The following is a 114,529-nucleotide window of genomic DNA, read 5'->3' on the forward strand; positions in this document are numbered from 1 at the left end:
TCGGCAAGATGCAACCGCCGAATAAGCGCCCAATCCTCCACTGTGATCACCCACCCAATCGTTTGGAACAGGTGGCTACGTTTTCAACCGTCACAATGGCTCAGTTTTCGACCGTCACCGACACTACGGATCTACTTCGCTGAACGATCCAGCCCTTGGCAACGCGGAGCTAACGAGAACTTCAACGGCCTAGTGGAGTGGTCCCCGGAAGTTGGACACCCAATTTAGGATCCTTCTTCCAGGAGTAGTCAGATGTACTTGAGAAGCACGTTGTGTCACTCCGATGCAGTGTCGGCTATCGAGTTGTTCGAGCAAGGGCTGACTGCGAAGTCCGTCGCGCTGACTCTTGATTTAGCACCTAACCCTGTCCAAATGTTGTATCAACGATGGCAGGTAAGGGGATCGGGTGCGCTGATGACAAGAGACCGTAGGCAGTACGACATCGAAACCAAGCTCTTGATCGTTCGACGTCATCTTCAGGGCGTGTCCGGACGCGTCCTGGCGAAGGAGTACGACCTTCCCTCTCCCGGCACCGTCACGAACTGGACGAGAATTTACCGGCGCGAGGGTGAAGACGGCTTACGCCCGAAGAGACGGGGCCGGCCACCGGTCAGTCGCGAGAATCCAGTTCCCGAGAGCGAGGTCGAGCAACTCCGAAGGGAGAACGAGCGGTTGCGTGCGGAGGTGGCGTACCTGGGAAAATTGCGGGCCTTGAGGGCACAGGAACGACGCTGAAAGTTCAAGCGATCAATGACCTCAAGGCCCACCACCGGTTGCAGCTGCTGTTGCATCTGGCAAAGATTCCCCGGTCCACTTTCTACGACCACCGCAACCGGCTCACCCGGCCGGATCGGCAGGCGGAACTCAAAGAAGCCATTCGTGAGGTCTTCACGCAGGCGCGAAGCGCTTACGGGCATCGACGTGTCCTAGCCATGCTCCTACGACAGGGATGGACAGTGTCGAAGAAGACCGTGCTGAAGCTCATGCGCGGGCTCGGATTGCAAAGCCCGGTCCGTCGCCGGCGCAGATACAACTCCTTCCGCGGCGAGGTCGGTAAGACGGCTGAGAACGTGTTGAACCGCAAGTTCGAGGCCGCCGTCAAACACACCAAGTGGGCCACCGACGTCGCACTCCTCTCTGCGCGATCGTATCTGGGCGGAACTCGCGGCATTCGGCCCGTTTGCAGTCCACACGGACACAAAAGGACTCGATCCCGGCGGCATATCCACGCCCGTGCCTCGAGCAACGGGCGGTGAAACGGTCATCGCACGCTTTGCCATCGCTTCAGGACCGGGCACCGGCGCCGACGCACCCGAATGCTTGGCTACGTTCAAGCCTGATCGCCCCGACCCCCACCACGCCGCATTTCTCCTCACAGTCCTTACGAACGAGTTGACCGAGTTTGCCAGGACACGGCAGCTCTCAGGGCTTGCACAGACCATCAGATGGATCGGTTTGGTGAAAGGCACCCCTCACAGCCTGAACGTCGACGGAGTCCCGGTCCTTGGTGGGCGTTACTAGCGGACGGTGCAAGCGGGATTGCCTGTGAGCATCACGACCGAATAATGATGTGGCTCGGGACGGAGCACGCAGTAATACCCCGCTCGATCTCCACAAAAATCATGACCAGCACAGGGTGGCAGGAAGACAACTACTGACTGCCAACCTGTCTCACAGCCCTAGCGTTTCGAGGCAGCCGGGCAGCAGGCGAGAGCTGGCCTGACTGCCTCTTACACCCGCTCGGAGGGCATCTGAAGGTGACATGGAGGGTCCCCGAAGCACCGTCATTCATCACCGCAAATCAACCCAAGTCGCAGACACCTTGTGCTTCAAGAACCACTTTCCAGGCACCGTGATCGAAAGGTTTGCGGCCCAACCCGACATCGGACTCAGTCCTCATGTCAATGACGCTCGACCAGTGAGCCATTGTGAGGGCTTGGAAACTGAGCCACCCGTTCCGAACGATTGGGTGGGTGATCACAGCGGAAGATTGGGCGCTTGTCGGGCCATTGCATCTGACCGCGGGTGAGTCGATGAGATCGATAGCTTTGAGGTTGGAGATCTCCAGGAACACGGTCGCGAAAGCAGTGAGCGCTGACAGTCCCCCGCCTTACGTGCGGGCGCCGCAGGACTACGGAATCAAGGCTGTGGAACCCGCCATCGCTGACACCTCACGGCCCTCCAATAAAGCAGACGTAAGTGTGGACACTGTCCACCCCCCTCTTTGGCAGGACAAACCTCGGGGCCGCGACTCTCGCGGGCACGCCTAAGACCGCCTCCCAAGGGCGCCCATAAGCGAGAACGCGAAAACATGCGGAGTCCGGAGCAGTCCGGTCCGGCTACTCCCCAGTAATGGGCAAGAAGCGTTGACATTGTCAACACCCCTTATTTCACCAGTATCGAACCCGCTCGAGGCCTGCACCGACCTCATGACTTCGGAAGAAGGTCCATCCGTAACGGCGCATACCAATTGTGCGCGTACCTGTTGCCCCGCTGAAGGCAAAGTGGGCCATCGGTGAAGCTGAGGAATGGCTGCCCACAGCGGGTCGAAGCTTAGTGCCCAAGCGCCAAAGGGAAATTCCTCCAAACGTTGAAGCAGCAGACCTGAGCGGCTGACTACAACCGGACATAGAGCTTGGGCGAAACAGCCTGAAGGGCCCGCAGGCAGGTTAGCCCAGCGGCGGCCGCTTGGCTGCCGCCGTGAAATCCTCGCAGCTTACAGACTCCAGCTCGTTCCTGTCGTTGTTCAGCACCAGCAACCTGCTGCCAGCCATGTCCCTTACTTCCTGCGGAACGTTCGCGGGAGGGATGGTTCCTACGCTGTAGATGCTCTTCGGGTCCTCCAGGTTTCCTGACACTGTTTGCTGGTTCTGGACAACGATCCGATACTGCGAGACCGTCCCCATATGGTCGTACTTGTAGTTAATGCCAAGAGCGGGACACTTGCTGTCATACACCTCCACCCGTGTAAACGCGTCCGCCAGAGCGGTATCAGGAATCCCATAGATGGTAAGGTCGGCTCTCCACAGCGCGTCGTCACCTACGCCTGCAAGTCCGGGTTGTCTGCAGCCCTCCACCACATATGTCGAGGGGTTCCGGTTCTCTCCCTTCCGGACCGGTATCCCCTTCGCATCAGGATACTGTCTATGGCACTCGGCGACCGGGTCCTTGGGAACCTGCGCGGCCGTAACGCCCCAAACTGAGAGGGCCCCTCCCACCAGGATCGGGACAACTACCTCCGGCCGCTTCCAGAAGTTTGACCAGGTAACTTTGTGGCTGCTGTCATTCTCGGCCGGCACGTTTTGCTGGACGTCCATAGCCGGGAGTATCCGCTGAGCCTTCCGGGCGGTCAACGACACGCACCCTATGCCGGAGAGATTGGGTACCCCTAATTTTTTCCACGGCGAATCGGGCAGAATGGGCGCATGTGCGCCACATGCGTGATGTCCAAGGTCGCCGAAGACCTTCTGAGCGATTTGAGGCCAAGGAGTTGCACCCCGCCCCGCCTAACTGGAACGAGGCGCCGACTCAGGCGGTGCCGTGGGAGCGGCTGGATGACACCATCGAGCGGCACCTGCTGGTCGCCCCGCAGAGAAAAGCGGGCTTTGGACGGAATTGTTGAAGCCATAAAAGACCCCGCACTTTGAACGGCGCTCCGATTTGTCGCCACGCCTTTGGTTGACGCCTCTACTATCTAAAGGTGTTTACGGAACGCTCGAAAGCCCCCCGCCCCGGGATGCGCAGCGGGACTTCCAGGCCCTGGAGGGCGTCCAGAGTTCAGTCCACATTGAGTTCTTCACGGTTAAAGGTTGCTCATCGACGCTTCGCGCGATACCAGCACGTCGAAAATGTCAAGCTTTGTCAACACTAAAAACTGAAAAAGCCTCTGACCTGCGGAAACACTGTGCCCGAGGTGGGACTCGAACCGTCTTCCAGCCGTTGCAAACACTGAGAACCCGCGAAAACATACGGAATCCGAAGCAGTTCTCCGGCGGTACGAGGCACTCCGCTACGAAAAGTGCGGACATTGTCCACACCCCTCCGCTGGGGCCCAATTTCTCGAACTCGGCTGGGCGTCTTCTGGGCGAACTCATGCCCGCCGATCACCACCGCCCCGTAGCTTCGAAAACGGTAGCCGACCAACGATTCAACTCGGACGGCAGTGTAGTCATTCTGGACGGCGCGATGATAGCTGGGCGGGTCCTCAGTGCAACCAGGGCGCTTTCGCGCCGGCCCCGGGAACGGGAAACTTCCCCGCGACGTGACTGCTCCTTCAGCCGGACAAAGTTTCCGAACTCTGACGCGGGTCCCCCAAGTTGCACTCCCGCCCCTCCACCAGCTACTGCTCCCCTACCAGAACGACGAACTACCTCAACGACCAGAGCGATATCAGGATTGCAAGGCCGGAACGCCAAACACGGCCGTTCACGGTGTCACGCCATGAGACCAGGTCTCAGTGGCTAATTGACGGAACCACAATTATCGGCTCTTGAAAATATGCGGGAACGGGCGTAGGCACGGCTGGTTCAGCTCCGGACAATCGGCGGTAGGTCGGCCGTGACCTTGCGGGCTCGTAGGGTGCCGCGCGTGGCGGCGAGCCAGCATCCGGCCATCATCAGCGGGAAACCGATCAGCAGGCCGACCGTCAGCGGCTCGCCAAGAATGAGAGTGCCCAGCACGATGGCAACGACGGGGTTGACATACGTGAACAGCGGCGCCCGCACCGGGCCCACCCGCGCGATCAGCGCAAAGAAGGTGATAAACGCCAGCGCCGTGCACAGGACGGCCAGTGCGATGAGCGCTAGCGTGCCCTCGAGGGTCGGCACCTGGTGCTGCGTCAGGAACGCGATCGGCGTGTAGAAGATCCCTACCGCGAGGAGCGCGAGGGTGATGGAGCCGAGCGGGGGCACGTCGCGCAGCTTGGTCGCGATCACGAACGGCGCGATCGCGTACATCAGCGCGACCAGCAGGACTTCGCCGACGGCGATGAGACCATTCCCCCCTTCGACTGCGAGGCCCGGCCCGGCGACCATCACGAACACGCCGACGAAGCCGACGAAGAGTCCGATGCTGCGCCCCGGGCTGAGGGCCGACCGGTCACCGCCGCCGAACGCGATGATCGCCGCAAACAGCGGGACCGTCGCGACGAGCAGGCCCGTGAGCCCCGACGGCAGTGTTTGCTCGGCATGACCGAGGAGCAGGAAGGGCCCGGCCATCTCGATGGCGCCGAACAGCAGCACCCAGCCGATCTTCGCGAACGCGGGTCGCAGTGCCTTCTGCCGGATGGCGAACGGCAAGAGGAGCACGGCGCCGAGCAGAGTGCGGCCTGCCACCACCGCAGCTGGAGAGTACGACTCGACGGCGACGCTGATGAAGAGATAGGGGGTGCCCCACAGCACTGCCATCGCGGCGAATAGCAGCCACGCGCGCGTGTCGTAGCGCTGCGAGGAGTTCATATGGCGACCCCCTCGGCTTCGCCACACACATACTCGCGCAGGATGGCAGCCCAACGCTGTCGATGCAGCAGGAATGGCGCCATGACGAGAGCCGCTATGACTACACGTGCGGCAGCGATCCAGAGAGGTTCGACGTCCCTCGGTGCAATCTCGATGAAGAGATAAGGCACTCCCCAGAGGAGTGAAACCAGGGCAAACAGACACCACGCGCTTGCTTTCACGCTACACGTGGCCGGTCGCCAAGAGAGATTGTTCCAACATGGCATCCAGTGTAGGAAGAATGCAAAGGTCGTGGGAAGGCAACTCGTAAAGTTCGAGAGTAAAACAGTATCCATTTGGAAAGCTGACAGCCTAAAATTTAATCCATGGTGGCTCTGGATGGTGTTGATTGGGAATTGTTGCGGCTGCTGCAGGAAGATGCCCGTCTCGGATACCGAGAGCTCGGGCGGCACGTAGGTTTGACTGCCCCTGCAGTTGCTAGCCGAGTGCGACGTCTTGAGCGGCACGGGGTGATAACTGGCTACAGTGCCCGTGTCGATCCCCTTGCTGCTGGATACGCGGTTGAAGCTTTCATTCACATTGAAAGTACCGGCAAGCTGCAATCCTACGGAATTGCAACCCAAGCTATAGCCGACCCGTATGTACTTGAGGATCATCGGGTGGCGGGCCAGGACGATCACATCTTGCGTGTGGTCGCGGAGACCATCCGCGACTTGGAACCTTTCATCGACTCGCTCCACGATAAGGGCAGCTCTGCGACATCTTTTATCTTCTCGTCGCCCAAGCGCTGGGCTCCGGTTGTTCAGCCGGGGGCCAGGAAGCCAGGGAGCCAGGACAACAGGCCCAGCGACGGACCTCCAGGAGTCGGAACGCCGAAGTAGGTTGCCGCCGCCCACAACCCCGGGACAATTCTCCGCAGGTTATCCACCGCTACTGCTGCTAGGGAGCTACCCAAACGGCTCCCGATTTCCAGCCGTGGATAACCCGAATTGACCCCAGCCATGGACCGCTCTATGTGACAGTAGGTCCGGGTAGCAGGGGCACGTATCCAGGCTTGGGCAGGATGACGGAAGGCTGGATATCAGCTCTTTGAAAAGCCCCGGAGAGGAACTGAAAGGCCCTCTGTTACCTCCGGATGAGAGCTCCGTCAGCCAGCAGCGGAGCAGAAGACAATGCCTATCAGATTGAGGGTATTGGCCGCCGCAGGAGCATGGGAGCACTCCAGACCAGCATAATCGAGGGCCTCTGCCACGAGTAGAGCGCTCATCAAGTAGTCAGTCGCACAGTTCTTCCCCAACGAGCCTTGACACTCAACCGCAGCCGTTGCAGTGGATCTGGCAGCAACACCGCGTGGCTAGTAGGAGCGGGGCAGGCCCAGGACCTTGGTGGCCACGAAGCTCTTGATCAGGTTGTTGTTGACCGGGGCCACCTGGAACATGCGGGTCTCGCGGAACTTGCGTTCGACGTCGTACTCGTCCACAAAGCCGTAGCCGCCGTGGGTGTCAAGGCAGGCGTTGGCGGCGGCCCAGCTGGCTTCGGAGGCGAGGTGTTTGGCCATGTTGGCCTCTGCGCCGCAGGGTTCGCCAGCGTCAAAGAGCCGGGCGGCCTCGTAGCGCATCATGTCGGCGGCGCGGACCTTCATGTAGGCATCGGTGATGGGGAACTGCACGCCCTGGTTGCTGCCGATCTTACGACCGAACACCTCGCGGCTGTTGGCGTACTCTACTCCCCGCGTCGTGAACCAGTAGCCGTCGCCGATCGCTTCGGAGGCCAGCAGGATGCGCTCGGCGTTCCAGCCGTCGATGACATAGCGGAAGCCCTTGCCCACCTCACCGATGACGGCAGATGCCGGGACGCGCATGCCGTGGTAGTGGATCTGGTTGGTGGCGTAGTTGAACATGGTGCGGACTTTGACCACCTCGAGCGATTCCGGCTGTTCGGCCCGGACCTGGCGCAGGTCCACCAGGAACAGGGTCAGGCCGTGGGTCTTGTCGGTGCCCTTGCCTTCGGGCTTTTCGGAGGTGCGGGCCAGGACAAAGAGGAGGTCGGATTCCTCGATGCGGCTGGTCCAGCTCTTGTGGCCGGTGATGATGAAGTCATCGCCGTCGCGTACTGCGGCTGTTTCGATGCTGGTGGTATCCGAGCCAGCCTTGTCCTCGGTGATGGAGAAGGCCTGCAGCCGCAGCGAGCCGGTAGCGATCTGGGGCAGATACTCGCTCTTCTGAGCCGCGTTGCCGTGCCTGAGCAGGGCACCCATGGTGTACATCTGCGCGTGGCATGCCGCTGAATGGCCGCCGGACTTGTTGATTTCCTCCATGATGACGGACGCCTCGGTCAGGCCAAGGCCCAGGCCGCCGTACTCGGTAGGGATCAGAGCCGAGAGCAGGCCGGCCTCGGTGAGCGTGTCCACAAACTCCTGCGGGTAACGGCGGTTGCGGTCCGTTTCGCGCCAGTACTCGTCCGGGAAGCCTGCGCACAGGAGGCGGGTCTGCTCGCGCAGCTGGTCCAGTCCGGCGGTGAGGGTATGCATCGGTTCTCCTTTGAATGGCTGACGGCGACCTTCTGTCACTGCTGGGACATGACGATACGCCAATATATTGGGAATTGGCAAGACTTGCCTTGCGTGCCCGTGGGGGATATAAAACCTTGACATTGCAGGCAACAAGCCGCGAAACTGGTCACGGATCACAATATATTGGCTCAAGGAGATCAACGATGACCAACGAAGCAACACAGGCTGCAACTACCGAAGGCCGCGTAGTAGAGGGCTGGACGGGGCGCCTGTTTGAAGACTTCTCCCCCGGGGACATCTACTACCATCCGTTCGGTAAGACCGTGACGGAGGCGGACAACCAGTCCTTCACGCTCATGACGCAGAACGTGGCCAAGACCCACGTGGACCGCAATTTCGCCAAGGCCACCGAATTCGGGCTGCCGCTGGTCAACTCCACCTTCACGCTCGCGCTGGTCACCGGCCAGTCCACCATCGACCTCTCCATGAACGTCTTCGCGAACATGGGCTGGGACGAGGTCCGCATGCCGAACCCCGTCTATGAAGGCGACACCATCTACTCCCGGTCCAAGGTCCTCTCCACCCGGGAATCCAAGTCCCGGCCCAACCTCGGCCTGGTTACCGTGGCCACCGAGGGTTTCAACCAGGACAGCAAGATCGTGATTAGCTACCGTCGGACGTTCATGGTGTATCGGCACGGTTACCTTCCGGGCGTCGAATCCGCCCGCCCGGATGAGTCCACGTTGCCCTCGATCGGGGACTTCCAGTGACGGCGCCGGCAGGAAGCCTCACCATTTCCGGCGCCGAAACCGTCGCCTCGGCAGTCACCGCATTGTTCGTTCCCGGTGACCGCCCCGAACGGTTCGCCAAGGCAGCCGCCGCGGGCGCCGGCGTCGTAATCATCGATCTGGAGGACGCGGTCGCGCCCGGCGCCAAGTCCGCTGCGTTGACTGCGGCGGTGGAGGCGGTGGCACCGTCGGACGGGGGTGCAGGAGTGCGTGCGCTAGTGCGGGTGAACCCGCAGGGTTCCGACCATTACGACGCCGACATCACCTTGCTGCTTTCGGCTTCCCGCATGCCGGGCTCGGGTCTGCTCGGCATCGTGGTGCCAAAGGCGGAAGACCCCGCCGCCCTGCGCCAGCTGCGCTCGGACATGCCAAACCACCTTGCCCTGGTCCCGCTGGTCGAATCCGCCCTCGGCGTGGTGAACGCCGTTGAACTGGCACGCGTGCCGGGCGTGACGCGGCTGGCATTCGGCGCCATCGACTTCGCCCTGGACATCGACGCCGACGGCGGAGACCGCTTTCTTGACCATGCCCGCGCCCAGCTGGTCCTCGCCTCGCGGGCCGCCGGCATCGCGGCGCCACTGGATTCACCTTCCACAGACATCAAGGACACCATCCGTGTGACGGCGTCAGCCCGGCTGGCCCGGAACTTCGGTTTCGGCGGCAAGCTCTGCATCCACCCAACCCAGCTGGCTCCCGTTCATGGGGCATTCGCACCCACGGAAGCAGACGTGGAGTGGGCACTGTCCGTCATTGGCGCCGAAGGCGGCGCGGCCCAAGTGGATGGCCAGATGATTGACCGTCCGGTCACCGAGCGGGCCAAACGCATCCTGCAGCGTGCAGGGAAGGAGCAGTAAATGGGCACCCTCCCCTTGGCAGGCATCACCGTCATCTCCCTGGAACAGGCCGTCGCCGCCCCGTTCGCCACCCGCCAACTCGCCGACCTCGGTGCCCGGGTGATCAAGGTGGAACGGGACACCGGTGACTTCGCCCGCGGCTACGACACCAAGGTCCACGGCATGGCCAGCTACTTTGTCTGGCTGAACCGGTCCAAAGAAAGCATCGTCCTAGACCTGAAGTCCGACGAAGGCATGGCGGTGCTCCGCAAGCTCGTGTCCACCGCTGACGTGCTGGTCCAAAACCTCGCCCCAGGTGCCATCGAACGCCTGGGACTGGGCCCGGACGAGGCTCTGGCCCTGAACCCGCGCCTGATCCACACTTCCATCTCCGGTTACGGCCGCGGCGGTTCCTATGAACAGAAAAAGGCCTACGACCTGCTGGTCCAGTGCGAGACCGGCCTGCTCAGCGTCACCGGCACCCCGGACTCCCCCGCCAAGGTGGGCGTGTCCATCGCCGACGTCTCGGCGGGCATGTACGCCTACTCCGGCATCCTGACCTCACTGCTGCAGCGGGCCACCACAGGCCGCGGCGACGTCCTGGAGATCTCCATGCTCGAAGCGCTGGGCGAATGGATGGCCCAGCCCTACTTCTACGCGGAATACGGCGGGGCCCCACCCGTCCGCAGCGGTGCGCAGCATGCCAGCATTGCCCCCTACGGACCGTTCGGCGCTGCCGACGGCACCGTGTTCTTCGGCATCCAGAACGAGCGCGAATGGGCCAAGTTTTGCACTGATGTACTGCAGCAGCCGCAACTTGCGCAGGACGCACGCTTCGCCGGCAACGCGCTGCGTGTGGACAACCGTCCGGCGCTGCACGAAGCCATAAACGCAGTCCTCGGGACGCTGCCGGTGGCCGAGGTCCTGTCCCGGCTGGACGCCGCGGGCGTTGCCAACGCCCAATTGCGGGACATGCACGAGTTCTCCGCGCACCCGCAGCTGGCAGAACGCAACCGCTGGCGCGATGTTGGCTCCCCAGTGGGCCCGCTGCGCAGCCTGCTCCCGCCGGTTACGTCCCGGGAAACCGACGTCAGGATGGATCCGGTGCCGGAGATCGGCGAACACACGGACAAGATCCTGGCCGAACTGGGGCTCTGAGCACAGGGCTGGCTACGCCCCGGAACCACCATCTGAGTTTCCCGGGTTACGCATTAGCCACGGCAGACCGGTAACCCCGGGCCTGCCGTGGCTGATGCCGTATGTTAGGTGGGGAAATTGATCAGAAAGAGTCCGCAGACCATGACCAGCCGCAGCCCCCGCAGCAGCGCACGCCCGCAACTGAGCGAGAAGGCAACGGCCCATATCCGGGGCCTCATCATGTCCGGTGAACTGCGGCCCGGAACGTTGGTCCGCCCCGAGACGATCGGTGAGCAACTGGGCATTTCCACCACGCCGGCACGCGAGGCGCTCCAGGCCCTCAGGGTTGAAGGCTTCCTGGAACTTGTGCCGCGGCACGGGTTCGTCGTGGCGTCACTGACCGGGCAGGACATCCGCGACCTCTTCCAGGTCCAGGCCCTTATCGGCGGGGAACTGGCCGCCCGGGCCGCCGCCAACGCCACCGAACAGGATGTCGCCGAACTCGAAGCACTGCACCACGAACTCAGCGCGGCCGCCGCCCGGAACAACCACGAACTCCTGGAAGAGAAGAACCACGCCTTCCACCGCGAGATCAACCTGATGGCCGATTCCCGAAAAACCGTCTGGGTCCTGGGGTTGGTTACCCGCTACGTTCCCCGGCAGTTCTACTCAACCATCCCCGGCTGGCCCCAAGCCACGATGGACGACCACGCCGAACTGCTCCAAAGCATCAAAGCAAAAGACCCGGAGGCGGCACGGGCCGCGATGCACCAGCACATCGTCCACTCGGGTGAGCTGCTGGCCGCCCACTTCGACGACCGCATCGCCGCAGCCCAGCGTGAGGTCCAGCCTCTTTCCTAGGCACGGTTCAGCTGGCGGGTGACGTTCTCTTCTCCCAGACGTCCGCCCCCGGACTACTGGACCCGGCGGGCGGACGGCCACTTTCCGGCACTAATCAGGCTAAGAACCGTTTCTTCCAGGACGTCAGCGACCACCCGGACGGCACTCGTGGACCTCGATCCCGTGGGCCTGGCGAGGACGATCCTCCGGGGGATCCCCGGGTTGACGATGGGGGCTGCGTTGAGGGTGCCGCCCGCCGCTTCGGCCGCCACCATGATGCCCGGCAGGACCGTCCATCCGAGCCCGCCCTGCACCAGCTGTCTCTGAACCACTGCATCATTGGTTTCCACTGCTATGTCCAGCGCCAGCCCGATTCGCGCCGCGGAGCTTTCCACGAGCGAGCGGATGCCATGCGGCGGGCTCGGCATCACAAGGGACCGCTGCAACAGGTCGCGAAGGTCCTCACCCTCAGCCGCGAGAAGGCCTTCCATTGGGGGTGCCACTGCCCATAGGTCCTCATCCAAGAGCGTTCTAACGTCAAGTGCGGCCGCCGGCGGCTGGTTGTAGGTGAGGGCAACGTCCACGTCCCCGGCCTCAAGCCAGCGGCTGAGGTGGCCGCCATACCCGGTCACTATCCGCAGCCGGACCCCTGGATGCCGCTCCGTAACGGCGGAAACCACGGGAACAGCGAGTAATGCAGCGGTGCTGGCCAGAAGGCCCACGGTCACGATTCCGTAGAGGCCCGCACCGGAGGAGCGCGCCTCCTCCCGGGCGCGGTCCAGCTCGCTAAGTGCCCGCCGTGCACGTTCGATGACCTGGACGCCGATGTCCGTTGCCCTCATCCCTGCGCGGCTCCGATCGAAGAGTACTGCCCCGAGTTCGGCCTCCAAGTTGTGAATTTGGCGGGTGACCGCGGGCTGCACCACATGCAGCAGCTCAGCGGCCCGTGTCACGCTTCCCGTGTCTGCCACCGCCAGCAGTGCCTGAAGCTGCCTCATTTCCATGGTTCCTCCGTCCGGAGCCTGGGCAGTGCTTACCTGCCGTTCCTAGGGCACGGACCTGCTCGACTCACGATCACCCTACGACATCCTTCCATCACAAAGAGGTATTTGTGACTCTGATCCATAACGCGGACGATGGAATGAATCCCGTTGGTGCCCCCCCCGACAACATCCTGATGGCACCTGACACACCTGCACTGCGCAAAGGATAGAGATGCTGCCCAACATAACCACCCCTGATCGAAAGCCGGCCGAATCCGGGCCAGAACCCAGCAGCACGCCAGACGCCGACGTCCGGCGCCCGCTGCGTGGCCGGTCCGCCGCGATGGCCCGGAACATGGAGGCGAGCCTGGCGATCCCCACGGCCTCAACCATCCGCACGTTCGAGGTGTCGGCCCTGATGCAGTGGCGGGAAAAGCTGCGTGGCGAGGGCTTCAACGTCCCCATCGCCGCCGTACTTGCCACGGCGATGGCGCGGGCCGCCCAAGGCACAGTTCCCGCCGTACGGCGCCGCATCGAAGCGGCGGAGAAGGACCTGGTCCTGGTCGAAGAAGCAACCGTGAACCTCGGCGTGGCCGTGGATGTTGAGACAGCCGCCGGCCACTCAATCATGGTCCCAGTGATCCGTGACGCCGCCAGCCTTTCCTTCCCTTCCTTTGTCAGCCGCCTCGGCGAACTGTCCCAGGCGTGCCGGGCCGGGACGGTCGCCGTTACCGACCTTCGCGGCGCCACCCTGATCCTGACAAGCACCGGCCGCTTCGGGTCCACCACCGGCGTCCCGCTGCTCCCGCCGGGCCCGGGAATCATCGTCGCGGCGGGAGCCATCGGCATCCCCGCCGGACTTGAGACACTCGCCCGCACCCAGCACGTGGATCCCGTGCTCACTCTGTCCTCAACCTACGACCACCGGGCCATCCAGGGCGCGGATTCTGGACTCTTCCTGGGGACCGTAGAGAAGCTCCTGCGCTCCCCGGAATTCCTCGCTGATCTCGAAGGCGAACTGCGCGGCACACCAGCCGGCGATGTCCTGCTGGATCTTCCCGCCCAACCGGGGTCCGAGCACGACGACATCAGGCTGGCCGAGTACGAAAGCTCCGCCAGCACCGCCGTCGCCCGGCTTGAACCGGTGCGTGCCCGCGACGAAGGATCCTGGCTTCCCGACGGTGTCGAAGTGGAATTCAGCCACCTCTCGGACCCGGAATCCCGTCAGTGGCTCGCCGAGCTCCTGCGGAACGGGACACCGTCGCCCGCTTCCTCCCGCCGCCTTCAGGCACTGCGGCTGGCCACCGAACTCGACGTCTTCGAGGCCTATCTGCAGACCCAGTTCCTGGGGCAGAAGACCCTGTCCGTCCAGGGTCTGGAAGCGACAGTCCTCGCCCTTGCCGAAATGGCCGGCCATGCTGCGGAAGCAGGTTATTCGGACGCCGTCCTGGGCATGGCACACCGCGGCCGGCTGAGCATCATGGCCCATGTCCTGAAGTGGCCGGCGGAACGTATCCTGGCGGAGTTTCTGCCCACTGCGCGTGCCTCGGAAAATGCGCCGGTAGGCGATGTACGGCAGCACCTTGGCGGTAAGGGCAGGTTTGACGACGTCGACGGCGCCTCCATCAATGTCACGCTCGAGCAGAACCCCAGCCACCTGGAATTTGTCTCCCCCGTCGCCCTCGGCGCGGTCCGCGCCAAGCAGGACCAGCTCGTGGCGGATGGGGAAAGCCGGGAGCAGGCCCGTCGCCGCGTTCTTCCCGTCCTCCTCCACGGCGACGCCGCCTTCACCGGCCAAGGCGTGGTGTACGAGACCCTGAACCTGCAGAACCTGGCGCCTTACGATGTGGGCGGAAGCATCCATATTGTCCAGGACAACCGCCTCGGCTTCACGGCCACCCCCTTCCAGCTCCGCTCCACATTGTGGCCTTCCGACGTCGTCAAGGGGTTCGATGTGCCGGTCATCCACACCGACGCCGACGACATCGACGCCAACCTGGTCGCCGCCAAGATCGCCTTCGACTACCGCGAACGCTTCGGCAAGGACATCATCGTCCACGTGCTCGGCTATCGCCGGCACGGCCACAACGAGACGGACGAGCCGCGCTACACGCAGCCTGTCTATTACGCCGACATCGACGAACACCCTCCCGTGCACGAAATCTACGCTTCCCGTCTTGAGGCCTCCGGACTGGTCCCGTCTGACTACGTGGAAACCACCAAGACCGCGTCGCGCGCTGCGCTGGTGGAGTCCTTGGAGAAAGCCCGGACGTTCGATCTGAATACCGTCGTCAACCAGGAGTTGCCTTCCCGGCCGGCCGTGCTGGCTGCCCTGGAAACCGCACCGGCCGACTGGGCCGTCCAGGTCCTCGACCTGGCGGAGCAGGACCGGGATGACTTCGCGATCCACCCGAAGCTCATGCGCCAGTTCTCCAAGCGGCTGAACACCCGGGCCCAGGACGCCATGGTTGACTGGGGCCAGGCGGAACTGCTTGCACTGAAACTGATCAACGAGGCGGGCGTGCCCATCAGGTTGACGGGCGAGGACGTTGAGCGCGGGACCTTCAGCCACCGGCACATCGTTGTCCACGATGCCACCACCGGCGACAAGGCCGAGCGCCTGGCCTTCGACAAAGCCCCGTTCCTCGTGGCAAACACGCCCCTGACCGAGGTCGCAACCGTTGGATTCGAGTACGGCTACGGCCGGACAAACACGAATTCACTGCAGATCTGGGAGGCGCAGTTCGGCGACTTCGTCAACGTGGCCCAGGTCATGTTCGATCAGTTCATCATGGCCGGACGCGACAAATGGGGCCGCGACAGCAGGCTGGTTATCCTCCTCCCCCACGGCTGGGAAAGCGCCGGACCCGAGCACTCCTCGGCACGGCTGGAGAGGTTCCTCCAGCTTGCCGCACGGAACAACTCCCGCATCATGATCCCCACAACAGCGGCCCAGTACTTCGCGGCCCTGGTAGGAGCAGCGGCGGCCGATGACCCGCGGCCGCACGTGATCTTCACCCCCAAGTCCCTCCTCCGGGCAGAGTCGGCCAAGTCACCTGTGGCCGACTTCGCACCGGTCCGGTTCAACCCCGTCCTCTCCAGCGGGGCCTCCAGCGAGCACACCCGCAGGCTGCTGCTCTGCTCCGGGAAGGTCGGCGTCGAAGTCAAGGACCGCCTCGGCGACGGTGTGCGGCTCCTGCGGCTCGAAAGCCTCTACCCATTTCCGCAGGAGGAAATCCTGCAAGAAGTCGCCGCCGCGGCCAGCCTCGAGGAAATCGTCTGGCTGCAGGAAGAACCGGAGAACATGGGCGCCTGGACCTACGTCCTTCCCAAACTCCTGAAGCTGGGCCTGGGCAAGTTCAACCTCGGCTACGTGGGCAGGCCCGAAGCGGCTTCCCCCGCCGACGGCTACTCCGCTGCACACAAAGCCGGGCAGGAGCGGCTTCTCGCCACGGCGGCCCGGGCCGGCGAAGTCGACTACCGCATCAGCTGACGCGGGGCCTAGAGTATCGGACAGGCGCGAAGGCGGTGCAGGCTTGCCTGCACCGCCTTCGCGCAGTGAGAGGAGTCAAGGGAATGCGGATAGGAGTCGTCGAGGATGATGACGGCGTGGCCGGGGCACTGCTTGATGCCCTGGCGTCCCACCGCATCGCCGCGGACCGGATGTCCCGGGGCGGGGACGTTCTCACGCGCCACCTGGAATTCGACCTGATCCTCCTGGACCTCGGCCTGCCGGACATGGACGGCATCGAGGTCCTCCGAAGCCTCCGCCAGGTCTCGGCCGTCCCGGTCATCATCCTCACCGCCCGCGACGACGAACGGTCGGTGGTCAGGGGCCTGCGGAACGGAGCCGACGACTACCTGGTCAAGCCGGCGCGGATGACCGAGCTGCTGGCCCGGATCGAGGCAATCCGCCGGCGAGCCAGCAGGGCGCGGGAGTCGACAGCGACCGTCCGCCTGTTCGGTGACCTGGCGGTTGACCTTGCGGGCCGCGAACTTACCGTGGCGGGCAAACCCGTCCCGTTGACCACCAAGGAATTCGACCTCCTCGCCGCACTGGTGGACAACCCCGGCACCGCGGTCAGCAGGCAGCAGTTGATGGACCAGGTCTGGGGCGATGCCTTTGTAGCAGTTTCAAAGTCCCTGGATGTCCACATGACGGCGCTAAGGGCGAAGCTCGGCCGCCCCGCCCGGATCGAGACCATCCGGGGCTTCGGCTACCGCTGGATTGGATAACTTTTGCGCAGCCGTCTCCTCCTGGTCCTGGCGATCCTAGGCGCCGTCGTCGTCGCGGGCTTTGCCTTCCCGCTCGCCTTGTCCACGGCAGACGCGCGGACCCGCGAACTCGTCCTCAGCAGGGACGCTGACCTGCAACGCTTCGCGGACCTCGCAGACGGCTATGCCAGAAACGGAAATCCCGGGCTCCTCTTTGAAGAAGCCGACGCCTACCACAGCCTGTACGGGGAATCCCTGGCTGTGGTCTCCACCAGGGGTGCGGCGCCGCGCGCGTTGGGAACAACCATCGACGACCCCGCGGTCTCGGCCGCCATCGGCCGTGCCCTGCGGAACGAACGATCATCCGCGGTGGAGCTGCTGACCCCGTGGAGCCCGGGCACCATAGTCTTTGCCAAACCCATCGGCACAGGTGCGCAGGTTAATGGAGCTGTGGTGATCGCTGCATCCACCGCATCCGCCCGTGAAGACATCCTGCTGGCCTGGGTCATCATCACAACAGGCTCACTCGCCGCCATCGTCGGATTCGGCGTCCTCGCGCTGTCGGTGAGCAGATGGGTACTGCGCCCACTCGAAGAAGTCAGCACACGGATGCAACGGCTGACGCGAAGCCTCCCCTTTGTTGCACTTGGGAGCGGAACCACGGATGCCCCCTCAGCGGCACGCAGGACCGGGCCGCCTGAGTTGCGGGCTCTCTCATCCGCCTTCGAGACCATGGACAGCGCGGTCCATACGTCCGCGGACGCCCAGCGCAGGCTCGTGGCAGACACCGCCCACCAACTCCGCAATCCGCTGGCCGCCCTGCAGCTGAGGCTGGACACCCTCGGTCCCCGCGTGATGGAGGACGGCAAAAAGAGCCACGAACGCGCCGTGGGCGAGGCCATCCGGCTCGAGGAAATCCTCGATGACCTGCTGGCTCTGTCGGTAGCCGAAGTTCCGCGGATCAAAGGCGGCGCCGGCGACAACACGTGCGTGCCGTACCTCGTCGCCGTCGAACGGGCGGACTACTGGCACGACACGGCCGCGGAATCCGGCACCGGCTTCCATGTGGACGACGACCCCGACGGGCTGGAAGCCCAGATCGATGCCGGCGACATGGAACAGATCCTCGACGTGCTGTTCGACAACGCCTGCAAGTACGCCGGCCCAGGCACCACGGTGCGGATCTCGGTGGGCATGGGTCCAGGCCGCAGCCCTGAATCCAGCCCACGGACCGTAGTCACGGTGTCCGACGACGGCGCCGGGGTAGCTTCCGACGAAATGCAACTGATCACCCGGAGGTTCTACCGCGGCACTTCACTGGGTGGCACGCCCACAGGCGATGACCGGCCCACGGGCACCGGCCTGGGCCTGTCCATCGTGGAAGCACTGGTGGAGAGCAACGGCGGCGAGCTGGTCATCCGGGAAACGCCCGGTGGCGGCCTGACATTCGTTATGCTTTTCCCAGCCCCCGGGCCCAAGGAGGCGGGGACATGACACCTCGACCAGACGGAACTGCCCCGCTGTCCCGACGGCGACTACTCGCCGGTGCCGCGGCGGTCACCGCAGGCATCACGCTCGGCGGCTGCAGGCCGGATTTTCGGGCATACAGCCTTGGCACCGCCGAAAACCGCGGCTTTTTCTTCGACTTCGGGCAATCACTGACCGCCGCCGTAGCCCGGGCCAATACGGGATTCACCCTGAACCCGCTCATAACCGGGGGCTCCGTCGAGAATGTCCCGGACATCATGGCAGGGCGGCTGGACCTGGCCCTTGCTTTAGCAGACGTCGCCGCCACAGAACGGGACAACCTGCGGGCGGTCGGCCGCGTCTACCTGAACTATCTCCAGTTCGCGGTCCCGGCCGATTCCCCGGTCCGGACACTTGCTGACCTGCGCGGCCGCACCATCAGCCTAGGCGCAAGCTCCGCGACCACCAGGGCAGGCGGGCTGCTGCTGAAGGCCGCCGGTCTCACCGAAGCCGATGTACAAGTCCGGGCCGTTCCCGTGACGGCAGTCCTGGACGCCCTCGCAGGCGGGGAAGTGGAGGCAGCCCTGTTTGCCGGCGGCGTCCCCCACCCCGCCGTGGACCCCAGCGGTGGGCGGGGACCCGCCCAAGGCATACGCCTGATTGATCTGTCCGGCTATTTGCAGGTCCTGCAAGCCGAATACGGTCCCGTCTACCAGGAGGTAAGGCTGCCCGTTGGACTCTACGGTTCCGAGCAGGAGATCGGTTCCATCGGCATCGCCAGCCTCCTCCTGGCCCGGGCCGATCTCCTGGACGATGTTGTAGGCCGAATAGTCGATGTCCTGATCGAAAGATCCTCCGAGCTGGTGCCGCCGGGCGCGGTGGGCGTCCAATATCTCGACACCAGGTCCCTGATCTACACATCCGGCGTACGCCTCCACCCCGGGGCCGCCGCGGCCTACCGACGCCATCACCGATGACACCGGCGTGGATGACGTAATTTGGATATATCGCACCAGAGAAAGACAGAACCATGACCGCGCGGAAGTGAGTTCGTCCTCAGCTGAGTGATGAGGCATCCTCCTACATCCGCGCCGTCATCATATCCGGCAGCTTGGAAGGGTTCCTGGAACTTGTTCCCACCAAGGGATTCCAGGTGGCGCCCCTGACAGCGGGAAGGACATCCGCGATATTCTCCGGGTCCAGGCACTCGTTGGTCGTGACTTGGCCGCATGGGCAACACTGAACGCGTCCGAGGGCGACATCGCCGAACTTGAGGCCCTCCACCACGAACTAATTGCCGCCGCGTCCCGGCACGGCGAGCTGCTCCTCAAGCAGAAGAAGTCCCATCCGATCCAAGGACGCCGCCATGGCCAGACAGGAAATGGAAGGGCACATCATGCACTCCGGACAGCTGCTCGCCGCCTACTTCGACAAGCGCATGGCTTCTTTCGAAACGTCGGACGAGGCCCCCGACCGGGCCCATGGGCTCACCCGGGTGTAGGCGGGATCACAACAACCCTAAGGGAGTCCTAAGAATTCGCTGTTTCCATTTCTTGAACCGGTGATGGGAGACACATTTGAACTAGTTCCAGGGGCACAAGACCCGAACACGATGCCAATGGCAGCAGACGCCGATGGCATCGTCCAAGAACAAGGGAGTTCAAATGAACATGCAACAAGCCTCGGCGCCGGCGGCGAAGCCGCGCGTCGTCAGCAATGTGGTCAAGGGATGCCTTGGCAACCTGATCGAATGGTACGACTGGTTTGTCTACGCATCCTTCAGCATCTACTTCGCGGCCTCTTTCTTTCCCAGCGGAAACCAAACGGCACAACTGCTCTCAACGGCTACCGTCTTTGCCGTCGGCTTCCTCATGAGGCCGCTGGGCGGATGGATCTTGGGAATTTATGCAGACAGGTTCGGCCGCCGAAACGCGCTGGCCGCCTCGGTCCTGCTAATGAGCGCCGGGTCCCTTACCATTGCCCTCACGCCTTCCTTCGCTTCCATCGGCATGTTTGCCCCGATTCTGCTCGTCATCGCGCGGCTCGCACAGGGCCTCAGCGTCGGCGGCGAATACGGATCCAGCGCAACATACCTGTCAGAGATTGCCACTCCGGGGCGGCGCGGCTTCTACTCAAGCTTCCAATACGTGGGCATCATCCTAGGCCAGCTCTCCGCCCTGCTGGTCATGATCCTGCTTCAAAGCGTACTGAACGGCGAACAGATGGCAGCGTGGGGATGGCGCATCCCATTCATTGTCGGAGCAGTAGCCGGTCTCGTCGTCATGATCCTCCGCCGAAGCATGGACGAATCCGAGCACTACAAGATCGAAAAGGCCAGGCAGAACGCACTGTCCTCCAGCAGCACCAAGCCGGCTGGTTCGCTGCGCACCCTGATGCAGTACCCTCGACAACTCCTGGCCGTCTTTGCGCTGGCCCTCGGAGGCACAGTGGCGTTCTACGTCTTCACCACCTATATGCAGAAATACATGGTCAACACCTCGGGGATCAGCAAGGAAGACGCCTCCGTGATCAGCTTTTGCGCCCTCTTCGTCTTCATGTTCCTCCAGCCAGCAGCCGGTGCGCTCTCGGACCGAATCGGACGACGTAAAGTCATGCTCTTCTTTTCCATTGGCGGCACCATCATGACCGTCCCACTGATGACGATTCTTTCGCACACGACCAACGTGTTCGGCGCATTCGCCCTCATGATGACCGGTCTAGTCTTCGTTTCCGGTTACACCGCGTTGGCTGCCGTCGTCAAGGCCGAGATGTTCCCCACTCGCGTCCGCGCCCTGGGCGTCGGTATTCCCCATGCGCTAGTCGCCGCAACCTTCGGCGGCACCGCAGAACCCATCGCCCTGGCCCTAAAGCAGGCCGGAAACGAGTCAGCCTTTTTCTGGTACGTCACAGTCTGCATCGCCCTCACCCTTGTCGCTGCCGTCATGGTCAAAGATCCCGCCAAGAACTCAACCCTTGAAGCAGACCTGCATGCTGGGGAGGCCGACAAAGCCACAGCCCCCGCCTCAACCCGAAACTCCGTGTCGTAGCCGCCACCCATTCAAGAAGCAGCGACAGCGTACGACGGCGGGAATATTCCCGCCGTCGTACGCTGCCCTGATGGAAGGCCAACTCCGCACCTCCTACCCCGCCCCCACCCTCTGACGCTGAAACGCAACACCAGGGCGAGAGCGGCACTCAGTATGACCGTCAGGAACGACACGGCCGGAACGGGTCGCCGGGATCCTGCCCAAAACCGCGAAAGCCAGGGAACATGACCCTCAACCGAGCCACACCCCACAAGCACGTCAAGTGGAGCCTCCTGATCAACGCCTTGGTGGAAATCCGACTCCACGGTCAGGTGGTCAGAACCGGGTTTGTCGAAAATGCCATGCCCGACTCCTCTGCCCTCTGGATCGCCGCCGACCATAACGGACCACGGCAGATGTTCGAAGCCTGCCAAGGCCATCAAGTCTGGGTTACGCCCCAAAAACTATGCGGCGAACTTAGCTACCGGATGACAACCAAAGAGATTCTGGGAGCAGGCACTCCGAAGCGTGTGTAAAAAACCTTTGACGCCCGCCGCCCGTCACCCGTCCGGCTGGGCAACGGTTGACGTAAAACATCCCCCAACCGTCCTCCGGCAATGCCTCCGTCCCACTTCCATGAAGGGGCGGACGTGCGTCAACTGGAAGTACACCCAAGCCTGACGCAGCCTGCGTTGATGGCCAGGGTCGCTGTGCGAAAGGGCAGTTGCACGTACTTTTTCAAGTCCGTGCAACTGCCCTCTGGTTGTTCTATGTGGCTAGGGTGAGAGTTCTTCGAGGACCCGGCCTTTGGTTTCAATTGCGAAGAAGATGGTGATGAGCCCGCCGATGAGGGCGACGGCTGCGAAGACGGTGAAGACTACGCTGATGCCGTAGCTGTCGACGATCCAGCCGACCAGAATGGGTCCGATCGCGGAGCCCGCGCGGAGCCAGGCGCTGCCGAAGCCGGTGCCGATGGCGCGAAGCCGGGTGGGGTAAAGCTCTGCGGAGTAGAGGTACAGGGAGAACGAGATGGTTTGCAGGATTGCGTAGGCGATGCTGGCGAACACGACCACCTGCGTTGCTGAGACGGCGCCCAGGGCGGTGAGGATGATAAGCGGGATGGTGGCGGCGAGGAAGGCATATGTGTACCAGCGTTTGCGGCCGACGCGGTCGATAAGCAGTGCGCAGAGGATGGACGCAACGACGCCGACTGCGGAGGTAACCCATCCGTAGGCGAGGCTGGTTTGCAGGGGCAGGTTGAACGTCTGCTTGTAGAGCGTCGGGAGCCAGGTGATCAGCCCGTTGTTGACCATGTAGACGCAGATCCAGAGCATCCAGATCATGAACGTGCGCTTCTTGTAGATCCCGGAGAACAGTTCGCGCCAATTGGTGCGGGCGGTGGCTTTCGGGTCCACGGGGCGCACGACGGGCTCGGGAAGGGCGTGGCCTGCTTTAAGGGCTTCATTTTCCAGCATGCTGACGACGGCGTCGGCTTTTTGGACTCGGCCCGTGGACGCGAGCCAGCGCGGCGACTCGGGCATGATCCACCGCATCGGGATGGTGAGCAGGGCGGGGACGATGCCAACAATGAACATGGCCTTCCAGCCGACCACGGGGACGAGGAAGTAGCCGGCGATGCCGGCGAACATGAGCCCGACAGGGAAGATGACTTCGTAGAGCAGGAAGAACCTGCCGCGCTTTTTCGCGCCGACGAATTCGTTGATGTAGGCGCTGGCGACCGGTACTTCGCCGCCGGTGCCGATGCCCTGAATGAAGCGGAAGATAATCATGGACGTGGCGCCCCAGGCGAACAGGCAAGCGATGTCCATGGAGACGAAGAGAAGGATCGTAAAGAGCAGAACCGGCAGGCGGCCGATTCGTTCGGCCAGGTGCCCGAAGAACAGGGAACCAAAGATCTGGCCGACGTAGCCGGCGGAGAGGATCATGCCGATCTCCCCGGCGTTCAGGTGCCATTCCGACGACAGTTGGGGCATCGCGAAGGCGATGGCCAGGACGGTGTAAGCGTCAAAGAACGTGGCCGATCCGATGACCACGCGGATCAGGGTCAGGCGTCGGGTGAGCGGGAGCCGTTCAAGTCGGGCTACGAGCTCGGCATTCATCCTGGCGGCATTCGGGCCGCCAGCCATGGTTGCGGTGTTGTTCGGCTCGCGCATAGCGAGTCCTCCTTCTCCAGCGGCGATGCTGGGGTCCTCATTGACCAAGTGTGGAGATGGCTAAAAGCCTAGGGGAGGATGGCGGGAATTGCTCCCGCCATCCTCCGGGTCCCGTGGGATCAGGCGCTGACGGTGACCTTGCCGAGGTTTGCTGCGGCGAAGGCTTCCGCAATCTCTGTATCGGCTCCCTCAGGCAGGGGCAGGAGCGGGGTGCGCACTGTGGCGTGGTCAAGAATGCCGCGGTTCACCAGACCCCACTTCAAGGCGACAGTGCCCTCCATGTGGGACCCGCGGTGGTAGACGCTCTTGGTCACCGGGAGCAGCCGCTCGTGAATGGCGTGGGCGCGCGGGTAGTCCTGCGCCTTGCCGGCTTCGATCAGTTCGACGAGCAGTTCGGGCGCGATGTTGCCGTAACCGACGAGCAGACCGTCGACATCGAACATCGTCGGCAGCAGGTACTCGTCATGGCAGGACAGCACCTGCAGTTCGGGGTACGCGGCGCGCAGCGCGGGGATCTCGGTGTACCACCGGCGCATGTTCCGGACACCGTTCTTCGTGGCAAAGACGCCCTCCTGGCCCGCGATCTCCAGTTGAGTGTCGAGGTCGTAGGTCGCCTTGGTGTTGTCAGGGTACTGGAACAGGATCAGCGGCAGTCCGGACTCTTCGTAGATCTCCCGGTAGCGCGACTGCGGCGCGCCCTTCTGGTAGCCGAAGCGCAGCCACCCGTGCGAGGGGTAAACGAGACCGGCTGACGCGCCGGCTTCGACGGCCTTTTTAGCCTCGAGGGCTGCGGTCTTGTTGCCTTCCTTCGTGATGCCGGCCACGACCGGCACGCGGCCGTCGGTCGATGCCACGAACGCGCGGATGACGTCCAGCTGCTCCTCTTCGGTAAGGAACGTGCCTTCGCCGGCGTGCCCCAGAACGACAAGGCTCTTCACGCCCTCAATCGATCCGAGCCAGGAACCCAGACGCTGGATCGCAGCGAAGTCGACAGCGCCATCTTCGGTGAACGGGGTGACAGGTGCGGGGCTGAGTCCGCGGAGATCGAGTGTCATTACAGCTACCTCTTGTCTTCTTTAATGATCGGTAATCCCGCTAATATGGGAACGTTTGCGGGAACGTTTTCAAGTTTGCACGTGTCGCAGCTCACTGTCAAGAGAACGTTTGCAAGTCGGGAGGAATTAGAGTGTCTGTTACACCCTTGCTGAAGAGGAGAATCTCCATGGAACCGGTCGCCGTCGGCAGTGTCGTCACGTTGAAGGATGTCGCCGCTGCCAGTGGCGTGAGCATCTCGACGGCCAGCCGTGCCTTGGATGAACGTACGACGACCCGATCCGCGGCCGCGGCACACGTCCGTAAGATCGCCGAGGAGCTCGGGTACCGGCGGAACTCCTTTGCCTCAAGCCTGCGCCGCGGCGAGACCCGGACGCTGGGCGTCCTTGTCCCCCGCCTGAGCGACACGGTCATGGCCTTGATGTTTGAAGAGCTCGAGAAGGCGGCGTCTGCCCGCGGCTACTTCGCCATGGTCGCTACCAGCGGGGATGACCCCGACGACGAACGAAGCGCAGCCGAAACACTCCTGGACAGAAACGTCGACGGGCTGATTCTCGCCACAGCCCGTCTCGATGACGAACTCCCCCGCCTCCTGCGGGAACGCCGCGTCGCGCACGCGCTGGTGCTCCGCACCGACGGCGTCAGCCCATCCGCGCTGGGCGATGACGAAGTCGGCGGCTACCTCGCCGTGCGCCACCTCATCGACCTCGGCCACCGCGACATCGCCGTCGTCACCGGACCCGCCTTCACATCAACAGGGACCGCCAGGCTGGCAGGGGCCCGCAAAGCCCTAGATGAAGCAGGCATACCGCCACGGGATGAATGGTTGATCGCTGCCGGCTACGGCATCGAAAACGGCTACACCGCCGGTGAAACTCTCCTCGCCGGAACCCCGCAGTCCCGTCCGACAGCGATCTTCGCAGCCAACGACAACATCGCGATGGGCGTGATGGCGGCCGCCCACCGCAAAGGCATCCGCATTCCCAATGATCTGGCACTGGTCGGGTACAACGACACCCCGCTTTCAGCAAGACTGCCCACACCACTAAGCTCTGTTCACGTTCCGCTGGAACAGATCGCTGCCACCGCCATCGATCTCATCGTCAATCCAGGTACAGAGCCCCTCATCCGGCGGTCCATGCCGACCCTCATCCCGCGCCAATCCAGCGGAACACCCAAGCGGCAAAGCCCTGCGTAGAGGCATACACGGCCCTGCCCGGCCCTCGACAACGCCAAGGAGGGATTCCGCACCTGCCAAAAATGGTCGACACCCCACGTGGACATTGTCCGGTTGAGTCAAATCCCAACCTGACAACACTGCAGTCAGGTCTTGACTTGCTTGTAGGACAAGCCTAGAACTCAACCTCACAGGCACTCGGTTGGAGGTTACGGTGGGCGGACAGCGGATCGGATACGTACGGGTAAGCACGCTGGAGCAGAATGAAAAGCGCCAGCTCGACGGCCAGGTTCTTGACCAGGTCTTCACGGACAAGGCCTCCGGCAGGGACACCGCCAGACCACAGCTCGCCGAGCTGCTGCGCTTCGCCCGTGACGGTGACACCGTAGTGGTGCACAGCATGGACCGGCTGGCCCGAAACCTTGATGACCTCCGTGCTCTCGTCCAAGGCCTCACCCGCAAAGGGGTACGCGTGGAGTTCGTGAAGGAAAGCCTGGTGTTCACCGGCGAGGACTCCCCCATGGCCAACTTGATGCTGTCCGTTATGGGTGCTTTCGCCGAGTTCGAGCGTTCCGTGATCAGGGAACGGCAGCGCGAGGGAATTGCCCTGGCGAAGCAGCGCGGGGCCTACAAGGGGCGGAAGAAGACCTTGACCGCCGAACGGGCCGCCGAGCTCGTGCATCGTGCTGAGAACGGTGTTCCAAAAGTCGTCCTCGCCCACGACTACGGCATCAGCCGCGAAACGGTTTACCAGTACCTGCGCCAGGCCAGAGCGATCTAGAACGCCTGGCAGACAGTCTCGCACAAGCTCTTATCGCAACGCCAAGACCGCAAGTTCCCTGCCTCGCCAGGCTGACAGAATCGCTGTTATCGGCGTTTGTGGTGTGCTCGCCAAGAGGTCAATAGTGGTTTGCTACGCGTCCAGGATCTACCGGCTGAAGTTTGCGGCGTATCTTGGTTTGTTCGCGAAGGATCTCGCCAAGGTGACGCAGATAGGCAAGTCAGGTGACGTTTCTTGCTTTGCTTAGGTAGGTAAACGTTGAGGCAACCAAGAGTTTGCCTTGCGCATCTGCAACGTCTACCGATGCCACGATCGTTGACCGGCCAACGCGTAGTAGTCGGGCGGTGGCAACCACGGGCCCTACAAGCGAATTGCTGAGGAAGTTCAGGTTCGACTGCACAGCTAATGGGAATGATCCAAGGCGAGTCATTTGCATTGCTAAGAATGTCCCTGTCAGGTCAGCGGCACCGAAAAGAGCGGTAGCGGAAAACATGCCGTCTGCCTGGCGGAGATGAGGTGCAAGTTCCATGCTCATGGACATGGTGTTCTCCCCGCAGCTGTGGGGGATAAGGCCGAGGGTATCGCTGATCTCTTCGAAGCCGATGCTGGCCCGAAAGGCGTCCCAGCTTTCTTGGAACTGTTGGATTGAGGTGGGCATTGGCATTTTGGCCTCCCCTTTTACGGACGGCTCTCGATGGGGAGCCAACGCCGGACGTTCCGGCCATCAGCAATACTGCCTGCCACCGGCGCCCTCAGTTGCTTAGCGATTTGTCGAGCTTTTCTTTCAGCTATGCCCATTGGTAGCGAATCCAGGCCTCGTACCCGGCCGCCCGCTCAAACATTGAGCGCGGAGTGGTTGCTTCGGCAGCGATCCATAGGATGGATCCGTCGGGCATCACTGCATCGACTACGCCGTTGCGGACCTCTTGTCCACGGCGGACTATACAGATTTCCTGCCCCAGCAAGGGAACCCAATCTTCCTGTAGCTGTAGAGACAAGCCGCTCGCCCCTTCCTAACGTAATGCCACGGCCGCAACGAATCCTGGCGACGTATAGATGCACGCCGCCAGGATCCATGGTTTCTAGATCGGCTGCTTGGCCAGAATAGTGCTCTCAACGTCCCGCACCGTGGTGATTCCCGCAAGCATTGAAAGGGAATCGATGGATGCTTGATGAGCTTCCTGCGTGGCCGCCGAGCATGCATCCTCCACCAGGAACACCTTGTATCCCAGGTCCACTGCGGTACGGGCTGTTCCTTCGACGCTGACGTTCGTTGCAACACCAGCGAAAAGCAACGTGTCGATGTTGCGCTCAGTGAGCATGGAATGCAGTTCAGGTGTCATTCCGCCTACCGTGGTGTGGGTGATTACCGTGTCACCTGCCTTTGGGGCAAGAGGCGAGATGATCTCGGCCAGGGCGCTGCCGTCCTTCAATGACCCGCCCTGTTGAACGCCCTGCAGCAGCGGGGAATTGGGTACGAGGTTGCTGTAGTCGGGGCTGAAGGCAACCCTCGTGTACACCACACGAATTCCGACGTGGCGGGCGGCTCCGAGCAGGCCTGAGACCTTCTCGATGACTCCGCGGCGCTTGACTTCCTTGAAGAAGAAGGGCGCGAAGGCTCCCTCTTGAGAGACGACGTCACCTTGGCAGTGAATTGCAATGACGGCGGTGCGTTCTCGGTTGAGTTCCACGACTCGTTCTCCTATTTCCCTGGCACCACTACGACGTTTGTGAAACCGCCGCGGCGTTTCTCCACGGCGTCAAGTGCCTCATTGACTTCAGATAATGGGAAAATCTCCTGCTCGAACACCGAGAGGTCCAGGGTGCCGGCGGCTGCCATCTCCGCCATGTCCTGGCCATCCCCTACGGTGAACCAGAGCGAGCCGATGATGCTGATCTGGAAGCACATGAGCCGGAACATTTCCACGGGCAGCTCTTCGGACATGCCGCCGATGCTTGCCATACGTCCGCCCCGGCGCAGCGACTCAATTCCTGCCAGAGTGGTCTCCTTGGGGGCTCCAGGACCAATCGCGTCAATGAATATGTCTGCACCGAGCCCATCCGTGTGCTTTCGAACCCAGTCCCCTATCGGCTCATCGCCATAGGACAGCACGTGGACCCGGCGCGGATCCAATTGACGGACCTGCTCCAGAAGCTCGCGGTCCCGGGCGACGGCGAAAACCTTGGTTGCCCCCATGCCAAGAGCATTAAGCACGGCGCCGAGGCCCAGGGTTCCGGTGCCTCCATGGATCAGTACGGAGGTGCCAGCGGCCGCACCTGCCTTCTTCAGTGCGGAGTAGGACGTGCCCAAATAGCCGAACCGGCAGGCCTGCTCAAAAGAGATGCTCTCGGGAAGGATAACCAACCCATCAGCCGGCGCCTTCATGAACTCGCAGAAGCCTCCGTGCGGGTAGTCCTCGAACACCTGCTGTGAACCCGCACCGAAGCCAAAGTAGCCTTGGAAAGTGTAGGCGGGATCGTTGATCCTCTCGCCCCGGCGGGAGGCGTACGAATCGCCGGTGTCACGGCCGGGGTTGACGTAGACCCTGTCGCCCGGCTTCACGTTCCGAACATGTGATCCCACCTCTGAGACGATTCCCGCTGCGTCCAGCCCGTAGATGGCCGGCAGCTTAGGCAATGGCAGGAACGGAAACCACTCCGGGTAGGTCGTGATGACGTTGCGCAGGTTCGGGACCACATTGCAGGCCTTGACCTCGACGATCACATCGTGTGGTCCTGGCGTTGGCTTCTCAATCTGGTCGACCTGAAACGGCTTGCCGACTTCGTGAAGTCGGGCGGCCTGCATCAAACTCATTTCTGCTCCCTTGCAGCAAATTGGAGAGCGCCACTGACGGCGCCGGTGTGACCCACGCTACAACAGTAGCGGGCTAGCATGCAAGCATTCCTATGACTTGAATCACGTCAACGCTTCGCGTACCGTATGTAGCGGGCTAGCATGCTAGCAGCTCGCTACCTCTCACTTTCCCGATCCTCCACCAGGAGCACATCATGTCGACGAAGACATCCAGCCGCTCAGCCGGCTCCCCGGCTAAGGTTGCAACCGCAAGCCTTATCGGCACAACGATTGAGTACTACGACTTTTTCATCTACGGCACAGCAGCCGCCCTCGTATTCCCCAAACTCTTCTTTCCGGAAGCTTCTCCCCTGATGGGTTCTTTGCTGGCCTTCGCTACCTTCGGTGTTGGATTTCTGGCCCGCCCCCTTGGCGGCGTCGTTTTCGGCCACTTCGGTGACCGCGTAGGCCGCAAGAAGATGCTGGTGATCTCCCTGGTGGGCATGGGTGCGGCCACATTCCTTATGGGAATTCTTCCCGGCTATGCACAGATAGGGATCGCTGCTCCCATCCTGCTGACTGTGCTCCGCCTTTTCCAGGGCTTCATGGTCGGCGGTGAGTGGGGTGGTGCGACACTGATGGCTGTCGAGCATGCACCTTTAGGCCGCAGGGGATTCTTCGGCGCCTTCCCGCAGATGGGCGCCCCCGCCGGAACCAGTCTCGCCACGGTGGCCTTCCTCATCACGGCGCAGCTCCCCGATACACAGTTCCTTGCCTGGGGCTGGAGGATTCCCTTCCTCATTAGCTCCCTGCTCGTTGTGGTGGGACTTGTCATCCGGCTGACCATCGCCGAGAGCCCTGCGTTTGCGGCCGCCCGCGAGAAGAAGGAACTCGTCAAGCTACCCATCAAAGAAGCCTTCCGCCGCCACCCGAAGGAGATATTCCTCGTTGCCGGCACCTACCTGAGTCAAGGCGTCTTCGCCTACATCACCATGTCCTACCTGGTGAACTACGCGACTACTGTCGTGAAGATTGATCGGTCCTCGGTGCTGTTGAGCGTTTTCGCCGCCGGCATCGTCGCCGTCATCCTCTACCCGATCTTCGGCTCCCTCTCGGATCGCATCGGACGCAAGTCCGTCTACTTCATTGGTGCAGCAGCCATGGGTGTGACCATCTGGCCGGCATTCCTCCTGATCAACACGGGCAGCGCCTTCAACTTCCTGATCGCCGTGGTTCTGGTCTTCGGCATAGCGATGGCTCCCGCCGCCGGCGTCACCGGTTCACTTTTTGCGCTGGTTTTTTCCAGGGAAGTCCGGTATACCGGCGCATCCGTGGGATACACCATCTCGCAAATCTTTGGCTCTGCCTTCGCTCCCTTGATCGCCACCGCGCTGCTGGCCGCCACCGGTACCAGCAACTCCATCGTGCTTTATATGGTTGCTGCCTCTGTTATCTCCGTCATCTCTGTGGCACTTCTTCCAGGCGGTTGGGGCAAGCGCGAAGCGCAGCGCCAGATCCAGCACGCCACCGACGAGGAGGATGCCCTGCGGGGTGCCGCTGCAGGCGCCTAAACCGCACCGAAAGCCGGAAGGCCGGTAACCGCATTGAAAGGCTGGCATACTAGCATTATGGCGACAGAGAATCAGCAAAGCGCGACAGGAAGAACATCGGGGGCCGGCGGTCGCTTGTCCGGACAGATGTATCAAATGGTCAAGAAGCGCCTTCTGGATGGAGACATCCCCGCCGGATCGCGTCTCTCAGTGGAGGCACTTCGCTCCGAATTCGGCGTCAGCAAGCAACCTGTCATGGAGGCACTGCGGCTCCTGGCCGGCGATGGACTCATCGAAATACTGCCCCAAATTGGTTCAGTCGTCATGTCATACCCCCAGCATGAGGTCCGCGACTTCTTCAAGATGTTCTCAGGCTTCGAAGGTGCCATCGCCGCGGTAGCAGCAACCCGGACCACTCCGGCAGGAATCAGGGAACTCGACGAAATTTCCCAACGAATCAAGGACCTTGGTTCGCATCCCGATGAACAAGTCCGCTCACGCGGATACCGGGAGCTCAATCGGGAGTTCCATGAACAGATTCACAAGATGGCAGGGTCCAGAATCATCAGCACCACCAGCAGACGCATGTGGGACTTAAGCGATTTCCTGATCAATACCCACGGACTTCCACGGCCCCTGGCCAACCACATCCCGGAACGCCAGGAGGATCATGACAAGATCCGCGACGCGCTTGCGGCCGGTGACGCTGACACCGCCAAAGCCGAGATGGAGCTGCATATCCTGGATACCACGTCACTCTTCGAACAACAGCCGGTATCAGCGGCCTAAGGAAAACGGAAAGGCACCCATCCCGAAGCAGGGAGGGTGCCTTTTCGTTTCTGACTAGGCTGTCCCCTACGAGCCCGTAGCACCGCCCACCTGCTCCCCCGCGTCAGAGTCACCGATTGCCGGCCGTTGATCTTGGGCAGCGGAAAAGGCGATAATACCTAGATGCGTACCGCTGAATGGAACAACTCGTCTTCAGTACTGGAGCGCGCCGGCCTTATCCTCGGTGCTTTTCGGATGGAGGACCAACAGCTGGGTATCTCTGAGCTCGCCCGAAGAACGGGACTGCCCAAATCGACTGTTTCCCGCCTTTGCGGCGAACTTCTGCGATTGCAGTTTTTGGAGCGCCATGGACCGGGCTTCCGTCTCGGCCTTGCCTTGTTCGAACTGGGCCAGATGGTGGTCACACCCAAGGAACTTCGCAGGCGCGCCATGGGAGTCATGGTTGACCTCCGAAACGCCACGGGCCAAACCGTTCATCTTGCGGTCCTGGACCCTCCTGACGTGGTGTACATCGAGATACTGCGCGGCCGTGGCACCCCTGCGCTACCCTCCCGCGTTGGTGGAAGGGTACCTGCCCACGCGACAGCAGTGGGAAAAGCCATGCTTGCTTTTTCCCCAACGCCCGTCCTCGATCGCGTTCTCGCATCCGGGCTGCAGCAACTGTCCCGCAGCACGATCAGTGACGAACAGGTGCTGCGGGCCCAGCTCATAGAAATCAGCGCCAAGGGCTTGGCCTTTGAGGAAAACGAATCCGCACCCGGTAGCGCATGCGTAGCCAGCCCTGTCCTGGACTCCGGAGGAGCTCTCGTGGCTGCCTTGTCCGCTTCGGGCTTAGCAGGCTTACTGGACACTGAACGCGTCGCTCCTGCGGTCCGTACTGCCGCCTTGGCCCTGGGTCGCCAGCTCCCCCGTAACAGCGCTCTAACCAGCGACTGAAACATCGTTCTGCAAATCGGGTTGCCTATGAACCGCTGAGTGGCACAGAAGTTTGCAGTCCGCTTCGTCTTCTCTGAGGATGGGACCCACGTCACAACGCAGTGGCGGTTCCCTAGTGAAGAGAAGCAGAATGACAAACACAATGCGGGCGGCACGGCTGCATGAAGTAGGCGGAAAGTTCCAGATCGACGAAGTGCCCGTACCCACCCCTGGTGACTATGACGTGGTCATCAAAGTCGAATCCGCCAACCTGGTTCAGAACCTCAGGAACGTGATCTCCACCTACCCATCGCAGAAGCCGTTTTTGCCCCTGCCGGAACTCCCCGCCATCTTCGGCATGGACACCGCCGGCACGATTAGCGAGGTGGGGCCGCGGGTAAGGAATCTGAAGCCGGGCGATCGGGTCTACTTGAATCCTGGCCGTGACTCAGGCGACTCCTGGGCGTCACGCACCGGAGATCCTCTTAGCGACACTGCCTACACATTCCAGGGCTACTTCGGCTTCGGACCGGGCTCAACCGAGATTCACAAGGACTACCCCCACGGGGGAATGTGCCAGTATGTGAAGGCACCGGCATCTGGAATCATTCGCATACCTGCAAACGTCCCCATGGACCATGCATCACGGTTCGGGTATCTGGGCACCGCCTACTCCGGCCTCCGGAAGGGCGATGTGCGCGCTGGTAGCAACCTCCTTATCCACGGGGTGACGGGCACGCTCGGCCTGAGCGCCGTGCTGCTGGCACTGGCCATGGGTGCTACCAAGATTTTCGGGGTGGCCCGGAACCGGGAGCTGCTCGAGCGGATCCGCCACATCGCCCCTGACCGCATCCACACCATGGCCTACGACGACGGTAACGTCGGAGACTGGGTCCGCGAGAACACAGACGGCCTTGGCGCTGACGTTTACCTTGACGCACTTGGTGACAAGGCCACCGCGGACGTGAGCATGGCCGGTATCTGGGCCCTGCGCCGAGGAGGGCGCATGGTCAGCATTGGCGCCATGCCCGAGAATCTCCCAGTACCGATGTACCGGCTCATGACCATGCAAATCGATCTGCTCACCTCACTATGGTTCAGCGTGGCCGAAGGCGAGGAAATGGCCAGAATGGCTGCCGCCGGCACTCTGGACCTAAGCCACTTCGAGGCATGGCACTACAGCCTCGAAGAGGCAAACCAGGCCATCGATGCGGCAACTGACCGCGCTGGCGGCTTCACATCCATCATCCTCAAGCCAAACGAATAGACCGGGAGCACGCCAATGAACACCCTCAACCCTGCTGCAACGGCACTCTTGGTCGTCCACCTGCAACATGACACCGTCTCCCCCGGCACAGCCTTCGGAGCGCTCTTCAGCCAGGAAGTGCAGTCACGGAACATCCTCGCTAACTGCCACAGCGCCATGAGCGCTGTCCGAGAAGCAGGTGGGCTTGTGGTTCCACTACGGATCGCCTTCGCCCCCGACTACTCAAACCTTGACCCGTCCGTCCCTCTACTGCAATTGGCTCAAGAGGCCGACTGCCTAAAAGAAGGCACCGAAGGCTCTGCCATCGTTCCGGAAATAACGATCCTCGACCAGGACGTCGTGGTCACCCACCAATTGCCCGGCCCTTTCAGCCGCTCGCTACTGAACGAGCTGCTCAAGTCCCGGGGCATCGAAAATGTCGTCGTATGCGGGGTCGCTACCAACGCCTCAGTCGAAAGCGCAGTACGCCAAGCTTCCGACCTTGGTTACAAGACGTACATCCTCTCGGACGCCGCCTCCGCAGTAGACGAAACAGCCCATCAGGCGTCCGTCGCTTCCATGGCGCTGTTTGCCCGCGTCATCACGCTCCCGAAGCTGAAAGCCTCATTGCCGGCCGCACCCGGCAAGCACTCCCAATAAGTCTCCCGCTCAGCAAGTCCGGGAAGGCCGGCGACGGCCCGACGTCCTGTCACGGCAAAACCGTGGAGCCGCCGGGCTATCGCAAACACCTGCTTGCATGCTAGCATTTCTACAGAGGTGCCATACATCACACAAAGACGTGAAGGAACAGCAATGTCTTCAAATTTCACCGACATCGTCGGTGCTGCGGATCTCCGGGACAGGGAGGCGGATCCCGCCTCGGCCTACGACACGGATGTTGTCATCGTTGGAACCGGACCTACCGGAGGGACTGCCGCCCTCGCTTTGGCTTCCTATGGAATCAGGACCATGATGGTCTCCCAGTGGTCCTGGCTGGCCAACACGCCGCGCGCGCACATCACCAACCAACGGGCTGTTGAGGTTCTTCGCGACCTTGGCGTGGAAGAGGAAGCCCGGCGCTACGCCGTGCCATGGAAAGAAATGGGCGACACCCTGTTCACGACTTCACTGGCCGGCCCGGAGATCGCCCGACTGCAGACGTGGGGTACCGGCGACGCCAGGTCCGGCGAGTACGTCCAGGCCAGTCCGTGCACGATGCTGGACATTCCGCAGACCTATATGGAACCGCTGCTGGTCAAGAACGCGGCAGAACGGGGGGCGAAGGTTTCCTTCTCCACCAAGTACCTGGGCCACGCTCAGGATGAGCACGGTGTAACAGTTCGCCTGCTGAACCGGAACTCCGGCCAGGAGTACTCGGTGCGTGCCCGGTACCTGATCGGGGCTGACGGGGCCAAGAGCCAGATCGCGGAAGAGATCGGGCTGGAAATTGTTGGCCACACGGCAAGGGCGGGCACAGCCTACGTACGCTTCCACGCCGACCTGAGCCGATACGTCCAGCACCGTCCCAGCATCCTGCATTGGATCATGAACCCTGCGGCCGCCTTCGGTGAAATCGGCATGGGGCTGCTGCGTTGCGTCCGGCCGTGGAATGAATGGATCGCCGGCTGGGGCTTTGACAAGGAAGCCGGAGAGCCGGATCTGAGCATTGAGGCCGTCACCGCGCAAATCCGAACCCTGGTTGGCGACCCTTCTCTGGAACTGGAAGTTGAGGGGGTTTCGACCTGGTACGTCAACCAGCAGCATGCGCTGTCGATGTCGAAGGGCAGGGTCTTCTGCGGCGGGGATGCTACTCACCGGCACCCGCCAAGCAGCGGGCTGGGCTCCAACACCTGCATGCAGGACGCCTTCAATCTGGCCTGGAAACTGGCCTTCGCGATCAAGGGCTACGCAGGGCCGGCACTGCTGGAAACCTATTCGACAGAGCGGGTTCCCGTTGGCGCACAAATCGTCGCCCGCGCAAACCAGTCCCGCTTGGATTACGCCCCCCTGCGTGACTGCTTCAACACCGACGCCGGAAACGGAACGCGCACCGTCGAAGCGGGCCTTGCCCGGCTGCGCGCCACCACAGCCGAAGGCGCCGAACTGCGGCAACGCCTCGGCCAAGCTCTCGAGCTGAAGAACTACGAGTTCAACGCTCATGGAGTGGAACTGAACCAGCGTTATGCCAGTGCAGCTGTCGTCCCCGACGGAACGCCGGAGGAAAAGTTCGAACGCGATCCCCAGCTGCACGTTCAGCCCACGACGCGTCCCGGTGCCAAACTCCCCCACGCCTGGCTGGTGGATGCATCAGGCCGCCGCGTATCGACATTGGACGTCACCGGTCATGGCAAGTTCTCCCTGGTCACCGGGCTCTCCGGGCAGGCCTGGAAACAAGCTGCAGAACGGCTGGACCTGCCATACCTGCGCACCGTCGTGGTCGGCGAGCCCGGCTACGAGGACCCTTACGCCTACTGGGCAAAGGCGCGGGAAACCGAAGAAGCCGGTGCACTGCTTGTGCGCCCCGACGGCTATGTCGCCTGGCGCCAGCTCTCATCGGTGTGGGAGGCAGATGAGGCTGAGGCACAGCTACGAGAGGCCCTCGAAACCATCCTCGCCACTCCCCTTCGTCACCCCGTACCGGCCCGCTAACCCCATTACCAAACTTTTCGGAAGGACTCACCATGCCCACGGCACAAATCCCCGCATACACCACAGACAAATTTTTCGGGCTGGAAGACAAATGGCTCGAAACCGCGCCCGGCGAGCTGACCCACTACCACGAACTGGGCGAGGGGACCCCGATTCTGTTCCTTCACGGATCCGGCACCGGCGTCACCGCAGCGGCAAACTGGTGGCTCAACCTTCCCGAGCTTTCTGAGCTCGGCCGGTGCATCGCTATCGACTCCATCGGCTACGGGCAAAGCGTCGTTGCCCCGGGGACGCAGTACGGAATCCGCGAATGGGTACGCCACGCCGTCCGTGTCCTCGATGCCTTGGGCATCGAAAAGACATGGATTGTTGGAAACTCCCTTGGTGGATGGCTCGCGTTCCAGTTCGCCATCGACTACCCCGAACGGCTGCTCGGCATCGTCTCCATGGGAACCGGCGGGGCAAAGCTCACCGGCGCCCTGGCCGGGCACTCCAAACCGGACCTCTCCGAGGCTGGTATCCGGAAGACGCTGGAAATGTTCGTCGTGGATAAGTCCCTCGTCACTGACGAGCTCGTGGCCCTGCGCTACCAGGCAGCCCTGAACGATACGGCTGCGGACCGACTAGGGGAAGTCGTCGCGGCCCGCGACCGCGACCGCACCGAGCTGCCACTGGACTTTGACGTTCTCTCGAAACTCGACGTTCCGGTCCTGCTCATCCATGGAGTTCAGGATGTCGTCATTCCGGTCTCCCGCACATGGGAACTGCTCAACATCATTCCGAACGCCGACGCCCACATCTTCAGCCAATGCGGCCACTGGTCCCAGGTAGAGCGGGCCGAAGAATTCAACTCCGTCCTAAAGCAGTATTTCAACGCCCGCGGTGTCGGACGCTGACAGAAGCCGGAAAGAGAGGACACACAATGAACCAGGCACTCGTGTGCATGTCACACAGCCCTCTGCTTGAGCACGGCAACCCTGAACCAGAAGTAAAGGCACAGGTCGAGGCAGCCTTCGACCAGGCCCGCCAGTTCGTCACCGATTTCGACCCCGACCTGGTCATCAACTTCGGACCTGACCACTACAACGGCTTTTTTTACGATCTCATGCCGCCGTTCTGTATCGGCTACGAAGCCTACGGAAGCGGAGACTATGACTCGTTCGCCGGCAAGCTGGACGTCCCCACCGAGATCGCCGAGAAACTGGCCCAGCACGTGATTGACCGGGACCTCGACACGGCAATCTCCCGCCGCATGGAAGTGGACCACGGAGCAGTCCAGCCCATGGAGATCCTCTACCGGGGCAACGTCACCGCCAAGCCCGTCATCCCGATTTTCATCAACTCCGTCGCACCACCCTTCTCCAAGGTTCAGCGTGTGCGCAAGTTCGGCGAGGCAATCGGTGACTACTTCAAAAACTCCGACAAGAAGGTACTGTTCATCGGCTCCGGCGGACTCTCGCACGACCCGCCAGTCCCGCAAATCGCCACGGCGACCCCCGAACAGCGCGCCATGCTGACCAACGGACGCAACCCCACCCCCGAGGCGCGTGCAGCCCGACAAGCCAGGACTATCGCCACGGCGGAGGCCTTTGCCCGTGGCGAGGCCGACATCATGGACCTCAACCCGGAGTGGGACCGTGCCTTCCTGGACGTATGCCGCTCCGGCCAGGTGGAAGGCTTCGACGCCTATGATCCTGAAGAAATGAACAGGGTCGCCGGGCATTCTTCCCACGAAGTACGGACCTGGGTGGCAGCCTACTCAGCGCTAAGGGCGTGCGGTGAGTATGAGGTGAGCTACGAGTTCTACAAGCCCATCAAGGAGTACATCGCCGGCTTCGGCATCACCACGGCGGTGCTCAAAAATGCCTGAACAATACCTTCACCCCTGCGAGGCAACAAAATGACGCTCACCCAATCCCCCGTGGTCACAGCTGATGAGCAGCTGACGGAGGCCCTCCTTTCCGGTACGCCTTGTCCCCCTGTTCGGGATGTCCTCGGTGATGACCTGGCATCGGCCTATACAGTTCAGGAGCTGGGCATCCAGCGCCGCACCGAACGTGGCGCCATGCGCGTGGGCAGGAAGGTCGGGCTCACCTCGCCGGCCGTTCAGGCGCAGCTCGGGGTGGATCAACCGGATTTCGGTGTCCTGCTGGACGAAATGCAGGTGCCCGCTGACGGAATCGTCACCGGGCACCGGCTAATCGCCCCGCGGATCGAGGCTGAGATCGCGTTCATCCTCGCTGAAGATATCGACGATCCGGACCCCGAAAAGGTGCGGCGCGCAGTGGACTACGCGGCACCGGCCCTGGAAATCGTTGACAGCCGGATCAGTAACTGGGATATCGGCATCGTCGACACCGTCGCTGACAACGCCTCCAGCGGCCTGTTCGTCATCGGCGAGCAGCGGGCAAAGCTCAATGAATTCGTCCCCGCCGACGTAACCATGGCCATGACCCGCAACGGGGAGGAAGCATCGCGAGGGAACGGGGCAGCCTGCCTCGGAGACCCTCTGAACGCGCTGGTCTGGGTGGCCCAAACGGCTGCTGACTTGGGCAGGCCGCTCCGCGCCGGGGAGATCATTCTCTCCGGCGCCCTGGGGCCCATGATCCCCTTCCTCCCCAACGAACCAATCGAAGCGACCATCACCGGTCTCGGGACCGTCCGGGCCGTACTCAACCAGGAGAAGCCATGACCGCAAAAGTCGCGATCATCGGATCCGGAAATATCGGAACCGACCTCATGTTCAAAATCAAGAGGCTCTCGCAGCACCTTGAAATGGGGGTCTTCGTCGGCATTGACCCCGCCTCCGACGGCCTTGCCCGCGCCCGCCGGATCGGTGTGGCCACCACGGCCGACGGCGTCGAAGGCCTGATCGCTATGCCCGAATTCCAGGACATCGAGGTCATCTTTGACGCCACCTCAGCCGGCGCCCACCGCTACAACGCCGAGAAACTCGAACCCTACGGCAAAAGGCTGATCGACCTCACTCCGGCAGCCATCGGACCCTTCGTCGTTCCACCCGTAAACCTGGACGAACACCTGGACGCCCCCGACGTCAACATGGTTACCTGCGGCGGCCAGGCCACCATCCCGGTGGTCGCGGCAGTCGGCAAGGCAGCCCCTGTCCACTACGCCGAGATCGTCGCCTCCATCTCGTCGAAATCAGCCGGCCCCGGAACCCGGGCCAACATCGACGAGTTCACCGAAACGACATCCGAAGCGATCGTGAACGTCGGCGGCGCCGCCGCGGGCAAAGCAATCATCGTCCTAAACCCCGCCGACCCGCCCGTCATCATGCGCGACACTGTCCTCTGCCTCGTGGACCGGCTGGATGAGGCCGGACGGGCCGCGGTCGAGGAATCCGTCGCCCAGATGGTCGGATCAGTGGCCGAATACGTGCCGGGATACCGGCTCAAGCAAAGCGTCCAGTTCCAGGACGAAGGGACCGACGTCGAGGCCCTCATCCCCGAGGAGCGCCGCACAGGAAGCTACACACGCGTCAGCGTGTTCCTGGAAGTAGAAGGGGCGGCCCATTACCTGCCGTCCTACGCCGGCAACCTGGACATCATGACCTCGGCCGCGCTGCGCGTCGCCGAACGCCTGGTCACCGCACGAGAGGGAGCAACCCGATGAGCAGCCACAACGACACGAATCCCGCCAAGGTCTTCCTTCAGGACGTGACCCTCAGGGACGGCATGCACGCCGTCCGGCACCGGATCTCCATCGAAAACACCCGCAAAATTGCCGCTGCCCTGGACGCCGCGGGCGTTGACGCGATCGAGGTCTCCCACGGCGACGGCCTCGCGGGCAGCAGCCTCACGTACGGCCCCGGGAGCCACACCGACTGGGAATGGATCGAGGCAGCAGCAGACGTCGTAAAGAACGCACGCCTGACGACCCTGATCCTGCCGGGAATCGGCACGGTCAAGGAACTCAAGCACGCCTACGACCTGGGCGTCCGATCAGTTCGCGTCGCCACTCACTGCACCGAAGCAGACGTCTCCGCCCAGCACATCAGCACGGCGCGGGAAATCGGCATGGATGTCTCCGGGTTCCTGATGATGTCCCACATGATCCCCGCTGAGGAACTCATCAAGCAGGCCCTATTGATGGAGTCCTACGGCGCTAACTGCGTTTACGTCACCGACTCCGGTGGAGGCCTCACCATGGATGGGGTCCGATCACGGGTCAAGGCATACCGGCAAGCCCTCAGGCCCGAAACCGAGATCGGCATCCACGCCCACCAGAACCTGTCCCTGGCCGTGGCGAACTCAGTGGTCGCCGTCGAGGAGGGCGCCTACCGGGTGGACGCCTCCTTGGCAGGGCACGGCGCCGGAGCCGGCAACACCCCGATCGAACCCTTCGCCGCGGTTGCCACTCTGCAAGGCTGGCATCATGGGGCCGACCTGTTTGCCCTTCAGGACGCAGCCGACGAACTGGTCCGCCCGCTGCACGACCGACCCGTGCAGGTCGACCGGCAAACACTCACGCTGGGCTACGCCGGTGTCTACTCCAGCTTCCTTCGCCACGCGGAGCGGGCAGCCGACACTTACGGCCTGGACGCCAGAGACATCCTCGTCGAAGTAGGCCGCCGAAAGCTGATCGGGGGCCAGGAAGACATGATCGCCGACGTCGCCCTCGACCTGATCAAGACCGCAGCACACGCCTAACCACGCACATGAGCCCGCAGGCACTCCGGTGCCTGCGGGCTCGCCGCACCCCCCATACCCCCCCCTTCCTCGACAGGAAAGCAATGACGCTCCCCTCTCCCCCGCGCCCCGCCCAGCTTCCCTCTGCCGCCCGCACAGCGACCAACAGGAAGGCAGCACGATGACTGAAGCACTGCTGCAAAACGCTCTGAACATTCAGGTTGCCCCGGAAACTGGCCAGAAGTCGGCCGGACACGTCATTGTCGATACCCTGGTCGCCCACGGCATCAGACGGACCCACGTCGTGCCCGGTGAGAGCTTCTTGGACGTCTTGGACGGCCTCCACGACTCGCCAATTGAGACGATTGTCTGCCGTCACGAGGGCGGGGCAACGTACATGGCCGAAGCTGACGGCAAAATGAACCAGCTGCCGGGTATAGCGATGGTAACCCGGGGCCCCGGTGCGGCTAATGCGCACGTTGGTCTGCACACGGCGTGGCAGGACTCGACCCCGATGGTGCTGTTCGTCGGGCTGATTCCCTTCGCGCATCGGGATCGCGAGGCGTTCCAGGAGTTCGATATCAAGGCCTGGTTCGATACCGGAGCCAAGCGCGTCATGGTCCTCGATCACGCCCAAAGGGCATCGGAGATCGTCGCGGAAGCGCTTTTCGCGGCCATGAGCGGCAGGCCCGGCCCAGTCGTGGTGGGCTTGCCGGAGGATGTGATCCGGCAGCAGATCAGCGCCGAGCTGCATCCCCCGATTCCGGTGGCCACTGGCGGTATGACAACAGTCGATTCTGAGGCCCTTGCGAAGGCCTTGGCCGCGTCCAGCAAGCCCCTTTTTGTCACCGGCGGCAATGACTGGACACAGGAAGGCGCAGACCAGCTCACCCGCTGGCTGGAAAAGCACCACATCCCCGCAGCAGCCGAATGGCGTACCCAAGGCACCGTCCCCTTCGACTCCCCCTCCTACGTTGGACCCATCGGCTACGGACGGCCCCGCCCGACATATGACCTGCTGGAGGAAACCGACCTGCTTGTCTTTGTGGGAACAGTGCCGGGCGATGTCATCACCGACGGGTTCCTGTGCCGGCAGGACTGGAACAAGAAGAACTTCCTGGTCACCATCGACCCGTCACTCCGGGGCCGTTCCGGCCCTGTCTCCTACCAGATCGTGGCCAAGCCCGATGTTTTCGTGCGCGACCTGGCCAAGATCGAACTCCCGGTCAAAAGCGAGTGGCAGACCTGGACAGCGAGGATGCGCGGGGAGCAGGAAGCTTTCGCCGCCCTCCCGCCAGCAACTCCCAGCGAAGGCCAGGCCCGCATGGACACCCTGATGGCCAATCTTGTCCCCACGCTGCCGGTGGACGCCATGGTTACCCTAGGTGCCGGCGAGCACACCAACTGGGCCCACCGCTACTTCCCCACCCAGCGGTATGCATCGATGATCAGCGCGCGCAATGGCTCCATGGGGTACTCCGTTCCTTCCGCAATCGCCGCGTCACTGGAGTACCCGGGCAGGCGTGTGGTCACCATCGCCGGCGACGGCGAATTCCTGATGAACGGTCAGGAACTGGCCACTGCAGCCCAGTACGGCGCAACCCCCTTGGTGATCGTGATGGACAACCAGGAATACGGAACCATCCGCACACACCAGGAACGCCACTACCCATACCGGGTCTCGGGAACGCAGCTCAAAAATCCCGACTTCGCTCTCATGGCACGGGCCTTCGGCGGCTTCGGCATCAAAGTCGAACGCGACGCCGATGTTCCCGATGCCATCACCACCGCCCTCAAGGCGATAGACGAGGACAAGGTGTTCGCACTCATCCACCTCCTGGTTGAGCAACGAGTCAAGGCCTACTACTAAAGACGCCCTCCGGTGTTTCCGCCTCTCGAAAACCCTACCTTTAAAGGATTTCCTTATGACTGTTTCTGAGCTGTCCCCTGCTGACCCGCGTGAGCGGGAGACTTCCCTGCTGGCAGCCGTGCCCACCGGGTTGCTGATCGATGGTGAATGGCGGGAGGCATCCGACGACGGCACTTTCGATGTGCAGGATCCCGCCACCGGCCAGGTGCTCGCCACCCTCGCCTCCGCTACCAGCGAGGACGCCATCGCTGCCCTGGACGCTGCTGACAGGGCACAGGCCGAGTGGGCGCGCACCGCGCCCCGCGTGCGGGCCGAGATCCTGCGCCGCGCCTTCGACCTGGTCACCGAACGTGCCGAGGACTTCGCGCTGCTGATGACCCTGGAAATGGGCAAGCCCCTTGCCGAGGCACGCGGCGAAGTCACTTATGGTGCGGAGTTCCTGCGCTGGTTCTCCGAGGAAACCGTCCGAGACTACGGCCGCTACCTCACCACCCCGGAAGGCAAGAACAAGATCCTGGTCCAGCACAAACCCGTCGGACCCTGCCTGCTCATCACCCCTTGGAACTTCCCGCTCGCCATGGCCACCCGCAAAGTCGCCCCCGCCGTCGCCGCCGGTTGCACCATGGTCCTCAAACCGGCCAAACTCACCCCGCTCACAGCGCAGTACTTCGCGCAGACCATGCTCGATGCCGGCCTGCCCGCCGGGGTCCTGAACGTCGTCGCCTCCGCCTCAGCGTCGGGCATATCGGGTCCCCTGCTGAAGGATTCCCGCCTGCGCAAGGTCTCCTTCACCGGCTCCACACCTGTCGGTAAGCAGCTGATGGCAGACGCTGCGCAGAATGTGCTGCGCACCTCCATGGAACTCGGCGGGAACGCGCCGTTCATTGTGTTCGAGGACGCCGACCTCGACGCTGCCGTCGAGGGTGCCATGGCGGCGAAGATGAGGAACATGGGTGAAGCCTGCACCGCCGCCAACCGGTTCCTCGTCCACGCATCCGTAGCCCAGGAATTCACCCGCAAGTTCGCCGCCGCCATGGGGGCCCTGGCCACGGGCCGCGGCACCGACCCGGAAACGAAAGTCGGGCCCCTGATCGACGCCGGCGCCCGGGATGACGTACACGCCCTGGTCACGGCCGCCGTCGATGCCGGAGCCGTCGCCGTGACCGGCGGTGCACCGCTCGACGGGCCAGGCTACTTCTACCAGCCCACCGTCCTTGCCGACGTCCCGAACGATGCCGCGATCCTGGGCCAGGAAATCTTCGGCCCCGTCGCACCCGTCACCACCTTCACCACCGAAGAAGACGCCATCCGGCTCGCCAACAACACCGAGTACGGGCTCGCGTCCTACCTCTACAGCCGCGACTTCAACCGGCTCCTCCGAGTGGCGGAACAGATCGAGTTCGGCATGGTCGGCTTCAACGCCGGCGTCATCTCCAACGCCGCAGCACCCTTCGGCGGCGTCAAGCAATCAGGTCTCGGCCGTGAAGGCGGCTCCGAAGGCATCGCCGAATACACCACTACCCAATACATCGGTATCAGCGACCCCTACACCGCGTGAACAGGCATGGGAGCTGCAACCGCTTGGCCCCCGAATGCGGCTACCTCGGCTGGGCGACTGAGAACCATCCAGCCAGGGGGCACTCCCAAGGACCAGGCGCTTTCCCACCGCACCTACTTTCAAGGACACAGCAAGCAATGAAACTCCTCACGCTCCGCCTTGGCAATGGCGTCACCACAGCGGTCCGGCAGGACGGCGACACCCTCACCGAGATTCCCGGCTTTTCCGATGTCGGCGCCCTGCTGAAAGACCCCAACTGGGAGAGCACTGCGAAGACAGCTGAGGGCACAACGCACCCCTATGACGGCGCCGATCTCGCCGCCGTCGTGCCGTCCCCGGGCAAGATCATCTGCGTGGGCCAAAACTATCGGAACCACATCGAAGAGATGGGGCATGATGTTCCGGCGTACCCCACACTGTTCGCCAAATACGCCGAGTCCCTGATCGGTCCGAACGACGACCTGATCCTGCCGGAGGAATCGGACACCGTGGACTGGGAGGCCGAGCTCGCCGTCGTGATCGGTAGGGCCGGGCGGCGGATTCCCGAAGCCCAGGCGGGGGATCACATCGCCGGGTATTCAGTGCTGAACGACGTCAGCATGCGTGACTACCAGTTCCGCACCGTGCAGTGGCTGCAGGGCAAGACTTGGGAAAAGTCCACGCCATTCGGGCCGGCTATGCTCACTCAGGACGAGTTCCTGCCGGGCCCCCTGATGACCTCAGCCGTGGACGGCGAAGTCCAACAGAGCACCCCTACCTCGGACCTGGTGTTCACCCCGGAGTTCCTGGTCTCCTACATCTCCAGGATCATTACGCTGAATCCGGGCGACGTGATTTCCACGGGCACCCCTGGCGGCGTGGGCCACGCCCAGGACCCCAAGCGCTACCTGCAGGAGGGCCAGGTCCTGGTCACCACCGTCGAAGGCCTGGGCCAGCTGCGAAACCGGGTGGTCAAGGAAGCTTGATCGGCGAGTTAGCAGGGTCCGGGGGCTGGCCTTTGCAACGCACCCTGAGCCATCTTTCGTCCGCCGCGTAACGCCCACGGTTCTTTCACGGGCCCGGAAACCGCCCGTGAAAATGAGACGTGAGATGGTGTATGGGTGAACAGCCCAGTGCGCCGTACCCGGAACGGGGCAGCCCGCCATGACGCGATCGTCAGGGCTGCCGGTCAACTTTTTGCACAAAAGGGTTACTGGAGCATTTCCTTGCGCCAGGTCGCACGGGAAGCCGGGATCTCGATGCAGGGGTTGTTGCGTTATTTCCCTTCAAAGGAAGATCTGCTCACAGCCGTGCTGGACGGGCTCCGGGAACGACGAGCCGAGGGCGGCCCGGTCATGGCGGACACCATGGTGAGCCTCGACGTATTCGCCGAGCTCGCGGAGCGCAACCAGCAATTGGAAGGCTACTCGGAGGTCTACAGTGTCCTTCTGGGTGAGGCGAGCAACCCCGATCATCCGGCGCATCTTCGCTTCGTTGAACGGGCCAGACGCGTGCAGGACGTGATCACAAACCATTTCCTCAGTGCTGTCGAGCGCGGGGAGTTGCCCCAGGACATAGACGTGGTTGGAGAAGCCAGGCGTTTTCAGGCTGCGTGGGATGGCCTGCAACTGCATTCCCTATATTCGCCTGACGTCAACGTCCCGGCGATGCTTCGCCGACGTCTGGAACAGATGGCAGGAAGGATTCCACGCGGATTCGGCAGCTCACTTCCAAATATCGCACCTGCTGCCCCGCCCCGGGTCCGCGAGCTGGACAAGGACGGGTATTCGGCCGGCAGACAAACCCGCGATTGCCTCTTGCGCGCAGCCGTTGACCTCTTTTCGGGCGAGGGCTATCACAACACCAGCCTGGCCGACATCAGCCGCCGCGCCGGGATCGCAAAATCCACCGTCTTCCATCACTTTGCCACCAAGGAGCATCTGCTCATCGCGGTCATAAACCGCTGGCGCCGCTCTTTGGACGACGCCCGGGACAGCGAGCTTGAGACTGACAGCTTTTGGGACCATCTCGTCAAAACCGCAACCTACGAATTGAGTTCCGCCAGCATGCTCAGGCTGTCCGTCGTTCTGGCAAGCGAAGCGCGCCCGGCAGATCATCCCGCTCACGACTACGTCGACGAGCGGCTGCAACGGTCCAGGTCTGACTTTGCACTGGCTGCTGGGGGTCTGGGATTGTCCGATCCGGCCACCGAGGGGGTTTGGTTGGCCGCGCTGCTGGATGGGTTGCGGATTGGCTGGCTGTACGACCCCATGTCCGTCGACGTGGCCTCCGACATGGAGGCGCACCTCGGCAGCCTGGCGAAGACCGCCCTTCGCGATTCAGGTTCCTGAAGTAGCCCTGAGACCAGGCGAGGGCCCGAACCTGCTTCCGCAGCTCCGGGCCCTCGCCCCTTGGCCTGGGTTTACTTCACCGCCGTGGTGGTTTGCAGGAGGAGGTCATCGGAGGCTGCCCCGACGGCCACGCTGCGGGTGCCGGTCCCCCGTACCCACTCCCCCTTCGATGCATCCCAAGACGAAAGGTCCTTGGGGTCGACGTGCAGCGAGAGCTTCTGACTGGTACCTGCGGGGAGATAAACCTTGCCGAACTGGACCATCTTCATCGCTGTCTGGGCGACACTGCTGCGGAGATCAGGGGACTTCCCCAGATAGACCTGGGCGGAGTCAGCGCCATCCTTGGTTCCCTGGTTTGTCACCGTGAAGGAGACGTCCAGGCCGCCGTCCGCGGCCGGGGTTACTCCCAGACCCGAATAGGAGAAATCGGTATAACTCAGGCCGTGGCCGAATGCGAACAGTGGTTTAACCGCGGCGGCGTTGGCTGCCGGGTCAGTGAACCACCGATAGCCCATATTGAGGCCTTCAGACCACTTGATGGTTTTCTGGGCTTCGCCCGCGTCCTGAGTTCCAGCGGACCGTTCCGGGTGTCCTGCAAACAGGGTCTGCTTGCTGTCGACAGGGAAGGACATTGTGAGCTTGCCGGAGGGGTTTACCTTGCCGTACAGGACGTTGGCTGTTGCTGTTCCGCCTTCCTGGCCGGGGTACCACATTTCCAGAGCAGCATCAACGTCGTTGATCCACGGCATCTGCACGGCGGAGCCAGTGTTGAGCACGACGACGACCTTGTGGCCGGCGACGTGCGCGGCTGCAGCGACGGTGGAGACCAGACGGTTCTGTGAGGCTGCAAGCTGTGCCACGTCAGTGAGGGGGGAGCTTCCGCCATCGCCGGTTGTTGTGTTCGCATCATCGACGAAGACCACTGTCGTGTCGTTGGACTTAGCCACCTCAGCCGCGGCGGCAAGCGCCGTATCCGTGTTGGACCATGCGAACCGGATGGCAGGGTCGGACGCCAGGCCATCATGGGGGGTATAGCTGATTTCCACCTTGTGCCTGCCGGGAGTCAGGTTCGTCGTGCCGGCCTGGTTGGCAACGCCGAGGTACTGGCCATTGGCTGCGACAGTCTTGATGGTTTTGTCCGTTGAGACTGCAGGGTAGTCGTTGGGCGTCATCTTGCTGTCAGGATCGGACAGTTTAAGTGCGGCGCCGTCGACGGTGAGGGTGACTGCCTTAGGAGGTGCAGTCGTGGCGGGAGGTAAGCCGAACCCCTGGGGAACTGCTGTTGGTTCCACGTTCCGAATTCCATGGTTGAAGGCGTTTCGGTCCCCTGTGTCGTAGCCGTAGGGCCGCTGGACGAGGAGCCGGTAACTGCCGCCCTCCGGGACGTTCACGTAACCGGTCCACGTGTAGGTATCGCCCTTGACCAGGCCCTTGACGTTTCCGTCAAGGGCGGGGTCCGTGGCGGTAGTGACGGTACCGTCAGCACTCGTACGGGTACGGGTCAGGCCCGGCTTGTCACCCGTGGGGTCCTGGCTCAGTGCAGACGCCGGCACCGGCTCGCCCCAAATGTCGTCACCGGGTGTGTGGGTGACGTTGCTGCCGGCCAGGGAAGTCATCGCGTCGAAGGGGCTGATGGCGACCCGGTCACTGAACCCGGTTGACCGCTCACCTCCGGGGCTTGCAGGCAGCAGATTTGCCGCTACTCCCGTGACTGCGACTTTGCTGCCGGTTCCGAGAGGGAGGGTTGCGTTGTTGTTTTTGAGCAGGACGGCTGCGTCTTCAGACAGCTTCAGCGCTTGCTTGATGCCTTCGGCTTTATCAACGTTCGCGTTCAGGTCGGATTTTTCAGAGTTTCCGTGCTGCTTCACGTTCGAGCGCTGTGCCGCTGGAATCTTTGTGTTGTCAAGAAGCCCGAACCGTTCATACTGGTAAACGATCCGTGCGACGGCTTCTTTCGCGGCGTCGGCATAGGCCTTGTCGTACGACGGGGAGGCCGGGTCGATGAGCGGGATAAGGTTCTTCCCGCTCAGGAAGCTGGTGAGAAATTCCTGGTCAGTCCCGGCCACGAGGTCCGAGGTGCTCTTGGCGGCGTTGTAATCGGTGGTGACCCAGCCCTTGAAGTTCCACTCCCCCTTGATGATGCCCTGGAGCATTCCTTCGTTGGAGCAGGCATAGTGCGGGCTGCCCTGATAGTCGAGGATCTGGAACGTGGCGTAGGAGCACATCAGGGATGACACCTTGCCGTCCTTAACCGCAGCCTCGGCAGGGGCGAGGTACATCTCCCTGGCCGCCTGTTCTCCTACCAGCGACGGTGTTGATTGTTCCTGTCCGTTGTACATGCCGACGTGCTTGACCTGGGCCATTAGCCCGGTCCCTTGGATAGCATTGATCTCGTCCGCGGTGAACCTTTTGGCAAGGTATGCGTCTTCGCTGTACGCGGTCATGTTTCGGCGCCACGAAGGAGTTCTGGCGATGTCAGTCTGCGGTGCATAAATCAGGTCCTGGCCCAGAGCCAGACCCTCCCGCGCTGAGGTTTTGCCGAAAGCAGCGATTGCCTCCGGGTCGAAGGAGGCGGCAAGTCCCAGGCGGGTAGGGAATGCAGTTGCTTCAGCAAATACTTCGATTCCCTGGGCATCTACGTGGCGCGCCTCGGGGACGCCCAGGCGGGGAATGCCCTTGACATATCCTGCTTGACCGTGAGGATCGGGATCGGTGGTGGCGTCGATGCCGAACTTGTTTGCGAAGCTCCCCTCGATCAGATCGATTTCCTCGCTGGGGGTTGCATTACCGGCGATCCACTTGACGGTTTTGGTCCACGGAGCGTCGGCGGCCATGGGCGGGGATGTCGGTTCAGGTGTCGTGGGCGCGGCCACTGCAGCGGCCGGGGCGAGGGTGGTGGCGACGATGATACTCCCAACGACAGATGTGACCACTCGTCTGTACCTGCGCCGCTCAGCCGGAGCTGAGAATAGGAATTTCTGCACTGAGTCCTCCTTGACTGTGGGGTTACGAGATTTGCCAGCTGCGGCTCAAGGCCACCGTGAGGGGAAGTCGGTATGGGCTGGCATGTCCATTACCGCACATACCAGGACGAGTTTGCTAACAATCGGTCGGTTTTTAGGGCAGCGGTGTCGTCATGGAGCGTAACGCCCTTGTCGCCGCTAGCCGGGCATGCCTTCAGTTCCTGCTCGGGAGGCCCGGCCCGGCGGTTAGCGCTGGTCGGATTGCCAGCGGGAAAAGTAATTCTGGACGAGCAGGAGGCTGCGATCCACAACTGCAGCAACCACGATCGCGGCGACTGTTGCAGCCCAAACGACGTTGACGTCGAAGCTGTTCTGCCCAACCACCATGAGGTACCCGAGACCGGAGCCGGCGCCGGTGAATTCGGCTACGATGGCGGCCTGAATGGCGAAACCGAAGGTGATGCGGGCGGAGGTTCCCACCCACAGTACGGCCGCAGGGAGTCTGGTGTCCCTGATTACCTGCCACCGGTTGGCCCCCAGAATACGGGCGTTGTGCCGGATGTCCGGGTCGACGTCTGCTACTCCGGCAGCGGTGCTGACAATGATGATGAAAATGACGACGAAGGCGACGTGAATCATCCGCGAAGCGATGGTGTAGCCCAGTGCGACCGCGAAAAAGGGGTAGAAGACGAGCCTGGGAAATCCCTGCCAAAAAGTGATAAAGGGTGAGATGATCCTGCCCACGCTGGGAAAGGTTCCCGCGACGGTGCCGACGGCTACTCCCGCAACCAGCGCCGCACCGTAGCCCACCAGGGTGACTATCACTGTTGCTGCTGTTTGAGCGACGAGGCTTCCGTCCTGCAGCCATTGCCATATGTTGGCGCCAATCTTCATCGGCGTTCCCACTACGAAGGCATTGAGGGCTCCATTGGTTGCGAGAACCTGCCAGCCTGCCAGCAAGCCGACAACGAAGAGGAGTTGGGCCAGGACCATGAGTGCCTTCGAACTCCTGCGCGCACCTAAAATAGCCGCCACTGGGTAAATCTCCTTTCGATGATTGCCAAGGCGCGGTCTGCTAACAGCGACAACATGGCTATAACAATTGCGGCGCCAAGCAGGAGGTCCGGCTGACCAAGGATGTTGCCGCGCGCGAGATAGGAGCCAAGGCCTCTTGAGCCGGCCAGGTACTCGGCCAGAGCGGCTCCGAGGATGGCCCATATGAGGGCGAGGCGGAGGCTGCTCATCAGCCATCCCATGACGGCGGGGACATACACGGAGGTTGCGCGCCACATCCTGCCGGCACCAAGGACGCGGGCATTCTGGTCATAGATCGTGTCGATTGAGGACAAACCGTTGAAGACGTTGAGGTAGACGATAAGAAAGATGATGGACGTCACGAACATTGCCGCTGACGTTGTTCCAATGCCGAACCACAAGATGAACAAAGGTGCCAGCGCTACACGGGGCACTGCGTTCGCGATGATGAGGAACGGAGCCAGAAACCGGCGCATCAGGGGGAATGGCCAGGTAATCGCCACCAAAAGGCACGCGGCTGCAGCGCCTGCCACAAAGCCCGTCAGGGCACTGGTGACTGTTGTTCCTGCATTGGACCAAAATGCAGGGTCTGCAGCCCATTTGCCGAGTCTTTCGACGACCAGTTGGGGCGATCCGATCAGGGACGCCATGCCGGGGACGGTGACGGCGGTCAAATGCCAAACCAGGATAAGCGCACCCCAAATGAGAACCTGGGCGGTTACGACTTGCACCGCCGGGTTAGCGCGCCTTTTGATCCTCGCTGCCGCAGTCCTCTGGCCATCGAGGGGGGCGGCAGTCATGCGCCGCTCCTCAGTCCGGACCCCATGACCTGTTCCCGCAGGTCGCTCCAGAGTTCCTCGTGCATGTGCGTGAACTCGGGATCGAAGCGCAGCTCCAGGAGGTTCCGGGGGCGGGATATGGCCACCTTCCGGTCGGTGAGTACGGAGCCCGGTCCCCGCGTCATGGTAACCACGCGATCGGACAGACCCACCGCTTCCTCCAGGTCATGGGTTACGAACACAACGGTCTGCCGGTCTTCCTCCCACAGTTTCAGGAGGTCGTTCTCCATCAGGTTGCGAGTTTGGGCGTCTAGGGCACTGAAAGGCTCGTCCATGAGCAGGATTTTGGGCTTCAGTGCCAGACTGGCTGCGATCGAGACCCTCTTCCGCATGCCTCCGGAAAGTTGGTGCGGATAGGAGTCTCCACGCCCGTGGAGACCAACCCGCTCCAGCCACTCGCGGGCTTGCACGTTGGCTTCCTTTTTTGCCATCCCGCGGTAGCGCAGCCCGAGGGCGACATTCTGGAGCGACGTCTTCCACGGCAGGAGCGCGTCGCGTTGGAAGACAAAGCCAACATCCGGGTGGGGTCCTTTTCGCGCATCGACCGCACGCCCCAGGACGTTGATGCGGCCCTCGGAGGGTTCCCTTAGCCCTGCGACCAGGTACAGGATGGTGGACTTTCCACATCCCGAAGGGCCGACGATTGAGACAAACTCACCCTCGCCTATTGAGAGGTTGACGCCCCGGATGGCGGTGTGGGTGCCCATCTTGGACGCGTACGTCTGTGTAAGACCTGCAATGTCGATTGCTGGGGACTTGGTTGCGGCGGTTTGCGCCGGAGCGTGCATTGCCTGATTCCATGCCATGGGACTGCTTTCGTTTCGCTGCGGGTTAGGAGAGGTCCGACGGCGTCTTAAGGGATAACTTGTCATAGGCCGTGCGAACGTAGGAGTTGTCAAAGAGCCCGGGAGCCGGATTGAAATCTTCCTTGACGACATTTACGAGTTTGGCACCCGCCAACGTCTGGTCGACTTCCTTCTGTGAGAATCCGCCGGTTGCCCTGCTGAAGCCCGACTTCGAGTACTGCCACTGAAGGTCCCAGGACTTACCGACGGCGTTCTTGAAGTCGCCGCTCATTGGAGCCAGGGAATCGGCCGGCGACTTTGCCGCTGCGAGCACGTTGAGTTCCTTGACCAGGGCGGTGACGATGTCCTGGGTCAGCTCTGGATGCGCCTTAGTGAAAGTGGGAGATGAGGCAAAGACTGCGTTCAGCTGTTTCGCGATGGGAAGTGTTTCATCTTCCTGGGGATTGGCCACGAGATAAGCGGCGCCCGACTCGACGGCGGTCGCGGCATTGTTTGGAGAGGTAGACAGGACGTCAGCCCTGCCTGATTCAAGCACTGCCTGGGTTTCCGATCCGCTGCCCAAGGGCAGGCGCTCCTGGTTCGTCCAGCTTAGGCCGGCACTTTCTGCCGTAAGTTTGGCACTTATCTCAGAGATCGAACCGACGCGGGTGAAGGCCCAGCGTTTCTTGTCGAAAACCTTGATGTCGCCAGGGCCGCCAAGCTTGGACGAAGAATTGCCGATGATCTGCTGGGAAGGACCATCGAACATGTTCATCAGCGGGACCATCTGTCCGCCCTGCGAAGCAACGCCCAGGACAGAGGTGCCAGGAACGATAGCGGCATCAACTGACCCGCTGGCAAGAGCAGCGACGAGATTTGAACCTGAAGGAATCGTTTCGATTTTCAATTCAACGTTCCGATCCTTGAGGACCTTGGTGAGTTCACCGTCGGGGCCGATAGCCGCGTAGAAGGCCCCGAAGGTCACGTCCGGTGAGAACAATCCCACTTTCAACTGCTGCGGATCTGCGCTTTTTTCGCTCGCGGATCCACCAGCACACCCAGTAAGGACAAGGGCTGACGCGGCGATTGCTCCGAGGAAAGCGGGCAACGTTGACCGTTTTTTCACAACTACTCCTAGATCAATGTGATGTGCACGACACCATGAGTGTCCAGTAACTATCGCAAACCTCATAACGATCGTCAACAACTCTGACGAGAATTACGCTTCCACCCGACACGTTCCGGACATACCGAATGTAGCAATATTCATCAGACTGGTTGACGTTCGTAACAAGGAGTGCGAGCCTTTTAGCTGTTCTAAGTGAGGAGTGTGAAGTATGTATGCGCTAAGACCGGTCCGATTGCTCCCCGACGACCTTGCTGTGTTCGCTGGGGTGACTTACGTGAGCAGCATCTAAATGGCTGCTCGGGGCTCCCAGGACCTGCTGCTGACCCTCATTGGAACCTATTTCCTTGGTCAAAAGCGGCCCATACCGTCCGGCTTCCTGGTGAAGCTGCTGCAGGAGTTCGATGTAACAGCGGTGGGTGCCAGAAACGGACTGAGCCGTCTGGCCGGACGGGGCTTTTTGGAAGTGCATAGGCCAGGAAGGAACACCTACTATCACCTGAGCCCTGAGGCTCACGTCCACCATGCGGAGCGCCTCAGTGAGATCGTCAATTTCGGGGACAACCCTGAACCGTGGGACGGTACCTGGACAGTTGTCTTGTTCTCTGTGCCGGAGAATCTTCGGGCACATCGCCACGTTGTACGTTCCCGCTTATCGGCCATGAGGTTCGCCGTACTTTATGACGGCGTGTGGGTGCGACCAGGCACGCTGCGTGAACAGGCACGCAAAGCTCTCGGAGATTTCGACGTCCCGAAGCTCACACTGCTCTCCGGGGCAGTAGTGGACGCGGCGTTCGGTGGCATTGATCCCGTGAGCGTCTTCTCCTTGGAGGCCCTTCGAGACAAGTATGACCAATTCATCGAGGCCTCGCGGACCCTGAGGGCGGACATCCGTGCTGGCAGGGTCGGTTCCGCCGAGGCGCTCCGGCAGCGGGCGCGCGTGATGCATCAGTGGCGTTTCTTCCCCGACCACGATCCATTGCTCCCAGCCGGGCTGCTCCCCCACGACTGGCCGGTACAGAGAGCGCGCGAGGCTTTCCTAGAAATATATGACGGCCTTTCCGAACTCGCTGATCACCGGTTTCGCACCCTCCTTACGGAGTTCTCCGCGGATCTGGCCGGAGAGGTTCGCTCCATGACGAGCGTTGAACTGCTCGATTTGCACCTGCCGGCTCGGGGCCTGGGCCCTTTGACCGGCAGGACCTGATGTACGTCTTTGATCAAGAAAGGGACACATGACAACCACTACCCACACCGAAAATGAACCGCTGACTGTTTTGGCGGTGGGGGACATAGGCCCGGACCGGGAGGACGCGTCAGAACTCTTTGAACTGAACCGGGAGGTTCTACAGTCAGCAGACGTGACCTTCGGCCAACTCGAGTTCGTCCTCTCGGACCAAGGTTCGAGGCTGCCGCAGGTGCGGCATACGGTAAAGGCAAAACCCAGTGACGCGAAAGCATTGGTGGAGGCAGGCCTCGATGTCATTTCCTTCGCAGGAAACCACTGCATGGACTTCGGGGCTGAGGCCATGCTCGACACTGCACGCCACCTTGCCGCAGCCGGAGCCAAAGTAGTGGGCGTCGGCGCGGACATCAGAGCAGCACGGCGTCCCGCAGTAGTGCAACACGGAACAACCGAAATTTCTTTTCTTTCCTACAGCTCGGTGTTGCCCCACAGCTTCTGGGCAACTGATAATCGGCCCGGATGCGCCCCAATGCGGGCTTTTACCGTCTATGAACAGGTGGAGCACGATCAGCCAGGTACGCCAGCGCGTATTCACACGTTTCCGCATCGGGAAGACCTGGCCAACCTGGTGCAGGACATCAAGCGCGAAAAGCTGCTGGGACGCTTTGTCGTCGTGTCGGTTCATTGGGGAATTCATTTCATCCCGGCACAGATCGCCGACTACCAGCGGGACGTAGCGCACGCGGCCATCGAGGCCGGTGCCGATGCGATCATCGGGCACCACGCCCACATCCTCAAAGGGATTGAGATATTCCGCGGTGTGCCCATCTTCTACAGTCTCGCCAATTTTGCGATGGACACCCGGGTGACGCCGGAACAAGTTGCCACACCGGCCTTCCAGGAGATTCTGGCACTTAACCCTGGCTGGATTCCCAACTTCCATTCCACCTTCAACTTCCCCCCTGACTCCCGGAAGACGATCGTTGCCAAACTCGTGGTCGAGGACGGAAAGCTTGCGGGGTTTGGTTTCTTACCTGGATGGATCAATGACAACTCGCAGACGGAGCTTCTGAGCGGCAAGGACGAGCGGTTCGAGCAGGTTGTGGACTACATGCGCACCATCAGCAAAGAGGCTGGACTCGAAACGGACTACAGACGCGAAGGTGATGAGGTACGCCCGGTGGACCTGTCACAGGTCAACCTCTGATGGAGGGCACACACAGAGGCTTGACTGAAGAACTTGCAGCCTTTGCTGCCGGCCTTCGCTGGGAAGACGTTCCCGGCGAGGTATGCGAGCAGGCAGCCCGTCAGGTGTTGGACGGTTACGGGGCAATGCATGCAGGCAGCGACCGGTCCTGGACCAAAGCCGCACGGGACTACGCCCTCAAAGAAGGAGTTCCCGGCCGGAGCTCTGTCATCGGCATAAGGCACAGGCTCCGGGCTGCCCAGGCTGCGTTTGTCAACGCAACAGCCATGCATGGACTTGAGCTCGATGACTACCATGTATCCGCGGCCGTCCACGCTGGGTGTGCCGTCGTTCCCACCGTCCTTGCCCTGGGAGATGAACTGAACGTCGGAAGTCGTGCAGCGCTGACTGCCATCTCTGCTGGAACAGAGACGATAATCCGGCTGGGCCTCGCGATGTCTCCGGAAATGACACAGGACCGGGGCTTTCACGTCACAAGTGTGTTCGGGGTCATCGGAGCGGCGGCTGCGGCCATTAGCCTCCTTGGCTTGGAGGAACGTGCAGCCCAGCACGCACTTGGCATTGCCGCCGCCCAAGCAGGAGGCACCACTGAGTTCACGCGCACAGGTGGTGAAATCAAACGCATACATGCAGGACTCGCCGCCTCAAATGGAATCAGGGCGGCCAACCTGGCACAGCTTGGTCTCACGGCCCCCCTTGAATCGCTTGAAGGACGAAGGGGATTCGCTCAAGCCTTCGGCGGCAGGAGGGTGTCCTTGGACAGGGTGAGCCGCAGGCTTGGGGACGACTGGCATCTTGACGGACTCGGAGTGAAATCATGGAGCACCTGCACGGGTAACCACGCACCTATTGCGGCACTCGAAAAACTCCGCCGACAGGGACTTGAACCCGACGACGTAGCCAGCATCACCGTCTATACGGACAAAACCACAGCTGACCACTGCGGCCAGCTGGGAGCCCACGTCACAGACATGACCGGAGCGCAATTCAGTCTCCACATCAGCCTTGCCATGCGACTTGTCCTGGGGGGCAACGATCCCAGCCATTATGCAGCACTCGAAGCGGCAAATTTTGCCATTCCCGAGGTGGTTCGACTCGCCTCGCTCATAAAGATAGCTGTCGGGGAAGAAGAAGAGAGATCCTTCACCATTGCTCCGTCAGCCAGGGTCGTTGTCCAAAGGAAACAGGGCCAGTACATGGAGGCACACGCCATTGCGCCCGGAGGGCCGTCACAGCCCTTCACGTGGCATGACCTGCAGCAGAAGGTCCATGCATGCGCGGATGCAACTGTCGGACCCGAAGAAGTGGACAGCGTTGGCCGCCAAATCCGGTCCTGGCTCCACGACGATATTCCCGTCACAGGCCTGCTGGACCAGGGCACTTCCCGCACCACGGGCAACGCCTCAACCCACGCCTAAAAGATGTGTCCGTGCCCCGCCCAAAGACAGCGGGGCACGGACAGGTCCGAGCGCAGGAACGGTCAGGCGGCGACGACCTTCAACGGCGTCGATGAAGGGCCGAACTCCAGCCAATCCGTCATCTTAATCTCCCCATCCAACTCGAAAGAGGCAGTCTTCGATAACAGTGCCTCAGTCGCAACGCACAGTTCGAGTCTCGCCAGCGATGAAGCGGGGCAGCGGTGGGGACCCCTGCCGAAGGCAATGTGCTTGTTGGGCTTGCGGTCCATGCTGAACTCGTGGGGGTTCTCAAAGACATCTTCATCCCGGTTCGCCGAGGGAAAGATCATGGCGATGGGCTCTCCGGAGGGAATGTCCCTGCCGCGGATATTTTCGTCGTGGATAGCTGTGCGCGCGAATACACGATAGGGGGAATAGAGACGAAGAAATTCTTCCACCGCGTCAGGAATACGATGCGGATTCTCCCGGAGGTTTTGCTGCAGCTTCGAATCCTGGGCCAGATGCGCCGCGATACTTCCCAGAACTGCTCCTGGGGCGGCTTGCGATGCGGACAGGAACTGCCGGATGCTTGCCACTACCATCTCCTCAGATATGGCCTCCCCGTTTTCGCCGGCAAGCAGCAACGCCGAAATGAGGTCTTCATTGGGATCAAGAAGGTTCTTTTTCCGGTCATTCACTAAGTCATTGGCCACACGGTAAAGCTCATCGCTCCACTTGATCACCCGTTCCTTGTCCATTGCCATCTGCGCCCGGTAATACTGCACCTGCACTTCCCTTGCGCGCAGCATCATGTCCAAAGGGAGTTTCAAGATCAAGCCGAACGCCCTCGCCGCGAAGTACTCGGCGAAGTCGAGGGTGAAGTCGAATCTTCCCTCGGTTACCAAGGGATCCATCAACTCGTCTGCGAAGCGGCGGAGTTCGGGCTCAAGAACAGCCATTCGACTCTTGTTGAACACCGGTGTGACGGGCCGCCTGTACGCATCGTGCTCCGGCGGGTCGAAGTGCAGCGGTGGCCTCCGTCCCTGATTCCGCGTTGCCGGAGGGACTACGTTTTTCTCAGCGGTGCTGAAGTTCTCGTGCTCTGTCTGGATCCTAACGATGTCCTCGTACTTGAAAAGTGCCCAGAAGCCGCCGAAAGCCTCGCTATGAGCCACAGGGCAGTTCCTCCGCATCTCTTCGTAGTAGACGTGCGAATTATCAAACGTCTCGTCATAGAGAGGATCGAATTCGTTGGGATGTTTGGGGTGAGCCACCTTTGCCTCCTTAACAGCGGCCGTTCCGGCCGACCAACACTGGTGTTGTAGTTCGTCTAAGGTTCGCAGTTGTTGTGACTAGCGTCAAGACAAGTGGCAAGGATAGAGTTGCGGGGAGGTGTTCCAGATGGAAGAACTGACATATGACTAACGCAAAGCCGGTGCATGGCTCGCAGCAGTTCCTGCTGACGCTCCTTGGCACTTACTTTCTGGGTGTTGAGGACAAAGTCCCTTCGACCTTTTTCGTAGATGTTCTGGGTGACTTCGGCCTAAGCGAAACAGCCTCACGGAATGCATTAAGCCGTGTCGCCCGGCAGGGGTTCCTGGAACCTACTAAGCGGGGTAGGTCCACTTACTATGCCCTGACTGAGACGGCCCACAGCCGTCAACGGCGCCGCCTGAAGCAAATAGTGGACTTTGGCCGGGTTCTTCGCGAATGGGACGGCACTTGGACCGTTGCAACGTTCTCAGTGAGCGAGGACCAACGCCACCTTAGACATCAGGCTCGGCAAGTTCTTCGACAGTCCGGGTTCGGGCTGTTGTATGACGGGGTTTGGGTCAGTCCATGGCCGCTAGCGGAAGATTCCCGTCAAGCAATGCTGAATATAGGCATTGACCGCATCACCGTCTTCACTGGCGCAGCCTCTGCTGCCTTCGGTGGGGAGGGTGACCCTGTTTCGGCCTTTGAGCTGGAAGCTGTAAGGCCGCTACTGGAGTCTTTCATCGCACGGACGGCACCGATTGTTGATGCATTGCGTGGTAACAAAATCTCTCCCACCGATGCGCTTCGACTGCGGATCGAGACGCTTCGGGATTGGCGAAACCTGGGTGAAAACCATCCGGACTTGCCAGTGGATCTTTTGCCGGCGGACTGGCCGCTTGCTATGGCGCGAACGCTGTTCGAACAAGCCTACGACGGCTTAGCGGCGGCCGCAGAGGCGCGCATGCGTCACCATGTGGGACAAAGTGCGGCTGAACTTATACCATCGGTCAGATCGCTCAGCACGGAGGAAGTCGCAGGCTTGGAGCAGTCGCTCGGAGACCCCGCAAAATGACGGTGGGGACCGGCGGCCTACCCTAGTCTTGAAATCGCCGAACATCCCGCGGCGCCTGGCAGCTTTCCCGCAACCCGGCAGGAACGCCATAATGCCTAGGGCCCGGTGCTAGCAAAATGCTGGCGAGGTAGCTTCCCAGGCGCCTCCAGCCCCTTGGACTCCAACTCCACCAGCAAGAGTCTTAGAGCGTGGTTAAGGTGACTAGTTTCTTCCGGCGGCAATATTGCGAGCAATTCTCGCTCGATGCCGGTGATCGCTTCGAGCAGCGGGGGTATCTCCTGCCGGGCCCGCGGAGTGAGATCCAATAGCGCGCTGCGTCGGTCGCTTTCGTGCGGTCTCCGTGTTAACAACCCAGCCGCGAGAAGCTTCTGCACCCTCTTGGTCGTTCCGGCCGGAGAAGCCGAGAGTGCGGCTGCGATTTCAGTGGGAGCCAATGGGCGGCCGTGCCTCATCAGAACGGCCAGGACGTCAAATTCGCCCCGCGTGAGGCCTGCCTTCTCAAGAACCGCCTCGCTTTGCAGCTGAACAATGCGCGATATCCGGTGGACACGCCCCAAGACGGCGGCCACCTCCACCTCAATCGAAGGCAGCCTTAGCCGCCATTGCTCCACAACCTCATCCACCGAGTCCCTCATGTAGCAACCGTACTGTAGAGTAAATGTACTTCGCCAGCGAAATACTTTTAATTGGAGGATCGTGACATCACCATCAGTCACTGCAATTCCGCGAGTGAAACAGCTCCTGGCCATCGGTCCCCACGCAGGCGCCCATCGGGTCGCCGTCCGAGCCGGGGCATCAGCCCTGCTGCCGCTCCTTGTGCTGTGGTCATTGGACAAGATCGAACTGGCTCCCTTTGCGATACTCGCAGCGACGGGAGCAGTTTTTGGGCGCAACGCTTCTTTGCCCCGGCGTCTCGCGATGCAACTGCAGACCTCAGCTGTTCTGGTCCTGTTGATCCTTGCCGGGGCGGCCGTATCCGCAGCAGAGCTTCCTGGCTGGACCGCCGTTCTGGCAACAGCCCTTGTCGCCTGCCTGTGCTCTGCGGCAGCCGACCTGCTCCAGTGGACACCCTCCGGCTGCCTCTTCTTTGTCTTCGCCTTTGCAGTAAGCGCCTACACCCCTGCGGGAAACACAGGGCTACCACTGATTGCCGCGGCAGCCGCCGGTTCAGCTGTTCTTACAATTCTCGTGACCATTGTCGGAGGAGCCCTTGAGGCCGTCACCCGCCCACGTCGAGGCGGCGTCCCGGGCCGGCAGGCACCAGCCGCTCCCCGGCGCCTGCCGCTGCCCCTGATCGCCACACACTCGCTTGCCTGCCTGATCGCTGCAGCTACGGCAGGCATGTTGAGTCTTGCAGGCGGTCTTGCGCACCCCTACTGGGCTATGGTTACTGCCATCGTGCCAGTAATCGGGGCGACAACGGCCGGGCAGCTGACTAGGGCAACCCACCGAATGATAGGCACCTTCCTTGGCATCGGCGTCAGCGGACTTTTACTCTTTTGGGCGCCCGGAGGCCCTGTCCTCATCGTCGTACTGGCTTTGCTGACTGCCCTGACAGAGCTCATGGTGGCCCGCAATTACGGACTGGCGATGCTCTTCCTCACACCCCTGACCATCGGCATGATGTTTCTCAACCATCCACAGCCACTCGGCCCACTACTAGCCGACCGCGCCCTGGAAACCTGCATCGGTTTGTCAGTTGTGATGGTCTTGATCGTCCTGACACATGACCTACGGCACCCGGAGGAACAAGCGGCTTAGCTATTTTGGCGCGGAAACGAGGTCTTACGGGGAACTAGAGATGGAATGACTCATCAGATTGAGTCACACCCCAGCCTGACGGGAACAGGCTCCTATACCTTGACTCTTCTTCTTGGGCAGGCCTGATACTCAACCTGACGGGAAGAGGGTTGGAGGCGCCAAGGGCCGACAGAGGATCGGGCACGTGCGCGTGAGCAAGCTGGACCAGAACGAGAAACGCCGGCTCGACAACCAGGTTCTGGATCGTGTCTTCACGGACATGGCCTCCGGCAGAGACACGGCCAGGCCCCAGTTCACATAGCTGTGGCGATTCGCCCGCGACGGGGACATCGTGGTCGTGCACATCTGGACCGGCTCGCCCGCAACCTCGACGACCCACGTGCCCTTGTCCAGGGCTTAAACCCGCAAGGGCCTTCGGGTGGAGTTCGTCAAAGTGAGCCTGGTCTTCACCGGCGAGGACTCCCCCATGGCCGACCTCATGCTCTCGGTCATGGCCGCCTTCGCTGAATTCGAACGCTCCCTCACATCTGTTCAGTGGAGGCGTCGGTGAATTGAGGCTTAGCGATCGATGGAAACCATGTTGGCGTCGTCGTGCCGTGCCCCTGCTGCGGGTTGGAGCGAGTTAAGGCGTTCTAGCTGGCCGGTGGTGAGTTCGACGGAATCGGCGGCGGTGTTCTCTTCCACCCGTGAGACGCGGCGGGTGCCGGGAATCGGGGCGATGTCCCCGCCGCGGGTTAACAGCCAGGCCAACGCGGTCTGGGCTGGGGTGGCGCCGATTTCGGCGCCGATGCTCCGGACTTCGTCGACGATCGCGAGGTTCCGGACGAAGTTTTCACCCATGAAGCGGGGGTTGGTTTTGCGCCAGTCATCATCGGCGAAGTCTTCCACTGTTCGGATTTGCCCGGTGAGCAGGCCGTGTCCGAGCGGTGAGTAGGGGACGAAGCCGATGCCGAGTTCACGCAGCAGCGGCAGGATCTCCTCTTCGACGTCGCGGGTCCAGAGCGAGTACTCGGTCTGGAGGGCTGAGACGTGCTGCACGGCGTGGGCGCGGCGGATGGTGTCCGGGGAGGCTTCGGACAGGCCGAAGTGCAGCACTTTGCCCTCGGTGATGAGCTCCGCGACGGCGTCGGCGGTTTCCTCGATGGGGGTGTTCGGGTCAACCCGGTGCTGGTAGTAGAGGTCGATGTGATCGGTGCCGAGGCGCTGCAGGGAGCCCTCGACGGCGGACCGCACGTTCGCCGCGCTGCTGTCGATCATGCCGGGGCCGCTGCCGGAATGGGAGACCAGGCCGAACTTCGTGGCGATCTTGACCTGGTCACGGCGGCCCTTGATGGCCTGGCCGACGATCTCCTCGCTCAGGAACGGCCCGTAGATCTCCGCCGTGTCGATATGGGTGACCCCGAGCTCGAGCGCACGGTGGATCGTGCGGATCGACTCGGCGTTATCCAGGGCGCCCTCGCTGGTGTAGGTGCCGGCCATGGTCATGGCACCGAGTCCGATGCGGGAGACTTCCAGGTCTCGGAGGCGTGCGTTCTTCATGTTGTGATTCCTTTCGGGGTGGTTTTCAGGCCTGGGACGTGGGCATGGCCCACAGCTCTGCGATGGAGGATCGCCGCGGGCGGGTCACACCATGAAGGCGATGCTCTCGGCGATGTCCCCGGGCTGCAGCGGCTCGGGGATGGCGTCGGAGGCGGCGAGTTCGTCCCGGATGGTGTCGTTGTTGTGCGAGATAGGTTCAGTGTCCACGGCACCCGGCTCGAGCACGCCGACGCGGACGTGCTTCTTCGTGACCTCCTGCCTCAGGGCCTCGGTGAAGCCGTTCACGCCGAACTTGGTCATGTTGTAGACGCCGAAATTCGCCCACGCCTGCCGCCCGGCATGCGAGGAGATATTGACGATGTCTGCCACTTTGCGCGGTCCGTCCTGAGCTGCCTTGAGTAGATGCGGGAGTGCCGCGTTGGTCATGTAGAGCAGGCCGTTCTGGTTGACGGAGATCATCCGTTTCCATTCCTGAACATCGGCGCCAGCGATGGGGCCGAGGAGCATGAGTCGGGCGTTGTTGATCAGGATGTCCAGGCGGCCGAAGCGATCGATGACCTCTGCTACGGCCTTCTCGGCCTGGGTGCGGTCGGTGATGTCGGCCGAAACGGCGTAGGCGGTGCCGCCGGTGGCCTCGATCTCGGCCACGAGTGTGTCGAGGCGGTCTTTGCGTCGGGCGACGACGGCGACGGAGGCCCCGTGTTCGGCGAGGGCACGGGCGGTGGCGTCACCGATGCCGCTGCTGGCTCCGGTTATCAGGGCGACGGTTCCGGTCAGTTTCGCTGTCATTGGTTTGTTCTCCTTCAAATGGTGGGGGAGCTTTTTTGGGCAGGCGTCAGCCACGTGCGTCCCCCGGGATTGTTGTGGGAGTGGCTTGGATGCGTTGGCCGGCCAACGCCCTGGGCTCAGGGGCGCGGCTGGCGGCGAGGGGTAGGGTTAGGCGTCGTCGTGAGCCAGGTTGATGGAGAGCTCGCGGTGGGCGTCGGCTTGTCCCTGGAGTGCCTTGGCCCTGGTCTCGAAGTTGGCCACGGCGTCGGCGCCAGCGGCGAAGCGCAGTGGGGGCGCCTCCAGTTCTGCCAGTTGGAGGAGGGCGTTGGCGAGCTTTGCCGGGTCCCCGCCCTGAAGTCCGTTCATGCCCTTCCACGCCGTCACGGTTTGCTCGGTCCGCTCGGCGTAGTCCTTTATGGTGGAATCCGCGTAGCTCGCGGATTCCGGGGTGAGGAGCTCGGTGCGGAAGAATCCTGGTTCCACGATCATGCTGCGGATGCCGAACGGTGCGACTTCCGGGGCCAGTGACTCCGCCCAGCCCTCCACGCCGAATTTGGAGGCGGCGTACGCGGTGAGGAACTCTCCGCCTGCAATGCCTGCGGTTGAGGAGATGGTGACCAGCAGGCCGGAGCGCTGGGCGCGCAGGACCGGCAGGGCGGCGCGGGTGACGTTCATAGGCCCGAACATGGTGGTTTCGATCTGGGCACGGAAGTCGCCCGGGACGATTTCCTCGAAGAACCCTGCGTAGAAGTTGCCGGCGTTGTTTACTAGGACGTCGATCCGACCGAACCGGTCCACGGCTGCCTGTATAGAGGCGGTCGCGTCGGCGGGGTCGGTGACGTCGAGCTTCACGACCAGCAGGTTCTCGTTTTTACCGACGGCCTGGGTGACTTTCTCGGGGTCCCGGCCGGTGGCGACCACGGCGTGGCCGGCCGCGAGGGCGGCCCTGGCGATGTCAGTACCGAGGCCACGCGCCGCGCCGGTGATGAACCAGACCTTTTTCCCGGGCTTGGTGCTGTTTTGTTCAGTCATGTTCTGTCTTCCTGCGTGGAGTGGTCCGAGCCGCGTGTGGGAGCGGGCCAAGATCGTGGATTTGCCTGCGGGCCGCCGGCCCTGGCGGCTGTTTCGGACGGTGATGCCGCCCAGCTGGCCAGGAATGCCAGCGCGTTTTGGGATGTGGAGCCTGGCTCGGCGGTGAAGGTGAACAGGGTCTGTCCCTGATCGCCGGGAAGGTGAAGCGTCTCGAACTGCAGGGACAGGTCCCCGGCGACCGGGTGGTGGAAGCGCTTGGTCCCGGTGGTGTGGATCCGTACGTCATGTCCTGCCCACAGCGCGGCGAACAACCCGCTGCGGGTGGTCAGTTCCCCGATCAGCTCGTTCAGTGCCCGGTCGTGCGGGTTCCGGCCAGCTTCGGAGCGGAGCATCGCGACCGTAGTGGCCGCGACGGCACGCCAATCGGGGTAGAAGTCCCCGGCTCCCGGATCGAGGAAGAGATAGCGTGCCTGGTTCGGCCGCCCGTCTTGGGTGTCTGGACCAGCAGCGACTGGGGACTCTAATACCGGCCCGTACAGCGCGCGGCCCAAGAGGTTTGTGGTCAGCACGTCCGAGCGGCCGTTCTGCACCACAGCGACCACTCCGCTCATCCCTTCCAGAAGACGCAGCACCCCGGAACGGACCCGCTGCTGGGTCGGACGACGCGCTGCCCGCCGCACCGGGGTTTTGGCCGCCCGTGCAAGGTCCAGCAAGTAGCTTCGCTCCGCCTCATCCAGCTCAAGGGCCGAAGCAACAGCCTCGAGCACAGCATCCGAAACGCGGCCCAGGCTACCGCGTTCCAGCCGCGTGTAGTAGTCCGTGCTTACCCCGGCGAGCTGGGCCACTTCCTCACGGCGCAGGCCCGGCACACGGCGCAGTTCACCATAGCTGGGGATGCCGGCCTGCTCCGGAGTGATCTTCGCGCGCCGCGAGATCAGGAAGTCCCGGATTTCATCTCTTCTTGCCACATCCACCACGCTACGCAGGCAAGGCCGGCGGTGGCAGTGTCTATCAGACACCCCCAATTGGTCGCGAAAGACCAGAAACCCATGCCGATGCGGGCACACAGAAAAGACCGACCGCGGGACCGCCTTAAACTCTGATTTCCCTGTGGTTATCAGCTGTGCTTGCGATCAATCACCGTTGGAGTATTACCCCGATGTCCAGCCGGGGGATCTCGTCTATGCAACTCGATGGACAGTCTCGGTATCATCATCTACGAGGAGACAGGTTCCGTTCGTGCGCTCACGGGCGATGATTATCTGGGACCTGGCCGTCATCCGAGACCTCCCGGACGACCTTGAACTGGAAGTCGCTCTCGCCGACTAGGTAAATCCGTATCCCACAGGAGCCCCATGACGAATCTGTCCGACCCGCTGGATCTGCGCCATGGACACCCTCTGCCCAATCGCCTGGTCCTCGCGCCCATGACCAATCAGCAGAGCAATCCGAACGGCACCCTGTCGGAGGACGAGCTCGCCTGGCTGGTCGCCCGCGCTGAAGGAGGATTCGGCCTTGTGCAGACCGCGGCCGCTTATGTGCACCCGGCCGGACAGGTCTGGCCCGGCCAGCTCGGTATCTCCTCCGACGAGCACCTGCCCGGGCTGGAGCGCCTTGCCGCCGCCGTCTCCGCCGCTGGTGCACGGTCCTCGGTGCAGCTCCATCACGGAGGCGTCCGTGCGGAGAGGACGCTGTCCGGCCAGGAGGTCGTGGGACCGTGGGATGATGCGCAGACCGGGGTGCGAGGCATGACCACCGGTGAGGTCCAGCGGGCGGTCGAGGACTTCGCCGATGCCGCAGCACGCGCCGAGAAAGCCGGCATCGACGGCATTGAAGTGCACGGAGGCCACGGCTACCTGGTAGGCCAGTTTCTCGACGCCTCGAACAACCTCCGACAGGACGGGTACGGGAGTGACCCCGCCGGACGGGGCCGCTTCGTGAAAGAGGTCGTACATGCGATCAGGGAACGCACCGGCCCGGACTTTCACATCGGGCTCCGACTGTCCGTCGAACGCTACGGCCTGGTCTTGGCGGACATGGTCCAGCTCGTCGGCGAGCTCCTCGCCAGCAGAGACATCGACATCCTCGACCTGTCCTTGTGGGACGTGGCGAAGCTTCCCGCAAACGCCCCCGAAGGCAGGCCAACACTCGTCGAGCACTTCCTTGACCTGCCCCGCCACGGAACAGTCATCGGTGTCGCCGGGCACATAGCAAGCGCCGCGGCAGTGCAGCGGGTACTCGACCAGGGGGCTGACCTCGCCTACATCGGCAAGGCCGCTATCGCCGACCATGCCTTCTCCCGACGGGCAATAGCCGACCCCGGCTACCGCGCGCCGTCCTTTCCCGTGACACGGGACCACCTCCGCTCGGAGAAACTGGCGGACACATTCGTGACGTACTTCGCGACCAACTGGCCTCAGCTGGTGGAAGGCTGAGGTCATTCGACTCTTCCGTTGCACGGTGCGATGCGGCGGCGGCAGTCTTGCGGTGATCGCACGAACGCTTCCCCAAGAGACCGACGCTATCGCCAGCTATCGATGGATCGCCTTTTAGCCATGGCTGCATCTGATGAAATACGCAGGTTCCAGGCACCGCGCGCCAAGGTTTTCGGTCGGGCTTAACTGCACCCCAACCTGACAGAAAAACCGCCTGACAAGGCTAAACGCCCGTAATCACGTTGCGCTATGCATCGAATGCCGCGTTCACGCCAGTGAAGCGCATCTCTGATCGGTAAGGCGCACGTCCCAGATGCCGTCCTTGTCGGTCAGATCCGGGTCTAGCCATTCAGCGAACCGGTCCCGCGGGATGATGACCGGGGAACGGTCATGGACGTGCTCAGGGCGTCCTGGGTGGTCGTGGTGAGCACCGTGCAGCTGGGCAGCCATCTTTCCGGATCATCCTTTGGCAGCGACGGATCAGCCCACCACTCGTACAGGCCGGCGAACCCCAACAGTGGCTCTTTCTCTGAGTAGAGGTAGTTGGTGATCTTCTTGCCGTCCTCGGTCTTCTGCCATTCGTAGTTGCCCTCGGTCGGGTTATCCGGTAGTTGGTAGCGTTGGGAGGACGTTTTCTCAGGCAGAGCCGTTGAAGACGCGTCCTTTAATGGGATGCTGCCCGACTGGCGGTCGGTTCTTGTGTGCGAGTGATGTCGAATGTCGTTCGACATCGTTGCGGCTGTTGTCAAAGACGAGCACGGCACGTCCCATGATTTGTCCGGTGCGGAGGTCTTCGAAGGCGCGTTCAGTGTCGGTGAATGCATATTCTTCGATGTCCACGGTGAGGTATCCGTCTCGTGCCAGGGCGAAGACTTCGACGAGGTGGGACTTGCTGCCCGATGATGTTTTGACGACGGTTACTTCAGGTTTGACGCCGCCGGCTCGATTTCCGGCGACGTCCAGCGATCCGTCGCTGATGCCAGTAATGGCGAGGAGTCCGCCGGCACGTGTGACGGCTGCACCGAGGGCCAGGGTAGAGGTGCGTCCTACGAAGTCAAAGGTGGCGTCGACTCCTTCGGGGAATCGGGCCAGTATCTTTTCGGCTGTTTCTTCGCCAGAGGTGAGGGCGAGGTCTGCGCCGTGCTGAACGGCAAGAGCGAGCTTTTGATCCGACACGTCGACAGCGATTACCGCTGCGGCGGTGGTGGCTTTGAGGATCTGAACGGCGAGGTGCCCGAGGCCTCCAACGCCAATGACGAGGGCTACGGACCCTGGGGTGAGCATCGTGCGGGCACGTTCGACTGCACCATAGGCAGTCAGTCCGGCGTCGGTCAGCGGGGCGGCTTGCCTGAGGTCCAGTCCGGTGGCGTCAACGAGATGTTCGGGACGTGCGAGGAAGTATTCGGCCATGCCGCCGTCGTCGGTGACGCCCAGGGCCGACCATCCGGTCGCGCAGGATGCCGGCCGTCCTTCGCGGCATCGTCGGCAGGTACCGCATCCGGAGATGCCTTTGACTCCGACGGCCTGCCCGACGGTCCATCCTCGTACTCCTGGTCCGATGGCGTCGATGATTCCGGCCATTTCATGGCCGAGGGTCACGGGGAGAACGGCGCCGAACAGTTCTGGTGCGGAGAGGAGGGTGAGGTCACTGTGGCAGACCCCGGCTGCGACTGTGCGGATCCGCACTTCGCCTTCACGGGGTTGTGGGACGGTCACGTCGGTCAGTTCGACTCGTCCTGCTTCGAATGCCCGATATGCCTTCACTTGTGTCTCCCTTGGGTGCTGCTGGTTCTGGGTGGCCGCCTGCTGTTGTTTTCAGGTGGCCGGGATGATGTGGTGTTCGCTGGTGTCGAGAAGTTGGCGGTCTCCGGATAGCTGGTAGATCCAGATCACGCCGAGTTCGGCGGCCACCACGTCGACGGATCCGACGATGTGTCGGCCGTCTTGGCCAACGGCTTCGACCGTGTCTCCCGGTGCGAGGGTGGCCAGCAGTTCGTTATCTGTTCTGATCGAGGTGAGATCACGCATTGTTCGCTCCTGTGGCTGGTGCGGTCGCTTACGTGGAGGTGAGCGACACGGGCCTGTTTCAGGGTTGTGACCCGCTTGCCCGGGTGGGGGTGGTGCGCATGGTGCTGGTCCTGCACCGCTAGTGGCGGTCCGCACCATGCGCACCATGGGGGGTTAGTCCTTTGGTGCCATGCGCAGGGCGACGGCGAGCCCTGCGAGTCCGAGGACTGAGACGGTCACGGCGAGCAGGAGGGCTATGGTGTAGCCGCCGGTGAGGTCGAAGTTCAGGCCCCACAGGGGCGTGGCGAGGGCCTGGCCGAAGTAGTAGAACATCATGGCGACGCCGTAGACCCGTGAGAACCGGACTTGTCCGAAGAGCTTGGCGATGACAATCGGAAGGAGGACGGTGAGGGGGGTGTTGCCAACGGCCACGAGGACGGTGGCGATGGTGACGGCGATGTTGGAGCCGACGTAGGCGAGGATCAGGAAGGCCGCAGTAGAAGAGGCAGCGGCGATGGCCAGGGCTGTGGAGAGGCCGATCCGGTCCGCGATGACGCCCTGGAGTGGCTTGGAGAGCATCATGCCAATCGACATCACTGACATGATGGCACCGATTTCAAGGGCGGGGATTCCCTTGCCGCCAAGCAGGCTGGGGAGCACCTGGGTCACACCGATGGGGAGGGAGATCAGGAACGTGGCGACGAAGACGATGACGAAGGCGGCCGGACGAACCTTTAGGGCCGTGGCTTTTGCGTCGGTCTTCTTGGCCGCGGCGGTTGCGGCCAGCACCGGGGGGTTGCGGATCAGGAAGACGGCCGCTCCGACGATCAGGACGAAAACGCTGATGGCCAGGGCTGCGTAGCCCATGCGCCAGCCGGCGTTTTTAACGACCTGGGGCATGATGAATCCCCATAAGAACCCGCCGATGCCGGTGCCCATGAAGACGATGCCGAGGACGGAGGCACGGTTGCGGGAATGCCAGAGGGTAATGATTGTGGTGGCGGCCATGACAGTGCAGGTTCCGAAGGCGGCACCGGTGAGCAGTCCGCAGAGGTAGATCACGTAGATGTTCGGGGCCAGTGCCATGCCCGTGAGGCTGGCGGTGGCCACGATCCCGCCGATGGTGATGACCGGTCGTACGCCGACGCGTTCGTAGACGCGGCCGATGATGGCCATGGTAACGGCGCCGCCGATGGTCCAGAGGCTGTAGTACACGAGGTACTGGGCCATGGCGACACCGAATTCCTTAGCGGCGGGTACGACCATGAAGCCCAGGGCGCTGACGCCGGAGACGGCGATGGTCAGCAGGCCGGCGCCGATGGTGGAACGCAGCCGGGGGCCCTTGAGTTCGCGGCTGGCGGCTGTGTCTGCGAGTTGGTGTTCGAGTGCTGTTGCCGAGGTATCGGCGATAGTTTCAGTCATTGCTCATGCCTTCCGGGGAAGCTGAATCTGCTTGAATTCGAGGAGTTCCTCGACGCCCTGCAGTCCGCCCTCGCGACCGAGGCCGGACTTTTTGTAGCCGCCAAAAGGCAGGATGTTGCAGACCCCTGCACCGTTGATGGTGATGTTGCCGGCCTGCAGCCGCAACGCGAGTTCGACCCCGAGGTCTTCGTTGTTGGTGAAGACTCCGGCCGCGAGGCCGTAGTCGGAGTCGTTGGCGATTGCGACGGCCTCGTCCAGGTCCTCATAGGTCTGCACGACGGTTACCGGGCCGAAGACTTCTTCCTTCACGACGGTCATGTCCGGCTTGACGTCGGCGATGAGGGTGGGTGAGACGAAGTACCCGGGAAGGCGTGCGGGGCGGTTTCCGCCGGCCAGGATGGTGGCACCTTCGTCCTTGGCGGTCTGAATGTAGCTTTCGATGGAAGCTCGGTGCTCTTCGGTGATGACCGGGCCCATGGTTGTCAGAGGGTCGTTGGGGTCCCCCAGGACAACGCCGTCGTAGATCCTGGTGAGGGTTGAGAGCCACTCGGTTTCACGGGATTTCGGGATGAGTACGCGTGAATAGGTGGTGCAGACCTGTCCTGACTGCATCAGGGAACCGCGCAGGATCAGGGCGTCTGCGCTTTCCGGGTCGATATCGTCGAGGACGATGACTGCGGACTTGCCGCCCAGTTCCAGGGTGACGCCTGCGATGTTTTCCGCTGCTGCCTGCATCATCTTGGTGCCGGAGGCGGTGCTTCCGGTGAAGGAGATCCAGCGGAATTCGGGCCGGGCGGAGATGTCTCCGAGGGCCGCACGGTTACCCGGGAGGAAGCTGACCATGCCGGCGGGGACGCCGGCGGCTTCGATGGCTTCGGCGATGATCCAACTGACTGTTGCCGCTTCGGGGGGCAGTTTCACTACGATGGGGCAGCCGGCCAGGAGGGCGGGGGCAACTTTCAGTGCGGTGAGCATGAGAGTGCCGTTCCAGGGCACGATGGCCAGAACCGGTCCGCAGGGTTCGCTGGTGGTCAGCACGTCCGGGTAGCCGGCCCGGGCTGGGACGAGCTGCGGTTTGTCGTGCAGGTGGCGGGCGTGTTCAAGGTGTTCGGTGAAGACTCCAGCGGTCCTGATGGCTTGGTTCTGCCCGTAGGCCCGCAGGCCTCCGAAGTCGTGGACGTAGGCTTCGACGATGTCGTTGCTGCGGGCGATGATTTCTTCGCCGATGCGTGCCAGGACTTCGCCTCGCTCCAGGTAGCTCATGCGCTGCCAGGGGCTGGAGGTGTGGGCAGTCACTGCGGCACTAATGGCTGCGTCCACATCAGCGACCGTTGCCTGGGGTATGGAGCCGATTTCCTCGGCGGTGTACGGGTTGATGACAGGGATCCGTGGGCGGTCGCCGGCGGGAACCCATTCACCGGCGATGTAGAGCTTGTCACGGGTAAAGAGGTCGGTGCGGGGCGGTGATTGGGTGGCGGACATTTTTCTCCTTTGATGAATCCGTGCTGGGTGGGGTTGGTCAGGGGAAGCGGACGTATTTTGTTTCGAGGTATTCGTTGATTCCCTCGAACCCGCCTTCGCGGCCGAATCCGCTGTGCTTGATGCCGCCGAAGGGAGCTGCGGCGTTGGAGACGATGCCGGCGTTGATGGCGACCATTCCGGCCTGCAGGGTTTCGGCTACTTGCCAGGCGCGTGTGGTGTTTTCGGTGTAGGCGTAGGCGGCCAGGCCGTATTCGGTGTCGTTAGCCAGCGCCAGCCCTTCCTCATCGGTGTCGAAGGGCACGACAGGGGCGACGGGACCGAACGTTTCTTCGGTCAGCAGGCGCGAGCCGGGAGCGACGTCCGTGATGACGGTCGGGGCGTAGAAGTAGCCGGTGTCCCCGAGGTACTGGCCGCCGGTGAGGATCCTCGCTCCGCTGGCCTGTGCTTCTTCCACGCGTTGGGCGACGTCTGCCCGGGCTTTGTCATCGATCAGGGGGCCGACGTTGACGCCGGGTTCGGTTCCCCTGCCCACGACGAGTTGTTCCATCCGGTCGGCGAACCGTTCGGAGAATTCCTGGGCCACGCGCGCCTGGACGTAGAACCGGTTGGCTGCGGTGCAGGCCTGACCGCCGTTGCGGATCTTGGCCAGCATCGCCCCTTCCACGGCCGCTTCGAGGTCGGCGTCGTCGAACACGATGAACGGTGCGTTGCCTCCGAGTTCCATGGACAGGCGGAGGAGCTGGGTTGCGGACTGTTCGACGAGCTTTTGTCCTACCCGGGTGGACCCGGTAAACGTCAGTTTCCGCAACCGGGGATCGTTCATCAGCGGGGCCGTGACAGATGCCGCGCTGCTGGAGGTGATGACGTTCAGGACACCGTCGGGGACTCCCGCGTCGGCCATGATCTGAGCGAACAGCAGCATGGTCAGTGGGGTCTGTGTTGCGGGTTTGATGACCATGGTGCAGCCGGCGGCGATCGCCGGAGCGACCTTGCGGGTTCCCATCGCCAGCGGGAAGTTCCAGGGTGTGACCATCAGGCAGGGCCCGACAGGCTCCTTGAGGGTGATCAGACGTCCGTTTCCGCCGGGGTCGGGCAGGTAACCGCCACCGACCCGTGCGGCCTCTTCGGAGAACCAGCGCAGGTACTCCGCTGCGTAAGTCACTTCAGCTCGGGAGTCGCTGAGGGGTTTGCCCATCTCCAAGGTGATCAGCAGGGCGAGTTGCTCGCTACGGTAAACGACCAGTTCGAAGGCGCGGCGCAGGATTTCTGCCCGTTCGCGGGCAGGGGTTTTCTGCCAGCGGGACTGGGCATTGCTGGCGGCCGTGAGGGCATCAAGTGCGTCCGCTTCGCTGGCGTCGGCGATGCTGGCCAGCGTGGCAGTGGTGGACGGGTCGATGACGGGAATTAGGCCCTCGTTGCCGGCGGCGCGCCACGTGCCACCGATGAACAGCTGGGTGGGGACTGTGCGCAGCGCTTCGGTCTCTGCGGTGTTCGTGTCGGGGGCCTGCAGGGTGTTCTGGGTGGTGTTCATGGGTTTCCTGGTCTCAGAGGCTGGTGGGGCGCTGGCCGGGTTCGGCGCGCAGTGTGTTGAGGATGTAGGACACTTCCATGACGTGCTCGGCGGTCTTCCAGTAGAGGTCCAGAAGTGTCGGTTCCGGCCGGACGAAGCTCGATGGTGCCCAGCTGCCGTCAGGGCGCTGGTTGCGCATGAACCAGGCAGCCATTTTGACGACCGAGGCCAGGGTGTCCGGGTTTGGGGAGACCGCTTGAGCTACGGCGGCGCCCCACCCGAATTTGCAGATCTGCACGGAGGACGCGTCGTTGAATTGTTGCTCGGTTCCGTTCAGGTTCAGGGCCAGGTAGCTGTGGGCCAAATCCATCGGGGAGCGGAGGCCGGTCTGCTGGGAGTAGCCCGCCAGGAAAGCTGCGGCGATGCCCGGCTGGAAGTACGCCTGTCGTTCGGCGGTGAAGTCAACGACCCTGCCGAACGCTTCGTTGGGTTCGAAAGCGGTCACGAGGGTGCCGTGGCGGCGGCTGGTGTAGAGGCGGGTGGGAAGTTCCTGCTGCAGCGCGTACGTTTCCTGGAGCCAGGAGTAGACCCCGTCTGCGGTGTTCCGGTCGCGGGTGACCAGTGCTGATACGCCGAGCTGGGCTGTTTTCAGCATGTCCTGCAGCGGGTCATCGAAAGTCGCATATTCATAGACGCCCCCGCTGTCCGGATCCTGGTAACGCGCCATCGCCGTGTTGACTGCCTCCGCGGTGTCATACCGGCCCAACAGCCACGCCGCGATGGCGATCGGGGACAAGTGGTAGACCGGGCTTCCGGGTGCCGGGGCCGAGGCCGGGCCCTCGCGGAGGTCACCGTCAGATGTCAGGGCGGTGCGTTCGATCCAACCGAGCATCGCGGACGCCACGTCGGGAGCGCCTCCGACGGCCAGAGCCCAAGGGGCCCGCCACCAGGCGTTGGCGCGGTCGGCGCCCTCGGGTGCACCATCGGCGCCTACCCGTTCGGTCAGCCATCGAACGCCACGGTCGCGGCTCTCGGTCAGGTCCTGAAGGTCGATCTCTTCCAAAGTGGTGGGCCACTGCTGTGCAGATGTTGTCGTTGTCATGAGGTCTTTCTCGCTGTCGGTGTAACGAAGGGGCGGGTCTGTCAATGGCTGAGCGCGGGTTCTGCGGCGGTGGATGCCGGAGCGTGGTGTGCTGCTTCGACGGTGAAGTCATCCAGCGGTTCACCTGGCGGGTAGATGCCGATGAACAGTTCGCTGCCGGCTTCGGTCAGCATCAGGCCGGTGCCGGCGATCCGCAGCGCAGGTCCGGAGGAGTCGACGGCCGCTGTGAAGGTGGCCAGCGGGACCCTGGGGGCGTCGGCGTCGCCGCCCGCTATGCTCAGTGTTCCGTGGGGACCGTCGACCAGGATGGCCGGGTCTGCGATGCGCAGGAAGAGGGCGCCGTGGTGTCCGCTGAAGCGGAGGTCGCCCCGGAAGGCCAGGCTCAGCCCGTGATTGGTGGCCTGCATGGCTGACACTTCGAAGGTGAATCCTTCAGTTTCGCTCGGTTCTGCGCCGTCCGTGGCCGAGCACCGGCCGTCGCTTAGACGGGCGACGTAGCGGAGGAAGGACTGCTTCATCGACCATGCGAGCCGCCCAGCCAGCCCTGTTTCCGTGGTGGTGTTCATGATGCCGCTGCTCCCGCGAGCAGTGTGCGGCCTGCGGGAACGAGCAGGTTCTTCAGCGGTTGGGTTTCGTCGGAGGCCAGTTCGACTGGTACGGTGCGTCCCTTTTGCAGTGCCCCTTTGAGGGCGATGAACTCACCTGGGCGGTTGACGCTTTCGACGGCGACGACGTTGTCCCCCGCGTAGTAGAGGATCGTATATTTCTCTTCCGCGGGGTTGCCGCGGATGACATGCCCGGTGGCAGCTGTGGGGGACCCTGCGACCTGCAGCTTCAGGTCGAACTGGTTGGACCAGAACCAGGGCACGCCCATGGCGGGAGCGGCGTGCCCGATGAGCGAGGCTGCCGCGATGCGGGCCTGGTCGATAGCTGTGGCGACGGATTCAAATCTCATTCGTGCGGGGCCGATGCCTGCCTGCGGGTTAGGGACGCTGACGCAGTCCCCTGCAGCGACGGTCCGTCCGTCGGATGCGACGCATCTTTCGTTGACGGTGATGCCGTCGGTGACGTCCAGGCCGAGGGTTTTAGCGAGTTCGACCCTGGGTTCGGCGCCTATTCCAACAACGACGGTGTCGGCGTCGATGATGCGTCCGTCAGCCAGACGGGCGCCGGCTACGTGGCCTTCGCCGTTATCGATGAATGAGGTGACCTGGGCGTGTTCGATGAACCGGATTCCGCGCTTTTCGTGGGAGGCGCGCAGCTGGGCGGCGGTTTCGGCTCCCACGGCCCGGCCGAGCAGCCGGTCGCGGGGGATGGCAACGTCGACGTCCTTGCCCAGGGTGCGGGCGCTTGCGGCCACTTCGAGGCCGATGAAGCCTCCGCCAATGACGAGGACTTTGGAGGCGTGACCGAGCAGGTTCCGGACCCGCGATGCGTCGTCGGCGTCGCGCAGGTATGAGATGCCGTTCAGGTCCTGCCCTGCGGCGGCGAGTTTGCGGACCCGGGTTCCGACAGCCAGTGCCAGCCCGTCGAAGGTCAAGGTGCGGCCGGTGTCGGTGGTGGCTGTTCCGTGGCCGTTGGCATCACGGGTGATGTGGGTGACGCGTTGGTTCAGTTCGAGCCTGATGTTGTTCTGGGCGAAGAATTCCGCTGTCCGCAGGGCGATTTCCTCGTGGTTGAGCTGCGTGGTGAGGAAGGCTTTGGACAGTGGGGGCCGTTCGTAGGGGATGTGCAGTTCGGCGCCGACGATCGTGATGTCGTGTTCGTAGCCGAACTCGCGCAGGCTGCAGGCGATTTGCACGCCTGCCTGGCTGGCTCCGACGATCAGGATGTTGCGGGGCTGGGGGGTGGTCATTGCTGGTACTCCGGGATGGTGACGTGGAGTGGGCAGGTGTCGTCGGTGGCGTGGATTTGGCATGCCAGCCGGGAGTTGTCTTCACGTTCGATAGCGGTGCCTTCTAGCATTTCGTCTTCGAGGTCGGTCATCGGTGGCACACGGTCAAGGTCCGGACCGTCGATGAAGACGTGGCAGGTGGCGCAGGAGAGCACTCCGCCGCATTCGCCGATGATGCCGGGGACGCCGTTGCTGGTCGCGGCTTTCATGACGGTGGTACCGGCGGGCACGTTGAGGGTGCGGGTCTGGCCGTTGTGCAGGGTGTATGTGATTTCGGGCATTGTTCTTTCCTGTCCTACTCAGATGTTGAGGCGGATTCGGGCGAGGACGGGGTCCCCGGGGTGAAGGTTGCGGGGAGCAGTGAGATGCCGTTGACTCCGCCGATCGTGGGGTAACGCACGATTTTGTCGTGTTCGATGCGCAGGTTCTGCAGCCGGGAGGGGATCTCGGAGAGCAGCATGCTCAGCTCGATCTTGGCCAGGGGTGAACCGAGGCACCGGTGCGCGCCGGTGGAGAAGGCGATGTTGTCACGGGCGTTGGCGCGGGTGAGGTCGATGGTGTTGGGGTTTTCGAATTTCTGCGGGTCGCGGTTGGCGCCGGCGAGCCACATGTATACGGAGTCGCCCTTCTTGATCTGCTGTCCCATGAGTTCGATGTCCTGCACGGCCGTCCTGCCCATGCCGGCTGGTGGGGTGAAGTAGCGGAGGAGTTCTTCGATCGCCTGGAGCCGGTAGTCGCGGTCGGTGCGGATCCGTTCGGCCTCTTCGGGGTGCTGGTCGAGCCAGACCAGGGACCGTGCGGTGGCGGACATGGTGGTGTCGAAGCCGCCGAAGACGAGGGCGTTCATCATGCTTTCGCCCTCGTCCAGGGACAGCGGTTCGCCGAAGACGCTGCCGTTGGCCAGTGAGCTGATGACGTCGGTTCCTTCCGCGCCTTGCCGGGACTGGAGGATTTCCCGGAAGCGGGTCCGCAGGCGTGCTTGTTCTGCGTGCGGGTAGGTCGGTTCGTGGGGCTGGGTGTAGGCGCCGCGGTGGGCGGCTGCGGCAGCGTCCTGCCAGTCGTCGGCCGGATAGCCCACGACGTAGAGGGTTGTGCGGGCCGTGACGGGGAGGATGATGTCGTTGATCAGGTCAGCGTGGCCGGTCTCGATGACGGCATTGATGGCTTCGTCAAGGAATTGCCGGGCCACCGGTTCCCATTTGCGGATGGCCCGGGGTGTGAAGAACGGGACTTCCAGGCGGCGGCGCTCAGTGTGCAGGGGCGGGTCGGATTCGCCCAGGTAGAGGCGGTAGGAGTTTTGCGGGATGCGCTGGCCTTTGCCGCCGTTTTCGGTTCCATTGAGGTCATTCACCGAGGTGAAAGACTCCCATTCGGTTCCAACCTGTTGGACTCCTTCCCAGGACCCAACGACCCAGAAGCCTCCGTGGGCTTCGGACCAGGCGATGGCGTTGCCGGTGGCGTGGAGGTCGTCGGCGATTTTTTCCCAGTTGTCCCGGTAATGGGCGGAGCGGTGGTCGAAGTCGATGACGTTCGCGGTGGTGGTCATGAGTGTTTCCTGGCTTTCCTACGGCACCAATGAGGACTTCAGGGCGCCGGTGCGGGTGAGTGCTTCATCGAGGATGGGCAGCATGGCTTCACGGAAGGTCAGTGGGTCATCCGTAGGGGCGAAGTGACTGAGGTTCTTCAACTCGCGGAAGTCCACGTTGGGGAACAGCTTTCCGACGGCCGGGGCTCCGTGCTCGGGGTCAAGCGCGGCCGGGTCGTATTCACCGCCGAGGACGTACAACGGGCTGGTCAGGGCGGCCAGTCCTTCACCGTTGACTGTCAGGTCGTGGCCGTCCATGAAGTAGTCGTTGTCTCCGGCGTATACACCCGGGAAGTTGGACCGGTAGCCCCAGTAAACTTCGCGGCGGTACGGTTCGGGTGCGTTCGGGGAAGTTGCGAAGTACATCCCGGTGCTGACCTGTTCATTGGAGAAGCGGTTGTCCCTGCACCGGTCGTTCCAGGTCGCAATGATGGCATCACCCTTCAGCGGGTTGTCCAGCGTCCCGTTCAGTGCGAAGTAGGCACCGAAACGGTCGCCGTAGTCTGCTGCCAGGTCCAGTGCGAGCTGCCCGCCGACGGAGCATCCCATGAAGAACGGGGAGTCCAGTCCGAGGGCGTCGGAGAATGCAACGATGACCTTCTCGATCCATTCCTTGGTTGGCTTGTAGGCCTCTTCCCACCACCGCAGATCCGTGGGCGGAAGCGACCGGCCGTGGTACGGGAGGTCATAGGCGATCACCCGGAAGCGGTATTGGAATTCGGGATCTGCCAGCTGGTGGCGCCACTGCCGGGCATCGCCGCCGGCCGTGTGCTGCAGCAGAAGCGGGATGTCACCGGTGCCGGCCTCTTCGTAGTACATGCGGTACTCGACGCCGTCGATGTCGATGTAGACGTAGCGTCCGATCGCCGTGTCAGTTTCCTTGAACAAGGCCCGGGACGGTGCTTCGAGCTCGGTTGTCTGGCCGGCCGTGAGAAGCAGAGCGTAGAGGCGTTCGATGGCTGCGGCGTACGGGGCAATCACGGTAGCCGGGTCGCCCAGAATTTCGACACCGTGGCGGCGGGCCCGGAATGCACTCGTGAAACGAAGGCTCCCGCGGGATTCGGCCGCAAAGACCTCGGCGGGAAGGTTCAAACCGAATACGGGGTCACCGACAGGGTCCACGACGGCGCCAATCCGGGCATCTTCGACCAGCAGGTCCATGCTCTCCCCCGCCAGGGTCAGCCTGATCCGACCGTCCATCCCTTTGAGTTTGTACGTGAGCTCAGCGTCCCCGGAGGTGTAGGCGAGTACTTCGGACCGGGTGGGCGAGGCGGTGCTGCTGTTCAATGTGCGCTCCTTCAGCAACGTTGGCGAACTGCGATGTAGACAGTATATGCACATCTGTCAGTGACTGTCATCACGCATTCTGAACTTTTTTGTCAGTAGCTGCCTTTTTCATATTTACTGCCTCAAAAGCAGTATTGCTTTTGTTGGCAGCACCTGCCACAGTGATCGAGCACACACACTTTGGTCGGTGGTCAGCGACGACCACTTGGTCCTGGAAGTCAATGAGGATTGGAACAACATGTCGGACGCAAAGGGGCTGAACCGCATTAGCACCGGCCATTACCCGCCGGTGACGAAGTGGGGTGAAACGAAGAAGGGCTTCCCCACCCTGGTCACAGCCTTCGTTGGCTACGCACTCTCGATGATTACGCTGACGCTGAATTCACTCGGCGCCCTCACACCGGCTCTGGAGGCCGAGCGTGGTTTCGCACGCAGCGAGATCTCCTCGCTTTGGCTGTTCGCCACAGTGGCGATGGTCGTTACCGGCCCCGTCGCCGGGCGGCTTATAGACAGGTTCGGCGGACGCATTGTCGCAGGCATCAGTATCCCCGCTTTCGCCGCCATGCTGTTCCTGATGGGCCAACTGGCCCCGGATATTAATGGCCTCAGGCTGATGTTCTTCATCATGGGGCTGATCGGCGTCGGTGCGATCCCCGTTGTCTACACCCGCGCCATCTCCGAGCGATTCAATCTCAGCCGGGGACTGGCCATGGGCATCATGGCCGCAGGCGCTGGGCTGACCACGATGATCATTCCCACCGTCCTGACCCTGGCGATCCAGCAGGGAGGCGTGGCCCAGGCGTTCACCACCCTGGCCGTGATTGCCTTGATCCCCTTGCCCCTGGTCCTTGTCTTCTTTAGGCCACAGGCGGCAGACCCCCGGGAGGCGGCAGGGAAGACCCACACGGCCGGGGCGAAACGGGACCTTTCGGCGCTGAAGCGTCCGCTGTTCTGGACGATCACGATGATTGTGCCTCTCGTCTGCGGCTTCACCTCGGCCTTGCTCGTGAACTACTACCCGCTCCTGACAGACCGGGGCATGAAACCACTGCAGGCCGCAGCAACACTGGGAGTGCTAGGCGTGGCAACGCTGCTTGGACGTCTCTGCTCCGGATACCTCTTTGATCGATTCCACGCCGGAAAGGTCGCCGGCATCATGCACCTCTTCGCCGCCGCCGCGATCTTGTGGACCTGGTTGGCCCCCGTCGATTTTGCTGCCATCGGCGTGTTCGTCTTCGGCGTCGTCATCGGAGCAGAAGCAGATTTCGCCGGCTTCATCATGAGCCGCTACTTCGGCGTTGCCAGCTTTGGGTTCAATTTCGGTATCTTCTACGTCTTCTACGCACTGTTCGCCGGCGGATCGCAACTGGTCATCGGCCAGCTCTATGCCATCGGCAAGAGCTATTCCCTGCCCATCTGGACCTCATTCTTCGTCGTCCTGGGGGGTGTCATTTTCCTGCTGCTGCTTCCCCGCTACCAGAAGGCCGAAGAGGAACTGGGAGAAATGCTGGAAGATTCTTCCACGCCGGCCGTGACAGAACACGCCTCAAAGCAATGACGGTGTTGGCGGCAAGGGACAGAATCCAGCAACACAACAAACGACCGTGACAGTAGTTGGAGGCCGGACCCGTCGGGTCCGGCCTCCACTACAGATGCGTCTAAGGCACCCTCCAGTCTCAACGACTCGCCTTGACAGTGAAACGGGAGAAAAGGGCTAAGCCACTTGAACGAAAGGAATTAGACAGCTGCGCTCACAGTGGCGCTTGCCAGAGTTGTCGCGAAGAATGACTCAGCATCTTCGAAACGGCTACGCAGAGCCTGCTCGTAATCAGTATCGACACCATGTACGGCTGACTCAACCGCCACCCTGAAGGCCACCGAAAAGGCGATGGCTGACCACAGGGCAGGCCTGGCATCCATCCGGCCGTCCACCCCAAGCCGGTCCGCCATGACCTCCGCCGCACTGGCCTCCCAGGCATGCTGCCGGAGCGTGTAAGCAGACAGAAGCCTCGGCGTGGTCAGAATCAGATGCATCCTCTGCGAGTTCTCCAAATGAGGGAGCCGCTCCAGGCCCACGAACGCTCGCACGAAGGCCTCCACAGGAGAGACCTCGGAGGGGACTGCCCTCAGCTGCCGATGCATAGCCCCGGCAATGTCATCAATCCAGTCCAGCGCGACATCTTCCTTCGTGGCGAAGTACCGGTAAAAGGTTCGCTCCGAAATGCCCGCCTCCGCCGCGATCTGCGAAATGGCCACCTCATCAAACCCCTCCCTAAGGAAGAGTTCAAAGGAAACAGAGCGAAGCTCATCCCTGATCTGCGTTTGCTGGCGCTCACGCAGACTCATACGCTCCCGGACCATGGATTCCTCGCTTCAGGATGTCAGTATCTGTCATTAAGACAGTACCGCGCTTCTTGCTGCCGTGCTACATCCCATCGTCTGCTGGGGAGCTGTCTTATCCGGTCGGAGCTGGCCTGACCCGACGTAATTCAAGGATCTGACCGTGCGCTGCCGCCAAGGCTGCCTCGAGCTCAGAGATCTTTCGTCGGCTAAAGGAGCGTTCTTGAGCAAGCTTCGACGTGAGGGTCCTGATGATGCTGTTGTTGTCCTCCAATACGCCACCAGGCTCTCGCTGGGCAGAGGCCGGTCGAGATGCAGGCAATGGTTCTTTCGTGCAAGTCCATGATTCTCTCGCGCAGCTCGGCTGTGAGGTAGAGGAAGTCCTTTGATACTCCGGCCTCAACAGAGACCGTCTGAAAGCTGATTGGACGGGCTTTCAGTAATTCTCGTAGGCCTTTCTCGGCCTCCAAGACTGCCTGCTCACGTTTGGACTGTGCCGCCCGGCGCAGATTCTCCCCATTTTCCTCTGCTCACTTAGCCGAACCCTGGCCGGGTGCACGTTCAATGTCGGAACCAACTCTGGCAGCCGCGCCCGCTCCCCCGACGGGGCAGTCTGATAGGAGGCCCTCGTCCACAGGCTCGCCAGCGAGGGCCGGACCCCATTAGAGATCCTCGGTCACCGCGTCCTCGATCCGAACCCCGGCGTCGCCGGCACCCCGGAGCAGGTCGCCGACATGCCTCAGGAGGGATGAATGCAAGCGTCACCGACGGCTTCTCGATCCTCATTGACGACCTGCACGACGGGTAAAATGACCTCGTCGACCTGGTCGTGCCGATCCTGCGTCGCCGTGGTCTTCGACCCGACGGGTACCAGGGATCGACCTTACGCGACCACTTCGGTTCGCCGAACAGCTCGGACCTGATCCCTGCCTGACCGACAGTGAGCGAGCGTCATGATCCGAAGTGCGTCCAGCGTCCGTGAACGAAGCTACGTTCTACCCGCCGGTCAGCAGCGCCAAGCCTTCTTCTAGAAAGCAAGGTTTCGTGAACCGCAGCTGGTTGCTTCAACGCCAACAGGCGACGTTGGTTGTAAGACAGAGGCACACCCCAACATGACGTCAGGAAACGCTGAAAAGACCGTCAGAATAGGTGCGAAAGCCGGTTTCTGCACACGCCGGGATAACAGTCTTAGATCCAAACCTGACTGCCGTCCTTATTGCTGAGCATGTGTCGGCGGGTGCCTGGCAATTGTGCAACAGCTTGTTGCGCAATTATCCAGAGGCCGTCTGGACCATTGAGAATTCGAGCCGCACGGGCTCCGCCTGCCCGAGCCTTGCGTGTCCTCAAATCCGCGACTTAGTGCCACAAGCTCGGGCACCTTCAGCGGTCCGTCCCACCCTCCACACGCCCAGCGTCGATATCGGTGCCTCAGTTATCGCTTGCCTCCCCACCTGCCCATCACGATCAACTCCTCACACCTCTGGCATCCAAGGTCTTGACCGTGAGGACGCGTCGCGGCTCGTCATGTCGAGACGGATTGCCACACCGATGAACATCCGTGACCGACAAGAGCTGCGAAGAGTGTAGAACCGGTTTTATGCCGTCCCGGAGGGACCAGCGCTTCTGTTCCGTGCGCTGCGGCAACAGAAGACGGGATCGTCGACGGCGGCGCCGGCAAGGTGCAGATGAAGTGGCTGGCGCCGGCGGCGCCCTAATTGCGCCTCCCGGTGATGAGCTCCGAAATGCGGACCCTGGCATGGACATCAAAGCTAGGATCTGCCGGCGTCGTGTCGAGATTCTGGTGTCGAAACTGCGCTCACAGTCATACGAAATTGACCGGCTCGAGGCCGAAAATTCCGAACTACGCCAGAGCAACAATGTCCTGCAGGGGGAAGTAGGCCGCCTCAAACGTGCACAAAGAACCAATGTGCAGGACCTCGCCCACGTCGCTGCATGGCTGGTTTCGCTGACCAATGCAAAGGGCGTCGCCCTCGACTCCACGACGCTGGACATTCTCAATCGCCGGGGATGGAATCCGAGTAAGCGCCGGTCCTCATCGTCACGGCTATGACCATGTCAATCGCCCGGCTGTCCGCGCAGTCAGGTCTTCGCTACCTGTTCAAGACCACGATGATGGACGACCTCACCACAACTCCCCCGGACGCGACCACCTACTACGTAAAGGCCGGGACGCCTCAAGGCCGCTGGATAGGCAGCGGACTCCAAGGCATCAACAGAAGCAGCGGTGACGTCATCACCGAGTCCGACGCTAAGGCCGTCTTCGATATAGCTATGCATCCGGACACGGGCGCGGCGCTGGGCCGCCCGCACGGCCATCCCATTGCCGTCGAAAACAAGAGCGGTTCGCCCACGGTGAGGAGACACGCCGTCGTAGGTTTCGACCTGACCTTCAGCGTGCCAAAGTCCGTATCGGTCCTCTGGGCACTCAGCCCTCGCAGCCTGCAAGACCACATTCTCCGCACTCACCACCAAGCAGTTGAAGCAACCCTGACCTGGTTGGAAGAGCAAGTCATCCACACCAGAGCCGGCCGAAACGGCGTCGCTCACGTCGGCACAAGAGGCGCAATCGCAGCCGCCTTCGACCATTGGGAATCGCGCACCGGCGATCCACAACTGCACACTCACATAGTCATCGCCAACCGCGTCCGGCGCATCAATGACGGCGCCTGGGTGACCCTCGACTCCCGCACCCTCTACAAGGCCGCCGTCGCTGCCAGCGAACACTACAACGGACTCCTCTTCGACGCCCTCCACGAACAACTTGGAACCGACACGGACATCCGCATCCCAGTCATCAGTACTCACAACCCTAGCCAGCAGCTCACCGGAATCGACGAAGACCTCATCCGGGAGTTCTCCAAGCGCTCACGCCTCATTAACCTGGAAACGGACCGATTGGTTGCGGAGTGGACAAAGGAACATGGCCAGCCGCCAAGCACGGCCACAATCATCAAGCTTCGGCAGCAAGCTACCCTGACCACACGCGTCCCCAAGGCCGAACTCCCCACGCCCCTGCACCGGCTCTCAAGACAATGGAAGGCACGCGCCACCGCCAAAGGATTCCAGCCAGAGGACGTCATCGCGGCAACGGTCAATCGCTCCAAGATTTCCCCTTTCGGTTTCCAAGACTTCACCCCAGACTGGATCAGCGCCGTCGCAACCGTGAGCCGTGAGCGCGTCGCCCAGAAACGCTCAACATGGAACCGCTGGAACCTCCTGGCGGAAGCCGAACGCGTCTGCGCCCAAGTACGCTGCCGGCCCGCGGCCGACAGGAGCGCGCTGATGGACGCCGTCGCCACCGCTGCCGAGCAGCAGTCCGTGCCGCTAAACGACTACCGATACACCGTTTCTTCCGACGCCCGAGCAGACCTCCGGCTGGGAACGCGGAGCGTGTTCGACTTCCACGGATCACGCCTCTACACCGATACGTCGACGCTCGCCTGCGAGGACGCGATTATGGCGGCAAGGAACGACGACGGCGGCCCGGCAGTCCGCGCGGACGTCATCATGGACCTCCTCGACCAGGTCCAACAACCTGGAAGGCGTGCGCTTCACTCTGACCAGCGGGCCGCGGTTGCCGACGTGATCCTAACCGGTAACAGGCTCGCCGCCATCGTGGGGCCAGCCGGCACGGGAAAGACAACGACGCTAGCGGTCGTCAAGGCTGTGTGGGAAGCCGAGTACGGCACGGGCAGCGTTGTCGGGCTGGCTCCTGCGGCCGCAAGTGCGGAGGTGCTGGGCCGTGAACTTGCCATGGCCACTGAGAACGTCAGCAAATGGCTGCACGAATCCGCCGGGCAGGGCGCAAGTTCGAGGGCCGAGCGATTCTTCTACGTCCAGACGCAACTGACCGCAACTAACGTCGGCGAGCGCCGGAGCATCGCGTTAGCGCAGGAGGCTGTGCGCCTTGCCGCCACCCAGCAACGATGGTGCTTCCAAGCGAATCAATTGGTCATTATTGACGAGGCTTCCATGGTTTCCACGTTCCAACTCGCGGCGCTCGTACGCCAGGCGCAGGAAGCCAGCGCCAAGATTCTGCTCGTGGGTGATCCTGGACAGCTGGACGCCATCGATGCCGGCGGCGTTCTTGGCTGGCTGGACCGGCAGGGAAAGGCAACACGGCTCAGCACCATCTGGAGGTTCCATGAGGAGTGGGAACGGGCGTCATCGCTCAAGCTCCGGAAGGGCGACTACTCATCCATTAATGACTATGCAGCACATGGGCGAATCCGGCACGGAACCTACCTGAATATGGCTGACCAGGCGTACCTCGCCTGGCTGGCAGATACTCGGACGGGTAAGTCGTCGATCCTCATTGCTGCCGACAACGAAACGGTCAGCATGCTTAATGAGCGCGCCCAAGCGGACCGGGTGGCACAAGGGGAAGTGGACCCAGAGCTGACGATGCTGCTCAGCGACGGCCTATGCGCAGGTTTCGGTGACACGGTGATCGCCCGCGGAAACGACCGAAAGCTCGTCGACAGCCACGGTGAGTTCGTCCGGAATGGCACGCTGTTCGACGTCGAAGCCATCAGCCAGCGTCATGACTCCCTGCTTGCGCGCCGTCGCGACACCGGCGCCAGCGTCGCACTCCCCCAGTCGTATCTTGAGTCGTCCGTCGAGCTCGGCTACGCGACCACGGCTCACCGTTCCCAAGGCATCACGGTGGACACCGGCCATACGGTCGTCACTCAGGGCAGGCTCACCCGCGAGCTGCTGTACGTCAGCATGACCCGCGGTCGGTCCGGCAACTTCGCGTATGTCAGCGAAGGTGACGACGCCGACCATGCTGCTGTCGACCCATCCCTGCAGCTCTCGTGGCGGGGGATCCTTGGCGAGGTACTCGCGGCTGAAGGTGCGGAGCGGACTGCCCACGAGGTGCGCGACGCGGAGCGAAGGAACGCCGACAGCCTTGAGCGACTCTACGCAGAGTATGACTACCTCGCGCAGATCGCCGCAGGGCTGGATCTGAAACAGTGGCTGGACGAGAACCTCCCGGGCGCATCGTTCGCATTCGAACAATCGCCGTCATGGGGCGCAGCCGTAGCTGCATGGCGCAAAGCCACAACTATTAGCCGGCAGGACACCGAACGTGTCCTCCAGCAGGTCTGCCAGGAAACCAGTAGCGCCAATGATCGCTGCGCCGTCCTCAGCACGCGTTTGCGTCGATTACCTAGGGGAACGACGGCGGCTGTGGAACCCTTGGTTGAAAAGCTCACCATTTCCCGTCCCGACTTAGCGGAGATGGTTGAGCAGGTCAGGGCACGTATTATCCGAAGATCGGAAACCGTCAGCATGGCGGCTCTGACAACCGATCCTGAGTGGAAACGTTCTTTGCTCGATGCCTTCGGAGGCTCCGCCCGCGCCGAAACGTGGCAGCTGGTTCGTGACGTTGCCGTTTACCGGGACAGGTGGGCATTGCCCGATTCTCCCCTGCCCTTGGGGTTAGCACCCTCGGACTTCGAGTGGGAACAAGCGGCTCAGCGAGCACGTCTAAGCGAAGCAATCGAAGTCGTTCGATTCAGATCTACGCCACCCGAATCAGGAACCGGTCACAAGGAATTGTCCTTGCCGCAGCAGGTCGTCCTTACGAGTGCTGGCTGGCAGTTCTAAGCTGGGAAGTGAGGCAAGACGATGGTCGAAAATCCGGTGGTCAAACCGCGAGTCGCGACAGTCGCGTTGGTATTGACCAGCGTGGGCGTCTTGATTCTCCTCGTCCTGTTCCTAGCTATCGTTCCCGCCACAAGTCTTCCGCCTTCGGTATCTTTGCCCCTGGTGGCTGTTTGGCTCGCAGCCGGACTATTGCTGGGCTGGCAATGGTGGAAGCGGATCACTCGGTCCCGTGAATGGCAGGCTTTGTCCGCCGCCCGCTGGAGGGCGTTCAACACCACCAAGCAGTCGAGCGGCACGACGACAGAAGTGACGCTCCTCAGTGTCGATGCCGTGCAGCCAACCGGTTCGTGGGTGACCATCCTGTGGAACCGTTTCGAACATGTGCAACCAGCCTGGCTTGAAGCGCTGCCGGAGCCGGTATGGCCAGGATCCATCCTGCTCCTCGCACCCGACCCAGCTCAGATAATGCCCGGCGTCCCTTGGCCAGAGACGTACTTCATCCGCGCCGCTGACTGCTTGGCGTGGGCACCCGCCCAAGGGTGGCGCACTTAGGCTCCACCCATTGCCGCAAGGCCCATCCGATCCAAGCATTCGAACACATGTTCTAATATGGCTTCATGATCAAATCCGGCTCCCCCGAAGATCTGGAGCGAATGATGATTCGCATGGACACTGAGGCGAATCGGCCGATCGATGATCCTGCGCCGCTGAGGGATTTCCCCAAGCATGGTCGGCCACTTGTGTTCGTGGGTGGAATTTACGGCAAGGCCGTGGGCTGGACGCAAAAGTACGGCCTCATAGAGTGGCTGGATCCTTCCGGGAAGTACCATATGGGCTGGGCGCATTCCTCGAGCATCCGGCGCGTCCAGCCCGGAGACTGGAAGGGCAGCAGTGCGCTTTAGTTGGCCGCCCTTCCGGCGATTTTCGAGTAACCATCGGATAGCGCACCGCGCGTCGACGAAGCCGTCGGCGTCTAATCGTACCTAGGGTCGTGGGCATGGAAAGGGACCCATCTGGGGAGCTGAAAGGGCAGACTTCGATCAACGACCTGCTCGACGAGCCGGTTGGCGCCGCGCCGGTCCAGCTCGCGCTGCCGATCCTGGTGCAGGTGAAGCCTGGACAGTTTCTTCGTTTGTCTTAGTACTGCGGCCACAGGTTCTTGGTTGAGGCGCCCCGTGCCGGGTTGGCGCGTAATCAGACCACCGCCGTCGTTAACGCCGAGTCTTTAGCCATCGGAAGCGTCTGAGCGCCGGGAAACATGCACAAAGAGACGGCCTGGTCCAGTCGAGGATCAGGCCGTCCTACATCCAGCAGCAAACAGCTACATGCTCATGTCAGCTCGCGCCGGCCCGCCTAAAGGGGGCACGGCCACCGGCCCTTTCGTAGCGATGCTGTAGGCGGGCTGCGCCACTTCCGGCGTCACTTGCAGCCCGGCGTCAAATCCAGCCTCCGCACCGGCGGCCGCGCGCGGCGAGCGCTGGTAGGCCGCCGTGCCGAACCGAAGGTCGGGACCAATGGTTTCGGCAACAATCCGGCGGGCTTCCCGCTTCTCGCCATCCTTTTCGAACGCGCGGAATTCCAGTTCACCCGACACCGTGACAGGGTCCCCCTTTTTCAGGGAGTTTGAGGCATTTTCTGCGAGTGCTCGGAACGCAGAGACATTGTGAAAGACAGGTTCGCCGTCGTGCCAGTTTCCGTCGGCGCCTTGGATGCGCTGGTTTACAGCGACTCGTAGCTTTGCGTGGGCGACACCGGACTCACCATAGGTGAGCTCAGGGTCCGCGACGAGGTTACCGGTGATGTTGACCGGGATTTTTGTACTCATGTGTGCTGACCTTTCATTTGCAGACGGGCCTCTCCCGTCCAACACCTCTTGGATCGCTTACGGACCCGATATTTCCAGGCCACGAGATGGCCCGCGTGGTGGCTGCGGGCCAACGTACGGATCCTGGCCTTGCGCTCGCGGTGAGACGTCGACGGGGACTTTGCCCCCAAGACCAGGAGGGTCCGTGACTTCGAGAATGTCCTTGCTTGTCGCTGTGACGCGCCCCAAGACTGACTTCGCAATGTCGACTCGCGAAGCAGGCTGTTTCGGGGAACTGCCCCGCGCCCCTGCCGATTGTTCCGCTTCAATGACTGCGTCAGCCCAGCCCGAAAGGTAGCTTGCCGATTGCGGCCCGCGGTCAATCCCATGGGCCTTCAGCACCGTGTATGCGACTGACTCCGCCTCGACTTCAGCAAGGCCGCGGTGGTCCACGCTGCTCCCGTACAGCCTTCCAACTTTGTCGTCGGGCCCGTGAAGCAAAACATGGCCGAGCTCATGCGCCAGCACGGCGACACGTTCCTCCGCGTTGAGCCAGCCGCCCACCTGCACTTGCCGCTGAGAGAAGTCGGTGAAACCGCTCGTCAGGCCAAACTGCGCCTCCGTGACGTGGATCGAGAAGCCGTGCGCTCGAGCAACCTGAGTCAGTGGCTCCCACAGCTGGGGCGCATCCGCGGACGAAGCCGGACCGGGCTTGGGAACCAGCAACGGAGTGCCTTCAGTTTGCGAGACGTCAAAGACTGCTTGCCCGCGCCAACCCGTGATGAGGGTCTTCTTCCCCTCGTCGACTGCGCCCTTGGGAAGCTTGTTGCCCAAGGGAATGCGCTGGTGTGTGCCATCAGGCAAGAGCATCTGCTGCACACGGGCGGTCCGAGGCGCAATGACCCAAAGTGCATGCTCGCCCCGAAGCACAGTGCGTCCGTGGCGTTCCCATTCCTTGTACCCGGCGACGAGCGTCGGCTCATCCGTTCCCCGCTGCGCCATCTGCATCATCAGCAAGGCGACGTTGCCGCCCGAGTACCGCCACAAATTGGCTGATGCATCGAGCAAGACCTGCCAATGAGAGGGTGACTCGACAGCCTCCTCCAGGATCGAGTGTAGGCCGTCCATCAGTGAGGCGATCCGCTCCTCGGGCGCCATGCGGCGAGCGCCTTGCCCGGCTTCTGGGGAACGCGAGTCGGGCAGGTTGGTGGGAGGAACTTCAGGTATAGCGGCCACGACAGCCACCCTTCATGCTTCTTGGATCGCAGCGTTGCTGCACAGACACCCGTTCATGGTTGAGCGCCGCAGGAGCGGCATGACTTAGAAGTCGGCGACCAGTTGATGGGTTGCCTTGCGCCATTCAACGAAGGCAGGATCGTCGTTCGCCAGGATTCGGGGCGCGGGCTCCTTGTGCGCCTGCAGCCCCACGCATCCGGCAGTCCTGGCGTGCATCCGTAGGCGTTCGACGGCGTGCGGGAGCCTCTCGTGAAATGCCAGCGGACCAAAGCCCGGATCGTCCTGTGTATAGGAGGCGAGCTCCGCGCGGTGCAGCGCGTACAACTCAGCCACAATCTCAGGGTGGCGCCACCAACAGTCGGGAATGACCGACGTCGTCAGTTGGTAAGTAGCCACAAGCCATCGCACCCAAGCGAATAGGGCACCCCAGACTTCTTGCGACTGTTCGGGTGTCATCTCCCGCCACCGGCGCGTCACACTCTTGTGGGAGGCAGCTCCACCAAAGGCAGACCGAAATAGCTGCGCGGTGATTTCATCGTCCCCAAAAGAGCTGGCGGACGGGATGTCGAACTCGTCGGTCTCGTCATGACTCCGCATCGGGCGCCCCTTCCGCCTTCTGCTGACGCTCCCTGTGCCCGTCGGCCAAGACGCGCTCCATCTCCGCTTTCAGGCGGCGCAACTCCCCGGCGTCCTTTCGCTTATGCCACTCCAGCAGGTCCAGCAGGATGGGCCGGGTGCGCCGGCCCAGCATGAGAGCGGTCCCGGCAGGCAGGCGACGGATCTCGTCCAAGGCAATTACCGGGCTTTCCCGAATCTGCTCTCCGTCCTGCCTGCCAGCGGACGACCAGGATCGCGTGGTCAGGGTGAGGCTCCGCTCCCCCAGCAACCCGGCAAGCGAGCGCAGGTCGCGTTCGTCGGACCCGCCTCCGAATATGACCTTGATGATGGCCGAGTCCCAGATGGTCGATGCCTCTTCGATGGACCAACCTGAACGGGCCTGGGACAAGGATTGCAACACGACAAGCGTCGAGATTCCGATGCCGCCGCCGTCGGACAACGCCACAGGCAGCCCGGGCCACGGGGCAAGGTTGGCGATCTCGTCCAGGATCAGGGAAAGCGGCGGCTCCAGCCGGCCGCCGGGTGACACGAGCGCCATCTCCCGGGCGGCATTGTCGATGTCATCGATCAGCGCCGAAAGGTACGGCCCGGCAGCAGCGGCCCCGGCTCGAGTGCCTATGAGATACAGAGTCCCCCGCTCCCGGATGAAGGCTTTCGGATCGAACTCCTCCGAGGCGTCCTGCGGATTCAGCGCGGCCAGCACCTTGGGCGATGACAGGGGTGCCACCGCCGCCGAAACACCAATCCAGGAGTTCGACGTATTCCGCGGGTCGTCCTCCAGGATCCCCATCAGGTCGGCCTGCCACCCGAGTGCAGCTGCGGGCGCGCCCAGCACCTCGAGCGCTTCCCGTGCCAGTACCGGGCTGGAGGACCAGCGCCGGAATGCCGCAACTCCTTCGCCGCACAGCGCCGCAGCGTGAAGAAGGCATTGCAGCACGATCAACGAACGCTTCTGCCAGGCCGCGTTCTCGCCCTTCATCTCGGTGTCCGCCGTAATGACTAACGCCCGCCGGGTCGCGATGTCCGGGTCTTCGCATCCGCGCACCGGCGACCAGCGAAGCGACGTCGGAATTCCCGACATACCCTGTGGGTCGAAGACCGTCACGGGCCGCCCACCAGAGGCCCGCGCCTTCATGGTCACCACCAGGTTGTCCGCCCTCGTCGACGTCGTGACGACGGCCCCCGGCGCATCAAGGATGGCGTTGATGACCACGTACAAGCCCTTGCCGGACCGCGGCGCACCCTGAATCACCATCGACTCCTCTGTGGAGACATGGACGGTGACGCCGCGGGATCGGCCCAGCGTCCAAGACACGTCCTGCACAGAGGGGTTCACCACCCCCGGCCGCGTGAACCTTCCCCGCTTCCGCACGGCCCTCGCCCCGAAGTCGTGGAGGATTTCTGCCCGGCGGGCAACGCCGTCGCGGTTCAGGATGTCCTGGCGCAGCCACCCTCCTGATTGCTTCCAGCGCCGCCAGGTAACAACGGCGCCAATGGCGAGCCCGCCCACCAGAAGGAGCACCGGGGCGAGCACCCACCAAACGGCGTCTGTGCCGATCACACAGCCGGATCGCGGCGAGACTATCCACTCCATGCGGTTGGCCAGAAGTCCGACAGCGGCGCCCGGATTGAAGGGCGACGGCGGCGTCGGGCCGCAGCGCCACGACGCCGCCAGGTGCCCAGCAGCTTGAACGACAGCACAAAGACAAACATAGGCCGCCGCCCCCATCAGGCCTGCGGTCACCAGAGGATTATCGCTTGCAGCCCTTGAGCTGCCCGGCCGCCTCACAGCATCCTGTCATCGGTGCCGAAGACGGCGAGCTCGTCAGTGGTCACGCGGTTGGCAACGATGAAGGAGCGGTTCCCCACTTTCCAGAGCCCCACACCCTTCGGAAAGTTCTCAACGTGCTCGCACTCGGCTTCAGTCAGGCCAAGCGCTTCCTTGGTCAGTCGCATCGCATCGTGCTTCTGGCGGTAAATGATCCGGGTGTCCGCCTCGGTCAGCAGACCCAGCGCCTTCTGACGGTGGCCACTGGCGCTGTCGCCGATCTCGTTGAGGTCTGCCACCTTGTGCATGATCAACAGGTTCGCAATCCCGTACGTTCGGGCGAGCCGCCACTGCTCGCTCATCTTCGCCAACATGTATGGATCGGCGAGCATCCGCCACCCCTCGTCGTACACGACAAGCCGTTTCCCGCCGTCGGGATTTGTGATAGCCGCTTCCAACCAGGTGGCCCCACAGGCCGCCGCCAGCGACAGGGCCTGTTCCGAGGCGCCAATCAAGGCGGACGTGTCCATCACCATCATGGGCGCGTCAGCGTCGAAGGCCACCGTGGACGGCGCATCGAACATCCCTTCAAGATCGCCGGACACCGTGCGCCGGAGCGAGTGGCTGACTGCGGTCCCGCCCTCTGCGCCTACTAAGGCGATCATCTCCTTTGATGGCTTCAGGAGATGGTCCAGCACCATGGGCAAGGTGGGGTTCGAGTTTTCCAACATGGTTTCCATCAGGGCAATGTCCAAAGCCGTGTGCTCCACCGGGCGCAGCGGCGTGCCCTGCCGCATGAGGGAGACCAGCGCCACGAGGAGATAGCGACGGCGTTGCCTCACTACTGCTTGCCACTGCGCCTCAGTGAGGGCGCTGGGGCGCGGACCGGCGTCGAGCGGATTGACGCGTGCGGGACGGCCGGGGCCAACGGAGATGACCTTTCCTCCCACAGCCTTGGCTACAGAGACCCACTCACCTTTGGGGTCGGAAGCAACGGCCGCCTTTCGCCCCAGGGTGATCGACCGTGTCACCAACGACTTGCCGCACATGGATTTGCCGGTGCCAACAGTTCCGATAACGACAATGGACGGGCCGCTGATGATGCCCTTGTCGTAGAGGATCCAAGGGTCGTAGGAGAAGGCGCCGGATCCGAAGACGTCGGTGCCGATGTAAGTTCCTTCGTGGCCAAGGCCGGACTCGGTGAGGAAGGGATAGGCAGCGGCGAAGGTCATGGTGGAGGCGCGGTGCGGTGCAGGACGGAGCCGGTGTGGCCCGCGCAGGGAGTTCGGCGCCTTGCTGCCCCAGTCGCCGCCGATGTGCAGGTCGCCAAGATCGAGGCGTTTGTCGGCGAGCGCCGCGTTGGTCCCGGTGGCCGCGGATGGCGAGGGCCGCCGTCGTGCTTTCTCTTCCCTCCGCGTCTGCCCGGACGGAAGGTACTCGAAGCTCGTCGTTGCCCGTTTCACCGCAAGCCCCTTCCGAACGGCAGTCCGCCGGCGACGAACGCCGCCCATTGCTGACCGTAGAGAAGGCGCAGCTCGACGAAGGCCCCTGCGGCAGCGGACTCCAGTTCCTGGCGGTGCCGGGCGAGGTCCTCCATTGAGGTCGCGGTGACGGTGATGTAGGCGGCCGGCCGCACGTCACCGTGGCCGGCGACGATCTCTTCCTCCCGCTGGATCACTTCTTCCTCCTCGGCCTTTTGCTCGCGGGTGAGTGGCCTGTCAAAACGGGCGTTTATGCGGCGGCGAGTCTCATGCGCCTCTTGCGCAGAGCGGATATCGCGCAGCGCCTCGGCCGTGGGCACGGCCCGGATGACTTCCGTGAAGGTGTGGCGGAACTCGCCGACGTAGATCAGGGGATGCAGGAAGCCCGGGAAGACTTTCTGCCGTGGCCATTCGGCGACCCAGAAGGTCTGGTGGAACCCGCTGTCGGTGCGCAGATAGGTCCAGTGTTCTTCGACGGCCATGGGGCCGTGGCAGTGGACGTGGTCTGTCTCCGTATGTGCTGGAATGTTTGACGGCGGGGCTGCCGCCAGTGCGGTTTTGGCTGAGGGCACAGCAGCGGGGTCGAAGGCACCACGAATGACGCCAAGCAATCTTGGTTCACCGACCCACTCCTCCACGTTCACGTTGTGAGTGGCAAGCGACGTCTTCATCGCCTCAACTTCCAGGCGGAGGACGCGTTCCAGGCCGGTCAACCCACCGCCCGACTCCTTGATCCGGCGTCGGGACTTGCTCGTGTCCAGGACAATCGCGACCAGAAGTTCATGGCTCATGGTCGACCCGGCCGCGCCCAGCAAGTCCTCATAGGCGCGTTGTCCCCAAGTCGGCTTCGCGCTTGGAGACTGTTGCGCGTTGTTGCGGTAGAAGTCCCAGAGCGCGGATGACGGGTACGGCACGGTGTAGTCCTGAACGGCGACCCTGGCCACTCCGGGCCGTTGTGCCATACCGGCCTGCACACGCGACCATGCTTGGATAGACCACGCCTTGTCGTCCGAGTCGAGGAGGGCAAAGGACCGGGTACTGCAACGCAGGACGGCGACCGCTTCTCTCCCCTGCCGGTCAACGATGAAGCATTCACCTCTGGCCGTTGTCCGGATTTCCAGGTTGCCGAGGCCGCCGGGGAGGGCGAGCCGTCCGGCCAGTTGGGGCGCTGCCGGCCTAACGAGGAAACGCGTCTGTCCCGCCGCTGCGCGGTAGAAGTAAAGGGCGATCTGTTTTGCCCAGACTGGATAAGGGATGCGGGAGTACTGGAGGAGCCCGAGCAGCATGAGCCCAAGCCATATGGGGCCGGAGGTGAACAGGCCAGCTGGGCCGCTGGTCGCAGATGCAACGATGGCGACTGCGCCTCCCCCGGCCACGATCAGCAGCTGGTACCACTTGAGCCCGAGGAAGAACCCCCGGCGCTCGTACCTTGGGAATTTGACGGCCTCGAGGGCGCGTGCGTCTTCAGACATGCGGATTGCCTCCATTCGGAGGATCGATTTTTGGTGGGTGCGGTTTCGGCCGGACCCGTGATGGGCCCGGCGCGCTCGCGGTTGGATTCACTCGCGATTCGGCTTCTCCCGATGGCGCTTTCCGAGCAGGTGCTGGGGCTGCGCCTGTGTGTCTCTGCGGGGCCGGGGGTACGAAGCCAGGCGGCTCCGGTTCGTGCAGCGCGTGGTCCGTCGTAGAGGTTCCCGGGTTTAGGGCCAGCGGACCTTCGCCGGCGCCTTTGCCTGCTCGGGAATCGGTAGGCGCCAACGCTTGCGTCGGGATGACGTTGCGGCTGGAACTGATCGGCCGGGTCATGGCCGAGCGACTCACCATGCTCGCGAGTGTGAGCCTTCCGCCGAACTGCCTGCTGATCTGTCGCGCTGCAACGCTGCTGCTGCGGGAGAGGATGTGACCCCCTCCAGCAGTTTGAGCCGCTGCTGCCAGTTCCCCTCCAGCGAAGCTCACCAGGCGCATGGCCATCAAGGGTGCGCCACAGGCAAGTACCATGCCTACAGTTCCCGCTGCCAGCCCTGCGAATGATTTGGATTCCGCGAAAAGCTTCACGGCGACGGCCAACACGGTTCCGGCCAAGGGTTTGGCGATCACCAAAGCAGTAACCACTTCACACCACCGTCGCGCCCAGGACTTGGTCTTGTCCCAAGGCAACAACATGAGGGCGACCGGAGCGACTGCGGCCAACACAACGAGGGCGAAGGAGCGAAAGATCATCGAGCACATCAGAATGAAGGCCAGGATCCAAACGACAACAACGGCCATCAAAGTCACCACGACTGCACCTACGGGACCACCGGTTGTCCCGGGCGCCAAAGAAACCAAGTTCCACTCCCTCCCTGCTCCTTCGGGCGCCCGCTCAAATCCAAAGAGCCTCATGAACACCAGGTAGGGGTCAGAACCTATCGATTCGAGCAGAGCTGCGGAAGCTTGATCGCTGGCGCGGGTCAGTTGACGGACTATGTAGACGGCCGCGCCAACCAAGGGAATTGCGGCCGCTCCCCCGACCATCGCCCGGCCGATGCGTCTCGGTTGCTGACTCATCAGTCCCGACAGGACTTGCAGGATCATCACAACAACAAGCGGCGTCATCATGACAATCGACCACCAGTTCGTCAGCCCTTCGATGGAGAGCCACTGTGAGTCGTCCACGTTAGAGATAGTGAAAGCGCCAGTGATGAAGGCCCATAACCATGAGGCCATGTTTTGTAGGATGTTCGCGAAGAGTGACGTGACGGCGCCGAGGGCGTTATCGTTCGCCTGTGAAACCAGTCCGCAGCCCGGCGGCCACCACCCGTTGAGGTCGCACTCGACAGGCATGGGTCAGAACCCGAGCGGGAACGCCGTCTGCGACCAGAGGATGTAGCCGTTGATGCCGCCGAGGATGGCAGCCACGGGCCCGGTCCAAAGGAGGATAACTCCCCCGCTGGAGGCCAAACGTGAGGATTGGCTCAGCTTGCCGGCCAGCAGCATGGCGGCCCCGATGATTGCCACGATGGCGATGATGATGAAGGCGCCGACGAGGATGCCGCCGCCAATCTGTTTGAGCGATTCCAGGAAAGGAAAGCTCGCATTCGGGGTGATCCCCGGGTCCACCGCTGCAAAGTACATGAGTGTTCCGTCCGTCTTGTTCCATGGAGTGAGCAGAAGAGCTCACGGGTTTATGGAAGTTGTGGGAAAAAGCGACATGACCACGCCAGCGATCACCTTCTTACAATTGGCAGGAGCACCATGCGGGCAATGACTCCAGACAAGATTCAGGATGTGGTGGGTTAGTGAGTAGGTCAGGACATGGGGCTGGCCGCATTGAGCGGTCCACTAAGTCCTTCATCTTGTTCCTGGGATGATCGATGCCAGCCCAGGACCACAGGGCGCAGATCAATGACTAAACTTTCCGTCCGTCTGATACTTCAAGACGAGTCTCATGGAATAGATGTCTACTTTCGCGGATACCAGTTGTACTAATGTTCCGAGCCACCATGGGTTCAAATCCCACCGTCACCGCCAAGGAAAACCCCCGGAAAACCAGGGGTTTTCTGCTTTCGTAGGAGTTCCGTGGTGCATTTTTGGTGCATTTTTCGAGGCATCGCGGTCGCGACGAGTTGCCAATGCACTCGCATGAGACGCTGCGACAGTACTGGCGGCGGCACCAAGGTCCCTCAGTTCAGAGGTGGAAGCTCCAGCTGGGACAGCCTGGTCAGGGCTTCGGGGGTCACCCGGCCCCGTTCCTTGTCCAAGGCCACCCTCAACTGCGCGGCGAGAAGATTGCGGCGAACATGTATGGCCAGTTCTCTCCGTGACGCCGGATCAGTCCGCAGCTTCCCATCCGGCGTTCTCAAAGTCTTGAACGGTGACGGCAATCGCGGCAGTGTCAGCTGCGCCAGGCACACGACCGCCTCCGGCGCCTGTCGGCCCTGGAGCTCGTCCATGGTAATCCGGAATTGGGCGGCCAGGATTCCCCTCCGTATGCGTCGGATGGCTTCTTCCCTGGACGCTCGGGGTTCCTCATCCGCAGCAGACATCGGATTGCTCCTCTCGCTCCGTTGGGTTCATGATCCCAGAGAGGGAAACAACGGCCAAGGGTTTCGCGTCACCCAGGCGGAGCAGGCACGAGTTCTGAGAAGGTCGTTGGTACGGGACGGCAGGGGGCTACAAACCAGATTCTCAACACAGGGTTTCGCAGAGTAGACCTCGGATGCGGTGAGGGTGCATGCCTGCGCACTGCGAAAACTCTTAGCGATATGGCCACCGGGTACCGGCAGTACTAAAAACATTGGGGCTTTTCTGAACTATCGGATTTACTTTTCAGTTGGCGGTGAGGATTTGCAGTGTTGTCCGAGGCCCTTCTCCCGGTGAGCGTCCCTAACGGGAGTCCGGTGAGGAAAATGGAATGACGTTGCATGAATGAGCTCAAGCGATTCCAACAGCTACATGGCAGCAACTGTCTGCCCTTTAGCGCATACTGTGCCCATGATCGAGATACGTCGGCTCTCTCCCCGGCCGTGGGAACCCTCAGAGCCCCTCGTCGCCTACAACAACGCTGACGGGCAGATTGTCACAGCGGCGGCCATGCAGCGCGGAAACAATTCCTACTACGACCGCTACGGGTACAAGGGCTCCCAGGAGATCGTCTGCATCGACTGTAAGGAAGAGGGCCGTGAAGTCCCGGTCACGCTCGTTGACGCCAAAACGCGATGCAAGCATTTCCGCCACAAGACCGGCGAGGCCCCCGAGGGCCAGCGACGCCATGGCGAGACCGCTGAGCACCTGCACGGCAAGCGCATCATCATGGACTGGGCCAGAGAGCAACACCATATCCTTCCCTGGTCCGTCGAAGACGAGATCTGGATCCCCAAGGTCCAGTTGCGGAGCGACGTGAGGGCAACAGCAACCTCCGGCCGGCATTTGGCATTCGAGGTCCAGCGCAAGCCAATGGACACCAAAGAGTGGAATCGCCGCCACGGCGGCTATCAGCAGGAGGGTATCCGTGACGTCTGGCTGTGGTCTCCGGACGTTCCTGATCTGGTCCTCGATCTGCCGCTGACCAGCGTCGTCCTGGACATGGAGTATGAGACCCTCGGTGTCCTCGTGGCCATGTACTCAGGCAACTACCGCCACCCTACGGCTGAGCGGTACCTCGTGCCTCCCACGCACTACGCCTCCGCTCCCATATCCGAATGGAGCCTGTCGGACGCAGGATCCCTGGTGCCGCCGCCAGGGATGGCTGAGTTCATTGGGGACAAGCCGGAATCGACCCGGGTCACACAGCTCAAGGACCACCGGGAAGCCAGGGCCGGGCGGCCATTGACGTCCAGGCCGCCAACGCCGATGGAGCGGCGGACGGACGCACTCAGGCAGTACCAGGGCCGCACCAGTTACAGCCGGATACTGGGTGGCAGTGCAAGCGCGCCGCGTATCGACCCGGAACGGGACGCGCAACGCAAGGCAGAGGCCATCAATCAGATCATGGGCCGCAAGCGCTGAAACTAAGGCTGGGTAGGCTCAGCTGCGCTTTTCGATTGGACGATACCTGTCAGCAAACGCCAGCAGCGCGTCCTGAAGCTGCCCTGTGTTGCCCAGCTGGTCCACCGGCCGGAAACCGGAACCAGACTGGTCGACCAGGCCCGACAGTGGGCTGACCATCCAGGCAGCGAAGACATTATGCGGGATCTTCAAGGCCATGGCGTGCCGGAAGAGATCCAGCACCGGCTCATGAAACAGACCGTCCTTGAGCTGGAAGCCGGGACAAAAGGTTCCCTCGCCGATGAAAACCCGGACGGCCCGCTGCATGGCGCTGGCATCACCCAGGGCCTGAAAGTGAGTCTCCAGCTCCGCGGCTGTGGGCAGGGTGAATGCCTCGCGGATGCTGTCCCAGATGTGCTCCGGGACAGCCGGCCAGAACCTCTCAGCCCTCACATTCGACGCAGTAGGCATGGCCGTCCTTCTCACGGGCCTTCTGCGAACGGTGGCGGACCAGGAAGCAGGAGTAACAGGTGAACTCGTCCTCGGCCTGAGGAATGACCTGGACGATGAGCTCTTCGGCAATGAACTCGCCGCCGGGGGTCAGGCCATCAGTAGTGTCAGCCTCGTCGAGCTCCAGGACCACAGACTTCGCGTCGGGGGCTTTGGCTGTCTTCAGGGCCTCCAGGGAGTTCTCCTGGGATTCCTTGACGTCGGTGCGCAGTTCGTCGTAATCGGTTGCCACGAAGGTGCATCTCTTTTCTGTTGATTGGTGTGACGGCGACTCTAACGTAGACAATGCCTGAAGAATTCCCCGGTCGTGGGGCAGAATGGCCCCATGTGCGGCAGATACGTGATGTCCAAGGCCACCGGGGATCTTCTCAGCCATTTTGAGGCCAAAGAGGTGGAGGGCAGTCCGCCACCGCCGAGCTGGAATGTTGCCCCCACCCAGGCGGTGCCCATTGTGGCTGAGCGGCTGGATGAGGGCAGCATCGACCGGCACCTGCTCATCGCCAAGTGGGGCCTGGTGCCGTCGTGGGCCAAAGACATCAAGATCGGCTCCAAGATGATCAACGCGCGAAGCGAGTCGATCCTGGAGAAGCCCTCGTTCCGGAAGGCCGCGGTGAAGCGCAGGGCAATTTTGCCAGCCGACGGCTACTACGAATGGCAGAAGACCGACGAGGGCAAGAAGATTCCGAACTACCTGTACTCGGAGAAGGAACCGCTGCTGGGCTTCGCCGGCCTGTACGAATGGTGGGCTGACCCTTCCCTGCCGGAGGATGATCCCGAACGCTGGCTGCTCAGCTGCACGGTCTTGACGCAGACCGCGCAGGACGCGTTGGGCCATATGCACGACCGAAGCCCGGTCATCATTCCGAGGGACCGGTTTGCCGAATGGCTGGACCCGGACCTCACCGATAAGGCCGACATCCAGCATGTGCTGGACTCCCTTCCGGAGCCGGTTCTGGTCCCCCGCGTGGTCAGTACCAGGGTCAACAGCGTCCGGAACAACGGACCCGAGCTGATCGAGCCGGCCGCCCCCTGAAAAGTCGAATGCCATCAGGAATGCCGCGCGGCTAGAGCCCCTTGCCACCCTTCCACTCCTCAGCCGGCACCCGCTTGATGCTGGTCGAATGCGCCCAGCCAATGCGGTACTTGCTGGAGGCATCCAACCATTCGATCAGGCCGTAACTGTCTGACCAGGCGACGGCCTTGCCGTAGATGCTGCCCACCTGGACCAGGAAACAATTGAACTTGGGGAAGTCCCGTATCGGTGAGGTGTCGTCGATGGGGTGGCTCTTGTCGGCGTCCGACCGTGCGATCATCCGGTCCATGTCCTCGGGGCTGCCCGCCTTGATCACCCCTCAATTTTAGGACGGCTCCCGGGGCTTATCGAACATACGTTCTCCACAGGCTTCTCCACATGTGAACAAGCATTCGAGTTCTGTGGAGGCGGCTCAGCCAGCCGCTGGCGGGCCAGGGTGGCCGCCTGTAAGATCTGCCTACAGACTTTCAACTTGGGGGATCGCGTGAGACGAAGCGTGGCTATCGCTTGTGCAGCTGCGTTTCTTCTTGCCGGATGCAGCGCCCCGCAAGGTGCAGGCAGCACGTATGCCACCAGCAATAGCGCTTCCTCGCAAGCTCCTCAAGTGCCGGTATATGCAGCCCCCCAGTCACCTGCCGCAGCACCCTCCCGAACTGCAGTGCCCCAGTCGGCGAAGGTGACCAGTTCCAGCATCCTGGACGACCTGATGTTCGAGACCGTGAGTGCCAAGTACCGGGCCGCCGGCGTACCCCTAACCCGAATCGACTACGACCATCTCAGGGACAGCGTCTGCAAAGACATGCAGCAGCGGGGAAGCGGGTATTTCACCATCGGCGACCTGAGCCGTCTCTCGGAGTCCGGCAAGGACGCCCTCGCCCGATCCATGTGGCTGGTCTTCGCCGGTTCCTGTTACCCGGCCGATTACGTTCACAGCAAGGCGGACATGGACGCCATGATCGATTTCCTGGCCCAGCTCGCCCCGGAATACCAGCGCCGTCTAACGGCTGTGGGCCTTGCCTCTCCCAGCTCTGGTGGCAGCACCCTTTACAGCGGATCGAACCCGGGTTCCAGTTCATCGGGCTCTGGCGGCTACACCTCCGGTGGGTCATCCGGTTACGGATATTCCACCATGTGCAGTGACGGCAGCGTGTCCAAGTCAGGAGGCAAGAGTGGTGCTTGTTCCTGGCACGGAGGTGTTTCAAAGTAGGGTCTTGCCGTGGCGGCTGACCTCGCTTCGGCCATTTTTCGTACTCCGTTCCGGCCCGCCCTAAGCCGATCAGCGTGCGGGCGCAGGCAACACGAATTTACTTCGCTACGCGCTTCAGTCGCTCAAGGTCCCGGTGTTCCGCGTGAACCACGCCAACTGTTTTGTGCCGGGGGAACACCGGGCCTCGATAGGCGAGGTCGAGCGCCCGGCGGGCTGCTTCTACCGCCGTTTCCCGGTCTCCGGTTGCTTCTGCAAGGTCGATCACTGCGAGGTTCCACCTAAAATGGGCGCTGGGGAATGGAAGGCGGGCCACGTCGGGCCATTGGGTCAGCAACTCCGCGGCTTCTTCCAGGTCCTGCGCTTCACCCCGCCGAATGAGGAGTTCGGCAAGCTTGATGTGCTGAGTCGCGGTTGTACTCTTCAGGGTGGGATTGTCAGCGAGCAATCGGCGGTAATAGGTTTCTGCAAGCAGTGGCTTGTCTTCAACGTATGAGTCTCCGAGATGCTCCAATGCTGTGAAGCCCTCCATTTTGGAGAACTCTCCGTCGTCCGCGAGGACGCGCAACCACAGGTCCCTGGCCCCGGCAATCTCGCCGGCGTCGCTCAGCGCCAGTCCCTTGATACGCAGGTACTGGGCGCGGTTGTAGCCACGGGACCGCGCGAGGCGGGCTTCAAAAAGCGCGCGATCCGCTTCACCCCAGGCCGGAGACCGAAACCACTCATTTTCCATGGCCACGATTGTTCCAGAGTATCTAGCGACTGCCGAGCGTTCGCACCGAGCGCAGATTCACGGCAGCATCGGGCCTACGGGTCAGCGGCGGCTGGCCCTCAGCGAGTACGTCTTCTCGATCACGCCGTTGCCCTCCTGGCCACGTACCTGCCAGCCCCACCAGTACGTCCCCACATGCTTGCCCAGCAGCGGCGCATCCTCGGTGAAGGTCTTGAAGTGACCCCGCGCCAGATGACGTCGCCCGGCGGCATCGCCCGCAGATGCACTGCCGGTCCTGGTTGATCCCCGGGCGTTGCCATCAATAACCACCTCGTGGAAGGCGTCACCAGTGGGCCCGGCTCCTGTGGACCGGCCTGAACCCCGTTCCCGCAGGCTGACGTTGCGACAATTCATCAACGCCAGGGCGAAGAAGACCCGGTTCATTGCCTCCAGAGCCGCAACATGACCCTCTTCAAGATCCGGCCCGCTGGCCTGCACCTCGAAGTCTCCAGTGGTGAACATGCTCTGGGTCTCCCCAAGTTGTTTTCCCGGACGAAGGACGCTTCGGTATTCCATGAATTCCCAGCCGGTGAGGAACCCGGGGCCGTCAAGCCGGAACCGTACGTCCTGCTTCAGCCTCGTTGAGAGTCCGTCGGTGTCCCGCAGGTAGATCTCCATCCAGAATTCGTTATCTGCCCCCGTGAACGGCGCGACCATGAAACTGGTCCTCGTTTTACTGCGGTGCACCATCGCCCCGATGCGTTGGACGTCCGGACGGGACGGCAAGCCGCCAAAGACTTCCGCTTCGATCCAGACGGCTTCTCCACCAGGTCGCACCGGTCCAATTTCCTTGACGAATGATGGATCCTCTATCCCTGCAGGCAGGAACCCCATCATCTCCGAGGCGTCCACCATAAGTGGAACGCCGAAATCGGCCGTATCCAAATAGATGCTGATCTTGGATCGGTAAATCTTGAAGTGTGGCCGCCACTTCTCCGGCATGCGCCTGGTGTTGAACTCCAGGCCGTTCTTCTTCATGTCTCCCCCGTCGTTCTATAAACTCTGACGCTGATCCCGGTGGTGCCGGCTAACCGGAGATCCAGCGGAACCCGCAGCCATTGACCGTAAATCCAGCGGCACTGGCGGGGATGACGATGGTGAACTGCGGGGCGACGTTGATGAAATTATTGGCCATGATGTTGCCCTGAGCGTCGGAGATCTCCCAGTAGCAGTTCTCCACCTTGTCACCCTGGGACTGCCAGGTGCCGGGCACGACGTCCTTGCCGACCAGATACTTGCCCGTGTAGACGAGTTTGCCGCTGGCGCGGTCGGCGTCCAGGGCGGCACCGGCGCCGGCGTTCGCCTCCAAAACGGCCCGCTTCGGGTGATCCGGACAGAGAATCAGTGCAGCCGCAATTTCCTTGGCCTGCCCGGCACTGACGGAGCCCTCGAAATAGTGTCCGGCGGTGGTGGCGCACAGCGCGTAAAGGTACTTGGCCGTGTCCGGCGAGGTTCCGCCCGAGGCAACACCTGCGGCCTTCTCGGCTGCAGTCTGAGTGCCCGTCGCGCTGTTGACGGTGCAGAGATCGAACGGGGTCGCCCAGGCGGCCCTGTAGTCGGTGACCGTGGTCCGGGATGCGGTATTCACCGAGCAGGAGAGTGAATACTTCAGACCTGCAGGCGTGGGCGTCGGGGTCGCCGTGGCCATGGCCGTGGGTGTGGCGCTGGGTGTCTGGCTCGGCGACGGTGCCGAAACCGAGGGTGAACTGGTGCTGCTGGGAGCAGCCGCCGGCGCTCCTCCGCACCCGCTCAACAGAGCCGTGACAAGAAGTGCGGGCAGGGATGCCGTCAGGATGCGTTTCAAGGGTCCCCCAAAGAAGTGTCGGTACAGATCACAGGCTATATGGTCAGCTGTCGGCTGACGGGAAACCCTTCCTCACGCTGCGGCGGGACAGACAGGGTTACGCTGGCCGGAACAGGAACTGATTGGGGGGTCCAGTGAGGCGCAGAATCTGGGGGGTCCTGGCTGTGATCCTGCTGCTGGCAGTCACGGCGTTCTTTGCAGTACAGTCCGCCGAGGACAAGGTGACGGATCGAATGCTTTCGGGTGCCGGGCGGTTCGCCATCCCGGCCGACTGGAAGCTGACCACGGAAATAGTCCGCCCCGAGCGGTTCCTGTGCATCAGCACGAACCCCTGCCCCAGTCTCTCCCGCCGCTGGGACACGGGCAGCGAACTCACCGATAACGACGTTGCGGCGCTGACGTCGGGGCTCGGCTTCACCATGGCAACCAACCATCCATGCAAACGGCAGGCGAAAGTCATCGGCACCGACACGATCTGCATTTCCACCGGCACGGACGGCGAGTTCGACTACTGGCTCACTGTCACGAGCCCCGGACCAGGGGAACCCCAGCGCGTCGGGCTCAACGTCAGGCCCCACTACGTGCCGGACTGACTACTCCTGGTCCCCCGGTCCCGTCCTCGTCCTGAAGCTCGCCGGAGGCTATCCGTTCAGCACGATCACCAAGGCCGTGGCCGCGGGCAACAGCAACAGGCAAGCGCGGGAGACCCGGTTGTAGTTGTTGTCGTATCGTCGGCGCATGAACGCCAGGGCAACCAGGAAGACGACATTGAGCAGCAACGCCAGCCCGAGGACCAGGAACAGCGCATACACGAGCAGCAGCCCGGCCCAGTACCACCCCTCACCGTCGTCGTGGCCTGAAGTTGTCGGTGCAAAACGGATGATGAGGACGAAGAGCAACGACAAAGTGTCGATGGTCAGGACGGCGATCCGAAGGACCCACATTCCTGCAGATCGCCGCCGCAATGGCCTGCTTACCTGTTCCATAGCGGTCTGGTGTCCCCCCACTGAGCGCTGTGCCTGTTCGTCTTCAGCCTGCAGTCAGGTCCCATCTCAGATTCCACCGTTTAGCGAATAGGTGTGCGTTGGTGACACTGCGTTCGGATCCTCACTGCCGAGGAAGAGGGTGGCCAACGTGCCGTCCGGGTAGGTTTTCAGCCACCTGTTAGTCAGGCCGGCCGAATTGGACCCTTTGGCTACCCAGCCGTTGCAGGCAGCGTTCTCCGCGATCGCTTTGTAAACGTCGGCCGGGCTGGCGGTGCTGGTGAAAGTCACAGTCACCCCGGCGCCGAAGGAGCCGCCTGAACCGAACCCACGGGTTTCGTAATGGGCGGGAGTTCGCTGTACGGAGGTTCTGACCAGACCCGCCGGCAGGTTGACCAGGGCCGGGTCGGTGGCCAGCAGGTTCAGTTTCCTGTCCCCGGGGTCGCTGTCGGTGTGCGGTGTGCTGGTGGCGCTCGAGGTGCTGTTACGGCCAGTGACTGTCCCTGTGATGGTAGGGGCACACCCAGCCAAAAGACAGCACGCCAGAAGACACGCACCGGCATGCAGCAGCACAGACTGCCGGCGGCTTCCAGCCGGTTTCCCCGGGTGCTTCAGGGCCCTCATGGCGAAAGCCTACACAGTGGATACTTCACGGAAGCGGCCCATTGTGATCAGCTGGGATAAAGCCGGGGCTGCGGTCTTCCTTGACAGTGTCGTTATGAGCAACACGGCCCGGGCAGCTTCCAGCGGAAGACGGCATTCAATGAGGCGGTGATGGGGCCGAGATGATCCAGGAGCCGGTGCTCCAGCCACGCGGGCAATCCACCGGGATGCGCTTCCTCCGGATCGCTGTCAAGTGAACCCCAACGGCCATCCAGCGCCCCCGCGGTCAAAAGATCGCGAGCGGACTGAGGCTGTGTTCATTGCTCGGATTTACATGGACCTTGAGTCTGCTGACGGGTACGCTGGCGTCTGCCGGGCCTCTGACAGATCCCGGGCGCAACTGCCGCGACGAGGCCGCAGTTACATCACTTGGGGGAATTTGATGACAACAATGGCCCAGGTCAAGGCCGAACAACTCACTCTTGCAGCGGCAACGACTTTTTCCGACGGGGCTGCCAAAGGCGATCAAGCGCCTCTCAATCCAGATCCAGATCCAGCTCCAGAAAAAGTCACGATCCACGTCATCGGGGACCGGGTCCTCCGCATCACGCTGAGTCCAGGAGGCCGGATCACTGCAGCCGACGGAGCCCTGGTCCGGGAGCGGTTCCTTACGCTAACGGCCGGTGCTGGCGCCGCGGTACTGCTGCAGATCACGGGTGTGCAGTCAGTGAGCCGCGACGCCGTCGAGGTCCTCAGCAGATCGACCACGGTCACGGCCTTTGCGATCCTGGGCAGCACCCCTGTGGACCGGGTCATAGCGCACGGGATGCACGGGCTTCCCCATCCGGCGTGCCCCAGCCGGTATTTCTCCGACGAACAGGAAGCCCTGGAGTGGCTCAGCGCCCACCGCAGGTAGCGGCTGTCCCGGGATGATCGGCACTACGATTCCGTGATCCCGTTTTTCTGCATGTCCCCCTGCCGCGCAGCACTTCACAGCCTGCGTCCGCGTCGGTCCCAGTCGGCTCTGCGGGCGCTCAGGACGACGTAGTGCATGAACAACTCCCTTCCCTCACCGGCCACTTGCGGCAATGCTACTGGATGCCCGCTGGGCCTAGTCCAAAGTTGCTACTATCGGGGCAATAGGGGGGATATTCCTTGGAGACTTTCATTGCTGCGGCGGTCATCTTTGCCGTACCGGTGGCCATTGCCATTCGCGTCGTCTGGAGAATCTTCCGGCCAGTGGCCAGGGAAAGAATCCCGGCCCACCGGGGAGAGTTCCAGTCCCAGCGCGGCAGGGTCTACAACTGGGACGCAACCAGCCACAACGCTGCCCCCAGTGACGGTACCGGCGGCAGTTTGTAGCCGGCCCTTCTCCGCCACTTTTCATACCCTATATATAGGGGCACAAAAACGACAGTATGTGCATGTCGAACCACGCCCCGAGTGGCTTGCCCTGCGACGACGACCGGAATTTCTTGCAACCTACGTGCCTCTCGCAAAATCCCACAGTCTGTTGCGGAGGACGTCATACCAAGCGCTGAGGAAAAGGTCGACTGAACCGTCCCGCTTCTGGACATATAGATCGTCGAGACGGCCCGGACCTGATTGGAGGGTAGGAAACACCCACTGCCGGGCAGCCTGGACCGCGTGGACCGAGCCGTCAGTCCTCAGGTCCAGAGCGAGCGACTCGTACCTCTGAGCCAAATCGGGCTGGCGAACAAGCCTCAGCAACATGGAAAAGGCCAGCATATCGAGGGTCACGGCCTCCACGTCCGTAGCCGGCGGGTCGTTCCGTTCTTTTTGATTCCCCATACGGGCCACGATAGCGGCACCAGACCAGAAGACTGCCGCGCCTCGAAAGGGCCGGTCAAAAACGGCCCCTACGCCAGGGCCCTGGCGAAGTCGTAGCCGGCTGATTTCTGCAGGTTGTTCCGGGCCCGGTCATACCGCCTGGTGGTCCTCGGATCTGCATGCCCCATGCTGTCCTGCAGCGCGTGCAGCGGCGTCCCGGAGTCCAGGGCAATCGTGGCGAACGTGCGCCGCAGGCTGTGCGGGCTGATCTGTCCGTCGATGCCGGCCCGGCGCGCCAGCCACTGCACGGTGCGTGCTGCGTTCGAGCGCTGCCAGCGCTTTCCAGTGGCCATGGTGAAGAGCGCTCCACTGTCCCACGCCATAAGGGACATTATGACGCGGGTTTGTCACCCGTCTTCAGATCTTCCCTTGACGCCAAAATGGGCGGATGGCGGCTGATGATGATCCGCACGGAAGCGCACGAAGCCCGGCGGGCAGGTTACCCGCGTCTATCCCCGTCGCCAGCAACCAGTTACTTACCTTTCAGGAACGCCTTGCCTGCCACGAGGTAGCCATGAATCTGGCTCGCTGTAACGGCGATAGATCCTTCGCCCCTCCTTTGCACGATGCTGAAAAAGTCACCCTCGACTTTCCCTTCGCCACAACGCCATGTACGAAGTAGGGCTGCATCTCGGAAAGCCGAGCCGGAACGTATAAGTAGATAATCCCCTTCCCAGGGCTTGTCTCCACGCTGTCCACGGTAAGGCCCGTGCCCGAAGGGACAATCCTCGCGTCAAGAATGGTTACGTAGCTGAACGCTCCCCCAGGCCCGGACGCCGCTTCTGATCATCGAACCCGATGTGCGCCTTAACGCGCCAACAGGTCGAAATAGGCTGCGCCGGGATTCCAACTGACAGGATGGAGCCGTGTCCCTACCGCCGGGTTCAGCGCACTCCACATCATTCCGTCGCCGGCATATATGCCGACATGACCCCAGTTGTCCGGTCCTTGAGGATTCTGCACCACCAAATCTCCTGGCTGTGGGTCGTCTGTTCGAACACCAACGCGCCACTGCTCGACCCGCGGCAGCTGGATTCCTGCCTGTCCGTAGATCCACTGCACGTATCCGGAGCAGTCCCAGGCTTTGAAGGCCGTACCGCCCCAGACATACTGTCCGCCGAGGCCTTCTTGAGTAAACCTCAGGATGTCCTGGCGGAGCTGGCTCAGGTTGCGCGCTGATCCGACAGAGTGGGCCGGAGACGGAGAACTCTCACAATTGGCTGGATCGGTGCCCGTTTCAAGGGCCGCAACAATTGCTGTCGCCGCCAGTTCCCAGCGCGCGTACAGCTCGGGAAAGGCGGAGACCTGGACAGCCTGCGCCGCCATTCCTTTGTCCATCGCTTCCCAGCCACGTATGTCTAGCAGCCCACGGGGACTCCCACGGTTAGGTCCCGTCGGCCCACCGTAGAACGCCCGCGCATTGTACGAGGCATCCATCAGCTCGGCCACTGTGCCCCAGCCTGCCGCCGGACGCTGTTGGGCTGAGCCAACAGAGTCGTGGTCCCGCCCGAGGCCGTCATTGGGGTAATTCAGCGAATCCGGCACCGCTGGATTGGCAAGCACGCGGAGGCTCGACTCCTGCAGCGCCGTCATGATCGCGATGATGCGTCCAGAACGAGGTAAAGCAAGCTGCTTGCCCACAGCGATGTACGTCCTTGCGACGCTCTCTTGCCGAGGCGTTAGAACGTAAAGCAACTGACCGGCAGCGCGGATCTCCAGGCCGGCGCCAGTGCCATTGACGTCTGTGTGACGGCCAGATGGCGCACAGGCAAGAGTGCGCTGGCCCCCAATGCCGGCTAGTACGCCCACCCCTCCCAGGAAGGTCATGAGCCCGGCGAGTAGGACGGCGATGCCGGCGGCGCAAATACCCCTCAGCAATACCCGCCGTCGGGCGATAACAACGGCGGCTGCTAGGGCTGTCATCAGTAAACGATCCGCCCGGTAGTCGCATAGAAGCCGACCACCGCGCAGCGCCCAGCTGGAGCAGTAACCGCTGGCGGACAGTTGACCATGACGGTGACTGGCGCCGCATACGCGCTTCGGCTGTTGTTCGCCTCGTCCACGACCTGAACTGTCACAGTGCAAACATGGAGGCCATCCCAAGGTGCTGGATATTCCTGCACTTTTGCCAGCTCAAGGTCGCATCGAAGGGTTTGAGCAGTGCCGCTTCGCCTTGCAGACTGTTCCGCAAGCACGGTGAAGCTGCTAGCTGTCACCCCAGTACCTTCAAACTCCCGAACCAGCGCTGACAAAGGGTTTGACCCATCTGGAAGAAGCTCCCACCAGGACCGCACACGAGCATAGATGGCGGAATACGACGAAGAACGGCTGTCCCATGTATAAATGTCCTGGGCTGCCGCCGAAGCAAGCGCCCTGTAATCCTGAGTGCGAGGCAGTGAGCCATTAGTAGGCTGAACCTGTACCTTGACTTCGGTAGAGGCAGCTGAGGGGCGGCTTTGACCTGACGAGGTATACGAGGGCTCGGGGGTGGGCACCCCTGCGGCTGCAGACGGCGGCGGTGCTACATCCCCGCCAGAATCGGCGGCCGGCCAGAGAAGGAAAATCACGCTGACTATCAACAGGGCAACGAGCCCTGCCGCCAAAAACCGCTGGTGGCCAAACCCCCGTATCAGATTCATCGTCCTGCCTCTGTTCGTAAACGGCTGCTCTACACAGCCGCCACATGCGCTTCATGTTGGATCACGCGCCAAGCGGCCCGGTACAGCTGACGGGCGAAGCCAATGTTCACGGCTATGTACCTTTCCGAAACGCGTAGCTCACTCGCCAAGGCAGCCATCTGGGCGGATCTCTCCGGCCCACGTAAGCCCGGGCGGACTATCGACATGGCAACTCGCCGAAGCACATTGGTGGGAAGGCAGTTGGCAGCCAATCGGCACAGGCCGTCCAGCCCTATCCCTGCCTCCGGGTGGCAGTTCAGCGCCGCGTTGAGTGTCTTGGCGGTTTGCCGGACGACAGTGACCGCGTGCCAGCGGCGTCGGTCCTGAGGAGACGGCGGGCCGTAATGCCGTGGGCTGACAAGGCTGGAAATAGCGAGCTTCCAGGTTTCCTCAGTGACGCTTCGGTGAACCAGATCCAACATGGAGTGCGCCCATGCCTGATCGATGCAGCCTTCCGCGCTGCCCGAGATAGCTGAGAAGCCTATGACCGCAAGAACCTCCGGGGTCCCTTCCGTCGTCGTGAAGTCCACGAGCAGAGGCAGCGTTTGATGAGCGAGCTCACGGCGGATATGGGCAGCACAGATCTTGTTGCTCACTCCCTGCACCCAAGCTTCAAAAGGAATCCCTGGAAGCTCCCGGTAACGGTCCCTCACCACCCCGTCCCAGACAGCAACGCGAATCTCCTGCATGACATCATCCACGTCGCAGGAGCGTCCAATTCGTCCTAAGCGAGAGTTGACGTAACGGTGGACGCCATCAACCGCAACCAGAATCCGATCGATGGGGATGAGGAGGCCGCCTGGTGGGGGCGAGTTCCGCAGCGAAACATCCACCCCAACAGGAGGCGCTGACTGGCCTTTCGTTTGCAACGCCTTCGATTCAATTTCCATGGCTTCACCGGCTTTGACTGTACAGATCAGTACCTCGCAGGGCCGCGCGAGTGCGGCCCTGGTGTGTGGATTTGGAGGCCCACAACGATCAGCAGAAGCTATACGAATTATTGTCGAAGATACTTAAAGTATCGTCAAGAGTGCTGTTCTTACTTTTTCCGGATTCTTCGGGAAGAATGGCGCTATGCCGAGAATTACGCAGCCGCATGACGAGGCCTGGTCGGTCGACGTCGAGGCTGCGGTCGCGACGTTCGGCAACAGGTCACGCAATGAGATTCTCCGGTTCCTCACGGCCAACGGGCCGGCAACCCGGGGCGATATCGCCGCCGTGGTCAGCGCAGGCGATCCCAGTGTAGCCAAGCACCTCGCCGCGCTAGAGGAAGCTGGCGTGGTGATGGTCGACGTCGAGCCCGGCCGCAGGCACGGACGGTCGCCTAGGTATTCCGCGAACCCCGTCCGGATCAAGGAGCTGCTCGACGCCCACCTGAAGTACCTGCTGGAAGAACAAAAGTAGCCCCAGCAGCGACCTACCCCTCCTGCTCCAGCGACTCCGGAGGCTCCGGCTGTGAATTCGCCGCCGCCCGCTCTCCTTCTGGGCGCCTACTGATGTCTTTGTTCAGGTATTCCGTAATTGCTCGAAGTGTTTCCGGCGACACGTCCCCAAGAGTGCGGGCTGCGAAAGTCTTCACCCTGGCAGCGCGCAAGGACTTCACGAACTCAAGCTGCGAATCAATTCGCTGGGGCAGGCCGGCCGAATCAGCATCCAACAGATAAGCGGGATCCACATTGAAGGTTTCGCATAGAGCACCCAGCAGGGCAGGGTCGCTTACTAGTCTTCCCGTACCGTCTTTCATGTAGAACCAACGGGCCCTGGACAGCTTGATCCCTTTGTCCGCCAGCTTCTCCTGAACCTCACGGAACGTAATCGGTTGCCCCCGCTCCGCCATCACGACGTCGAGCAGCAGGTTCAGGCGGCGGGCCAGCTCAGCTTGAGGAGACAAAGCAGTACTCCCCGTGTGCTTGTCATCGCTGGTCACGACTCACCTCCCGAACGTTGCAAACGCACCTGTCAGATTCGTGGTGATGCTCAGTATTCCGGGGGTTCCCCTATCACGCAATGAGCGCCGGCCATCGCTTCCCTCAGCTCGCTCTAAGGCGTATCGTTTTGCTGTAGACCCGTCTACAGCGGGCCGTAAAGACCTCCTCATCACCTGGTTGTGGTCTCCATGGCAAACATCTTGATGCACAGGACGCGAAGCAAGATCATCCGCTTCCTCATGGCCCACGGACCGGCAACCTGCGACGACGTAGCTGCCGCTTTCAGCCGGTCAGCGCCTTCCCTCCAAGGGCAGCTGAGCCTGCTTTACGAGGCTGGCTTCCTGACATTTGAATCGGGCCGATACAGGACGCGACCGGACGAGATCGAGAGGCAGTTATCGGAGCTCGCAGCTTGGTTTCAATCCGGGGGCAGCGACTTCAAAAACGTCGCAACGGAGGCCTCCCCCTTTTCGGTGTCGCCATTCCACGCCAACGAGTTACCCGGAAAGTCGAAGCGTCCCAAGCCGGCACTCCCAACAGCTTAGGAGTTCTCATCTCCCCCGGCGTGCTTGTCAATTACTTCCCTCAGCTTGGCCAAAGTCTCGGGGGACAGTTCCTGAAGTTGCCTGGCAGCAAAGTTCTTGACTCGCGCTTCGCGCATCGATTTTAGGAGATCGAGCTGCGCCTCCACGAGCTCCGGCACCTCTGCCGAGTCATCAAGAAGATACCTGCGATCTACACCGAAAAACTCAGCGAGGTTCTGCAGCAGCTTCTGGTCCATAGCCAGCGAGCTATCACCGCCCCGCATGTAGGCCCACCGTGAACGTGAGAGCGGCGTTCCTCGTTCGCTCATGCTGTCACTAATTTCCCGAAACGAGAGCGTGCCTCTCCCTTGGGATTCGTGCAGGTCGAGCAGGAGATTGAGTTTTCTGGCGAGTCTGCTCTGGGGAGATTCAGGAAGGTGTGCTGCGTTATCTGTCATTTATGCCGCGCGTCCTCCCCCACACTGACGGGCTGAGTCGGCTTCCCTGGGCGCTGTGGTGCGATGCGAGGAAAACTTCTGTCCTGCTGACTGTTTGCCTATCAGCCTCATCCAGCAACTCAGCAGCGGATGGGTCCATCAATAGCGCGTCTTGAATCTCAACGAGCATCCTATGGAGTTTGCGGGTGGAAGCGTCTCCGCGTTCGACGCCTCGGGCCGCCGTAGCCAACCGGATGTCTTTTCGGTTAGCCGTCGCCTTTTCCCAAGTCTCTGTAAGACTGTTCAGCAAGCCCTCCCGAGTCCTCACGTCAATGCGTCGAGACATTCGACGGGCGACCGGGGGCAACGCCA

107 protein-coding genes and 1 pseudogene (1 of these 108 cut by a window edge) are annotated in these 114,529 nt (G+C 62.3%); 52 read left to right on the forward strand and 56 right to left on the reverse strand.

Annotated elements, in window-relative coordinates:
• Positions 1 to 414: 414 nt before the first annotated feature.
• Both ACTHQS_RS14375 and ACTHQS_RS14380 read left to right on the forward strand, forming a co-directional pair.
• Positions 415 to 735, forward strand: a complete 321-nt coding sequence (locus tag ACTHQS_RS14375) for a transposase (protein WP_440170607.1) — start codon at positions 415 to 417, stop codon at positions 733 to 735.
• 50 nt (positions 736 to 785) lie between these two features.
• A complete protein-coding gene (locus ACTHQS_RS14380) occupies positions 786 to 1,256 on the forward strand; it encodes an IS3 family transposase (RefSeq protein ID WP_440170609.1) in 471 nt (156 codons plus the stop codon).
• Positions 1,257 to 2,669: 1,413 nt separating this feature from the next.
• Here the strand turns inward: ACTHQS_RS14380 and ACTHQS_RS14385 are convergent.
• The 3 genes from ACTHQS_RS14385 to ACTHQS_RS14395 all read right to left on the reverse strand — a co-directional run bounded on the left by ACTHQS_RS14385 (position 2,670) and on the right by ACTHQS_RS14395 (position 5,791).
• Positions 2,670 to 3,317: a hypothetical protein gene (locus tag ACTHQS_RS14385; RefSeq protein WP_440170150.1), complete on the reverse strand. Its 648-nt coding sequence runs from the start codon at positions 3,315 to 3,317 to the stop codon at positions 2,670 to 2,672.
• A gap of 1,209 nt (positions 3,318 to 4,526) precedes the next feature.
• Positions 4,527 to 5,456, reverse strand: coding sequence for a DMT family transporter (locus tag ACTHQS_RS14390; protein ID WP_440170153.1), 930 nt, complete (start codon positions 5,454 to 5,456; stop codon positions 4,527 to 4,529).
• Positions 5,453 to 5,791 carry an EamA family transporter gene (locus tag ACTHQS_RS14395; RefSeq protein WP_440170155.1) on the reverse strand — a complete coding sequence of 113 codons (339 nt, stop codon included), beginning with the start codon at positions 5,789 to 5,791 and terminating at the stop codon, positions 5,453 to 5,455. The genes ACTHQS_RS14390 and ACTHQS_RS14395 overlap by 4 nt, the downstream gene beginning before the upstream one ends.
• Before the next feature lie 30 nt (positions 5,792 to 5,821).
• On the opposite strand from ACTHQS_RS14395, the gene ACTHQS_RS14400 reads away from it, so the two are divergent.
• Positions 5,822 to 6,337, forward strand: a complete 516-nt coding sequence (locus ACTHQS_RS14400) for an Lrp/AsnC family transcriptional regulator (RefSeq protein WP_440170158.1) — start codon at positions 5,822 to 5,824, stop codon at positions 6,335 to 6,337.
• Positions 6,338 to 6,810: 473 nt separating this feature from the next.
• Here the strand turns inward: ACTHQS_RS14400 and ACTHQS_RS14405 are convergent, their stop codons facing one another.
• Positions 6,811 to 7,986 (reverse strand): acyl-CoA dehydrogenase family protein, encoded by a 1,176-nt coding sequence (locus ACTHQS_RS14405; protein WP_440170160.1) that lies wholly within the window; start codon positions 7,984 to 7,986, stop codon positions 6,811 to 6,813.
• A gap of 185 nt (positions 7,987 to 8,171) precedes the next feature.
• Here ACTHQS_RS14405 and ACTHQS_RS14410 point away from each other — a divergent pair, with 185 nt between their 5' ends.
• From ACTHQS_RS14410 to ACTHQS_RS14425, 4 genes are all read left to right on the forward strand, one after another.
• Complete coding sequence (locus ACTHQS_RS14410; protein ID WP_440170163.1) at positions 8,172 to 8,738, forward strand: MaoC family dehydratase; 567 nt, start codon at positions 8,172 to 8,174, stop codon at positions 8,736 to 8,738.
• Positions 8,735 to 9,610: an HpcH/HpaI aldolase/citrate lyase family protein gene (locus ACTHQS_RS14415; RefSeq protein ID WP_440170165.1), complete on the forward strand. Its 876-nt coding sequence runs from the start codon at positions 8,735 to 8,737 to the stop codon at positions 9,608 to 9,610. Before ACTHQS_RS14410 ends, ACTHQS_RS14415 begins: the two co-directional genes overlap by 4 nt.
• The gene (locus ACTHQS_RS14420) at positions 9,611 to 10,747 is read left to right on the forward strand and encodes a CaiB/BaiF CoA transferase family protein (protein WP_440170167.1); all 1,137 of its coding nucleotides are present in this window, start codon (positions 9,611 to 9,613) and stop codon (positions 10,745 to 10,747) included.
• A gap of 141 nt (positions 10,748 to 10,888) precedes the next feature.
• Positions 10,889 to 11,587, forward strand: a complete 699-nt coding sequence (locus ACTHQS_RS14425) for a GntR family transcriptional regulator (RefSeq protein ID WP_440170169.1) — start codon at positions 10,889 to 10,891, stop codon at positions 11,585 to 11,587.
• Positions 11,588 to 11,640: 53 nt separating this feature from the next.
• On the opposite strand, the gene ACTHQS_RS14430 is transcribed toward ACTHQS_RS14425, so the two are convergent.
• The gene (locus tag ACTHQS_RS14430; RefSeq protein ID WP_440170171.1) at positions 11,641 to 12,564 is read right to left on the reverse strand and encodes a LysR family transcriptional regulator; all 924 of its coding nucleotides are present in this window, start codon (positions 12,562 to 12,564) and stop codon (positions 11,641 to 11,643) included.
• A gap of 217 nt (positions 12,565 to 12,781) precedes the next feature.
• On the opposite strand from ACTHQS_RS14430, the gene ACTHQS_RS14435 reads away from it, so the two are divergent.
• From ACTHQS_RS14435 to ACTHQS_RS14465, 7 genes are all read left to right on the forward strand, one after another.
• A complete protein-coding gene (locus ACTHQS_RS14435) occupies positions 12,782 to 16,042 on the forward strand; it encodes a 2-oxoglutarate dehydrogenase E1 component (protein ID WP_440170173.1) in 3,261 nt (1,086 codons plus the stop codon).
• Positions 16,043 to 16,125: 83 nt separating this feature from the next.
• A complete protein-coding gene (locus ACTHQS_RS14440) occupies positions 16,126 to 16,785 on the forward strand; it encodes a response regulator transcription factor (protein ID WP_440170175.1) in 660 nt (219 codons plus the stop codon).
• 3 nt (positions 16,786 to 16,788) lie between these two features.
• Entirely contained in the window at positions 16,789 to 18,258 is a 1,470-nt protein-coding gene (locus ACTHQS_RS14445; protein WP_440170178.1) for a sensor histidine kinase, read from the forward strand.
• Positions 18,255 to 19,208: a TAXI family TRAP transporter solute-binding subunit gene (locus ACTHQS_RS14450; protein WP_440170180.1), complete on the forward strand. Its 954-nt coding sequence runs from the start codon at positions 18,255 to 18,257 to the stop codon at positions 19,206 to 19,208. Before ACTHQS_RS14445 ends, ACTHQS_RS14450 begins: the two co-directional genes overlap by 4 nt.
• Positions 19,209 to 19,597: 389 nt before the next feature.
• Positions 19,598 to 19,732: a hypothetical protein gene (locus ACTHQS_RS14455; protein ID WP_440170183.1), complete on the forward strand. Its 135-nt coding sequence runs from the start codon at positions 19,598 to 19,600 to the stop codon at positions 19,730 to 19,732.
• A gap of 163 nt (positions 19,733 to 19,895) precedes the next feature.
• On the forward strand, positions 19,896 to 21,278 hold the full coding sequence (locus ACTHQS_RS14460) for an MFS transporter (protein WP_440170185.1): 1,383 nt from the start codon (positions 19,896 to 19,898) through the stop codon (positions 21,276 to 21,278).
• Positions 21,279 to 21,502: 224 nt separating this feature from the next.
• Positions 21,503 to 21,793, forward strand: coding sequence for a hypothetical protein (locus ACTHQS_RS14465; RefSeq protein ID WP_440170188.1), 291 nt, complete (start codon positions 21,503 to 21,505; stop codon positions 21,791 to 21,793).
• 240 nt (positions 21,794 to 22,033) lie between these two features.
• Here the strand turns inward: ACTHQS_RS14465 and ACTHQS_RS14470 are convergent, their stop codons facing one another.
• Both ACTHQS_RS14470 and ACTHQS_RS14475 read right to left on the reverse strand, forming a co-directional pair.
• On the reverse strand, positions 22,034 to 23,431 hold the full coding sequence (locus ACTHQS_RS14470) for an MFS transporter (RefSeq protein ID WP_440170191.1): 1,398 nt from the start codon (positions 23,429 to 23,431) through the stop codon (positions 22,034 to 22,036).
• A gap of 119 nt (positions 23,432 to 23,550) precedes the next feature.
• Positions 23,551 to 24,486 carry a dihydrodipicolinate synthase family protein gene (locus ACTHQS_RS14475; protein WP_440170193.1) on the reverse strand — a complete coding sequence of 312 codons (936 nt, stop codon included), beginning with the start codon at positions 24,484 to 24,486 and terminating at the stop codon, positions 23,551 to 23,553.
• A gap of 167 nt (positions 24,487 to 24,653) precedes the next feature.
• On the opposite strand from ACTHQS_RS14475, the gene ACTHQS_RS14480 reads away from it, so the two are divergent.
• Positions 24,654 to 25,682 (forward strand): LacI family DNA-binding transcriptional regulator, encoded by a 1,029-nt coding sequence (locus ACTHQS_RS14480; RefSeq protein ID WP_440170196.1) that lies wholly within the window; start codon positions 24,654 to 24,656, stop codon positions 25,680 to 25,682.
• A 193-nt stretch (positions 25,683 to 25,875) separates the two neighbouring features.
• Positions 25,876 to 26,442: a recombinase family protein gene (locus ACTHQS_RS14485; protein WP_440170199.1), complete on the forward strand. Its 567-nt coding sequence runs from the start codon at positions 25,876 to 25,878 to the stop codon at positions 26,440 to 26,442.
• A 220-nt stretch (positions 26,443 to 26,662) separates the two neighbouring features.
• On the opposite strand, the gene ACTHQS_RS14490 is transcribed toward ACTHQS_RS14485, so the two are convergent.
• The 3 genes from ACTHQS_RS14490 to ACTHQS_RS14500 form a co-directional block, all read right to left on the reverse strand.
• On the reverse strand, positions 26,663 to 27,106 hold the full coding sequence (locus tag ACTHQS_RS14490) for a PaaI family thioesterase (protein WP_440170201.1): 444 nt from the start codon (positions 27,104 to 27,106) through the stop codon (positions 26,663 to 26,665).
• Positions 27,107 to 27,524: 418 nt separating this feature from the next.
• A complete protein-coding gene (locus ACTHQS_RS14495) occupies positions 27,525 to 28,133 on the reverse strand; it encodes a cysteine hydrolase family protein (RefSeq protein WP_440170203.1) in 609 nt (202 codons plus the stop codon).
• A gap of 11 nt (positions 28,134 to 28,144) precedes the next feature.
• Positions 28,145 to 29,257, reverse strand: a complete 1,113-nt coding sequence (locus ACTHQS_RS14500) for an alcohol dehydrogenase catalytic domain-containing protein (protein WP_440170204.1) — start codon at positions 29,255 to 29,257, stop codon at positions 28,145 to 28,147.
• 194 nt (positions 29,258 to 29,451) lie between these two features.
• Between ACTHQS_RS14500 and ACTHQS_RS14505 the strand changes: the two genes are divergently transcribed.
• The 15 genes from ACTHQS_RS14505 to ACTHQS_RS14575 all read left to right on the forward strand — a co-directional run bounded on the left by ACTHQS_RS14505 (position 29,452) and on the right by ACTHQS_RS14575 (position 46,792).
• Entirely contained in the window at positions 29,452 to 30,807 is a 1,356-nt protein-coding gene (locus ACTHQS_RS14505; RefSeq protein WP_440170205.1) for an MFS transporter, read from the forward strand.
• 126 nt (positions 30,808 to 30,933) lie between these two features.
• The gene (locus tag ACTHQS_RS14510) at positions 30,934 to 31,575 is read left to right on the forward strand and encodes a GntR family transcriptional regulator (protein WP_440170612.1); all 642 of its coding nucleotides are present in this window, start codon (positions 30,934 to 30,936) and stop codon (positions 31,573 to 31,575) included.
• A 162-nt stretch (positions 31,576 to 31,737) separates the two neighbouring features.
• Positions 31,738 to 32,511, forward strand: a complete 774-nt coding sequence (locus ACTHQS_RS14515) for an IclR family transcriptional regulator (RefSeq protein ID WP_440170206.1) — start codon at positions 31,738 to 31,740, stop codon at positions 32,509 to 32,511.
• 130 nt (positions 32,512 to 32,641) lie between these two features.
• Positions 32,642 to 33,757, forward strand: a complete 1,116-nt coding sequence (locus ACTHQS_RS14520; protein WP_440170208.1) for an alcohol dehydrogenase catalytic domain-containing protein — start codon at positions 32,642 to 32,644, stop codon at positions 33,755 to 33,757.
• A 15-nt stretch (positions 33,758 to 33,772) separates the two neighbouring features.
• Positions 33,773 to 34,396, forward strand: a complete 624-nt coding sequence (locus ACTHQS_RS14525) for a cysteine hydrolase family protein (RefSeq protein ID WP_440170211.1) — start codon at positions 33,773 to 33,775, stop codon at positions 34,394 to 34,396.
• A 153-nt stretch (positions 34,397 to 34,549) separates the two neighbouring features.
• On the forward strand, positions 34,550 to 36,385 hold the full coding sequence (locus ACTHQS_RS14530) for an FAD-dependent monooxygenase (protein WP_440170213.1): 1,836 nt from the start codon (positions 34,550 to 34,552) through the stop codon (positions 36,383 to 36,385).
• Between the two features lie 32 nt (positions 36,386 to 36,417).
• Positions 36,418 to 37,281: an alpha/beta fold hydrolase gene (locus ACTHQS_RS14535; protein WP_440170215.1), complete on the forward strand. Its 864-nt coding sequence runs from the start codon at positions 36,418 to 36,420 to the stop codon at positions 37,279 to 37,281.
• A gap of 26 nt (positions 37,282 to 37,307) precedes the next feature.
• Positions 37,308 to 38,255 (forward strand): 3-carboxyethylcatechol 2,3-dioxygenase, encoded by a 948-nt coding sequence (locus ACTHQS_RS14540; RefSeq protein WP_440170218.1) that lies wholly within the window; start codon positions 37,308 to 37,310, stop codon positions 38,253 to 38,255.
• 30 nt (positions 38,256 to 38,285) lie between these two features.
• Entirely contained in the window at positions 38,286 to 39,077 is a 792-nt protein-coding gene (locus ACTHQS_RS14545; protein WP_440170221.1) for a 2-keto-4-pentenoate hydratase, read from the forward strand.
• A complete protein-coding gene (locus tag ACTHQS_RS14550) occupies positions 39,074 to 40,018 on the forward strand; it encodes an acetaldehyde dehydrogenase (acetylating) (protein WP_284980071.1) in 945 nt (314 codons plus the stop codon). Before ACTHQS_RS14545 ends, ACTHQS_RS14550 begins: the two co-directional genes overlap by 4 nt.
• Positions 40,015 to 41,055 (forward strand): 4-hydroxy-2-oxovalerate aldolase, encoded by a 1,041-nt coding sequence (dmpG, locus tag ACTHQS_RS14555; RefSeq protein WP_440170224.1) that lies wholly within the window; start codon positions 40,015 to 40,017, stop codon positions 41,053 to 41,055. The genes ACTHQS_RS14550 and dmpG overlap by 4 nt, the downstream gene beginning before the upstream one ends.
• A 160-nt stretch (positions 41,056 to 41,215) precedes the next feature.
• Entirely contained in the window at positions 41,216 to 42,904 is a 1,689-nt protein-coding gene (locus ACTHQS_RS14560; RefSeq protein WP_440170226.1) for a thiamine pyrophosphate-dependent enzyme, read from the forward strand.
• Between the two features lie 55 nt (positions 42,905 to 42,959).
• Positions 42,960 to 44,462: an NAD-dependent succinate-semialdehyde dehydrogenase gene (locus tag ACTHQS_RS14565; protein ID WP_440170229.1), complete on the forward strand. Its 1,503-nt coding sequence runs from the start codon at positions 42,960 to 42,962 to the stop codon at positions 44,460 to 44,462.
• 137 nt (positions 44,463 to 44,599) lie between these two features.
• A complete protein-coding gene (locus ACTHQS_RS14570) occupies positions 44,600 to 45,427 on the forward strand; it encodes a fumarylacetoacetate hydrolase family protein (RefSeq protein ID WP_440170232.1) in 828 nt (275 codons plus the stop codon).
• A 135-nt stretch (positions 45,428 to 45,562) separates the two neighbouring features.
• Positions 45,563 to 46,792 (forward strand): TetR/AcrR family transcriptional regulator, encoded by a 1,230-nt coding sequence (locus ACTHQS_RS14575; RefSeq protein WP_440170234.1) that lies wholly within the window; start codon positions 45,563 to 45,565, stop codon positions 46,790 to 46,792.
• A gap of 71 nt (positions 46,793 to 46,863) precedes the next feature.
• On the opposite strand, the gene ACTHQS_RS14580 is transcribed toward ACTHQS_RS14575, so the two are convergent.
• The 5 genes from ACTHQS_RS14580 to ACTHQS_RS14600 form a co-directional block, all read right to left on the reverse strand.
• The gene (locus ACTHQS_RS14580; protein WP_440170236.1) at positions 46,864 to 49,725 is read right to left on the reverse strand and encodes a beta-glucosidase family protein; all 2,862 of its coding nucleotides are present in this window, start codon (positions 49,723 to 49,725) and stop codon (positions 46,864 to 46,866) included.
• Positions 49,726 to 50,001: 276 nt separating this feature from the next.
• Entirely contained in the window at positions 50,002 to 50,790 is a 789-nt protein-coding gene (locus ACTHQS_RS14585) for an ABC transporter permease (protein WP_440170238.1), read from the reverse strand.
• Positions 50,775 to 51,590, reverse strand: coding sequence for an ABC transporter permease (locus ACTHQS_RS14590; protein WP_440170240.1), 816 nt, complete (start codon positions 51,588 to 51,590; stop codon positions 50,775 to 50,777). The genes ACTHQS_RS14585 and ACTHQS_RS14590 overlap by 16 nt, the downstream gene beginning before the upstream one ends.
• On the reverse strand, positions 51,587 to 52,435 hold the full coding sequence (locus tag ACTHQS_RS14595) for an ABC transporter ATP-binding protein (protein ID WP_440170243.1): 849 nt from the start codon (positions 52,433 to 52,435) through the stop codon (positions 51,587 to 51,589). The genes ACTHQS_RS14590 and ACTHQS_RS14595 overlap by 4 nt, the downstream gene beginning before the upstream one ends.
• Positions 52,436 to 52,460: 25 nt before the next feature.
• The gene (locus tag ACTHQS_RS14600) at positions 52,461 to 53,540 is read right to left on the reverse strand and encodes an ABC transporter substrate-binding protein (protein ID WP_440170246.1); all 1,080 of its coding nucleotides are present in this window, start codon (positions 53,538 to 53,540) and stop codon (positions 52,461 to 52,463) included.
• Positions 53,541 to 53,832: 292 nt separating this feature from the next.
• On the opposite strand from ACTHQS_RS14600, the gene ACTHQS_RS14605 reads away from it, so the two are divergent.
• From ACTHQS_RS14605 to ACTHQS_RS14615, 3 genes are read left to right on the forward strand one after another with little or no spacing between them, the layout of a single operon-like run.
• Positions 53,833 to 54,747: a PaaX family transcriptional regulator gene (locus ACTHQS_RS14605; RefSeq protein WP_440170248.1), complete on the forward strand. Its 915-nt coding sequence runs from the start codon at positions 53,833 to 53,835 to the stop codon at positions 54,745 to 54,747.
• 28 nt (positions 54,748 to 54,775) lie between these two features.
• A complete protein-coding gene (locus tag ACTHQS_RS14610; RefSeq protein ID WP_440170250.1) occupies positions 54,776 to 55,933 on the forward strand; it encodes a CapA family protein in 1,158 nt (385 codons plus the stop codon).
• Positions 55,933 to 57,351 (forward strand): MmgE/PrpD family protein, encoded by a 1,419-nt coding sequence (locus ACTHQS_RS14615; protein WP_440170252.1) that lies wholly within the window; start codon positions 55,933 to 55,935, stop codon positions 57,349 to 57,351. The genes ACTHQS_RS14610 and ACTHQS_RS14615 overlap by 1 nt, the downstream gene beginning before the upstream one ends.
• Positions 57,352 to 57,413: 62 nt before the next feature.
• Here the strand turns inward: ACTHQS_RS14615 and ACTHQS_RS14620 are convergent, their stop codons facing one another.
• Complete coding sequence (locus ACTHQS_RS14620) at positions 57,414 to 58,604, reverse strand: cytochrome P450 (protein WP_440170255.1); 1,191 nt, start codon at positions 58,602 to 58,604, stop codon at positions 57,414 to 57,416.
• A gap of 143 nt (positions 58,605 to 58,747) precedes the next feature.
• Here ACTHQS_RS14620 and ACTHQS_RS14625 point away from each other — a divergent pair, with 143 nt between their 5' ends.
• Positions 58,748 to 59,659: a PaaX family transcriptional regulator gene (locus ACTHQS_RS14625; protein WP_440170257.1), complete on the forward strand. Its 912-nt coding sequence runs from the start codon at positions 58,748 to 58,750 to the stop codon at positions 59,657 to 59,659.
• Between the two features lie 95 nt (positions 59,660 to 59,754).
• Here ACTHQS_RS14625 and ACTHQS_RS14630 read toward each other — a convergent pair whose 3' ends face one another.
• Entirely contained in the window at positions 59,755 to 60,408 is a 654-nt protein-coding gene (locus ACTHQS_RS14630; RefSeq protein WP_440170259.1) for a MarR family winged helix-turn-helix transcriptional regulator, read from the reverse strand.
• On the opposite strand from ACTHQS_RS14630, the gene ACTHQS_RS14635 reads away from it, so the two are divergent.
• Entirely contained in the window at positions 60,389 to 61,420 is a 1,032-nt protein-coding gene (locus ACTHQS_RS14635) for an FUSC family protein (RefSeq protein WP_440170262.1), read from the forward strand. The two genes, ACTHQS_RS14630 and ACTHQS_RS14635, sit on opposite strands and share 20 nt — an antisense overlap.
• Positions 61,421 to 61,532: 112 nt before the next feature.
• Positions 61,533 to 61,943: pseudogene (locus tag ACTHQS_RS14640) on the forward strand (recombinase family protein); the annotation flags it as partial.
• A 35-nt stretch (positions 61,944 to 61,978) separates the two neighbouring features.
• On the opposite strand, the gene ACTHQS_RS14645 reads toward ACTHQS_RS14640, so the two are convergent.
• The 4 genes from ACTHQS_RS14645 to ACTHQS_RS14660 form a co-directional block, all read right to left on the reverse strand.
• Positions 61,979 to 62,959, reverse strand: a complete 981-nt coding sequence (locus tag ACTHQS_RS14645) for an aldo/keto reductase (RefSeq protein WP_440170264.1) — start codon at positions 62,957 to 62,959, stop codon at positions 61,979 to 61,981.
• Positions 62,960 to 63,043: 84 nt separating this feature from the next.
• On the reverse strand, positions 63,044 to 63,748 hold the full coding sequence (locus tag ACTHQS_RS14650) for an SDR family NAD(P)-dependent oxidoreductase (protein WP_440170267.1): 705 nt from the start codon (positions 63,746 to 63,748) through the stop codon (positions 63,044 to 63,046).
• Between the two features lie 147 nt (positions 63,749 to 63,895).
• Positions 63,896 to 64,759 carry an SDR family oxidoreductase gene (locus ACTHQS_RS14655; protein ID WP_440170269.1) on the reverse strand — a complete coding sequence of 288 codons (864 nt, stop codon included), beginning with the start codon at positions 64,757 to 64,759 and terminating at the stop codon, positions 63,896 to 63,898.
• Positions 64,756 to 65,727: a helix-turn-helix transcriptional regulator gene (locus ACTHQS_RS14660; protein ID WP_440170271.1), complete on the reverse strand. Its 972-nt coding sequence runs from the start codon at positions 65,725 to 65,727 to the stop codon at positions 64,756 to 64,758. The genes ACTHQS_RS14655 and ACTHQS_RS14660 overlap by 4 nt, the downstream gene beginning before the upstream one ends.
• A 387-nt stretch (positions 65,728 to 66,114) precedes the next feature.
• Here ACTHQS_RS14660 and ACTHQS_RS14665 point away from each other — a divergent pair, with 387 nt between their 5' ends.
• Complete coding sequence (locus ACTHQS_RS14665) at positions 66,115 to 67,194, forward strand: oxidoreductase (RefSeq protein ID WP_440170273.1); 1,080 nt, start codon at positions 66,115 to 66,117, stop codon at positions 67,192 to 67,194.
• Between the two features lie 341 nt (positions 67,195 to 67,535).
• On the opposite strand, the gene ACTHQS_RS14670 is transcribed toward ACTHQS_RS14665, so the two are convergent.
• From ACTHQS_RS14670 to ACTHQS_RS14725, 12 genes are all read right to left on the reverse strand, one after another.
• Positions 67,536 to 67,925, reverse strand: coding sequence for an SOS response-associated peptidase family protein (locus tag ACTHQS_RS14670; RefSeq protein ID WP_440170275.1), 390 nt, complete (start codon positions 67,923 to 67,925; stop codon positions 67,536 to 67,538).
• A complete protein-coding gene (locus ACTHQS_RS14675) occupies positions 67,831 to 68,958 on the reverse strand; it encodes an alcohol dehydrogenase catalytic domain-containing protein (RefSeq protein ID WP_440170278.1) in 1,128 nt (375 codons plus the stop codon). Before ACTHQS_RS14675 ends, ACTHQS_RS14670 begins: the two co-directional genes overlap by 95 nt.
• A 51-nt stretch (positions 68,959 to 69,009) precedes the next feature.
• Positions 69,010 to 69,222 carry a hypothetical protein gene (locus ACTHQS_RS14680; protein WP_440170280.1) on the reverse strand — a complete coding sequence of 71 codons (213 nt, stop codon included), beginning with the start codon at positions 69,220 to 69,222 and terminating at the stop codon, positions 69,010 to 69,012.
• Positions 69,223 to 69,375: 153 nt separating this feature from the next.
• Positions 69,376 to 70,623 (reverse strand): MFS transporter, encoded by a 1,248-nt coding sequence (locus ACTHQS_RS14685; RefSeq protein ID WP_440170283.1) that lies wholly within the window; start codon positions 70,621 to 70,623, stop codon positions 69,376 to 69,378.
• A 3-nt stretch (positions 70,624 to 70,626) separates the two neighbouring features.
• Positions 70,627 to 72,105: an aldehyde dehydrogenase family protein gene (locus ACTHQS_RS14690; RefSeq protein WP_440170286.1), complete on the reverse strand. Its 1,479-nt coding sequence runs from the start codon at positions 72,103 to 72,105 to the stop codon at positions 70,627 to 70,629.
• 37 nt (positions 72,106 to 72,142) lie between these two features.
• Positions 72,143 to 73,636, reverse strand: coding sequence for an NAD-dependent succinate-semialdehyde dehydrogenase (locus ACTHQS_RS14695; protein ID WP_440170289.1), 1,494 nt, complete (start codon positions 73,634 to 73,636; stop codon positions 72,143 to 72,145).
• 13 nt (positions 73,637 to 73,649) lie between these two features.
• Positions 73,650 to 74,717, reverse strand: a complete 1,068-nt coding sequence (locus ACTHQS_RS14700) for a hypothetical protein (protein ID WP_440170291.1) — start codon at positions 74,715 to 74,717, stop codon at positions 73,650 to 73,652.
• Positions 74,718 to 74,758: 41 nt separating this feature from the next.
• Complete coding sequence (locus ACTHQS_RS14705) at positions 74,759 to 75,283, reverse strand: HtaA domain-containing protein (RefSeq protein ID WP_440170294.1); 525 nt, start codon at positions 75,281 to 75,283, stop codon at positions 74,759 to 74,761.
• The gene (locus ACTHQS_RS14710; protein WP_440170296.1) at positions 75,280 to 76,572 is read right to left on the reverse strand and encodes an NAD(P)/FAD-dependent oxidoreductase; all 1,293 of its coding nucleotides are present in this window, start codon (positions 76,570 to 76,572) and stop codon (positions 75,280 to 75,282) included. Before ACTHQS_RS14710 ends, ACTHQS_RS14705 begins: the two co-directional genes overlap by 4 nt.
• Entirely contained in the window at positions 76,569 to 76,892 is a 324-nt protein-coding gene (locus ACTHQS_RS14715) for a 2Fe-2S iron-sulfur cluster-binding protein (protein WP_440170299.1), read from the reverse strand. Before ACTHQS_RS14715 ends, ACTHQS_RS14710 begins: the two co-directional genes overlap by 4 nt.
• 14 nt (positions 76,893 to 76,906) lie before the next feature.
• On the reverse strand, positions 76,907 to 78,157 hold the full coding sequence (locus tag ACTHQS_RS14720; RefSeq protein WP_440170301.1) for a cytochrome P450: 1,251 nt from the start codon (positions 78,155 to 78,157) through the stop codon (positions 76,907 to 76,909).
• 18 nt (positions 78,158 to 78,175) lie between these two features.
• A complete protein-coding gene (locus ACTHQS_RS14725) occupies positions 78,176 to 79,483 on the reverse strand; it encodes an alpha/beta fold hydrolase (RefSeq protein ID WP_440170303.1) in 1,308 nt (435 codons plus the stop codon).
• Between the two features lie 187 nt (positions 79,484 to 79,670).
• Here ACTHQS_RS14725 and ACTHQS_RS14730 point away from each other — a divergent pair, with 187 nt between their 5' ends.
• Entirely contained in the window at positions 79,671 to 81,041 is a 1,371-nt protein-coding gene (locus ACTHQS_RS14730) for an MFS transporter (protein ID WP_440170305.1), read from the forward strand.
• Between the two features lie 179 nt (positions 81,042 to 81,220).
• On the opposite strand, the gene ACTHQS_RS14735 is transcribed toward ACTHQS_RS14730, so the two are convergent.
• Positions 81,221 to 81,829: a TetR family transcriptional regulator gene (locus ACTHQS_RS14735; protein WP_440170307.1), complete on the reverse strand. Its 609-nt coding sequence runs from the start codon at positions 81,827 to 81,829 to the stop codon at positions 81,221 to 81,223.
• A 1,750-nt stretch (positions 81,830 to 83,579) separates the two neighbouring features.
• On the opposite strand from ACTHQS_RS14735, the gene ACTHQS_RS14740 reads away from it, so the two are divergent.
• The 5 genes from ACTHQS_RS14740 (at position 83,580) to ACTHQS_RS14760 (ending at position 88,598) form a co-directional block, all read left to right on the forward strand.
• Positions 83,580 to 83,894: a hypothetical protein gene (locus ACTHQS_RS14740; protein WP_440170309.1), complete on the forward strand. Its 315-nt coding sequence runs from the start codon at positions 83,580 to 83,582 to the stop codon at positions 83,892 to 83,894.
• Positions 83,891 to 87,457 (forward strand): MobF family relaxase, encoded by a 3,567-nt coding sequence (mobF, locus tag ACTHQS_RS14745; RefSeq protein ID WP_440170312.1) that lies wholly within the window; start codon positions 83,891 to 83,893, stop codon positions 87,455 to 87,457. Before ACTHQS_RS14740 ends, mobF begins: the two co-directional genes overlap by 4 nt.
• Positions 87,458 to 87,478: 21 nt before the next feature.
• Positions 87,479 to 88,009, forward strand: a complete 531-nt coding sequence (locus ACTHQS_RS14750; RefSeq protein WP_440170315.1) for a hypothetical protein — start codon at positions 87,479 to 87,481, stop codon at positions 88,007 to 88,009.
• Positions 88,010 to 88,074: 65 nt separating this feature from the next.
• Positions 88,075 to 88,359, forward strand: coding sequence for a hypothetical protein (locus ACTHQS_RS14755; RefSeq protein WP_440170317.1), 285 nt, complete (start codon positions 88,075 to 88,077; stop codon positions 88,357 to 88,359).
• A gap of 95 nt (positions 88,360 to 88,454) precedes the next feature.
• On the forward strand, positions 88,455 to 88,598 hold the full coding sequence (locus ACTHQS_RS14760) for a hypothetical protein (RefSeq protein ID WP_440170320.1): 144 nt from the start codon (positions 88,455 to 88,457) through the stop codon (positions 88,596 to 88,598).
• A 180-nt stretch (positions 88,599 to 88,778) separates the two neighbouring features.
• Here the strand turns inward: ACTHQS_RS14760 and ACTHQS_RS14765 are convergent, their stop codons facing one another.
• From ACTHQS_RS14765 to ACTHQS_RS14800, 8 genes are all read right to left on the reverse strand, one after another.
• Positions 88,779 to 89,282 carry a single-stranded DNA-binding protein gene (locus ACTHQS_RS14765; RefSeq protein ID WP_440170323.1) on the reverse strand — a complete coding sequence of 168 codons (504 nt, stop codon included), beginning with the start codon at positions 89,280 to 89,282 and terminating at the stop codon, positions 88,779 to 88,781.
• 57 nt (positions 89,283 to 89,339) lie between these two features.
• Positions 89,340 to 90,419 carry an ArdC-like ssDNA-binding domain-containing protein gene (locus tag ACTHQS_RS14770; RefSeq protein ID WP_440170325.1) on the reverse strand — a complete coding sequence of 360 codons (1,080 nt, stop codon included), beginning with the start codon at positions 90,417 to 90,419 and terminating at the stop codon, positions 89,340 to 89,342.
• A gap of 162 nt (positions 90,420 to 90,581) precedes the next feature.
• Entirely contained in the window at positions 90,582 to 90,830 is a 249-nt protein-coding gene (locus tag ACTHQS_RS14775) for a hypothetical protein (RefSeq protein WP_440170328.1), read from the reverse strand.
• A gap of 250 nt (positions 90,831 to 91,080) precedes the next feature.
• A complete protein-coding gene (locus tag ACTHQS_RS14780) occupies positions 91,081 to 92,859 on the reverse strand; it encodes a type IV secretory system conjugative DNA transfer family protein (RefSeq protein ID WP_440170330.1) in 1,779 nt (592 codons plus the stop codon).
• Between the two features lie 41 nt (positions 92,860 to 92,900).
• A complete protein-coding gene (locus tag ACTHQS_RS14785) occupies positions 92,901 to 94,346 on the reverse strand; it encodes an ATP-binding protein (RefSeq protein ID WP_440170333.1) in 1,446 nt (481 codons plus the stop codon).
• Positions 94,343 to 95,836 (reverse strand): SCO6880 family protein, encoded by a 1,494-nt coding sequence (locus ACTHQS_RS14790; RefSeq protein WP_440170335.1) that lies wholly within the window; start codon positions 95,834 to 95,836, stop codon positions 94,343 to 94,345. The genes ACTHQS_RS14785 and ACTHQS_RS14790 overlap by 4 nt, the downstream gene beginning before the upstream one ends.
• Positions 95,829 to 97,019 (reverse strand): type IV secretion system protein, encoded by a 1,191-nt coding sequence (locus tag ACTHQS_RS14795; protein ID WP_440170338.1) that lies wholly within the window; start codon positions 97,017 to 97,019, stop codon positions 95,829 to 95,831. The genes ACTHQS_RS14790 and ACTHQS_RS14795 overlap by 8 nt, the downstream gene beginning before the upstream one ends.
• Positions 97,020 to 97,190: 171 nt before the next feature.
• Entirely contained in the window at positions 97,191 to 97,478 is a 288-nt protein-coding gene (locus tag ACTHQS_RS14800; protein WP_440170340.1) for a hypothetical protein, read from the reverse strand.
• 1,359 nt (positions 97,479 to 98,837) lie between these two features.
• Between ACTHQS_RS14800 and ACTHQS_RS14805 the strand changes: the two genes are divergently transcribed.
• Entirely contained in the window at positions 98,838 to 99,851 is a 1,014-nt protein-coding gene (locus ACTHQS_RS14805) for a competence protein CoiA (protein ID WP_440170342.1), read from the forward strand.
• A gap of 18 nt (positions 99,852 to 99,869) precedes the next feature.
• Here the strand turns inward: ACTHQS_RS14805 and ACTHQS_RS14810 are convergent, their stop codons facing one another.
• Both ACTHQS_RS14810 and ACTHQS_RS14815 read right to left on the reverse strand, forming a co-directional pair.
• Positions 99,870 to 100,301: a hypothetical protein gene (locus ACTHQS_RS14810; RefSeq protein ID WP_440170344.1), complete on the reverse strand. Its 432-nt coding sequence runs from the start codon at positions 100,299 to 100,301 to the stop codon at positions 99,870 to 99,872.
• Positions 100,273 to 100,572 (reverse strand): DUF4193 domain-containing protein, encoded by a 300-nt coding sequence (locus tag ACTHQS_RS14815; RefSeq protein ID WP_440170347.1) that lies wholly within the window; start codon positions 100,570 to 100,572, stop codon positions 100,273 to 100,275. Before ACTHQS_RS14815 ends, ACTHQS_RS14810 begins: the two co-directional genes overlap by 29 nt.
• A 93-nt stretch (positions 100,573 to 100,665) precedes the next feature.
• Here ACTHQS_RS14815 and ACTHQS_RS14820 point away from each other — a divergent pair, with 93 nt between their 5' ends.
• Positions 100,666 to 101,373, forward strand: a complete 708-nt coding sequence (locus ACTHQS_RS14820; protein WP_440170350.1) for an SOS response-associated peptidase — start codon at positions 100,666 to 100,668, stop codon at positions 101,371 to 101,373.
• A 31-nt stretch (positions 101,374 to 101,404) separates the two neighbouring features.
• On the opposite strand, the gene ACTHQS_RS14825 is transcribed toward ACTHQS_RS14820, so the two are convergent.
• Complete coding sequence (locus ACTHQS_RS14825; RefSeq protein WP_440170352.1) at positions 101,405 to 101,689, reverse strand: hypothetical protein; 285 nt, start codon at positions 101,687 to 101,689, stop codon at positions 101,405 to 101,407.
• Between the two features lie 360 nt (positions 101,690 to 102,049).
• Between ACTHQS_RS14825 and ACTHQS_RS14830 the strand changes: the two genes are divergently transcribed.
• Positions 102,050 to 102,580: a hypothetical protein gene (locus ACTHQS_RS14830; RefSeq protein WP_440170355.1), complete on the forward strand. Its 531-nt coding sequence runs from the start codon at positions 102,050 to 102,052 to the stop codon at positions 102,578 to 102,580.
• A gap of 97 nt (positions 102,581 to 102,677) precedes the next feature.
• On the opposite strand, the gene ACTHQS_RS14835 is transcribed toward ACTHQS_RS14830, so the two are convergent.
• The 3 genes from ACTHQS_RS14835 to ACTHQS_RS14845 all read right to left on the reverse strand — a co-directional run bounded on the left by ACTHQS_RS14835 (position 102,678) and on the right by ACTHQS_RS14845 (position 104,937).
• Positions 102,678 to 103,310 (reverse strand): tetratricopeptide repeat protein, encoded by a 633-nt coding sequence (locus tag ACTHQS_RS14835; protein WP_440170357.1) that lies wholly within the window; start codon positions 103,308 to 103,310, stop codon positions 102,678 to 102,680.
• Positions 103,311 to 103,391: 81 nt separating this feature from the next.
• Positions 103,392 to 104,327, reverse strand: a complete 936-nt coding sequence (locus tag ACTHQS_RS14840) for a hypothetical protein (protein ID WP_440170360.1) — start codon at positions 104,325 to 104,327, stop codon at positions 103,392 to 103,394.
• 49 nt (positions 104,328 to 104,376) lie between these two features.
• Entirely contained in the window at positions 104,377 to 104,937 is a 561-nt protein-coding gene (locus tag ACTHQS_RS14845; protein WP_440170363.1) for a hypothetical protein, read from the reverse strand.
• 350 nt (positions 104,938 to 105,287) lie between these two features.
• Here ACTHQS_RS14845 and ACTHQS_RS14850 point away from each other — a divergent pair, with 350 nt between their 5' ends.
• A complete protein-coding gene (locus ACTHQS_RS14850; RefSeq protein ID WP_440170366.1) occupies positions 105,288 to 105,746 on the forward strand; it encodes a hypothetical protein in 459 nt (152 codons plus the stop codon).
• Positions 105,747 to 105,794: 48 nt separating this feature from the next.
• On the opposite strand, the gene ACTHQS_RS14855 is transcribed toward ACTHQS_RS14850, so the two are convergent.
• Entirely contained in the window at positions 105,795 to 106,097 is a 303-nt protein-coding gene (locus ACTHQS_RS14855) for a hypothetical protein (protein ID WP_440170369.1), read from the reverse strand.
• A gap of 108 nt (positions 106,098 to 106,205) precedes the next feature.
• Positions 106,206 to 106,709 (reverse strand): hypothetical protein, encoded by a 504-nt coding sequence (locus tag ACTHQS_RS14860; RefSeq protein WP_440170372.1) that lies wholly within the window; start codon positions 106,707 to 106,709, stop codon positions 106,206 to 106,208.
• Positions 106,710 to 107,181: 472 nt separating this feature from the next.
• Here ACTHQS_RS14860 and ACTHQS_RS14865 point away from each other — a divergent pair, with 472 nt between their 5' ends.
• The gene (locus tag ACTHQS_RS14865) at positions 107,182 to 107,655 is read left to right on the forward strand and encodes a DUF7793 family protein (RefSeq protein WP_440170375.1); all 474 of its coding nucleotides are present in this window, start codon (positions 107,182 to 107,184) and stop codon (positions 107,653 to 107,655) included.
• Positions 107,656 to 107,894: 239 nt separating this feature from the next.
• On the forward strand, positions 107,895 to 108,101 hold the full coding sequence (locus ACTHQS_RS14870) for a hypothetical protein (protein WP_440170377.1): 207 nt from the start codon (positions 107,895 to 107,897) through the stop codon (positions 108,099 to 108,101).
• 518 nt (positions 108,102 to 108,619) lie between these two features.
• On the opposite strand, the gene ACTHQS_RS14875 is transcribed toward ACTHQS_RS14870, so the two are convergent.
• The 3 genes from ACTHQS_RS14875 to ACTHQS_RS14885 form a co-directional block, all read right to left on the reverse strand.
• The gene (locus tag ACTHQS_RS14875; RefSeq protein WP_440170380.1) at positions 108,620 to 108,913 is read right to left on the reverse strand and encodes a tyrosine-type recombinase/integrase; all 294 of its coding nucleotides are present in this window, start codon (positions 108,911 to 108,913) and stop codon (positions 108,620 to 108,622) included.
• A 484-nt stretch (positions 108,914 to 109,397) separates the two neighbouring features.
• Entirely contained in the window at positions 109,398 to 110,231 is an 834-nt protein-coding gene (locus ACTHQS_RS14880; protein ID WP_440170383.1) for a C40 family peptidase, read from the reverse strand.
• A 1,027-nt stretch (positions 110,232 to 111,258) separates the two neighbouring features.
• Entirely contained in the window at positions 111,259 to 112,158 is a 900-nt protein-coding gene (locus tag ACTHQS_RS14885) for a hypothetical protein (protein ID WP_440170385.1), read from the reverse strand.
• Positions 112,159 to 112,342: 184 nt separating this feature from the next.
• On the opposite strand from ACTHQS_RS14885, the gene ACTHQS_RS14890 reads away from it, so the two are divergent.
• Complete coding sequence (locus ACTHQS_RS14890; RefSeq protein WP_440170387.1) at positions 112,343 to 112,672, forward strand: ArsR/SmtB family transcription factor; 330 nt, start codon at positions 112,343 to 112,345, stop codon at positions 112,670 to 112,672.
• A 13-nt stretch (positions 112,673 to 112,685) separates the two neighbouring features.
• Here ACTHQS_RS14890 and ACTHQS_RS14895 read toward each other — a convergent pair whose 3' ends face one another.
• A complete protein-coding gene (locus ACTHQS_RS14895; RefSeq protein WP_440170389.1) occupies positions 112,686 to 113,195 on the reverse strand; it encodes a hypothetical protein in 510 nt (169 codons plus the stop codon).
• Positions 113,196 to 113,399: 204 nt separating this feature from the next.
• Between ACTHQS_RS14895 and ACTHQS_RS14900 the strand changes: the two genes are divergently transcribed.
• Positions 113,400 to 113,741, forward strand: a complete 342-nt coding sequence (locus ACTHQS_RS14900; protein WP_440170614.1) for an ArsR/SmtB family transcription factor — start codon at positions 113,400 to 113,402, stop codon at positions 113,739 to 113,741.
• Here the strand turns inward: ACTHQS_RS14900 and ACTHQS_RS14905 are convergent.
• Positions 113,738 to 114,178: a hypothetical protein gene (locus ACTHQS_RS14905; RefSeq protein WP_440170391.1), complete on the reverse strand. Its 441-nt coding sequence runs from the start codon at positions 114,176 to 114,178 to the stop codon at positions 113,738 to 113,740. The two genes, ACTHQS_RS14900 and ACTHQS_RS14905, sit on opposite strands and share 4 nt — an antisense overlap.
• Positions 114,168 to 114,529, reverse strand: partial view of a hypothetical protein gene (locus ACTHQS_RS14910; RefSeq protein WP_440170393.1) — the 3' portion only. Its footprint extends 676 nt past the window's final position; the window shows 362 of its 1,038 coding nt (coding positions 677-1,038); its start codon lies off the right edge, out of view; its stop codon occupies positions 114,168 to 114,170. Before ACTHQS_RS14910 ends, ACTHQS_RS14905 begins: the two co-directional genes overlap by 11 nt.

The sequence above is a fragment of the Arthrobacter sp. SAFR-044 genome (assembly GCF_051965175.1).
In the GTDB taxonomy this organism is placed as follows: domain Bacteria; phylum Actinomycetota; class Actinomycetes; order Actinomycetales; family Micrococcaceae; genus Arthrobacter.

Coding starts and splice junctions, on each gene's coding strand:
- ACTHQS_RS14375 (WP_440170607.1), top strand. CDS start 415: ATGACAAGAGACCGTAGGCAGTACGACATCGAAACCAAGCTCTTGATC.
- ACTHQS_RS14385 (WP_440170150.1), bottom strand. CDS start 3,317: ATGGACGTCCAGCAAAACGTGCCGGCCGAGAATGACAGCAGCCACAAA.
- ACTHQS_RS14390 (WP_440170153.1), bottom strand. CDS start 5,456: ATGAACTCCTCGCAGCGCTACGACACGCGCGCGTGGCTGCTATTCGCC.
- ACTHQS_RS14395 (WP_440170155.1), bottom strand. CDS start 5,791: ATGGATACTGTTTTACTCTCGAACTTTACGAGTTGCCTTCCCACGACC.
- ACTHQS_RS14400 (WP_440170158.1), top strand. CDS start 5,822: ATGGTGGCTCTGGATGGTGTTGATTGGGAATTGTTGCGGCTGCTGCAG.
- ACTHQS_RS14405 (WP_440170160.1), bottom strand. CDS start 7,986: ATGCATACCCTCACCGCCGGACTGGACCAGCTGCGCGAGCAGACCCGC.
- ACTHQS_RS14410 (WP_440170163.1), top strand. CDS start 8,172: ATGACCAACGAAGCAACACAGGCTGCAACTACCGAAGGCCGCGTAGTA.
- ACTHQS_RS14420 (WP_440170167.1), top strand. CDS start 9,611: ATGGGCACCCTCCCCTTGGCAGGCATCACCGTCATCTCCCTGGAACAG.
- ACTHQS_RS14425 (WP_440170169.1), top strand. CDS start 10,889: ATGACCAGCCGCAGCCCCCGCAGCAGCGCACGCCCGCAACTGAGCGAG.
- ACTHQS_RS14430 (WP_440170171.1), bottom strand. CDS start 12,564: ATGAGGCAGCTTCAGGCACTGCTGGCGGTGGCAGACACGGGAAGCGTG.
- ACTHQS_RS14435 (WP_440170173.1), top strand. CDS start 12,782: ATGCTGCCCAACATAACCACCCCTGATCGAAAGCCGGCCGAATCCGGG.
- ACTHQS_RS14440 (WP_440170175.1), top strand. CDS start 16,126: ATGCGGATAGGAGTCGTCGAGGATGATGACGGCGTGGCCGGGGCACTG.
- ACTHQS_RS14450 (WP_440170180.1), top strand. CDS start 18,255: ATGACACCTCGACCAGACGGAACTGCCCCGCTGTCCCGACGGCGACTA.
- ACTHQS_RS14455 (WP_440170183.1), top strand. CDS start 19,598: ATGGCCAGACAGGAAATGGAAGGGCACATCATGCACTCCGGACAGCTG.
- ACTHQS_RS14460 (WP_440170185.1), top strand. CDS start 19,896: ATGAACATGCAACAAGCCTCGGCGCCGGCGGCGAAGCCGCGCGTCGTC.
- ACTHQS_RS14465 (WP_440170188.1), top strand. CDS start 21,503: ATGACCCTCAACCGAGCCACACCCCACAAGCACGTCAAGTGGAGCCTC.
- ACTHQS_RS14470 (WP_440170191.1), bottom strand. CDS start 23,431: ATGCGCGAGCCGAACAACACCGCAACCATGGCTGGCGGCCCGAATGCC.
- ACTHQS_RS14475 (WP_440170193.1), bottom strand. CDS start 24,486: ATGACACTCGATCTCCGCGGACTCAGCCCCGCACCTGTCACCCCGTTC.
- ACTHQS_RS14480 (WP_440170196.1), top strand. CDS start 24,654: ATGGAACCGGTCGCCGTCGGCAGTGTCGTCACGTTGAAGGATGTCGCC.
- ACTHQS_RS14490 (WP_440170201.1), bottom strand. CDS start 27,106: ATGCCAATGCCCACCTCAATCCAACAGTTCCAAGAAAGCTGGGACGCC.
- ACTHQS_RS14500 (WP_440170204.1), bottom strand. CDS start 29,257: ATGAGTTTGATGCAGGCCGCCCGACTTCACGAAGTCGGCAAGCCGTTT.
- ACTHQS_RS14505 (WP_440170205.1), top strand. CDS start 29,452: ATGTCGACGAAGACATCCAGCCGCTCAGCCGGCTCCCCGGCTAAGGTT.
- ACTHQS_RS14510 (WP_440170612.1), top strand. CDS start 30,934: ATGTATCAAATGGTCAAGAAGCGCCTTCTGGATGGAGACATCCCCGCC.
- ACTHQS_RS14515 (WP_440170206.1), top strand. CDS start 31,738: ATGCGTACCGCTGAATGGAACAACTCGTCTTCAGTACTGGAGCGCGCC.
- ACTHQS_RS14520 (WP_440170208.1), top strand. CDS start 32,642: ATGACAAACACAATGCGGGCGGCACGGCTGCATGAAGTAGGCGGAAAG.
- ACTHQS_RS14525 (WP_440170211.1), top strand. CDS start 33,773: ATGAACACCCTCAACCCTGCTGCAACGGCACTCTTGGTCGTCCACCTG.
- ACTHQS_RS14530 (WP_440170213.1), top strand. CDS start 34,550: ATGTCTTCAAATTTCACCGACATCGTCGGTGCTGCGGATCTCCGGGAC.
- ACTHQS_RS14535 (WP_440170215.1), top strand. CDS start 36,418: ATGCCCACGGCACAAATCCCCGCATACACCACAGACAAATTTTTCGGG.
- ACTHQS_RS14540 (WP_440170218.1), top strand. CDS start 37,308: ATGAACCAGGCACTCGTGTGCATGTCACACAGCCCTCTGCTTGAGCAC.
- ACTHQS_RS14545 (WP_440170221.1), top strand. CDS start 38,286: ATGACGCTCACCCAATCCCCCGTGGTCACAGCTGATGAGCAGCTGACG.
- ACTHQS_RS14550 (WP_284980071.1), top strand. CDS start 39,074: ATGACCGCAAAAGTCGCGATCATCGGATCCGGAAATATCGGAACCGAC.
- dmpG (WP_440170224.1), top strand. CDS start 40,015: ATGAGCAGCCACAACGACACGAATCCCGCCAAGGTCTTCCTTCAGGAC.
- ACTHQS_RS14560 (WP_440170226.1), top strand. CDS start 41,216: ATGACTGAAGCACTGCTGCAAAACGCTCTGAACATTCAGGTTGCCCCG.
- ACTHQS_RS14565 (WP_440170229.1), top strand. CDS start 42,960: ATGACTGTTTCTGAGCTGTCCCCTGCTGACCCGCGTGAGCGGGAGACT.
- ACTHQS_RS14570 (WP_440170232.1), top strand. CDS start 44,600: ATGAAACTCCTCACGCTCCGCCTTGGCAATGGCGTCACCACAGCGGTC.
- ACTHQS_RS14590 (WP_440170240.1), bottom strand. CDS start 51,590: ATGACTGCCGCCCCCCTCGATGGCCAGAGGACTGCGGCAGCGAGGATC.
- ACTHQS_RS14595 (WP_440170243.1), bottom strand. CDS start 52,435: ATGGCATGGAATCAGGCAATGCACGCTCCGGCGCAAACCGCCGCAACC.
- ACTHQS_RS14605 (WP_440170248.1), top strand. CDS start 53,833: ATGGCTGCTCGGGGCTCCCAGGACCTGCTGCTGACCCTCATTGGAACC.
- ACTHQS_RS14610 (WP_440170250.1), top strand. CDS start 54,776: ATGACAACCACTACCCACACCGAAAATGAACCGCTGACTGTTTTGGCG.
- ACTHQS_RS14615 (WP_440170252.1), top strand. CDS start 55,933: ATGGAGGGCACACACAGAGGCTTGACTGAAGAACTTGCAGCCTTTGCT.
- ACTHQS_RS14625 (WP_440170257.1), top strand. CDS start 58,748: ATGACTAACGCAAAGCCGGTGCATGGCTCGCAGCAGTTCCTGCTGACG.
- ACTHQS_RS14630 (WP_440170259.1), bottom strand. CDS start 60,408: ATGGCCAGGAGCTGTTTCACTCGCGGAATTGCAGTGACTGATGGTGAT.
- ACTHQS_RS14645 (WP_440170264.1), bottom strand. CDS start 62,959: ATGAAGAACGCACGCCTCCGAGACCTGGAAGTCTCCCGCATCGGACTC.
- ACTHQS_RS14650 (WP_440170267.1), bottom strand. CDS start 63,748: ATGACAGCGAAACTGACCGGAACCGTCGCCCTGATAACCGGAGCCAGC.
- ACTHQS_RS14655 (WP_440170269.1), bottom strand. CDS start 64,759: ATGACTGAACAAAACAGCACCAAGCCCGGGAAAAAGGTCTGGTTCATC.
- ACTHQS_RS14665 (WP_440170273.1), top strand. CDS start 66,115: ATGACGAATCTGTCCGACCCGCTGGATCTGCGCCATGGACACCCTCTG.
- ACTHQS_RS14670 (WP_440170275.1), bottom strand. CDS start 67,925: ATGTCGAACGACATTCGACATCACTCGCACACAAGAACCGACCGCCAG.
- ACTHQS_RS14680 (WP_440170280.1), bottom strand. CDS start 69,222: ATGCGTGATCTCACCTCGATCAGAACAGATAACGAACTGCTGGCCACC.
- ACTHQS_RS14685 (WP_440170283.1), bottom strand. CDS start 70,623: ATGACTGAAACTATCGCCGATACCTCGGCAACAGCACTCGAACACCAA.
- ACTHQS_RS14690 (WP_440170286.1), bottom strand. CDS start 72,105: ATGTCCGCCACCCAATCACCGCCCCGCACCGACCTCTTTACCCGTGAC.
- ACTHQS_RS14695 (WP_440170289.1), bottom strand. CDS start 73,636: ATGAACACCACCCAGAACACCCTGCAGGCCCCCGACACGAACACCGCA.
- ACTHQS_RS14700 (WP_440170291.1), bottom strand. CDS start 74,717: ATGACAACGACAACATCTGCACAGCAGTGGCCCACCACTTTGGAAGAG.
- ACTHQS_RS14705 (WP_440170294.1), bottom strand. CDS start 75,283: ATGAACACCACCACGGAAACAGGGCTGGCTGGGCGGCTCGCATGGTCG.
- ACTHQS_RS14710 (WP_440170296.1), bottom strand. CDS start 76,572: ATGACCACCCCCCAGCCCCGCAACATCCTGATCGTCGGAGCCAGCCAG.
- ACTHQS_RS14715 (WP_440170299.1), bottom strand. CDS start 76,892: ATGCCCGAAATCACATACACCCTGCACAACGGCCAGACCCGCACCCTC.
- ACTHQS_RS14720 (WP_440170301.1), bottom strand. CDS start 78,157: ATGACCACCACCGCGAACGTCATCGACTTCGACCACCGCTCCGCCCAT.
- ACTHQS_RS14735 (WP_440170307.1), bottom strand. CDS start 81,829: ATGAGTCTGCGTGAGCGCCAGCAAACGCAGATCAGGGATGAGCTTCGC.
- ACTHQS_RS14740 (WP_440170309.1), top strand. CDS start 83,580: ATGGACATCAAAGCTAGGATCTGCCGGCGTCGTGTCGAGATTCTGGTG.
- mobF (WP_440170312.1), top strand. CDS start 83,891: ATGACCATGTCAATCGCCCGGCTGTCCGCGCAGTCAGGTCTTCGCTAC.
- ACTHQS_RS14750 (WP_440170315.1), top strand. CDS start 87,479: ATGGTCGAAAATCCGGTGGTCAAACCGCGAGTCGCGACAGTCGCGTTG.
- ACTHQS_RS14755 (WP_440170317.1), top strand. CDS start 88,075: ATGATCAAATCCGGCTCCCCCGAAGATCTGGAGCGAATGATGATTCGC.
- ACTHQS_RS14760 (WP_440170320.1), top strand. CDS start 88,455: ATGGAAAGGGACCCATCTGGGGAGCTGAAAGGGCAGACTTCGATCAAC.
- ACTHQS_RS14765 (WP_440170323.1), bottom strand. CDS start 89,282: ATGAGTACAAAAATCCCGGTCAACATCACCGGTAACCTCGTCGCGGAC.
- ACTHQS_RS14770 (WP_440170325.1), bottom strand. CDS start 90,419: ATGGCGCCCGAGGAGCGGATCGCCTCACTGATGGACGGCCTACACTCG.
- ACTHQS_RS14790 (WP_440170335.1), bottom strand. CDS start 95,836: ATGTCTGAAGACGCACGCGCCCTCGAGGCCGTCAAATTCCCAAGGTAC.
- ACTHQS_RS14800 (WP_440170340.1), bottom strand. CDS start 97,478: ATGTACTTTGCAGCGGTGGACCCGGGGATCACCCCGAATGCGAGCTTT.
- ACTHQS_RS14805 (WP_440170342.1), top strand. CDS start 98,838: ATGATCGAGATACGTCGGCTCTCTCCCCGGCCGTGGGAACCCTCAGAG.
- ACTHQS_RS14810 (WP_440170344.1), bottom strand. CDS start 100,301: ATGCCTACTGCGTCGAATGTGAGGGCTGAGAGGTTCTGGCCGGCTGTC.
- ACTHQS_RS14820 (WP_440170350.1), top strand. CDS start 100,666: ATGTGCGGCAGATACGTGATGTCCAAGGCCACCGGGGATCTTCTCAGC.
- ACTHQS_RS14835 (WP_440170357.1), bottom strand. CDS start 103,310: ATGGAAAATGAGTGGTTTCGGTCTCCGGCCTGGGGTGAAGCGGATCGC.
- ACTHQS_RS14840 (WP_440170360.1), bottom strand. CDS start 104,327: ATGAAGAAGAACGGCCTGGAGTTCAACACCAGGCGCATGCCGGAGAAG.
- ACTHQS_RS14855 (WP_440170369.1), bottom strand. CDS start 106,097: ATGTGGGTCCTTCGGATCGCCGTCCTGACCATCGACACTTTGTCGTTG.
- ACTHQS_RS14865 (WP_440170375.1), top strand. CDS start 107,182: ATGACAACAATGGCCCAGGTCAAGGCCGAACAACTCACTCTTGCAGCG.
- ACTHQS_RS14875 (WP_440170380.1), bottom strand. CDS start 108,913: ATGGCGTGGGACAGTGGAGCGCTCTTCACCATGGCCACTGGAAAGCGC.
- ACTHQS_RS14885 (WP_440170385.1), bottom strand. CDS start 112,158: ATGGAAATTGAATCGAAGGCGTTGCAAACGAAAGGCCAGTCAGCGCCT.
- ACTHQS_RS14890 (WP_440170387.1), top strand. CDS start 112,343: ATGCCGAGAATTACGCAGCCGCATGACGAGGCCTGGTCGGTCGACGTC.
- ACTHQS_RS14900 (WP_440170614.1), top strand. CDS start 113,400: ATGCACAGGACGCGAAGCAAGATCATCCGCTTCCTCATGGCCCACGGA.
- ACTHQS_RS14905 (WP_440170391.1), bottom strand. CDS start 114,178: ATGACAGATAACGCAGCACACCTTCCTGAATCTCCCCAGAGCAGACTC.